Annotated in this window: 76 protein-coding genes (1 of these 76 only partly in view); 34 read left to right on the top strand and 42 right to left on the bottom strand. The window is 45.0% G+C overall.

The features are described from left to right. The 5 genes from ACWPOD_RS05870 to ACWPOD_RS05850 form a co-directional block, all read right to left on the bottom strand. Window positions 1–1,416: VWA domain-containing protein (locus tag ACWPOD_RS05870; RefSeq protein WP_456231657.1), on the bottom strand; the 1,416-nt coding region annotated here is incomplete at its 3' end. Then, window positions 1,409–2,413 (bottom strand): vWA domain-containing protein, encoded by a 1,005-nt coding sequence (locus tag ACWPOD_RS05865; RefSeq protein ID WP_456231656.1) that lies wholly within the window; start codon window positions 2,411–2,413, stop codon window positions 1,409–1,411. The genes ACWPOD_RS05865 and ACWPOD_RS05870, both read right to left, overlap by 8 nt. Continuing rightward, window positions 2,406–2,882: a DUF4381 domain-containing protein gene (locus tag ACWPOD_RS05860; RefSeq protein ID WP_047008481.1), complete on the bottom strand. Its 477-nt coding sequence runs from the start codon at window positions 2,880–2,882 to the stop codon at window positions 2,406–2,408. Before ACWPOD_RS05860 ends, ACWPOD_RS05865 begins: the two co-directional genes overlap by 8 nt. Window positions 2,883–2,920: 38 nt before the next feature. Then, window positions 2,921–3,847, bottom strand: coding sequence for a DUF58 domain-containing protein (locus ACWPOD_RS05855; protein ID WP_301576458.1), 927 nt, complete (start codon window positions 3,845–3,847; stop codon window positions 2,921–2,923). A 14-nt stretch (window positions 3,848–3,861) separates the two neighbouring features. Next, the gene (locus ACWPOD_RS05850; RefSeq protein ID WP_005392397.1) at window positions 3,862–4,818 is read right to left on the bottom strand and encodes an AAA family ATPase; all 957 of its coding nucleotides are present in this window, start codon (window positions 4,816–4,818) and stop codon (window positions 3,862–3,864) included. 310 nt (window positions 4,819–5,128) lie between these two features. On the opposite strand from ACWPOD_RS05850, the gene ACWPOD_RS05845 reads away from it, so the two are divergent. From ACWPOD_RS05845 to ACWPOD_RS05810, 8 genes are all read left to right on the top strand, one after another. Continuing rightward, window positions 5,129–7,045: a methyl-accepting chemotaxis protein gene (locus tag ACWPOD_RS05845; RefSeq protein ID WP_456231655.1), complete on the top strand. Its 1,917-nt coding sequence runs from the start codon at window positions 5,129–5,131 to the stop codon at window positions 7,043–7,045. Between the two features lie 56 nt (window positions 7,046–7,101). Then, window positions 7,102–7,302, top strand: coding sequence for a restriction endonuclease subunit S domain-containing protein (locus ACWPOD_RS05840; RefSeq protein ID WP_047008479.1), 201 nt, complete (start codon window positions 7,102–7,104; stop codon window positions 7,300–7,302). A gap of 248 nt (window positions 7,303–7,550) precedes the next feature. Further along, entirely contained in the window at window positions 7,551–8,219 is a 669-nt protein-coding gene (locus tag ACWPOD_RS05835; protein ID WP_456231654.1) for a LuxR C-terminal-related transcriptional regulator, read from the top strand. 228 nt (window positions 8,220–8,447) lie between these two features. Beyond that, window positions 8,448–9,104: a LuxR C-terminal-related transcriptional regulator gene (locus ACWPOD_RS05830; protein ID WP_080619247.1), complete on the top strand. Its 657-nt coding sequence runs from the start codon at window positions 8,448–8,450 to the stop codon at window positions 9,102–9,104. 207 nt (window positions 9,105–9,311) lie between these two features. Beyond that, on the top strand, window positions 9,312–9,902 hold the full coding sequence (locus tag ACWPOD_RS05825; protein ID WP_048625357.1) for a calcium-binding protein: 591 nt from the start codon (window positions 9,312–9,314) through the stop codon (window positions 9,900–9,902). Window positions 9,903–10,055: 153 nt separating this feature from the next. Beyond that, the gene (locus ACWPOD_RS05820; protein ID WP_456231653.1) at window positions 10,056–11,774 is read left to right on the top strand and encodes a type I secretion system permease/ATPase; all 1,719 of its coding nucleotides are present in this window, start codon (window positions 10,056–10,058) and stop codon (window positions 11,772–11,774) included. Continuing rightward, on the top strand, window positions 11,749–13,089 hold the full coding sequence (locus ACWPOD_RS05815) for an HlyD family type I secretion periplasmic adaptor subunit (RefSeq protein WP_005392416.1): 1,341 nt from the start codon (window positions 11,749–11,751) through the stop codon (window positions 13,087–13,089). The genes ACWPOD_RS05820 and ACWPOD_RS05815 overlap by 26 nt, the downstream gene beginning before the upstream one ends. Window positions 13,090–13,185: 96 nt before the next feature. Then, the gene (locus ACWPOD_RS05810) at window positions 13,186–14,034 is read left to right on the top strand and encodes a mechanosensitive ion channel family protein (protein WP_005392418.1); all 849 of its coding nucleotides are present in this window, start codon (window positions 13,186–13,188) and stop codon (window positions 14,032–14,034) included. A 99-nt stretch (window positions 14,035–14,133) separates the two neighbouring features. Here ACWPOD_RS05810 and fhuB read toward each other — a convergent pair whose 3' ends face one another. Genes fhuB through ACWPOD_RS05790 form a run of 4 tightly spaced genes read right to left on the bottom strand, consistent with a single transcriptional unit; the run spans window position 14,134 to window position 19,960 of the window. Continuing rightward, window positions 14,134–16,101 carry a Fe(3+)-hydroxamate ABC transporter permease FhuB gene (gene fhuB, locus ACWPOD_RS05805; RefSeq protein WP_256965680.1) on the bottom strand — a complete coding sequence of 656 codons (1,968 nt, stop codon included), beginning with the start codon at window positions 16,099–16,101 and terminating at the stop codon, window positions 14,134–14,136. Further along, window positions 16,098–17,027 carry an iron-siderophore ABC transporter substrate-binding protein gene (locus ACWPOD_RS05800; RefSeq protein WP_114322809.1) on the bottom strand — a complete coding sequence of 310 codons (930 nt, stop codon included), beginning with the start codon at window positions 17,025–17,027 and terminating at the stop codon, window positions 16,098–16,100. Before ACWPOD_RS05800 ends, fhuB begins: the two co-directional genes overlap by 4 nt. Continuing rightward, the gene (locus tag ACWPOD_RS05795; protein ID WP_139059206.1) at window positions 17,018–17,803 is read right to left on the bottom strand and encodes an ABC transporter ATP-binding protein; all 786 of its coding nucleotides are present in this window, start codon (window positions 17,801–17,803) and stop codon (window positions 17,018–17,020) included. The genes ACWPOD_RS05800 and ACWPOD_RS05795 overlap by 10 nt, the downstream gene beginning before the upstream one ends. Window positions 17,804–17,854: 51 nt before the next feature. After that, on the bottom strand, window positions 17,855–19,960 hold the full coding sequence (locus ACWPOD_RS05790; protein WP_456231652.1) for a TonB-dependent siderophore receptor: 2,106 nt from the start codon (window positions 19,958–19,960) through the stop codon (window positions 17,855–17,857). 145 nt (window positions 19,961–20,105) lie between these two features. Here ACWPOD_RS05790 and ACWPOD_RS05785 point away from each other — a divergent pair, with 145 nt between their 5' ends. The 6 genes from ACWPOD_RS05785 (at window position 20,106) to ACWPOD_RS05760 (ending at window position 27,270) form a co-directional block, all read left to right on the top strand. After that, entirely contained in the window at window positions 20,106–21,959 is a 1,854-nt protein-coding gene (locus ACWPOD_RS05785; RefSeq protein ID WP_456231651.1) for an ABC transporter ATP-binding protein, read from the top strand. A 236-nt stretch (window positions 21,960–22,195) separates the two neighbouring features. Then, window positions 22,196–23,230: a sensor histidine kinase gene (locus ACWPOD_RS05780; protein ID WP_174856118.1), complete on the top strand. Its 1,035-nt coding sequence runs from the start codon at window positions 22,196–22,198 to the stop codon at window positions 23,228–23,230. Then, entirely contained in the window at window positions 23,227–23,925 is a 699-nt protein-coding gene (locus ACWPOD_RS05775) for a response regulator transcription factor (protein WP_025627053.1), read from the top strand. Before ACWPOD_RS05780 ends, ACWPOD_RS05775 begins: the two co-directional genes overlap by 4 nt. Before the next feature lie 151 nt (window positions 23,926–24,076). Then, window positions 24,077–24,730 carry a potassium channel family protein gene (locus ACWPOD_RS05770; protein ID WP_456231650.1) on the top strand — a complete coding sequence of 218 codons (654 nt, stop codon included), beginning with the start codon at window positions 24,077–24,079 and terminating at the stop codon, window positions 24,728–24,730. Between the two features lies 1 nt (window position 24,731). After that, a complete protein-coding gene (locus tag ACWPOD_RS05765) occupies window positions 24,732–26,096 on the top strand; it encodes a TrkH family potassium uptake protein (RefSeq protein ID WP_167427703.1) in 1,365 nt (454 codons plus the stop codon). Between the two features lie 247 nt (window positions 26,097–26,343). After that, entirely contained in the window at window positions 26,344–27,270 is a 927-nt protein-coding gene (locus ACWPOD_RS05760) for a LysR substrate-binding domain-containing protein (protein WP_005392445.1), read from the top strand. Between the two features lie 95 nt (window positions 27,271–27,365). On the opposite strand, the gene ACWPOD_RS05755 is transcribed toward ACWPOD_RS05760, so the two are convergent. Continuing rightward, on the bottom strand, window positions 27,366–29,102 hold the full coding sequence (locus ACWPOD_RS05755; protein WP_048625350.1) for a BCCT family transporter: 1,737 nt from the start codon (window positions 29,100–29,102) through the stop codon (window positions 27,366–27,368). Window positions 29,103–29,421: 319 nt separating this feature from the next. On the opposite strand from ACWPOD_RS05755, the gene ACWPOD_RS05750 reads away from it, so the two are divergent. The 6 genes from ACWPOD_RS05750 (at window position 29,422) to ACWPOD_RS05725 (ending at window position 37,747) form a co-directional block, all read left to right on the top strand. After that, the gene (locus ACWPOD_RS05750) at window positions 29,422–30,609 is read left to right on the top strand and encodes an aromatic ring-hydroxylating oxygenase subunit alpha (RefSeq protein ID WP_167427702.1); all 1,188 of its coding nucleotides are present in this window, start codon (window positions 29,422–29,424) and stop codon (window positions 30,607–30,609) included. Window position 30,610: 1 nt separating this feature from the next. After that, entirely contained in the window at window positions 30,611–32,047 is a 1,437-nt protein-coding gene (locus ACWPOD_RS05745) for an aldehyde dehydrogenase family protein (RefSeq protein ID WP_167427701.1), read from the top strand. Between the two features lie 142 nt (window positions 32,048–32,189). Continuing rightward, the gene (locus ACWPOD_RS05740) at window positions 32,190–33,623 is read left to right on the top strand and encodes an FAD-dependent oxidoreductase (protein ID WP_167427700.1); all 1,434 of its coding nucleotides are present in this window, start codon (window positions 32,190–32,192) and stop codon (window positions 33,621–33,623) included. A 12-nt stretch (window positions 33,624–33,635) separates the two neighbouring features. After that, window positions 33,636–34,952, top strand: coding sequence for an NAD(P)/FAD-dependent oxidoreductase (locus tag ACWPOD_RS05735; protein WP_167427699.1), 1,317 nt, complete (start codon window positions 33,636–33,638; stop codon window positions 34,950–34,952). Continuing rightward, window positions 34,949–35,299 carry an ethanolamine utilization protein EutQ gene (locus ACWPOD_RS05730; RefSeq protein ID WP_167427698.1) on the top strand — a complete coding sequence of 117 codons (351 nt, stop codon included), beginning with the start codon at window positions 34,949–34,951 and terminating at the stop codon, window positions 35,297–35,299. The genes ACWPOD_RS05735 and ACWPOD_RS05730 overlap by 4 nt, the downstream gene beginning before the upstream one ends. 402 nt (window positions 35,300–35,701) lie before the next feature. Next, complete coding sequence (locus ACWPOD_RS05725; RefSeq protein ID WP_456231649.1) at window positions 35,702–37,747, top strand: EAL domain-containing protein; 2,046 nt, start codon at window positions 35,702–35,704, stop codon at window positions 37,745–37,747. Window positions 37,748–37,814: 67 nt separating this feature from the next. Here the strand turns inward: ACWPOD_RS05725 and azu are convergent, their stop codons facing one another. From azu to norR, 3 genes are all read right to left on the bottom strand, one after another. Next, the gene (azu, locus tag ACWPOD_RS05720) at window positions 37,815–38,267 is read right to left on the bottom strand and encodes an azurin (RefSeq protein WP_005392455.1); all 453 of its coding nucleotides are present in this window, start codon (window positions 38,265–38,267) and stop codon (window positions 37,815–37,817) included. A gap of 362 nt (window positions 38,268–38,629) precedes the next feature. Next, window positions 38,630–39,280: an HAD family hydrolase gene (locus ACWPOD_RS05715; protein ID WP_005392456.1), complete on the bottom strand. Its 651-nt coding sequence runs from the start codon at window positions 39,278–39,280 to the stop codon at window positions 38,630–38,632. Between the two features lie 89 nt (window positions 39,281–39,369). Next, on the bottom strand, window positions 39,370–40,902 hold the full coding sequence (norR, locus tag ACWPOD_RS05710; protein WP_203342745.1) for a nitric oxide reductase transcriptional regulator NorR: 1,533 nt from the start codon (window positions 40,900–40,902) through the stop codon (window positions 39,370–39,372). Between the two features lie 190 nt (window positions 40,903–41,092). On the opposite strand from norR, the gene norV reads away from it, so the two are divergent. From norV to ACWPOD_RS05695, 3 genes are read left to right on the top strand one after another with little or no spacing between them, the layout of a single operon-like run. Next, window positions 41,093–42,595: an anaerobic nitric oxide reductase flavorubredoxin gene (norV, locus tag ACWPOD_RS05705; RefSeq protein ID WP_167427695.1), complete on the top strand. Its 1,503-nt coding sequence runs from the start codon at window positions 41,093–41,095 to the stop codon at window positions 42,593–42,595. A gap of 9 nt (window positions 42,596–42,604) precedes the next feature. Further along, window positions 42,605–43,753, top strand: a complete 1,149-nt coding sequence (norW, locus tag ACWPOD_RS05700) for an NADH:flavorubredoxin reductase NorW (protein ID WP_456231648.1) — start codon at window positions 42,605–42,607, stop codon at window positions 43,751–43,753. 44 nt (window positions 43,754–43,797) lie between these two features. Continuing rightward, window positions 43,798–44,136 (top strand): DUF1971 domain-containing protein, encoded by a 339-nt coding sequence (locus ACWPOD_RS05695; RefSeq protein WP_456231647.1) that lies wholly within the window; start codon window positions 43,798–43,800, stop codon window positions 44,134–44,136. A 129-nt stretch (window positions 44,137–44,265) separates the two neighbouring features. On the opposite strand, the gene manA is transcribed toward ACWPOD_RS05695, so the two are convergent. Together manA and ACWPOD_RS05685 are read right to left on the bottom strand one after the other, a co-directional pair. Continuing rightward, window positions 44,266–45,498, bottom strand: a complete 1,233-nt coding sequence (gene manA, locus ACWPOD_RS05690; RefSeq protein WP_456231646.1) for a mannose-6-phosphate isomerase, class I — start codon at window positions 45,496–45,498, stop codon at window positions 44,266–44,268. 76 nt (window positions 45,499–45,574) lie between these two features. Then, entirely contained in the window at window positions 45,575–47,482 is a 1,908-nt protein-coding gene (locus tag ACWPOD_RS05685; protein WP_031381037.1) for a PTS fructose transporter subunit IIABC, read from the bottom strand. Between the two features lie 385 nt (window positions 47,483–47,867). Here ACWPOD_RS05685 and ACWPOD_RS05680 point away from each other — a divergent pair, with 385 nt between their 5' ends. Beyond that, entirely contained in the window at window positions 47,868–48,710 is an 843-nt protein-coding gene (locus ACWPOD_RS05680; protein ID WP_005499698.1) for a helix-turn-helix transcriptional regulator, read from the top strand. A 34-nt stretch (window positions 48,711–48,744) separates the two neighbouring features. On the opposite strand, the gene ACWPOD_RS05675 is transcribed toward ACWPOD_RS05680, so the two are convergent. Beyond that, window positions 48,745–49,521: a PTS sugar transporter subunit IIA gene (locus ACWPOD_RS05675; protein ID WP_021484097.1), complete on the bottom strand. Its 777-nt coding sequence runs from the start codon at window positions 49,519–49,521 to the stop codon at window positions 48,745–48,747. An 8-nt stretch (window positions 49,522–49,529) separates the two neighbouring features. Beyond that, window positions 49,530–49,832, bottom strand: coding sequence for a PTS fructose transporter subunit IIB (locus tag ACWPOD_RS05670; RefSeq protein WP_005463048.1), 303 nt, complete (start codon window positions 49,830–49,832; stop codon window positions 49,530–49,532). Window positions 49,833–50,099: 267 nt separating this feature from the next. Here ACWPOD_RS05670 and ACWPOD_RS05665 point away from each other — a divergent pair, with 267 nt between their 5' ends. Both ACWPOD_RS05665 and ACWPOD_RS05660 read left to right on the top strand, forming a co-directional pair. Then, window positions 50,100–51,971: a fructose-specific PTS transporter subunit EIIC gene (locus ACWPOD_RS05665; RefSeq protein WP_395204098.1), complete on the top strand. Its 1,872-nt coding sequence runs from the start codon at window positions 50,100–50,102 to the stop codon at window positions 51,969–51,971. Window positions 51,972–52,151: 180 nt separating this feature from the next. Further along, window positions 52,152–53,030, top strand: a complete 879-nt coding sequence (locus ACWPOD_RS05660; protein ID WP_182018232.1) for an NAD(P)-dependent oxidoreductase — start codon at window positions 52,152–52,154, stop codon at window positions 53,028–53,030. 166 nt (window positions 53,031–53,196) lie between these two features. On the opposite strand, the gene ACWPOD_RS05655 is transcribed toward ACWPOD_RS05660, so the two are convergent. The 17 genes from ACWPOD_RS05655 to malK form a co-directional block, all read right to left on the bottom strand. After that, window positions 53,197–54,636, bottom strand: a complete 1,440-nt coding sequence (locus tag ACWPOD_RS05655) for a catalase (protein WP_395196090.1) — start codon at window positions 54,634–54,636, stop codon at window positions 53,197–53,199. 289 nt (window positions 54,637–54,925) lie between these two features. Further along, window positions 54,926–55,543, bottom strand: a complete 618-nt coding sequence (locus ACWPOD_RS05650; RefSeq protein ID WP_006742223.1) for a glutathione S-transferase family protein — start codon at window positions 55,541–55,543, stop codon at window positions 54,926–54,928. A gap of 15 nt (window positions 55,544–55,558) precedes the next feature. Beyond that, window positions 55,559–56,593, bottom strand: a complete 1,035-nt coding sequence (locus ACWPOD_RS05645) for an NADP-dependent oxidoreductase (RefSeq protein ID WP_456231645.1) — start codon at window positions 56,591–56,593, stop codon at window positions 55,559–55,561. A gap of 149 nt (window positions 56,594–56,742) precedes the next feature. Further along, on the bottom strand, window positions 56,743–57,342 hold the full coding sequence (locus ACWPOD_RS05640; protein WP_046873784.1) for a TetR/AcrR family transcriptional regulator: 600 nt from the start codon (window positions 57,340–57,342) through the stop codon (window positions 56,743–56,745). A gap of 50 nt (window positions 57,343–57,392) precedes the next feature. Further along, window positions 57,393–57,713 (bottom strand): N(4)-acetylcytidine aminohydrolase, encoded by a 321-nt coding sequence (yqfB, locus tag ACWPOD_RS05635; RefSeq protein WP_005392475.1) that lies wholly within the window; start codon window positions 57,711–57,713, stop codon window positions 57,393–57,395. A 64-nt stretch (window positions 57,714–57,777) separates the two neighbouring features. Further along, window positions 57,778–58,176, bottom strand: coding sequence for a VanZ family protein (locus ACWPOD_RS05630; protein WP_005392476.1), 399 nt, complete (start codon window positions 58,174–58,176; stop codon window positions 57,778–57,780). Between the two features lie 2 nt (window positions 58,177–58,178). Further along, on the bottom strand, window positions 58,179–59,486 hold the full coding sequence (locus ACWPOD_RS05625; protein ID WP_161443103.1) for an oligosaccharide flippase family protein: 1,308 nt from the start codon (window positions 59,484–59,486) through the stop codon (window positions 58,179–58,181). An 8-nt stretch (window positions 59,487–59,494) separates the two neighbouring features. Beyond that, window positions 59,495–60,526 (bottom strand): glycosyltransferase family 4 protein, encoded by a 1,032-nt coding sequence (locus ACWPOD_RS05620; RefSeq protein ID WP_046873782.1) that lies wholly within the window; start codon window positions 60,524–60,526, stop codon window positions 59,495–59,497. After that, entirely contained in the window at window positions 60,523–61,356 is an 834-nt protein-coding gene (locus ACWPOD_RS05615; RefSeq protein ID WP_046873781.1) for a putative capsular polysaccharide synthesis family protein, read from the bottom strand. Before ACWPOD_RS05615 ends, ACWPOD_RS05620 begins: the two co-directional genes overlap by 4 nt. A gap of 19 nt (window positions 61,357–61,375) precedes the next feature. Then, the gene (locus tag ACWPOD_RS05610; protein WP_456231644.1) at window positions 61,376–62,632 is read right to left on the bottom strand and encodes an O-antigen ligase family protein; all 1,257 of its coding nucleotides are present in this window, start codon (window positions 62,630–62,632) and stop codon (window positions 61,376–61,378) included. Further along, entirely contained in the window at window positions 62,598–63,650 is a 1,053-nt protein-coding gene (locus ACWPOD_RS05605; protein ID WP_456231643.1) for a glycosyltransferase, read from the bottom strand. Before ACWPOD_RS05605 ends, ACWPOD_RS05610 begins: the two co-directional genes overlap by 35 nt. 2 nt (window positions 63,651–63,652) lie before the next feature. Then, complete coding sequence (locus tag ACWPOD_RS05600) at window positions 63,653–64,462, bottom strand: putative capsular polysaccharide synthesis family protein (RefSeq protein WP_258647026.1); 810 nt, start codon at window positions 64,460–64,462, stop codon at window positions 63,653–63,655. After that, on the bottom strand, window positions 64,440–66,620 hold the full coding sequence (locus tag ACWPOD_RS05595; RefSeq protein ID WP_456231642.1) for a GumC family protein: 2,181 nt from the start codon (window positions 66,618–66,620) through the stop codon (window positions 64,440–64,442). The genes ACWPOD_RS05600 and ACWPOD_RS05595 overlap by 23 nt, the downstream gene beginning before the upstream one ends. Window positions 66,621–66,635: 15 nt before the next feature. Continuing rightward, window positions 66,636–67,169 carry a polysaccharide biosynthesis/export family protein gene (locus ACWPOD_RS05590; RefSeq protein ID WP_048625325.1) on the bottom strand — a complete coding sequence of 178 codons (534 nt, stop codon included), beginning with the start codon at window positions 67,167–67,169 and terminating at the stop codon, window positions 66,636–66,638. A 12-nt stretch (window positions 67,170–67,181) separates the two neighbouring features. After that, the gene (locus tag ACWPOD_RS05585) at window positions 67,182–68,387 is read right to left on the bottom strand and encodes an outer membrane beta-barrel protein (protein WP_456231641.1); all 1,206 of its coding nucleotides are present in this window, start codon (window positions 68,385–68,387) and stop codon (window positions 67,182–67,184) included. A gap of 10 nt (window positions 68,388–68,397) precedes the next feature. Next, the gene (locus ACWPOD_RS05580; protein ID WP_005392488.1) at window positions 68,398–69,798 is read right to left on the bottom strand and encodes an undecaprenyl-phosphate glucose phosphotransferase; all 1,401 of its coding nucleotides are present in this window, start codon (window positions 69,796–69,798) and stop codon (window positions 68,398–68,400) included. Window positions 69,799–70,221: 423 nt separating this feature from the next. Further along, window positions 70,222–71,340: a maltose/maltodextrin ABC transporter ATP-binding protein MalK gene (gene malK / locus ACWPOD_RS05575; RefSeq protein ID WP_005375271.1), complete on the bottom strand. Its 1,119-nt coding sequence runs from the start codon at window positions 71,338–71,340 to the stop codon at window positions 70,222–70,224. 672 nt (window positions 71,341–72,012) lie between these two features. On the opposite strand from malK, the gene malE reads away from it, so the two are divergent. The 3 genes from malE (at window position 72,013) to malG (ending at window position 75,748) form a co-directional block, all read left to right on the top strand. Beyond that, entirely contained in the window at window positions 72,013–73,191 is a 1,179-nt protein-coding gene (gene malE, locus ACWPOD_RS05570; protein WP_005375272.1) for a maltose/maltodextrin ABC transporter substrate-binding protein MalE, read from the top strand. A 79-nt stretch (window positions 73,192–73,270) separates the two neighbouring features. Beyond that, a complete protein-coding gene (gene malF, locus ACWPOD_RS05565; RefSeq protein ID WP_031780258.1) occupies window positions 73,271–74,845 on the top strand; it encodes a maltose ABC transporter permease MalF in 1,575 nt (524 codons plus the stop codon). A 12-nt stretch (window positions 74,846–74,857) separates the two neighbouring features. After that, the gene (malG, locus tag ACWPOD_RS05560; protein WP_005375275.1) at window positions 74,858–75,748 is read left to right on the top strand and encodes a maltose ABC transporter permease MalG; all 891 of its coding nucleotides are present in this window, start codon (window positions 74,858–74,860) and stop codon (window positions 75,746–75,748) included. A 362-nt stretch (window positions 75,749–76,110) separates the two neighbouring features. Here the strand turns inward: malG and ACWPOD_RS05555 are convergent, their stop codons facing one another. The 3 genes from ACWPOD_RS05555 to ACWPOD_RS05545 all read right to left on the bottom strand — a co-directional run bounded on the left by ACWPOD_RS05555 (window position 76,111) and on the right by ACWPOD_RS05545 (window position 78,064). Further along, window positions 76,111–76,356, bottom strand: a complete 246-nt coding sequence (locus ACWPOD_RS05555; protein ID WP_005375277.1) for a hypothetical protein — start codon at window positions 76,354–76,356, stop codon at window positions 76,111–76,113. Between the two features lie 171 nt (window positions 76,357–76,527). After that, the gene (locus tag ACWPOD_RS05550) at window positions 76,528–77,013 is read right to left on the bottom strand and encodes an acyl-CoA thioesterase (RefSeq protein WP_005392490.1); all 486 of its coding nucleotides are present in this window, start codon (window positions 77,011–77,013) and stop codon (window positions 76,528–76,530) included. Window positions 77,014–77,158: 145 nt separating this feature from the next. Then, window positions 77,159–78,064 carry a DMT family transporter gene (locus ACWPOD_RS05545; RefSeq protein WP_176319692.1) on the bottom strand — a complete coding sequence of 302 codons (906 nt, stop codon included), beginning with the start codon at window positions 78,062–78,064 and terminating at the stop codon, window positions 77,159–77,161. A gap of 98 nt (window positions 78,065–78,162) precedes the next feature. Here ACWPOD_RS05545 and ACWPOD_RS05540 point away from each other — a divergent pair, with 98 nt between their 5' ends. Further along, complete coding sequence (locus tag ACWPOD_RS05540) at window positions 78,163–78,951, top strand: AraC family transcriptional regulator (protein ID WP_048625321.1); 789 nt, start codon at window positions 78,163–78,165, stop codon at window positions 78,949–78,951. Here the strand turns inward: ACWPOD_RS05540 and ACWPOD_RS05535 are convergent. Beyond that, complete coding sequence (locus tag ACWPOD_RS05535) at window positions 78,946–79,863, bottom strand: M14 family metallopeptidase (protein WP_456231640.1); 918 nt, start codon at window positions 79,861–79,863, stop codon at window positions 78,946–78,948. The two genes, ACWPOD_RS05540 and ACWPOD_RS05535, sit on opposite strands and share 6 nt — an antisense overlap. Window positions 79,864–80,036: 173 nt before the next feature. Between ACWPOD_RS05535 and ACWPOD_RS05530 the strand changes: the two genes are divergently transcribed. After that, entirely contained in the window at window positions 80,037–80,942 is a 906-nt protein-coding gene (locus ACWPOD_RS05530; RefSeq protein WP_005392495.1) for a DUF808 domain-containing protein, read from the top strand. Window positions 80,943–81,040: 98 nt separating this feature from the next. Here ACWPOD_RS05530 and pyrC read toward each other — a convergent pair whose 3' ends face one another. Together pyrC and ACWPOD_RS05520 are read right to left on the bottom strand one after the other, a co-directional pair. Further along, window positions 81,041–82,069 carry a dihydroorotase gene (gene pyrC, locus ACWPOD_RS05525; protein WP_456231639.1) on the bottom strand — a complete coding sequence of 343 codons (1,029 nt, stop codon included), beginning with the start codon at window positions 82,067–82,069 and terminating at the stop codon, window positions 81,041–81,043. 155 nt (window positions 82,070–82,224) lie between these two features. Then, the gene (locus ACWPOD_RS05520) at window positions 82,225–82,389 is read right to left on the bottom strand and encodes a YqaE/Pmp3 family membrane protein (RefSeq protein ID WP_005375297.1); all 165 of its coding nucleotides are present in this window, start codon (window positions 82,387–82,389) and stop codon (window positions 82,225–82,227) included. Window positions 82,390–82,657: 268 nt separating this feature from the next. On the opposite strand from ACWPOD_RS05520, the gene ACWPOD_RS05515 reads away from it, so the two are divergent. Continuing rightward, window positions 82,658–84,475 carry a hybrid-cluster NAD(P)-dependent oxidoreductase gene (locus ACWPOD_RS05515; RefSeq protein ID WP_167427678.1) on the top strand — a complete coding sequence of 606 codons (1,818 nt, stop codon included), beginning with the start codon at window positions 82,658–82,660 and terminating at the stop codon, window positions 84,473–84,475. 82 nt (window positions 84,476–84,557) lie between these two features. Here ACWPOD_RS05515 and nadE read toward each other — a convergent pair whose 3' ends face one another. Beyond that, a complete protein-coding gene (gene nadE / locus ACWPOD_RS05510; RefSeq protein WP_167427677.1) occupies window positions 84,558–85,388 on the bottom strand; it encodes an ammonia-dependent NAD(+) synthetase in 831 nt (276 codons plus the stop codon). 178 nt (window positions 85,389–85,566) lie between these two features. Between nadE and ACWPOD_RS05505 the strand changes: the two genes are divergently transcribed. Continuing rightward, window positions 85,567–86,100, top strand: a complete 534-nt coding sequence (locus ACWPOD_RS05505) for a nicotinate-nicotinamide nucleotide adenylyltransferase (protein ID WP_048625315.1) — start codon at window positions 85,567–85,569, stop codon at window positions 86,098–86,100. 14 nt (window positions 86,101–86,114) lie between these two features. After that, window positions 86,115–86,597, top strand: coding sequence for a hypothetical protein (locus tag ACWPOD_RS05500; protein ID WP_456231638.1), 483 nt, complete (start codon window positions 86,115–86,117; stop codon window positions 86,595–86,597). A 127-nt stretch (window positions 86,598–86,724) separates the two neighbouring features. Here the strand turns inward: ACWPOD_RS05500 and ACWPOD_RS05495 are convergent, their stop codons facing one another. After that, window positions 86,725–86,770, bottom strand: the 3' end of a protein-coding gene (locus ACWPOD_RS05495; protein WP_047008435.1) for a cupin domain-containing protein. The gene runs 563 nt beyond the window's last position; only the last 46 of its 609 coding nucleotides appear in the window; its start codon lies beyond the right edge, outside the window; it ends in the stop codon at window positions 86,725–86,727.

Raw genomic sequence — 86,770 nt, 5'->3', positions numbered from 1 at the left:
CTGTTGCTGTTGCTGTTGCTGTTGCTGTTGCTGTTGCTGTTGCTGTTGCTGTTGCTGTTGCTGTTGCTGTTGCTGTTGCTGTTTCAGCTTCTGTTCCACAACCGACAAGTTTTTCTTTGCAGCTTCAAAGTTGGGCTTTTCTTCAAGCAGTTTTTTATAAAGCTCTGCCGCTTCTTCTAATTGACCATTTTGCGCCAGAGAGTTGGCAAGGTTATAGCGGCCGTTAGGAGAGGCGTCATGAGAAAATGCTTCAATAGCGGCTTCGTAGTCACCTTTTTGGTAACTGGCGGCTCCTTTCCAGCTTGGGTTTGTAAATAGGTTTTGAGCTTGTTCATACTCACCTTGCTTGTAGAGTTCCGCTCCTCGTTGATCGGCATTTAAGAACGGATTTGCTTCGGCGTGTTGTGTCCAAGTCATCGGTATTGCTGTTGCCACAAGCATCCAAATCAGGCCGCGTCGAAACAGTAAAGCTGCAGGCAGAAGTAACAGCGGCAGCAACCAAAAGCCACCGTTTAAGCGAGAGTCAGTGCTCACTTCTTCACTCTTCTTGGCCGAAAGTTGACTGCCAACGTTGCTCGTAAAGGCCGAAATGTTCTCAACATCGCGATTGGTGTGCTGAATAGGAACAAAAATTCCACCTGTTTTCTTTGCTAGTATTTGCAAATTCTTCAGATTTGTTTTCGCTACGACTGTTGTGCCTTGTGCAGTTTTTAAAAGAGAACCATCGGGTAGGGCAATGGGAGCACCATTAGCGGTTCCTACTGCAAGAACAGAGATCCGAATGTTTTTACCTTCGACTAAATTCAACGCGCGAGACAGTTCTGACTCATCAAGGTCATCAGCTAACACGATGATGTCGCCTTGTTGCACACCTGCTTGAGAGAACTGGTTGAGCGCTAATTCAATTGCGGAAGGCAGGTTTGCCCCTTGAAAAGGCATTAGCTCTGGTGACAAATTCTCGATAATGCCGGCAAGCGTACTGGAATCAGTCGTCAGTGGACTTAAGTTATAGGCATCGCCAGCGTAAGCAATAAGACCTGTAGCCCCCTCTTTCCATTTAGGAAGTAAGTCCAGCGCCTTATAACGTGTTTGCGCGAGTCGATTAGGCTTGATGTCCGTAGCGAACATCGAGCGAGACATATCAAGCACTAAAATGCGGTTTTGGTTTAACTCAAAGCTTGGGCGAGCGTTGGATTGCCAGCTTGGTCCCGCTAGCGCAATGCAGGCAAGCGCCCAAGCTACGCCCCAGAGAATAAAATAGTGTTTGGACTGCGTGTTTTGTCCGAGCACTTTAGCTAGGTGAGGGGCAATCAGTGTCGATTTTTTTGCTCTAAATTTGTGATTGAGCAAGAGCGCAATAGGGATTGCGATAAGCCCCAAAAGCCAAGAAGGGTTAAGGAAAATAAACTCAGCCATGTTTTCTCCTCAGTAGGAATAACAATACCGACAGTACGAATGCAGCGCTTAATGGGTATGGGAACCATTCTGACTGCGGACGCCAAGTTTGCGTGTCGCTTGACACGGGCTCGAGCTGGTTGATCGTGTCGTAGATCTTTTCGAGCTGATCAGTATCTCGCGCCCGAAAATATTGTCCACCAGTCATCTTTGCCACTTTAGTTAGTGTTTGCTCATCCAAGTCGGCTGCGGTGTTAACCTTACGAGTCATGAAAAACTCTTTCACCATCATTTCACCAGCACCTACGCCTACGGTGTAAATGGTCGCTTTGTATTTTTTTGCGATTTCCGCTGCTTCGAGCGGTTCGAGCACACCGGCAGTATTGCTGCCGTCACTAAGCAAAATCATGACTCGTTGTGGAGCATCACTGTCTACAAAAGTTTTCGTGCCTAGACCAATACCATCACCAATGGCGGTTCGTTGACCAACCAAGCCGATGACGGTTTGATTAATCTGCTGCATGACGGTTTTACGGTCTGCAGTGAGTGGCGTTTGCAAATACGCGTGATCGCCAAACAAAACAACCCCGAGACGGTCGCCTTTTCGCTTTGCCACGAAATCAGACAGAACTTTTTTGACAGCGGTGAGGCGGTCGATGTATTCGCCGTTGAGCTCCATGTCTTCTTGCTGCATCGAGCCAGATAGGTCGACGACTAACATCAAGTCCCGATATTTGGGTTGGAACTCAACTGGATCACCAAACCAAACTGGACGCGCACAAGCAATGATAAGAAGAACCCAGATCGCCATTGATAGTGATTTTTGCAGGGCTTGCCTAGGCTTGCTGCCATTCTCATTAGTTGGTAAGTACGCCAATTTGATCTCGGCTTGTTGAGATTCTTGTGGCAGGAGCTTGTATACCAGCCAGGGGACAGGCAGCAAAAATAGTGCCCACCACCAGACAAATTCAATGTTTAGCCATTGGGCAAGATCGGTTATGAGTGTTTGCTCAGTCACGGTTATTTGCCTTTTTCTTTGGTGGCAAAGCGTGAGTTATCCAAAAGACACAATCATCGACCAAGCTTTGATGATTTTCTTGAGAGGATTTCTGATACAGCGCTTCTTGCCACTGATGTTGTTTGTCTACGAATCGAGTTTCTTTGGTATGGCTATCGAGAAATTCATACCAAGCGATTCCAGTTAATGGCGCGATTTCTTCACGCGGAAAGTAACTCAATGCCGCCTGACGCAATATTTCTAGAGCAGAGGAAGGGGTATGAGGTGTGACAGATTGAGTTAAAAGTTTTAAGGCTGCCTTTTGCGCGCGTAGGCGTTTTTTACGCCACTTCGTATAAAGATAAATGCTGAAAACGAAAAGTACGGTGGCCGCAAGCACTGCCCACCATCCCCAAGCGAGCGGAAACCAATCCGGAGCGTTTGGTAAAATCAGAGGTTCAAGGTCTAGGCTTTGGTTGTTTGTTGTCATTATTATTACTGCTTAATAAATGCTGCTTGTACAGTTTGTTAGCTTAATTGTGAAATCAAGGGCCAACCACTTGATAGCGTGTTAAATGGAATCGCCATCGAATGGCATTGCTGTTTAATGGTTTCTTGGTGTTGAGTAAAGTGTGTTTCGAGTTCCTTTCTTTGGCCCTTGGAGCCAAAGTTGAACCATTGACTACGTTGTCCATCCGAGGCTTTTACTTGACCTCTAAAGTTTGTTTCACCTCTTTCTAAAGGATCATAAAACTGAATAGCCCTCACACTGTTGTGCTGTTTTAGTCGACGTAACTGCGTCAACTCTGCTGCGCTTATGTGGGCAAAGTCGCTGAGCATAATCAGTTCGCTGCCCTTAGGTGTCAGTGTATGAAGTGTTTCTAACACCTGAGTATACTGCAGTGTACGAGCCTCGTTGTTGGCAGTACGAGCCACCTGCGCGTTATGTGTATCGACGATAGCATTAAGAATCCGCAGCCCCTGTTTTTGTAGAGAGGAAGGGCGAAACTCAAAACATTGATGTCCATCGTCAATCACCGCACCGATGCGATCCTTTTTAGCCAAAGTGAGCCAAATCAACACGCTGGCAAAGTGAGCCAATTGAACCGACTTCAGCATATACTTAGACCCAAAATGTAGGCTAGAACTCAGGTCAAGGTAAAGAATCACAGCTTGCTCTTTGTCTTCTGCAAATAACTTTGTGTGCGCTTTACCTGTACGAGCAGTTACCCGCCAATCAATACTGCGGATATCATCGCCAGGTTGGTATTGGCGTACTTCCATAAAATCCATGCCTCGCCCTTTTTGGCGGCTGGTATGGTTACCGCTCATTTGCGACCAGATACTTTGTGCTGGTGGCAACCAACGTACAGATTGAGTGCGGTATTGCAGCAGCTCTTCAAGGGTTAATGTCACCCCATTCGTATGAGGTGGCAATGGATGCGTTGTGGACATATCACTCCCTCGTCTTATGCACTGCCAACGAGGTTTAGCAGCTTATCAATGACTTGGTTTGCCGTAATGCCTTCCGCTTGAGCGTGGTAACTCAGTAATAAACGGTGGCGCAAAACCGGATAAGCCATGGTTTGAACATCTTCTGGGGACACAAAATCACGACCTGCAAGCCAAGCGTGCGCACGGGCACAACGATCCAGAGCGATGGTGGCACGTGGACTAACGCCCATTGACAACCACTTATCCAGCTCAGTGTCATATTCGCTGGCTCGACGTGTTGCCATAACTAAACGGACGATGTACTGCTCTATCGTTTCGGCCATATGAATATCCAACACTTCTTTACGCGCAGTGAATATATCTTGTTGGCTTAACATTGGGCGCTCGACGGTAGTTTCGCCTTTTGCTTCACCGCGGTTAATACGCAAGATAGATAGCTCATGTTCCGCATCTGGGTATTCCACTTCTAAATGTAATAAAAAGCGATCTAGCTGCGCTTCAGGTAGTGGATAAGTCCCTTCTTGTTCAATCGGGTTTTGAGTCGCCATGACCAAAAACAACTCTGGCAACGGGTAGGTATGACGACCTGCTGTTACTTGTTTCTCTGCCATTGCTTCAAGCATCGCCGCTTGTACTTTGGCCGGTGCACGGTTTATCTCATCCGCAAGAATAAGAGAATTGAAGATAGGACCAGATTGGAAAGTGAACTCTCCGGTTTCAGGGCGGAAGATATCAGTGCCGGTTAAATCGGCTGGCAGCAAGTCAGGGGTAAACTGAATTCGGTGGAAGTCGCCTTCAACACAATCTGAGAGCGATTTTACTGCACGGGTTTTTGCCAGCCCAGGAGGGCCCTCAACCAAAATATGTCCATCTGCTAAAAGGGCAACAAGCAGTTGTTTAACTAGATCTTGCTGACCAATGATCTGCGACTCTAGGTATTGCTGAAGAGTTTCGAAGTTAGATTTATGCATGCTTTGGACTCTCGATATCCATTTGATTTTTGTGTTGAGTATTGGTCATTTTCCAGATGGAAAAAGTTCCAATGCGCTTTCGCAATTTATCTTTTCAATATTGGGACTCTGCAGAGAATTGCAAGTACTTGCTATCACTGAAAGTTCTTATCTGACAGAGCGTTACATTTATTTTTCATAATATAGTGAGAAATGCCTCTAGTTTTGTATATGTGAGCCGATAAAGTTTCTGTGATGTGCGTGTCATGAGATATGCACCAGATTCCCCTTATGGGGCCAATAACAAGTGATTCTTTTAAAAGGTCCGAATATGTTGAAACTTCATTCCTTGAGCATCAAACAGAAGGTTGTACTTGGTATTACGTTTGCTGTTTTAGCATCAACAATTATCGTTGGTGTTATGGCTCAGCGTCATGCAAGAGATGTGTTGAGCCACCGTCTTATTGATATCGAACTACCTGCGATGCTGCAGCAAATCAATACAGAAATTGACCGCGAAGTTGTAGAGATGCAACAAGCCGCAAAACAGCTCGCAACAAACGAGTTTATTGTCGAAGCTGTATCTAATACAGACCGCGACCCGTCGGTAGAAGTTCAGTTAGTTCAGCAGCTCAATAACGTTAAATCCCAGTACGGACTTAATGATGCGTCGGTAGCCAATCGTCAAACGGCATATTACTGGAATCAAAACGGGTTCTTGCGTCAGCTTAATCGAACTCAAGATGCTTGGTTCTTTGGCTTTACGTCTTCTGGTCAAGAAACGTCAGTGAGCGTTTTCCAAGAGGCAAACGGCGAAGTAAAAATGTTTGCCAACTACCAAGACTTAAATGGTACATCAATGTCAGGTCTTTCAAAGTCGATGGACGACATGGTTGCGCTGCTCAATGGGTTTAAAATTGAAGATACGGGTTATGTGTTCCTCACTAACGAACTGGGTGAGATTCAAATACATCGTCAACAAGGTAAAAACCAAACTTCTATCACCAAGCTATTTGGTAGTGATGCGAGTGCACTGCTGAATAAAAACAGCTTCAATTTGATTAATGTGGACTTTGAAGGGCAGGACACGTTTGTTTCCAGTTTGTATGTTCCTTCAATGAATTGGTTTGTCATTGGTGTAGTTCCTGTCGATGAAGTCTTCGCGGACCTAAATGCTACTGCGCAAAAAATGCTGTTTACGACCATCATTGTCGCCGTTGTATTCATTCTGATGGGCGTATGGTTGGCAAATAGTATTACTAAACCAATTCGACTGATTGCCGATCGTTTTACCGACCTTGGGCAAGGTGAAGGCGACTTGGCGCAGCGCATTGAAATTCAGGGTAATGATGAAATTGCTCAGCTTTCAAAAGGCTTCAACGGATTTATTGAGAAGATCCACGCCACAATGAAAGAAGTTGCTTTAACCAGTGGCTCATTAAGTCAAGCCGCAGAAAGTGTTTCGACGAAAGCAACATCCACACATGACAACAGCCAAGAGCAACGTGATCAAACCATTCAAGTTGTTGCGGCGATTAACCAGATGGGTGCGACCATCAGCGAAATTGCATCGAACGCGGCTACTGCTGCCGATACGGCAAATCAGGCTTCTGATAATACTCAAACGGGTCGTGAAGTGGTTATGAAAGCCAAAGAGGTGATTAGCCGCCTAGCTGATGACGTAGAAACGACCAATATTGTCGTCACGCAGCTGGCATCGACAACTAAAGATATTGGCTCGATTCTGGGCGTAATTCGTGACATATCAGAACAAACCAACTTGCTCGCGTTGAATGCCGCGATTGAGGCTGCACGCGCTGGAGAGCAAGGTCGTGGTTTTGCGGTGGTTGCTGACGAGGTAAGAAACCTAGCGTCACGCACGGCTGATTCAACAGAAGAGATCCAACGGATGATCAACCAACTTCAAAGTGACGCACAAGATGCGGTAAGTGCGATGGAAGCGGGTAAAGCGGTCACTATTGAAGGGGTCGCTTCAACCGATGAAGCAGTGGAAGTGTTAGTCAATATTTCTGAGCGAATTACAGACATCTCTGATCGTAATACGCAAGTTGCGACGGCGACGGAAGAGCAATCCACTGTGGTGCATACCATTAACCAAAACATTGAAGAAATCAACGCGATCAATGAAATGACAACGGCAACGGCAGAAGAACTGGCGGATGCAAGTCGTGATCTTCAAGCGCTCTCTTCACGTCTGGACAAGATGGTTGGTAGCTTCAAGCTATAGAGTTGGATAGAATAGCCGAAGTTTAAAAGTTCACTAACTAAATTTAGGTAAGTACTATGAATGACTTCGAAAAAGAACTAGAGCAGATTTCTCAGGAAGCCGCTCAGGAGCCAGAAGTAAAACTGCCGTCGCTAGAAGAGCAAAAAGCGATCGTCGCTGAGCTAAAAAAGCTGGAAGCAGAAGGTAAGTTGACGGCAGAAGTGTTAGAGCAACACTTTGGTAAATTTAACCAAAAAAACTCTGTTCCAGTTCACTAAGCTAGGGTGAGGTTTCGGCTCTAACGGGTGCGACAAAATCACCAACTCAAATACAAAAAAGGGAGTGTATGCTCCCTTTTTTAATGCCTGAAAAATGCTAATACCTCTTACATACTTGCCACTTAAAAATTATTGACACTTCAACGAGTTATTAATTAGTACTAGTTATTTTCATACTTGACAATACTACTGCTCTATCTAAATCTATTGCGTATTTCAATAAAAGCGACCAAGGGAATGCGATCAGGATGGAGCAACAAAAAACAAGAAATGTCATTTTAATCACGGAGGGCAGTCTGCAGTCATCTCTGCTGAAAGATGTATTGGAGACCCAACTCGGTATTAGTGTTGCTCTAATCACACCAGACTCTCTTATTCACGGAGCGTTAGATTCGCCTTTAGCGTCGGCCATTATTGTTGATTGCAGCGTGATCACTGATGAAATATTTCGGTGTTATTCGGAGTTGAAAGAGTCGCAACAGAAAGATACGCTCGAAATCTTAATTAATTGTGATCAATCCATTTCGACTGAAGATCTTTTTGCTTGGCGTACTCTAGCAGGTATTTTCTATACCTCTGATGATATAAAAACGCTGCAAGTTGGGATTGGTAAGGTACTTCAGGGGGATATGTGGTTCAGCCGTAAGTTTTCTCAGCAATACATTACTCACCTTCGTCGCCACTGCAAACCTATAAATAAGAATGTTCCCGCTATTTTGACCAAACGAGAGCAACAAATAATTACCTTTCTCTCTATGGGGGCTTCCAATCAACAAATTGCTGAACAACTATTTGTGAGCGAGAATACGGTAAAGACTCATTTACACAATATTTTCAAGAAGATTGAAGTAAAAAATAGAGTCCAAGCACTTATTTGGGCGAAAGAAAATATTTCGGATAACTCGTTAACAGTGTAATGTCCTTGAAATATTGCGTTATTTAATTTAGTGAATTCTTAATCATTACTGTGACCTAAATGTGTTAAAAGTGTTTCTTTTATGAGAAACACTTTTTTTGATTCTCTTTTTAATAACTTTGGAATTTAAAAAAGTAGCAAATAACTTTACTCTGTGGACTAGCACTTACATATCACACTAAGTGCGGACGATTAACGACTAATTTAAGAATGTTAAGTCACTGAAAGTATGAGAAACATTATGGAACAGTATATGGAAAAGCCTGAAGTCCTAATGCTCACTCAACAAAGTTTACAGAGTGAAAACTTTAAGGAAATGCTTTCTAAAAATATAGAAACTAAAATAACGATCATAGATACTAAAAACCCTAGTTATCACGAACTCATTCCGGAACGCTACTTTTTGCTTGTTGATTTTTCAGTTGAGATTCCATCCGAAACTTTAGTTTATTTAAAAGATAGTAATAAAGTACTAGGAACCATAATGCTTAATTTAGGTTATGACTTAGACACAGAAGAACTCGCCTCATGGCCGCATGTAAAGGGTATATTCGGTCCGGGAGACTCCATGGACAAGGTGTGTCAGGGGTTAAAAGCAATAATAAAAGGAGATAATTGGCTGTCTCGAAGATTACTGGATCAGCTGGTTAATTATTATCGAGGAAAAGAAGCGAATAGCATTATTGAGCCTGCTATCGAGGTAGAGCTTACTCGGCGTGAAATTCAAGTTTTAAAAATGTTGAAAGAAGGAGGCTCAAATATGGAAATTGCTGATTCTTTATTTATCAGTGAGCATACTATTAAATCACATCTATACAATATTTTTAGAAAGTTAGAAGTAAAGAACCGTACGCAAGCAACAAGTTGGGCTAGGCGAAATCTGTAGTACTAGTATTAACTTACTGTAATAAAAAGAAAATACTCTATAAAGTACTAAGTTTTATATTTATTATTAAAATGTCAGTCTGAAATATCATCCCATATTCAAACTTATTCCTATTCGGTTGACTATTAGACTTCTCATGTCTGTTACAAATCTACTCAGACATAGAATAAAAGGTCTATTCAATTATTAAGACAAGAGGGAATAAAAATGAGCACAAGTGACAATGACACGTATCTAGGCGATGCAGGTGTAAATAACCAATTTGCTGATTTCGATGGCGGCGATGACTTGTTTATTGGTTTTGGTGGTAATGATTCGTTTGTTGGCGGTGGCGGTAACGATTATGTGATCGGTGGCGACGGTGATGATCGCCTAACTGGTGGTGCTGGTGATGACATCTTAAGGGCTGGTACAGGAAACGATTACCTCGGCGGTGGTACAGGTAATGATTTGCTTTTGGGTTTGTTGGGTGACAACAAACTAAATGGCGGCGTCGGTGAAGATATTCTTGTAGCTGGTTCTGGTGATAATGTTCTAGTTGGCGGCAGCAATGGCGATAAGTTTGTGTTCACGGATAAGTTTGGTGGCCATGGCGAAGCAAAAGTTGTGGATTTCACCATTGGTGAAGATTCTTTGCACATTATTAGCGACTCGGTCACAGACTTCGGTGATTTAAGCTTTAGCTATGATGCTGTAGGTAATGCCGTGTTTACCGATGGTGCTGATCTGACCGTGAAACTCATTGGCGTTACCGAAGCTGACATCAATACTTACGGTGCGGATTTATTTGCAATCTAAATGACTTAAATCACTCAGAATGGGATTTAGTTTGTGTGGCTCTGTCACGCTGAGGTGAACTAACTCGGTCATTCTAGAGTGTATTTGAGGCTGTCTTAAGTTAGGTGCTAGCTTTTGCTGGCGCCTACATTTTCAATTTAAACGGAAATAGTCGTGCAAAAAACGGTTTTCAAAGAAGTGAGACAAAAACTATGCACGCTTGCGGGCTTGCTAATCGCTTTTAGCCTTTTTATCAACTTACTAGTCCTCTCGATACCCTTGTACATGCTTCAAGTGTACAACCGAGTGATATCCTCCTATTCAACCGATACTCTACTCTTGCTCACTATTATCGTGATTGTCGCGTTACTAACTATGTCGATTATTGATATCGCTCGCGCGCAAATGAGTAAATCATTTGGTTATTGGATGGACACCAAACTGTCCACTTTTATGCTTAAGCGCAGCATTCAATACCAATCGCACACAGGGAAGAGTTACACCTCGCAAACGCTGCGAGACATTCAGAACATCAAAAGCTTTTTGAGCAGCCAAGCACCCTATCCACTATTGGATGCGCCTTGGACACCGCTGTTTATTTTGTTCGTATATTTATTGCACCCAGTATTGGGTCACATCGCGTTACTCGGGTCTATCGTATTGTTTAGTCTCGGGCTACTCAATGAGCTAATGACGCGTAAAACCATGCAAGAAAGTGAAGTTAGGGCGATCTCTCATATCAACAACGCCGAGCTAGCCACGCAAAATGCCAATTCAATTCTTGCGATGGGGATGATGAACGCGTTTTTAGAGAAATGGCAGTCGCGCGTGAATGAAGTCAATGTGCTCGAAGAGCGAGTGGCAGGTAAGTCCATTTACATGGCTAACTTTTCTAAGTTTGTACGTGGTTCACTACAGATCTTTTTGCTGGGGGGCGGAGCATGGTTAGTGATCCAACATGAGATTACTGCGGGAGCGATGATCGCGAGTTCCATTTTAATGAGTCGGGCACTCTCGCCGATGGAGCAGGCGATTGGTACATGGCGAAGTGCTATGTCTGCTAAAGGCGCGTATAAACGGCTAAAAGAAATCGACGCAATCGTGCGTCAAGATGAATCGAATATGCCACTGCCAAAGCCAAAAGGACACTATGAACTTACTGGACTTGCTTATCGCCATCCTGGCACAACAGAGCCTGTACTCTCATCGATCAGCTTATCTATTCCTCCCGGAGTCGCTGTCGGAGTTATTGGCCCTTCTGGTACTGGTAAATCGACGTTTGCTCGGTTGTTATTAGGTACGATCAAGCCATTAGCAGGTAAGGTTACGCTTGATGGTATGGAAGTGTCTACTTGGGCATCGGAAGATCGCGGCGCCCATTTTGGTTATCTCGCTCAAGAAGTAGAGTTGTTTCCTGGCACAATTCGGGAGAACATCGCGCGCTTCAAAGAAGAAGACCCCGCTAAAGTCATCAAGGCGGCGCAACTAGCAGGATGTCATGAATTAATACTCAAGAAAAACAAAGGCTATGATTTCGTTATTGGCGAAAATGGCCGTGGTTTATCTGGAGGAGAAAGGCAGAGAATCGCACTTGCAAGAGCCGTTTATGGCGATCCATCTATTGTGATTTTCGATGAAGCTAATGTCAACCTTGATGGTGAAGGAGAGGCTGCATATCAACGTTTGATTGCCCATTTAAAGGCGCAAGGCTCAACGATTATCGTCATTGCCCATAATCCGAGTACATTACGACAAATGGATAGATTGCTGTATTTGGCTGAAGGTCGAGTCAAATTATACGGTGCTAAAGATGAAGTATTAAAACGCTTGATGGGCGAAGAAAGAACAGATATTCCAAGGGTAAGAAATGAGCAATCAACTGCCAGCCGTTAATCAGCATCCGTCTGAAACCGTTTATCGTTTTAGTCCGCAAGCGAAACTAAGCTTTCGAAAACCAATTTTACTTGGTGTGGTGACGCTAAGTATTTTTCTTGGTGGCCTAGGCTACTGGGCTGCGACAGCGAAATTAGAGAGTGCTGCAATTGCTTATGGCGATTTGTCTGTTCTCACTAAGCGACAAGAAATTCAACATCTAGAAGGCGGCATTATTGAAAAGCTGTACGTGCAGGAGGGGGACTTAGTTGAAAAAGGTCAATTATTAATTCAACTCTCTAAGCGACAAGCTATGGCGAAGTTGGATTCATTAAGTGGTCAGTTTATTCATACTCTAGCGAAGGAAAACCGTCTAAGTGCTGAGCTAGATGAATTGCCAACGATCGTATGGTCTGATGATCTTGAAAGTATTCCTCGCGTCGATATCGTCCAAGAAGCTCAACTGGTTCAAAACAAGATCTTTGAAGCGAGAAAGCGATTCTTTGATAGTAAGCTGAGCATCATTGAGCAGAGTATTTCTGGGGCAAATTTGGAGCTGGAAAACCTCCAGCAAACCAAAGTAATTGAGAGAGAAAGACTCAATTTTATCGCCGAAGAAATTGACAGTAACCAAGCTCTAGTTCAAAAAGGCTTTTCGGGTAAATCCACCTTACTTCAACTCAAACGTCTTGCGGCGGAAGTGCGGAGTACCTTAAGTCAGTTAGACAGACAATCACTTACAGTAAGCAAAAGGTTGGATGAAAACCAAGCGCAAATTGAAGAGTTGAAGCTTGAAAGACTAAATGAGATTGTCGAGGAGCTACGAAACACCAAAAAGGAAATCGTCGCCATTCGTGAAGAGTATCGCTCAGCACAAGATATTGTAGCGAGAACAACCATCAATGCACCTATTGCAGGCCGTGTGGTCAACATGCAGGTGTTTACTGAAAAAGGTGTGATTGGTTCGGGTGAAACGCTATTGGAGTTGGTTCCTCAAGACGATAAGTTGTTAGTCGAGGCTCGCGTGAATCCCCAGGATATCGATTTAGTTAACCCAGGTCAGCAGGCGCATGTTCGTCTGACCGCTCTGAATGCTAGAACGTTGGCACCATTAGACGGTACGGTGTTAACGATTTCTGCGGATAAGCTTTCACAAGAAAACCAAGAGGATTTTTACCTCGCTAGAATTGCAATTTCGCAAGAAGATGTAGCCAAACACCGCTTAACTTCAGGAATGAACGCGGAAGTGCTTATTTTATCTGAACCGCGAACGCCTTTAAGTTATTTAATAAAGCCAATCACTGAAAGCATGAATCGCGCCTTTAGAGAGGAGTAATCTCAAAAGTACTTGAGTGAACACGGACAACTGACAAAATAATTTGTTATGGTTACCCGTTACTAGGCCGTATTTTAATTCTAAGGGAGCCGTGGAATGGAGAAAGTGCAGTTAGTCGTCGATTTTCTTCTCACTCATAAACTGATTTTTACCGCACTGATCTTTGTGATTATGTGGTTAATTCGTCGTACCATTTTATCGATGATTCGTGGTGACCATGCCTTTCTTTCTGAAGATCAGCGCAGCTGGATGTCCAGAACTAAGAACGGCACTTTTGCCGTTACATTACTGATTTTATTTATTTTATGGCAATCAGAAATAAACGAGTTTGCTCTAAGTGTCACGGCGATAGCGGTTGCCATTGTTGTGGCATCCAAAGAGATAATTTTGTGTTTTACAGGCTCGATTCAAAGAGCAAGCTCACGTTCTTTTCGTGTCGGTGACTGGATTGAGGTCGGTAAACTGTGCGGCGAAGTGATCGAGCACAATATGATGGCGACGGTGATTCAAGAGATCGACCTGCACCATGGGCAATATCACTACACCGGAAAAACCGCGACCTTACCCAATAGTATGTTTTTTACTTACCCAGTAAAGAACCTCAATTTTATGAAGCGCTACGTCTACCACAATTTTTCTATCGTGGTGAAAGACTTCGTTAATTTGTATCCTCTGTTACCAATCTTGACCGACAAGATTGAAGAGCATTGTAGCTACTTCAGTGATGTTGCGCATCGCTACAATGCGATGATTGAAAAACACGCGGGGGTCGATCTTCCCGGTGCAGAGCCACATATGCATATTTCTAGTAATATCAATGGTGAGCAGATTTTGCATGTTATGATTTTCTGCCCGACCGATAAAGCTAACCACTTGGAGCATTTGATTCGTAAAGACTTTATGGAACTTTATGAGCAGCGCTTTCCTGTGGTGAGTGAAAAATAGAGAAGTGTCGTACGCCAGTTAAAACAAACCCCGCTATCAAACATAGCGGGGTTTGTTTTTCTAACGGTATTTCCAGCTCTAACTATATTCCCTGAATACTTAGCTGAATTTACTTTTCAGCATTAAAAACAGAAAGTAAGTACTGCCTAAAATAGCGACCAATGTGCCAGCTGCGACCTGACTTGGATAAATAGCGATTTGTCCCAGCCAATCTGCCCACAACATTAGGGTTGCACCAATTAAGGCTCCGACACTTAGTTGCTCTTTCACTTTTCTTGCTCCTAACATCATCGCCATATGGGGAGCGACCAAGCCAACAAAAGATATCGGACCAACTGTAGCGGTAGAAAAGGCGCATAATAAAGCAACGATGGTGAGCATTAGCGTATTGGCTACGGTGGGGTTAAGTCCTCGTGCATTTGAGAATTGTCGTCCGATGGAAATTAATGTTAGCCAGCGAGAAATCGCGAATACAGCGGTAAGCAGAACCATTATTGCCAAACATAGCATCAGTGCGGTGTCGGCTGTGACTCGATAAATTGAACCAGTTAGCCACAATAAAATTTTGTAACTGTCACCAGAACCTTGAGCTAGCGAAAATTGAACAAGGGCTTCTAATAGTGCCGTTAGTGCTATGCCGGACAACACGAAGTTAGATGGATTAAAATGGCTTCGTTTACCGATAATCAGCAATAACATCAATACGGACATACTTCCGAAAAAAGCGATACCCCAGTTAAATGCGGAGAGAAGTGACCCAGCGATGACTCCTGTCGTAATAATGGCAAACGTGGCTCCGGAAGACACACCGAGAATATCTGGGCTGGCCAGAGGGTTGTAAACAATGCGTTGCAAAATGATTCCGGCAACGGATAGCGCAATACCGACAGAAAGTGCGGTTAGCATTCGCGGCCAGCGTAATTGCCATTGGAACTCCCCTGGCACGGACCATTGGATCCCGTTTATACCATGGGTAACGAATGAGTAAGCTAGAATCCCAACCAGACTGAATAGCGCAATGCTGCATACCGCGCGTTTAGAAAGCGCCGTTTTTCCTTGGCTCATTGAAAGGTTAAGTTGATCGGTTGCCGTCAGCTTTTTACGAGTAAACCAAATTAAAGCGGGAGCGCCAATAGCTGCAGCCGCTACGCCGCTAGGAATGGTTTCCTCTAACCATAAGCTTAGCGAGATGGCGGCAGAGTCGGTGATGATTAATAGCATTGCGCCCATTAGCATGCTGCTGATCAATTCGTCGCGCGGTGTTCTTGCCCCCATCGCTCTGGCAATATTGGGGGTCAGTAATCCGATGAAACTGATGATCCCAATGGCGGTGATTGAGGCTGATACCAGCCAAATACCCATCACCATTAACGCACCAAACGCGGGTAATACCGCTAAGCCTCGGGCTGCTGCGCCTTCTTGTCCCAGTTTCATTAAGGTCAGAATACGTGGTGCGACGATCAAAATTACGATTGCAATAGCAGAGCGAGGCAATAACCACTCAAACCAATCCCAGCTGTATTGAGAAAGGTCTCCTGCTCCCCACATAAAAATATTCTGTGCGAACTGGGCGTTTAAAATAATAATGGCTGTGGCGATAGAACCGAGCAAGATATTGATCACCATCCCTGAAACGACTAGTGGTAAACCCGTCATATTACGCACACCGGCAATAGATACGATCAGGCCAAACGCCACTAAGGCGCCTACCATTGCGGCTAATGCAGAGTAGTCGGCTACCCAATCAACAAACCAAATGTTTACCACGACTAATGCAAGCCAAGCCCCAGAAGAGGTGCCAAGAGTCAAAGGAGAGGTGAGGTTATTCTGCGTTAATTGCTGCATTAAGCTGCCAGTGAGACCAAGCATGGCACCAACAAGCAGAGTAATACTTAACCTAGGAAGCTGAGCTTGCGTAAAAAATACGTCACGAAATTCGCTCGCTACCTCTGGTTTTGTTAATAATTGCCACTGTTCGAAGAGTGATAAATTAGTGTCAATTTGTAGACTAAAGACGCTAAGTAACGTAATCAGCGCCAGATAACCAATATAATGTTTCGTTCTCATTGCTTTGGTGCCAACTCTATTAGACTGTCGGTAATCGCTTCAGCGGTGTATTGCAAAGACATAGCACCGCCATACGCCCACACTGCTCTGACTGAATTTACCCGCTGCTTCTTTACAAACGGCATCGCTTGCCAAAGTGGCGAATCTTTCAGTTTGCGTTCTTCTGGGAAAGGTTGTACGTAGAGAACATAGCTGTTGTGAAGGTTTTGAAGTCGATTAATCCGATCTTGCTTTACCCCCCACGCACGTGGGGCCTCTTTAATTGGAGCCTGTAATCCCAGTTTTCTGACCACGTAGTCAGTGGTGGAGTTTTCGGTTGCAAGTAATACAGTATTCGGGGTTGAAAATCGCATCACAAGAACACTGAGTGGTTCAGAGTAATAGTGGCGAATTCGCTGGCGCATCTGCGCAAATGAAGCATCTAATTCTGCCAGTTTCTGTTCAGCAAGAGCCTCTTTATTGAATAGCTTGCCGAGCGTACGAAAGTGACGAATAGCAGTCTCGGCCGCAGCCTCATTTTCAGAAAAATTAGGTAAATATATAACCGGAGCAATTTGTTTGAGTAACGGAATCAAGTCTTGCTGTGGAGACGCAGCAAGGATGACATCTGGCTTCAAGCTGGCGATTTTTTCTAAGTTGGGCTCTGCTCGGGTTCCAATATCTTCAATTGACTCTGGTGCAGTTGGATTGACGACCCATTGGCGGTAGCCTGGTAAATTTGGGGCTGCGATTGGTTCTACGTTTAGCGCCAAAACTTGTTCTAAGATGTCCCAGTTTAAGGCAACAACGCGTTGTGGCGCTTGCTCAAAACTATGCTCACCATATTCATCGGTAACGGTGATGACTGCATTTGCATTAGTCATAAAAAATGCCAACAGAAAAGCAGATTGTGTAACCACAGTAAGTAAACGAGCTATTATGCGCATACAACAGCCACCTTTTGGCTCGCCAATGTGTTGGCTGGAGTTGGATGATCAATGAGCTTAATCGGTGACTCATACAACTCAGAAAGGCGCTCCTCATCTAGCAACATGTCGGCGTTGCCTTCGAACGCAATTTGACCTTTCTTGAGCGCAACAATGTGGGTTGCATAGCGCAGTGCTAAGTTCAAATCGTGCAGGATCACGATAATGCCTACGTTCTCGGTTCTATTTAGCTCTGCAAGTAGCGCCATCAGTTGAAATTGATGGTGAACATCGAGCGCGGAGGTCGGTTCATCTAGGATCAAAATTGGTGATTGTTGAGCCAACAGCATAGACACCCAAGCGCGTTGGCGCTCGCCGCCCGATAAGTCATCCGCCAAAGCTTGAGCAAAAGGTGTAACTCCTGTTCGTTCCATAGCCTGCGTGATGATCTGTTTGTCTTCGGTTTTCCAACGACCAAGTGCCCCACGCCACGGAAAGCGACCTAAGCGCACTAGCTCTTCTACCGTTAAACCAGCCGAAGAGGGCAGCTTTTGTGGCAAATAGGCGATCTGTTTTGCCAACTCTTTGGTTTTGAGTGATGAAAGGGAAGTATCGTTTAGTGTTACCGTGCCTTTATCTGGTGGCATTTGACCAGAAAGCAGGTTCACCAGTGTCGACTTACCTGAACCGTTATGGCCTAAAACGACCGTTAGCTCATTTGTTGGGATGTTAAGTTGTTCGATGCCGAGGATCTGACGTCCACCTCGTACGATCTCAATATTAGACAGTTGAAACATGGATGGCTCTTAGGAGAAAACTCCCCTCAATAGAGGGGAGTAGAAGTACAATTACCAGCGGTAGTTTGCGTTTAGCATAACAGAGCGAGACTGGCCGTAGTAACACCAGTAATCGCAACCTGAAACAAACTCTTTATCTAGGATGTTGTTCACGTTTAGCTGTGCTTGCCACTGTGAAGTGATGTCGTAAGTGACTGACGCATCCCAAAGAGTGACAGAAGGAACCGTTAGGTTCGAGCTCTTAGGGTTATCTTTTGACTCACCTACGTAGCGCACACCAGTACCGATATTGAGGCCTGGAATCAGGCTGTAGGCGCTGTAGTCTACCCATGCAGAAGCTTGGTGCTCAGGAATAAGTGCGGCTTGTTTTTTACCTTGGCCAAAGCTCTCATCTGTTTTCGCTTTAGTGTAGGTGTAGCTTGCCATCAGTTTTAGATCGTCTGTTAGCTGCGCCGTGCTTTCTAGCTCAATACCTTGAGATGTCACTTCACCTGTTTGTGTCGCAATCCATGTTGATGGGTTAGTGACCAATGCATTCTTTTGCGTGATGTCGAACCATGCAAGGTTGATAAAGCCATCCATAAAGCTTGGCTCATACTTTACACCCACTTCTACTTGCTCGCCTTCCAGCGGTTTGTAAAGTTCATTGGTTGCCGCATCAATAGTGCTGATCACTTCAAACGACTGAGAGTAGTTTGCGTAAGGTGACAGGCCATTGTTTGCAAGGTACATCACACCCGCACTTAGAGAGAGCTGACCATCATCACGAGATTCACTTTGATCAACGGTAGCGCCTTTGCCAGAGTTTTCTGTTTTCACCCAGTCGTAACGAGCACCGATGTTACCAATCCACTGTTCATGCAGTTTCAATTGGTATTGTGAATAGAGACTTGCTTGAGATTTCTCAATCTCACGTTTCACGTTGTTGGCAGGATCAAGCGGGGTGAAGTTGCCGTAAACTGGGTTCCACGGATTGATGGTGCCAAATGCGTAGTTGTCTTGCTCGTCGCCATCGGTTTTGTGGAATTGCAGATCCATACCGATAAGCACTGTGTGCTCTGCGTTGTCTGTCATCCAGTTGCCGACAGCATTGTTATCGAACGTGATGCTCTGGTTTTTTCCGTCACGGAATACGATGCCTTGCGTTAACTCTTCTTTTGCTGGATCGTTGTTTGAGAACGCGTAAGAGCTGCGCAAGTACAACTCATTGGAGCCGTAGTTGAGGTTTTGCGAGAATGACCACGTGTCATTGATGTCGTGCTCTAGTAAGTAACCTAGAGAAAACTGCGTGCGTTCGTATTTATCGTAGTTTGGCTGACCAAGGTTAGTCGAAGGATCGATTTTGCCAAAGTTAGAACCAATCAGAGTACCTGCTGCCGGGAAGAATGGGTTAGTTGGTACACCGTCATCATGAAGGTAAGTAGCCAAAACGGTCAGCATTGTACGGTCAGAAATGTCGAACTCGACACTTGGCGCTAGGTAGAAACGCTCGTTATTTGTGCCGTCCAGTTCACCGTCTTGGCTTGTCATCAAGCCAACCAAACGATAGCGCACGGTGCCTGCGTCGTTTGCTTCGTCAGCAATGTCAAAACCTACGGATTGGTGTTGGTTGTTGCCAACTTCGACTTTTACTTCGCCTTGAGGCGTAAACGTTGGTTTTTTCTGCACCGCATTCACGATACCGCCTGGTGCCGATTCACCAAACAGAATAGCTGATGGGCCTTTAACGATTTCTACACTTTCTAGGCCGTAAGGTTCGACTAACCATGTGTAGTAACCATCGCGGAATAGGCGGTTGCCGTTTAGGTAAGTCGCAGCATCAAAACCGCGAACTTTGAACCAATCGGTGTCGTTGTCGGCGCCATAAGGCTGAGCGGTTACGCCAGATGTGTAGCGTAATGCTTCGTCCAATTTTTGCGGTGCACGAACACGAAGTTCATCTTCAGAAATGATAGATACGCTGCGCGGCGTTTCTGCCGCAGGGGTTTCTACTTTAAGTGCTTGCGCGGTGACCGTAATGGTCTCCATTGCAATAATGTCATCTTGTACAACGTCTTCTTGAGCTTGTGCTGTGAATGCAACCACTGCTGCTGTTGGTGCCAAAGCACAGACCAACGCGTTACGGATCGCGATGGCCAGTAAGTTATTCTTTGTCATAAATATATTCCCGACAATTATGATTAACGCTAAGCTTAATTGTAATTATTATCATTTGAACTTTTGTTTCGGTATTTTACTGACTTTTGTATCAAAAGATAGTAAAACGTTCGCAAATTCATTCGCGGTACTTAAAGTCGTTGTTATGTTCAATTGGTTTGAAAAACTGACCCAACCCTTTCCCCAGATGGAAACCGAAAAGCCACCGAAGACACTTTTTGGCTTCTGTCGCTTTTACACTCGTGGCTTTGAAGCCCCTTTACTTGTCATGGCTGTGTTCAGTGCGCTTATTGCCATTACTGAGGTGACGCTGTTGCGTTATATGGGTGAGCTCGTCGATATTCTCTCTAATCAAGATCGCGCAACATTCTGGCAAGACCAGGGTGATCGCATGCTAATGATGCTGTTCTTAGTGGCGGTTGTGATGCCAGCTCTCGGTTTTGTCCACTCAATGGTGATGCACCAAACGTTATTGGGTAACTACCCGATGTCTATCCGTTGGTTGATTCACCGTTACTTGCTAAAACAAGCGGTTGGATTTTTCCAACGTGACTTTGCAGGCCGAGTTGCGACCAAAGTGATGCAAAGTGCGTTAGCGGTACGAGAAACGGTCATGAAGTTGGTGGATGTACTGGTTTATATCAGCGTTTATTTTCTTTCGATGCTTTGGATGATGGGCGAGGCCGATGGTTTGCTGATGTTGCCTATTGTGATTTGGATAGGGATGTACGCGGTTATCCAGTTCTACTTTATCCCTAAAATGAAACAAGTAGCGACAGAGCAAGCGGATGCTCGTTCTGTAATGACTGGGCGCATTGTCGATTCTTACACCAACATTTCTACCATAAAACTATTCGCGCACTCGCAACGAGAGTTGGAATACGCAGAAAGCAGCATGAAGCAATTTTTGGTGACGGTTTACCGCCAAATGCGCATGGTGACTTGTTTGCTGTTTAGTGTTGATGCCATCAACTATTTACTGCTGATGTCTATCAGTGCCATTTCGGTTTATTTATGGCTAGATCACGCTGTAACAATTGGTGCTATTGCGATTGCCATTAGTATTGCGTTGCGCATACAAGGAATGTCGAAGTGGATCATGTGGGAAGTTAGCGCATTGTTTGAAAACATCGGTACGGTAGTGGACGGTATTAATACGATTTCAAACGACGTTGAAGTGAAAGACATACCAAATGCCAAGCCTCTGCAAATCTCTCAAGGTGAGATCTGCTTTGATCACGTAGGTTTTAACTACAGTGATGAAAAGGCGGTATTTGAGAACTTGAATCTGACTATCAAACCGGGCGAAAAAGTCGGCATTGTCGGTCGCTCTGGGGCAGGCAAATCCACGTTGGTTAACCTGTTGCTGCGTTTTTACGACGTAAATACGGGGAAAATTTGTATTGATGGACAGGACATTTCTCAAGTCGAACAAGAGTCGCTGCGCCAACACATCGGTATGATCACGCAAGACACCTCTTTGCTGCATCGTTCAATTAAAGAGAACATTCTTTACGGTGATCCAGATGCTTCAATGGATGCCGTTATCGCAGCTGCTGAAAAAGCACATGCTCATGATTTCATTCAATCTCTACGAGACGAGCAAGGTAACGTTGGTTATGACGTTGAAGTGGGAGAACGCGGCGTGAAGTTGTCTGGCGGTCAGCGTCAACGTGTGGCGATTGCTCGCGTGCTGCTGAAAAACGCACCAATTTTGATCATGGACGAAGCAACGTCTGCACTTGATTCAGAAGTGGAGTCGGCAATTCAAGAAAACCTTGAAGTTCTGATGGAAGAAAAAACAGTGATTGCGATTGCTCACCGTTTATCAACGATTGCCGCGATGGATCGTTTGATTGTGATGGATGACGGCAAAATCATTGAGCAAGGCTCACACCACGAGCTGCTGCAATTGGGTGGTGTTTACGCTCAGTTGTGGAAGCATCAAACCGGCGGCTTTTTGTCTGAGCAAAGTGATGCTCAACTGCAAGTCATCTAATATGACGCTATACGAAAGAGGAGCAAATGCTCCTCTTTTTTATGTCTGCCGTTTATACCGAGTGAGTAGGCGTCAATGGGTGACGTTTACTTGTGATTATTCATTGAGTTAGGCCAACTTAATGATGGTTATGTTTATAACTGACTGTCGTTCTTGCATTTTTTACGCTTTTTTTACGCGAACTCCGAATTGGCTTTTGCTAAAGTTTCTGCATCGAATTTTGGTTGATGTACTTTATGTTTGCTCATTGGCGAGATAACACATTTCTCTTTTCTGCCATCGTGATTGTTGGCGCGGTTGTGGCCTCATGGCTGTTAGACCAATTGTTTGGCTCTACCGCTGCGGTCCTGCTGATTTTGCAGTTAGCAGTCGTGGTGGTGGCATTTCAATGCAACTCGCGATTCGCTTATGCGGCGGCGGTGATCGAAGCGCTGAGCTTCAACTTCTTTTTCACGACGCCTCGTTACTCTTTACAGATGTTTCGTCCGGAAGACATTTTTAATCTAGTCGTGTTTATGGTGGTGGCATTTATCACCAGCACTTTTGCAGATCTTTATCGTCGCCAGCAGGGCGAGTTAAAACAAACCAAGCTGCAAAACAGCATCCTGCTATCGGTATCACATGATCTACGCACACCTCTGGCAACCATTATTGGAACATTGACCACACTCAACGAGTACATGACCAAACTCAATGACTTAGAGCGTAAAGAATTGCTCGACAGTGCGACTTCAGAAAGCCACCGCTTGCATCAATATATAGAGAACTTGTTACAGGCGACTAAGCTCCAGCACGGCACATTAAAAATAACCCAAAAAGATGAACCTATTGCGGATATTGTGCGGGATGCGGTTTCTCGTTTGCCAAACGACACCGAGAAAGTATCCATGAATATGGATGATTCCGTTGGTTATTTATCAGTAAGTCGTTCGCTTATCGAACAAGCGATCTTCAATGTGCTGGATAATGCCATGCGATTTTCGCCAGAGAATGAATCTGTTGAGGTTTCTCTTTCTAAGCAGGGTTCGTCGTGCGTGATTGATGTTCGGGACATGGGGATTGGCATCAAAGCTGAAGATGCGGAAAAAATATTCAGCCTTTTCTATTCCGGTGCGAACAACAAATCGGCCGATTCAGGCACCGGAATGGGACTCGCGGTTGCCAAAGGCATCATCACCGCGCACCAAGGAGAGATTCAATCTATGCCAGTATCAGAAGGGACGCTGATCCGCATTCGACTTCCACTCAATCAAGGAGCAGAGCAGGCGTGAGTTACAAAGTTTTAGTCGTGGACGATGAGCCTCGCATTCATACCTTTATTCGAATTTCGCTGTCTGCTGAAGGGTTTGATTACATTGGCGCGAGTACCATTGCAGAAGCCAAAGCGTGTTTCGAAGCGCATTCGCCACACGTCATTCTGCTAGATTTAGGCTTGCCCGACGGCGATGGGACGGAGTTTCTCACTACACTTCGTCAGACGCATAAAACGCCAGTGCTAGTGCTGACAGCTCGCGATCAAGAAGAGGAAAAAATCCGCCTTTTAGAAGCGGGCGCGAATGATTACTTGAGCAAGCCTTTTGGCGTAAAAGAGCTCATCGCGCGCATCAAAGTGCTGGTTCGAGATTTGGTGGATGAGCAAACCGTCGCTGATGAGCTGGTGGCTGGCCGAGTCAAAATCATCAAAAGTACTCACCAATTTTGGTTGGATCAGAGGGAAATTCCACTCACCAAGAAAGAGTTTTCTTTCATTGAACAGTTGATTCTCAAGCCGGGAAAACTCATTGAGCAAACTCATTTGCTAGTGGTGATTTGGGGAAAAAGTCATGTCGAAGATACTCACTACTTACGCGTGCTAGTGAGTCAACTACGCAAAAAACTGAACGATAGTGCTGACGAACAGCGACTTTTAAAAACCGAGCCGGGGCTGGGTTATCGTTTAGTGCTTGAGACGTCCAAGCACCACTAAAGTCCAAATTTAATCAACGTTAATGCCAAGGTTTAGTGCTGGTTATCGGCACTCGAACAGGATTCGTGTTGCCTATTTTCCGTGACGGAAAATCAGTCTAGTCCTTAACGCATTAGCATTTTCTATACATAAAACACAGTTAGGGATTGATATGGCTCACTTTACAGTAATTGGTTTAGGGCGATTTGGCGTTGCCGCCAGCTTAGAACTTATTCATCTTGGACACACGGTAACGGGAGTGGATAGCGGCCCGAAAATCGTCGAAAAATACGTCGAAGAGTTAACGCAAGCGGTCATATGTGACGCAACAGACGAAGGCGCACTCAGAGAGTTAGCGTTAGCGAACAGTGATGTGGTGTTGGTGGCGATTGGCGAAGACATGCAAGCCAGTTTGTTGTGTACGCTGGCGCTGAAAAATTTAGGCGTGAAATCTATTTGGGTCAAAGCGAGCACCAAAGCACACCACACCATCGTATCTAAGCTGGGTGTACAACGCATTATTCATCCGGAAGAGGAGATGGGCGTAAGAGTCGCGCAGGCACTCAACTATCCGATGGTGAACAACTATTTGGAAATGGGGCATGGTTTGTATGTGGTGGAAATCCACGTTAAATCCAATCTGCACGATACGCCGCTTTCTAAGTTGATCAGCCGAGGCAGTTACAACATTCAGCCTATCTTGGTGAAGCGCGAAGAAGCCGTCTACACCAATATCAATGATGAGTTTGTGCTTAATGAGTTCGACACGCTGTTGCTTTGTGGTAGTCGCGCTGAGCTGAAATACGTCGCTCCGAGGTTGGTGTAACATGGTTTTGTGGCATCCCTCTATTATCCCGATCGAGCGAAAACCCAAAGCGGGCAAAAAATTGTTGGGCGCACCGCCGCTGATACTTAGCCTCAGCTTTGCGTGCTTGATCATGCTCGGCACAGTTTTACTCAAACTGCCGATTGCCACCACAGAGCCCATCACTTGGATTCAAAGCTTGTTTACTGCGACATCGGCCATTACGGTGACGGGATTAGTTGTGGTAGACACGGGCACGGCGTTTACGCCTTTTGGGCAAGGGGTTATCGCTTTCCTGATTCAATGTGGTGGCCTAGGTTTAATGACGTTTGCCATCGTGACCTTGCTGGCTCTGGGCGGAAAAATTGGCTTTTTGGAGAGAGCCGTCGCGAGAGAGGCGTTCAACCAAACTGACTCATCGACACTCATTGCCACCGCTAAATCTGTATTGATGTTCGCTCTGCTCGTTGAACTTATTGGTTTCACTATTTTGAGCGTTTATTGGAGTGAAGAGCTGGGCTGGAAAACCAGTTTGTTCCATGGTTTCTTCTACACCATCAGTGCGTTTAACAATGCAGGTTTTGCGTTGAGTGCCGATAGCTTAATGCCTTACGTGGACGACCCGGTCGTTAACTTCACCATTACCAGTTTGTTCATTATTGGTGGTTTAGGCTTCTCGGTTTGGATTGACTTAAAACGCAATCGCCGTTGGCACCGACTCACCGTTTACAGTCGAATGATGATCTTAGGCACGGTGATCATTAACGTGGTGGCACTTATCGCGATTTACCTGATCGAATATGACAACCCCAACACGCTTGCCCCGTTGAGCGAAGCAGGGAAATGGTGGGCATCGTGGTTTCAAGCGGTGACGCCAAGAACGGCAGGGTTCAACACTTTAGCTATCGATCAGTTGGAAGATGCCACAACGGCGATCATTCTGGTGTTGATGTTTATCGGCGGAGGATCATTGAGCACGGCAAGTGGTATTAAAGTTGTGACATTTATGGTGTTAGTCTTGGCAACTTACAGCTATTTACGTCGTGATGAAGCAACCTATGCCTTTCAACGTGAGATTCCCAAAGAGACCATCAGCAAAGCATTGGCGCTGACTCTGATCTCGGTGGGTGTGACTTGGTTTGCCATCTTCACGCTGTTACTGACAGAGAAAGCGTCTATGTTAGACATTATGTTCGAAGCGGTCTCGGCACTGGGTACGGTTGGTTTGTCGCGAGGCTTAACGGGCAGTTTGTCCGAACCGGGTGAGTTAGTGATCATCTTCATGATGTTTATGGGACGATTAGGCCCCCTTACTTTGGCGTACTTCTTAGCCAGTCCAAGAAAGAAAAAAGCGCGTTACGCGAGCACTAAATTGGCAATAGGGTAAATGGGCTAACTCGAAGAAAGTGAGCAAAAGGCTAGGCAAAAGAGGAGTAACTGCTCCTCTTTTTGTGCTCGTTGTAGCCACGAAACTGTATACGGTTGCCTCTCTCACAACAATTTATGATTCATCTCTATTTTTTATCATTTATAAATTGTCGTTTTTGAGGTGTTGTCCAGAATGGCATTATCCACGTGCAACATAAGATTGCCGGGAATAAAAATAATTACAATACTGCCTTACTGGAAGATACATGAAAATCAAACCCCTCCCACCTTTAAATAGCCTCGTTGCGTTTGAAGCGTCGGCGCGGCACTTGAGTTTTACGTTAGCCGCTGACGAGCTAAACGTGACCCAAGGTGCTATCAGTCGCCAAATTAGACAATTAGAAGAATACTTAGGCAAGGCTATGTTCACGAGAGCCAATCGAAGCATTAACTTAACGCCTACAGGTCTTCAATATTATCAAGCCGTCAGCCAATCTTTGCTCGATATTGCTCAAATCACGGGTGAAGTGAAGAAGTGGCAGGGCGAACAAAAGATCACGGTTGCGACGACAAACGCAATGGCCGCTTTGTGGTTGTTGCCTAAGGTCGCTCAATTTCAAAATGAACATGATGACATCGATATAAGGATTTTGGCCTCAGATAATGTGTTGGACTTACGCCGATTAGATTGCGATATCGCCTTGTTTTATTGTCGCACGCCACCTGCGGAAATGGATGTGACAACGCTATTTTCAGAAGAGGTATTCCCTGTGTGTAGCCCGCTTTATTTAGAGAAAATCGGCCAGCCTAGTGAGCCAGAAGAAATCTTCAATAAAACGTTACTCTATCTGGAAGAGTCTCAAAGAGACTGGGTGAATTGGGAGCAGTGGTTTGCGAGTGTAGGGTTGCCAAATATTTCGCCTCGTAATCGCATGAACATCAACAACTATCCAATGCTGTTACAAGCGGCAATTAATGGTCAGGGCATCGCGTTAGCTTGGGGCTCATTAGTGGACGACTATTTACAAAGCGGTGCTTTGGTTAGGCCAGTCGAACACGTTCTTTCAACTCCCTCTAATTTTTCTATGCTTGAACCTAAAAATAGAGGTTTAATCCCAGCAAGCGTCAAACGTTTTAGAGAATGGCTTTTGCATCAGTTGCCAGATGAAGTGGGTGACCGAGGCCTAGCCTAAATCAATAAGCAGAGAAAAGAACAGAGTTTGGTCATGTTAAAAAAGCGGGAATATCAGTTCCCGCTTTGTTTGAATTGATTGGATGAAATGACGCACTAAGTGAGTGCTGGTCCTTGATTGAGTGTCGAATCATCTTTCAGCGAGGATGTTGAAGTAATAGGTTCAGAAGCTACCGTTTTGCTTTCAACAAGCGGTTCAACAGGACCATCAAGTTTCTCTTGCTCTGGATGAACATGCTCAGGAAGCATTGCCCATGGCTTAGGTTCGCGTCGAATACTATGGAACAGCGTTAAGCTCATCACCGCGATAAAAATCGCGATAGGGAAACCGGCAATAATGGAGGCCGTTTGCATTGCTTTTAACCCTCCTGCATATAGAAGCACTCCCGCAATGGCGGCGATCATGATCCCCCATAGTACCCGTATAGACGTGGGAGGTTCACTGTGTCCAGCGGCATCGAGGGTACATAGAACTAGGGTACCCGAGTCCGCGGAGGTAATGAAATAAGTACCGAGTAATAAACACGCAAGTACGCTAAGTAGTTTACCAAACATACCTGTATCTAGGTTGTCGAATAGCGTAAACAAAGCGCGTGTCGTATCAGCTTTGGTCGCTTCAAGAATCGGGCCGCCAGAAAAATCTGCAGGTGGTGTTTGTTTGGCTTCTTGTGCCGCAGTGACTTGCTCTTGATGAGCAATACGAGCGTCTTGCTCTACCTTTAACGCTGCGCCACCAAATACTGAAATCCATAAAAACGTGATCAGCGTAGGAACTATGAGAGCACCGCCGATAAGCTCACGTATTGTGCGCCCTTTAGAGATACGAGCCACAAACATGCCAACGAAAGGTGCCCAAGTCATCCACCAAGGCCAGTAATAAGCCGTCCACCAGTTTTGCCAGCCAGAGTCATTCTGTGCATCGCTCCATAAGCTCATACCGACAATGTTTTGTGCATAAAGCCCCGTGCTTTCAAGTAGCGTATTTAAGATATAGCGAGTTGGGCCAATGTAAAGTACAACTAGCACGAGTGCGAGTGAAAGCAGCATATTCCATTCTGATAAACGGCGAATACCTTTTCCTACACCAGATAGCACCGACGCAACCGCACAAGTACAAAGGGAAACGATAATAAAGAGTTGAATCCCCAAACTAATGTCTAGACCAAAGGCTTGATTCAAACCAGAGTTTATTTGGATAACTCCCATCCCCAAGGTTTGAGAGATACCGAAAGCAGTCACCGCGACTGTTAGGATATCAACCGTGTGCCCGATAGGCCCATAAATACGATCGCCAATCAAAGGGTACAAGATAGAGCGTAGGGTAAAAGGCAGATCTTTACGGTAGGAAAAGTAGGCTAATGCGAGTGCAACAATGATAAAGACAGACCAAGGATGTAGACCCCAGTGAAAGAATGTCAGTTTCATTGATGTTGTTGCGGCTTCATTGGTCAGGCCTTGAGTAAATGGGTTGTCAGCGTAATGCCACATCGGTTCGGCGACCGACCAGAAAATTAAGCCTATCCCCATGCCTCCGGAAAAAAGCATGGATACCCAAGACAAATAACTAAACTCTGGTTTTTCGTCATCTTTACTCAAACGAATATGTCCATATCGACTAACCATAAGATAAAGAAGAAAACCGACAACGAGTGAAACAAGTCCGATGTAAAACCACTTCATATTCTGCAGCAAAATGCCGGAAATCGTTTCGAAGTATTGGCCCGCTTGGTTGGCGAGAATGGCGCAGAAAAGTACAAAACCGATAACGACGATCTTTGATGCGATAGTCACAGTCGGATTGAGTCCTTTCAATATCCCAGATGTTGCTCTCATAGGCATCCCTCACAGTGCTTTTGTTTTAGCGTTATTGTTTGTTGCGTTATTGTTAATTTTTGAAAGAGAGTAGAGAGAGGGCTTTTGTGTTTCAACTGATTAATACTCATCGGTTAATGAGTATTAATCATGACAAGAAGAACCTTGTTAATTAAAAGGTTATTTTGTTGTTCGAGATCAATGCATGAATGACAAAAACTCATCCAAACCCGGCGAAAAAGTCGTTTGTTTGTTGCTGGGTTGTTAATCAAAATCATCTCCACTAACACAACACGATGTTGTACGCACTGGATGCAACTCGACTCTCGGAGATAAGAATATGAGCAATGTCAACCAAACCATTATTCCTGTTGAACTTGTTGATAATGTACTGAACCCAATCAGTGAAGCAACAGGAATGCCGAATCAGGCCTACACCAGCGAAGAGTATTTTACTTTTGAGCGTGATCAGGTGTTTGGTAACACTTGGGTATGCATTGGTTTTGCATCAGACCTGCTTAAAAATGGCTATGTGATGCCACTTGATTTCATGAATCTTCCACTACTCATGATGAGAAATCGTCAAGGTGAAGTCCAAGTCTTCCACAACGTATGTAGTCATCGTGGTATGAAGCTGGTGCATGAGGCAGGCGAAGTTCAAGGCATGATTCGCTGTCCTTACCATTCATGGACGTACGATCTTGACGGCAATCTAAAAGGCACACCACACATCGGTGGTATCGCAAAACACAAAGATGATCGATTTAAGTGTGAAAAACACGGCCTTAAGCCACTTCGTTCAGCCGTTTGGATGGACATGGTATTCGTTAACTTATCGGGCAATGCAGAAAGCTTTGAAGATCATATCGCGCCACTAGAGCAACGTTGGCAGCAATTCTTAGGTGAAGATGGGTTAGGGCTTCTTCGCCGCGTGAACATGGGTGGCAACTTAGAGATCGAAGTGAAAAGTAACTGGAAGCTTGCCGTAGAAAACTACTGCGAGGCTTACCACTTACCTTGGGTGCATCCGAGTTTGAACAGTTATTCTCGCCTAGAGGATCACTACAACATCATGTTTGCAGAGCGCTTTGCTGGTCAAGGTAGTCTCGCGTACAACCTTTCTGATACAGCAGGAACACACTTACCTAAATTTCCAAGCTGGCCAGAAGATAAACTGCGTCATGCAGAATACGTTGCACTCTTTCCAAACGTGTTGCTTGGTATTCAAGCCGATCATGCCTTTGCAATGATGATTGAACCAATCACTGCGAATAAGAGTGTTGAGCACCTACGTGTTTTCTATGTGGGTGATGAAGCAACGAAAGATGAGTTTGCTGCGTGTCGTACTGCTACCGTTGAGTCGTGGCGAGTCGTGTTCGGCGAAGATATTGGAGCGGTCGAAGGTATGCAGGAAGGTCGTTACTCACCTGGCTTTAGTGGTGGCGTGTTCTCACCAGAAATGGATGTTCCGACGCATTTCTTCCAAACCTGGTTGGCAAAGCAAGTGAAAGCGGCACAGGAGCAGTAAGATGATGCATTACCTTAATTATATTGATGGTGAGTGGTGCGATTCAGAGCAAGCGCTGACCGTCATGAATCCTGGCACAGCCGAAGCGTATGCGACGATTGCAGAAGCCACTATCACCGATGCCGATCGCGCAATGGCAGCGGCACGCCGAGTGGTCAAGCAAGGCCTTCTTTCGGACGTTCGTCCAGCCGTCAGAACCGAGTGGATGTTAAAAGCCGCCGCAGCTATTCGTGAAATGGTTGATGAAGGTGGGTTAGTTGCCTGTCGTGAAAATGGGAAATCTTTGCAAGATGCCAAAGATGAGTTTTTAGAGTCGGCACGTTACTTCGAATACTACGCTGGCATGGCCGACAAGCTGGAAGGCACGTCAATTCCGTTGGGTAAAGACTATGTCGACTTCACTCAATATGTGCCGTTTGGCGTGTCAGTACAGATTGTGCCGTGGAATTTCCCTGTCTCTATTTGTGCACGCTCATTGGCACCTGCATTAGCTGCTGGTAACGCAGTGGTGATCAAATCGCCAGAGATTTCTCCACTTGCCATTACGTTGTTGGTTAAAGCGATTGAAAAAGCGGGCTTCCCAAAAGGCACGATTAACTTGCTATGTGGCAAAGGCTCCGTCGTTGGCAGTCATTTGGTGCAGCATCAAGAGGTCGATCAAATTGTCTTTACGGGTTCTGTACCGACCGGCCAACGCATTCTGCAAGATTCAGCGCAACGCGCTACTCCATCGGTGATGGAGCTGGGTGGTAAATCGGCTGCTATCGCGCTGAAAGATGCGAACCTCGAAACACTTTTGAAAAGCGTTCAGGTCGGTATTTTCTTTAACGCTGGTCAAGTGTGTTCGGCAATGTCTCGTTTGCTGATTCAAAAAGAGCGTTATGAAGAAGTAAAAGCGGTGGTAGTGGAAATGGCAAAAAGCCTAACTATTGGTCAAGGCGAAAGCCAGCCGGACATCACACCGTTGGTATCGGCTGATCAACAAGCACGCGTGCTTAAAATGATAGAGCAAGCAAAAGCCGACGGCGCGAATATCCTGACGGGTGGCTACGCACCTGATTTATCGGGTTACTTTGTCGCACCGACGGTGATTGAAGCCTCACCAGATATGCGTATTGCTCAAGAAGAAGTGTTTGGCCCTGTACTGGTAATTACACCGTTTGAAACCGAGCAAGAGGCCGTTGAAATCGCGAATGGCACCGATTTTGGCCTAGTTGCTGGTGTCTTTGGTGAAAGCCTAAACCAAACATTGCGTGTGGCGCAGCAACTGCGTGGTGGGCAAGTGTTCATCAATGAATGGTTTGCTGGTGGTATCGAAACACCATTTGGTGGCGTGGGCTTGTCCGGTTTTGGGCGAGAAAAAGGACAAGAAGCGATATATAGCTACGTCCAGACACGCAATATTGCCATTCGTTTGCAGCAAGACAGCAACGTATAGCTACCGTGTAACTTGATTTTCATCACCTCGTACCGACTTGGATTTCAGACCACAAGCTAGGGCGAGGTTGATGGAATCACAACAAATCTGACAGCGGTTTGTAAACACGGAAATTCTGAACAAGGTAGTTGGAGTAAAAGTGATGAGAAAGTGGCTCTGTATTATTTGCGGCTTAATCTATGATGAAGCACAAGGTTGGCCATCCGATGGCATTGCACCAGGAACAGCATGGGAAGATGTACCGGATGACTGGTTATGTCCTGACTGTTTAGTGGGTAAGGCCGATTTTGAAATGATCGAAATCACCGACGATGAGCCAGTAGAAGAGGTCGCGGCAGTGTCTTCGGTGTCGGTAGGATCGTCTGTTCAGCCAAATGCGGCTCAGCCACTTCCATCTGAAGTCACTCAGCCTATATTTTCAGCTGACCCTATTGTTATCATCGGTAGTGGCCACAGTGGTTACCAGTTGGCTGCGGCACTTAGAGCGCAATCTGAAACGGTTCCGATCACTGTCTTTACCGCTGATGATGGCGCACTGTACAGCAAGCCTGCATTGTCTAATGCACTGGTCATGAACAAAGACGGCGACGCGCTACAAAGTGAAAGCGCGTTGGAGTGGGAAAGCCGTCTCAATATCCGCGTTTACCCGCATACCCGTGTTGAACATATCGATCGTGCCAATTCAACGCTACACACCTCTATCGGCAAATACGCTTACAGCCGCTTGGTACTGGCAACAGGTGCATCACCGATTGAAATCCCAATTGAGGGTGATCGCTCTTGTGTTATGAGTGTGAACGACTTAGTTGATTACCGGCGTTTCAGAGCGGAGCTGCAAGACAAAAAGCGCATCGCAATCCTAGGTGATGGCTTAATTGGCTGTGAGTTCGCGAATGACCTGATCGAAAGCGGTTATGAAGTAACAGTTATCGGGTTAGGTCAATGGCCAATGGAGCGTTTGATCCCGCAACAGTTGGGTGAATCATTACAAAGTGCACTTGCCGATCGAGGCGTGCAATGGGCTCTACAAGACAGTATCGCCAGAATCGAGCCAAGGTCCGAATCAAGCGCGGTTTTGCATCTAAACAGTGGCAAGAAAATTGAAGCAGACCTAGTGCTAAGCGCGGTTGGACTCAAGCCAAATGTATCGCTGGCTGAGCAAGCAGGGCTCGAAGTGGGCCGCGGCATTAAAGTGAATCAATTCGGCCAGACGAGTGATGAGAGTATTTACTCGCTAGGCGACTGTGTTGAAACCGAGCAAGGTTGGCAGCCGTATATTGCGCCGATTAATCAAATGATTCCTTCCGTAGCGAAAAGCTTGCTAGGCGATGTCGCGTCAATCTCGTTAACGCCAACTCCTGTGATTGTAAAAACGCCGATTCTTCCACTCACTATTTTCCCGGTTGCCCCGAATGAACTGGGACAATGGTATATCGAGAGTCAGGCAGATGAATTGACCGCTGCGTTTTATTCTCCTGAGGGAACGATGTTTGGCTTTGCGTTGCTAGGAAGAAAAGTACAGTCATTACGTGGCCCTTGGCTAGATCAATTGTCATTGAAACTGTCAGCAGCGTAACGGAGAAAGAAGATGATTCATTTACCCAATGATGATGCAACATGTGGTTGGTACCATGCGTTGCCAAGTATTGCAGAAAAACCAGCGTTAAAAGGTAAACAAACTGCTGACTATGCCGTGCTAGGTGCCGGTTTCGCTGGACTAGCTATGGCAAGACGTTTAGCTGAGCTTCAGCCTAACGCACGAATTATACTGATTGACGCACAACGTATCGGCCAAGGGGCGTCAGGGAGAAATTCGGGCTTTGTGATCGATTTGCCTCATAAGTTTTCACTTGAGCATCCCGACCCTGAGCACAAACAAAAGTTGTTATCGCTCAACCGTTCTGCGATTGCTCAGCTAGACACTTTAGTGTCGAAGCACAGTATTTCTTGTCAGTGGTCAGCAAAGGGCAAATATCAAGGAGCCGTAGGGGCGCGCGGTGAAGCGTATCTCGATCACTTTGAGCACCTAATGAAAGACCTTGGCGAACCATACTTCCATGTTAATGGTAGTGAGCTGGCGAAAGTCTTAGGGACAAATTACTACAGCCGCGCAATTTACACGCCAGGTGGTTATTTAATGCAACCTGCTGCTCTGGTGCGTGGGCTAGGGGAAAGCCTTCCAGAGAACGTCGAGGTGTTAGAAAACTCGCCAATCCGCAAACTCAGTAAAGAAAACGGTTACTGGGTATTACATGGAGATAGTGGTTCTGTTGAAACCACTGAACTGTTACTTGGCACCAGCATTTTTACTCGTGAGTTTGGTTACCTTAAAAACAGATTACTGCCAGTGATGACGTTTGCAAGCTGGACGCGTCCATTGACCGACGCAGAAATGCAACGATACGGAGGTGAGCTGAATTGGGGTTTAACTCCAGCAGATCATGCGGGAACGACGTTACGTATGACCGCAGATCGACGTATTTTGATCCGAAATACTTACAAACACGTGCCGAAATATGGCTCAAGCATGAACGATAAAGTCAGAGAGCAAATCCGAGACGATCATCGTCAAGTCTTTTTGGTGCGTTACCCCGAGCTGGCCGACATACCATTTACTCACACATGGGGTGGGGTATATGCCATCTCTCGTAACTTTACTAACTTTTTTGGTCAATTAGATGAAGGTGTTTATGCCAGCGCTTGTGACAATGGTGTTGGTGCTGCGTGGGGAACCATTTCTGGAACGCTGTTAGCTGACTATGTCGTAGGTGCGACATCTAAATCATTGGATGACATACAGCAAGTGACAGGGATGCCTTGTTTGAATCCGCCAGAGCCTTTTTTAGGCATGGGAGTAAAAACGCGTATCCAATTAGCAAAATGGCAAAGCAGGAGTGAGTTATGAAGCAAGTCAAACTCGTTGATAGTAAAAATTTAGATTTCAATGTTCGTGGTAATACGCCGGGAATGGCGTACGTAGCCCGAGCGTTAAGCCCAGAAATCTCACCAAACATTGGCGTAGGCTTTGCTAAATGGGAAGGCGCTCAAGTGGCTTGGACGGTGCTTTATGATGAGGTTATTTTTGTGATTGAAGGCTGTTTCGAGCTGACCGCAAATGGTGAGACACATTTTGTGCACCCAGGTCAAATGCTGTGGATCCCGGAAGGAACCGAATTGGTTTATGGTGGGCATGCTCTATTCGGTTACGTGGTTCATCCAGGAAACTGGAAAGAGCTACACGGGATTAAATGATTTGTTTTACAGACGAGACAACGACTTGAAGTTCTACTCGTGCTAAATCAAAAATCGTTCACAGTGTATGTGAGCCAAATCAACTCGCTCGTTAAGGGCGTGTCACCGAAGCCTCCTTCTTGAAGTCATTTGGGTATATACATCAGTTTTAACGGTAGCCATATCGAGATGCTTGGTATGGCTTTTATCGTTAAGGATAATAATCTCATTGGATCAAGGGGTATATAATCGTTAAATTGCACTTGCGACATCTTTGCGCTGTGACTGGCAATTCAAACTATTGTTTTAGCCAATAGAAACACTAAAAATTATCCACCAAATAATACGTTACTGAGTCTGGCCGTTGCATTTACGGCTGCCTATTTCGCAGCCGATGATTATTACTTAATATAAGAACTCACCATGCACACTCGTCGTGAACGCGTATTTGACCCCTTTCATCGTCTAACGGTATTTACAGATAAATGGCGACTTGGATCTAAATCTTATCTTACTGATCTCGCATCTATTGCCTTATTGCTGTTACCGCTGACGCTATCTAACGCACTTGCCATCTTTTTTGGTCACGCTTCTAGAATCCTAGGGATGTCAGAGGTTTCTCAGTTATTGTTCCATCTTTCTGATATTTTAATCAACTTATATCCCACAGCGTTTTGCATTGTGGCTGGTTACTATTTATCGCATAAAGTGAATGTGTCGAGCGCGATTATCATCATTTATTCGTTGGTCATGTTCTATTTAATTTCAATAGAGAATGACAGCCTTTCTAGTAATTACATGTTGCCGAATAACCCGTTATTAGCACTCTTTAGTGCAACAGTGTCATACGTTTATTGTAAAAGTTTCCGAATTGAGCTGCTTGATCCTCAAGCAATGGACTTCTCTTCTCGTCTTTTTAAAGATGTCTTACATTTTTTCGTATTCGTTTTATTTGCGGTTTGCTTATCTCATGTCACCGCAGCGGTGATGGATGCTTTTACTACAACAGTGGCTGGACTTAACTTTGATCCGCTGACGTTCACAGGAGGATTATTTTATCAATCCATCTTGAGCTTATTAGGAGCGGCGGGCATTAATGGTCACAACATGTTGTTTGCCATCAAGCAGCAAATATACGCTGCGACCGAAGCCAACATGGCTGCTTGGCAAACAGGCGAAGCGTCGCTTAACGTTATTAGCCAAGGTTTTTACGACGCATTTTTATCCATGGGCGGGTCAGGGAATAGCATCAGTTTACTCCTGTGTCTGCTATTGTTCGCTAAAGAGCGCAATCATATTTTACTGGCGTTAGCGGCAGCCCCATTGGTGATGTTCAACATCAATGAAGTGCTGCTATTTGGCTTGCCTATCATCTTTAACCCTATTCTAGTCGTCCCATTTGTATTAGTACCGCTGGTAAGTTTTATCATCACCTACTGTGCGATTGCTTCCGGCTTAATTGCGCCTGTTGAAAATATTGTGAACTGGATGACACCGCCTCTGTTGAGTGGTTATGTTGCAATGGGGCATCAGGTACAGGGGGCGATACTTCAACTGGTGGTGATTGCGATTGGTGTACTAATTTATCGACCTTTTTATCTAGCCTATGCAGGCAAATATGTGGGGCAGCTTGGTGTAAGTAATACTTACAATGGTTTAGAACAATCTCTATTTAAATCACTACTCAGTAGTGTGAAAGATGCGAACACATCGAGTATCAGCAAGTCATCCGCGCAGAAGCGTTTAACTTCCATTCTTCGTGAAGGCGAGTTGGTGATGTTTTATCAAAAGCAGCACTCAACAAAGGATGCGGAACAGTATTCTTACGAAGCGCTTATTCGATATAAAGATGAAGATGGAAACTTACTTTCACCAACGTTTATTGAAGATTTTCACCGATTAGATGCCATGCCACTGCTCGATAAATTAGTACTCGAAAAGGTGTTGTCGGATATGAAGGAAATGGGATTATCTGAGCAGCGAAGAGTGGCCATTAATGTTTCTGTTGCTACCATTCAACAAGTGGATTTTGTTCAGCATTTACAAGGCAGGTTGGTCTATTTTGGAATCCCGGCTGAATGGCTTGAAATTGAAATTACTGAAGAAGCCGTATTAGACAATGAAGTTTCTTTAACTAACACCATGAAAGCTCTACAGAGTATGGGAGTTCGTATCACAATGGATGATTTTGGTACGGGCTACGCATCGTTTCCTCATTTGTTCAAGTATCCATTTAACAAGATTAAGCTAGACAGATCGCTGCTATTGGACGCTAACGATCATCGTGGACGGCAACTGTATCGATTGGTTGCTAAGTTAGGACATATTGCAAATTGTGAGGTCGTAGCGGAAGGGGTGGAAACGCAGTCTGACTATGACTTTGTGCGGTCAAGTGGGGTTGATAAAGTTCAAGGGTTTTACTTAGCAAGGCCTGTACCTTTGGATGAGATTATCCATCGACGTGCTTAACTAAGGTGCAATAAAAAGGGAAGCGATGGCTTCCCTATAGTGAGTCTTGTTTTGACTTAGTTAGCTCTTATTTGAACTCAAATTTACCCTGCATGATCGCCCAGTGACCAGGGAACGAGCAGAAGAATGAGTAGTCGCCGCCAGCTTTCATTTTTTCAGTGCTGAAAGTAATGCTGGTGCTTTCACCGCCGCCAATCACTTTTGTGTGAGCGTATACACGGTCGTCATTTGGCTTCACGTAATTGTTTTCTGCACCTGCTGCCATGCCGTCCGTACCTACTGCTTGTAGATTAGCGGTATCTGCTATAACGACGTTGTGACCCATTGATTGTGCAGGCATTTTACCTGTGTGGTTTAGCGTCAGTTTTACTTCTTTACAAGTGGCTGGAACGCTCAGTGTTTTAGTAGAAAACTGCATCATATCGTTAGCATCTAGGGACACTTCACACTCGGCACTGGCTTGGGCACCAAAGCTCATTCCTACTAATGCGAAGGTTGCTGCTAATAAACGTAAAGACATATAACACTCTCCATTTTATATTTTGGGCTGACTTGGATTAATCTCATCCAATAGTTCTCATTATCAGCCAATTTTCACTCGAAAAACGTGCTTCAAGCGGTATATTGACGTTTTGTTGCAAACTTGTACTGGTTAGTTCCACTATTTGATCACTCATAGGCCCTATTTCATGCGATGGCGTGAGGTAAATCAAAAAAGAAAGGAATACGCCCCGTACAGAGATAAGGTCTATCTTATTAAGCCTTTGGAGCAGTATCTTGGCGTTTATTAGAAGTAGATTAGAGAAGGTGAGAGGAGAGGCTCAAGCATAAAAAAGCTCAGCCAAATTGCTGAGCTTTAACAGTTAGAGCGGCAGTTTACGTTTAGCGATTTTGCTTCAACGCATCTAACGCTTCATGTAATGACGGCACGATGGAATGACCAAATTGTTTTACCTCTTCGCAAGGTTCAACTAAATCCGGAATCTGATAAGTAACCATATTCGCTGCCACGGCTGCGCGAACACCGTTATTGGAATCTTCAAAGGCCAAACATTGGCTTGGTTCTACATCCAGACGATTCGCTGCCAGCAAATAGATTTCTGGATCGGGTTTACCGTGGTTTACCTCGCAGCCTGTGGTGAGGTTGTCGAAGTACTTACTCAAACCCGCTAATTCCAGTTTGATTTTCGCCACCTCTTTTGCCGTAGAAGTCGCTACTGCGATTGGTAAGCCTTGTGCTTTCAGCCATTCTAGCAGCTCAACAACACCATTTTTCACTGGGATGGCTTGGTGTTTGACGACAGCATTGTAACGAGTACGCCATTCATGATGCAGGCGGTCTAGGTTCTCACCGTAGGCTTTGCGGAAAATTGCTTCAATACCTGCCGCATTGCGACCAATGATCGACAGGTAAACATCTTCATAAAACGGAAGGTTTTGGACTTCACATGCTTCTTGGAAAATACGCATACAGACGCGCTCAGTATCAAGGAGCAAACCATCCATATCAAAAATAGCAGCTTGGTAGTTCATTACATTACAGACTTTTCGATTGTGATGGTGCATTTTGACATAAGCGAGATAGATTTTCTTGCGGAATTCAAACCGTCCGTATCCTTTTTTTACTTTATACCTAACCGTTTGGCTAAGCGGTGTAAATTACCATTATCGAGTTCTAACTGACGTGCTGTTGCAGCCCAGTTTCCTTGATTCTGCTCTAGTGCTTTTAGAATCATGGCTTTTTGGAAGGTGTCAGTAGCTTGCTTTAAACCAGCGTCTGACAGTTCAAATGAAGAGCTAGGTATACCTGGCTCTTCAGTGATGGGCTGATTGTTCGACGCTTTGATATCGAAATCTTGTTCCACCAATTCGATATCCAGCGATTGAGTTCTAGCTTTGGCAAGCACGCCCGCTCGTTTGATGACGTGTTCCAGTTCACGCACGTTGCCCGGCCAAGAGTAATCTTTAAGTTCTTGAACTAGAGTGGGAGAGAGTCGAACACTGTTCAGCCCCAACTTGCTGCGTAGTTGCTCTGCAAAGAAACCAGCCAGTAGCACGACATCGTCTTCACGTTCACGAAGTGGAGGGACATGAAGAGGGAATACACTCAAACGGTGGTACAAATCTGCTCTGAAACGGCCAGCTTTTACTTCTTCATGCAGAACACGGTTCGTTGCCGCCACAATGCGTGTGTTGACTCGAATATGGCGGTCATCCCCAACACGCTGGATATCGCCATATTGCAATGCGCGAAGTAGCTTGGCTTGCAACTCCAGAGAAAGTTCGCCGACTTCATCCAAAAACAGTGTGCCGCCGTCGGCTTGCTCGAACTTACCCTTGCGATTACTGATAGCACCAGTAAAAGCGCCTTTGATATGACCAAAAAGCTCACTCTCTGCGACAGACTCCGGTAACGCGGCACAGTTTAAGTACACCAAGGTATTATTGGCTCGGTGAGAGCGATGATGAATTGCGTTTGCGACGAGCTCTTTACCAACACCTGTTTCACCCATTATCAACACAGATAGCTCGGTATCTGCCACCGCATCGATTTGCTCTTGAAGTGCTTTCATTCCAGCAGATTTGCCAATGATTTCGTTGCTTAGCGTGCGTTTCTCAGTGTAAGACTCACGTGGCAAGCTTGCTTGTGTTTCTAACTGCTCCAGTAGTAGAGCAGTGTGCAAGCCACCCGCGGCTAACGCACTTACAAAGCGTAGTTCTTGATTGAGTAAACCATCGAACTGATTCGGGTCGAAGGCATCAATAGTGATCGCGCCAATCAATTGATCGTCGATCAACAAAGGGAGGCCAATACATGAATGGACGTGCAGCTTGTCGTCGTGGTTCGGAATTAACCCGTCATAGGGATCGGGTAAGTCGCTATTCGATGGAAACCGTACGATATCGCCAGCGCGTGCAATGGCTTCCAATCTCGGGTGTTGGTTTATAGAAAAACGGCGTCCCAATACTTCCTTTGCTAAGCCATTGATAGCCAGCGGCTTAAAGTGCTGATCTTCATACAAAAGAAGAGCAGAAGCATCACATTTTAATATCTCGCGAATCGTTGTTAATAAGGTATCAAATCGAGCTTGCCGAGTGAGCGCTGAATTTAGGTCTTGCGTGATGTGTAGCCATTGCGCGATTAAAGAAGTCATAGCCAATACCAATTGTGTCAATATGACTATTGTAGTGTCTTAATGACAATTTTCAACTGTGTCTAAATGACAGTTGTTAAAGTTGTATTTTAATTAAATTATTGAAATATATAGCAATTAAAAGTTGGCATGCCCAGTGCTATACAAGAAGAAATTATTTTTGTTTATCCCGTCATTCAAGGTAGTAATTATGACAATTCACGTAAAAAACAACATCCACTGGGTAGGTCAACGCGATTGGGAAGTTCAAGATTTCCATGGTACAGAATACAAAATGACAAAAGGCACCAGTTACAACAGCTATCTTATTCGTGAAGGAAAAACGGTGCTGATCGATACGGTTGATCATCGATTCAGCCAACAATTTATCCAGAACCTAGAAATGGAAATCGATCTTAAGACGATCGATTTTATCGTCGTGAACCATGCAGAAGAAGATCATTCAGGCGCATTGTCTGCATTGATGGAGAAGATTCCGAACACGCCGATTTACTGTACAGAAGCGGCGATTGATTCGATTGTGGGTCATCACCACCATCCTGAGTGGAACTTCAAAACCGTAAAAACGGGCGACAGCATTGATATTGGTAACGGTAAACAATTGGTATTTGTGGAAGCGCCGATGTTGCACTGGCCTGACAGTATGATGACTTACTTAACCGGCGATGCGGTGCTGTTTAGTAATGACGCCTTTGGACAGCATTATTGTGATGAGCGTTTGTTTAATGATGAAGTGGATCAAAATGAGTTGATGGAACAGTGTTTGCGTTACTACTCAAACATCCTAACGCCATTTAGCAGCTTGGTAACAGCCAAAATTAAAGAAGTGCTGAGCTTTAATTTGCCCGTCGACATGATCGCAACATCACACGGTATTGTATGGCGCGATAATCCGGTTCAAATCATCGAGCAATATTTGGAATGGGCGGATAACTACCAAGAAGATCGCATTACGATTTTCTACGATTCCATGTCAAATAACACTCGAATGATGGCAGATGCCATTGCGCAGGGCATTCACGATGTTGACCCTAGCGTGGCGGTCAAAGTCTTCAATGTCTCTAAACATGACAAAAATGAAATCCTCGCCAATGTGTTCCGCTCAAAAGGCATATTGGTTGGTTCATCTACCATGAATAACGTCATGATGCCGAAGATCGCAGGCATGCTAGAAGAAATTACCGGTCTGCGCTTTAAAGCGAAAAAAGCCGCTGCCTTTGGTAGCTACGGTTGGAATGGTGGTGCGGTAGACCGTATCCACGCACGGTTGACCGATGCGGGTTTTGAAACGGCAGTCAGCCTGAAAACCAAATGGCGACCAGATGGTAAAGCGATGCGTGAGTGTCGTGAACATGGCAAGAGCATCGCGAAACTGTGGGCGAAACATCCACTAACAAGTCCTGTTACGGCTCCGATGATGGCTGCGTCTGCACCGCAAGTTCGATCACAGCCCGTTGTACAAGTAGAAACGCCAGCAGTGGTCGAAAGGGAGCTTATTAATCCAAGCTCAGAAGCACATCCATCAGATTGCCAGTGCATGATTTGCACCGTTTGTAACTGGGTGTATGACCCTGCTCAGGGTGAGCCTAACCAAGGAATTGAACCGGGTACCACGTGGTCAGACGTTCCGGATTACTTCCTTTGCCCTGAGTGTCACTTGGGTAAAGATGTATTTGTTGAGTTCAAGGGTTAAGGAGCTGTGATGCAAGCACCAATTGTAATCATAGGCAGTGGCTTTGCTGCCTATCAACTGGTTAAAACTGTGCGTCGAATGGATGCACTGGTGTCAATTCAAGTATTCACCGCTGATGACGGTGCGGAGTATAACAAGCCCGATTTGAGCCATGTGTTCAGTAGAAAACAGACCGCGAGGGATCTGGTGGTAAAAACGGGAGAAGCGTTTGCCCAAGAGCATCATATCGAGTTATTAACCCACACTAAAATTGATAGTGTGGATACGCAAGCCCAACAAGTGGTAGCAGATGGACAAGTTTATGCGTACTCCAAACTGGTTTTTGCAACGGGTGCGAAAGCTTTTGTTCCTCCAATGCGAGGTGATGCTTCTGGCGATATCCTAACGCTCAATTCGTTACAAGAGTATCAGCTCGCAGAAGAGAGAATCAGTCAAGCAAAGCGCGTAATGGTTATCGGTGGTGGTTTGATTGGCGTTGAGATTGCAATGGATATTGCGAGCAGCGGTAAAGCCGTTACGGTGGTTGAATCAAACCAACGCTTGCTTGCCAATCTTATTCCTGAGTTTGTTGCGTTGCCTCTGGAAAGCCAACTTAAGCAACAAGGCATTCAACTGGCGTTGGGAAATGGGGTTGTTGAGGTGAATCGTACCGCCGATTCGTTGGTAGCGATTTTGAACAGCGGTGAAGTGAGCGAGATTGATGTAGTGATTTCTGCCGCGGGCTTACGTTCAAACACTCAATTAGCGAATGCTTGTGGATTAGAGGTTGGGAAAGGCATTGCTGTCGACGCTAAGCTGCAGACTTCTGCGAACAATGTATTCGCTCTGGGCGATTGCGCCGAGATACAAGGGCGTATGCTTCCATACCTTCAGCCAATCGTGTTGAGCGCTAATGTTTTAGGTAAGCTGTTGCTTGGGCAGGAAGCGCAATTGAAGTTGCCGCCAATGATGGTAAAAGTCAAAACGCCGAGTTACCCAATTCAGCTTGCCGGGGACTTCGGTGCTGTCGCGAATTGGAATGTGCAGATTTCTCAATCTGGCATCGTGGCAAAAGCTGAAAATGAACAAAGCATATTGACAGGGTTTGTTGTGACGGGTGAGCAAGTGGCTCAGGCTTTTCCGTTACTGCGTGAACTGTCTCAAGTCGCGCAATCGTAACTCGCTTCAAGCAGCACAATTTTATATTCAAAGAGGGTATAACCATGTCACATCTTCGTATTCCGAAAGACTGGACGGTTCAACGTTCGACGCCATTTTTTACCAAAGGCAGTGTGCCTCCAGCTCTTCTAACTCATCACAACACAGCCGAAGGCGTGTTTGGGCAGTTATGCGTAATGGAGGGGCAAGTCACCTATTATGGTTTTGCAGATGAATTCGCGACAGAGCCTGAAATGGTCGTCGTGATCAACGCAGGTCAGTTCGCGACAAGCCCGCCACAGTATTGGCATCGTATTGAAATGAGCGATGATGCACAGTTCAATATTAACTTTTGGTTGAATAAAGATAAAAGTGGACAAGCGATGTTCCACGCTAAGCAGTAAACCTTTCTAGACAATTTGATTATTGCGTGAATTTATCGGGAAAAGCGCATATTAAGTAAAAGAGCAGAGACGTTTCTCTGCTCTTTTTTGCTTATTGGCAGTAATGACATGTGAACTTAATCAGCGATATTAACTGTAAGCCCGTGCTACGCGACCTTCGCAATTCAAGGTGTATTGTTTGGCGTAAGCTGGGATGAAAACAGATTGGCCTTTATCTACTACACACGTTTCACCATTTGCGTCTGTAATCACGAGCGGGGAATCTAGCGGCAACAGGATTTCTGCGGTTCTTACATCAAGCGTTCGTTGGTTGGCCTGCTTTACAATCGCGAATTTGAAATCGTCTACGGGAATTGGGTATTCCAACATGTCGTCGATTTCATTTGGTGCGAGCAGTAGGGTGTCGAATGGTTTTTCTTCGAAGCGTGTGCATGCAACGAGTTCTTTTATATCCATATACTTCGGCGTTAAACCGGCACGTAGCACGTTGTCTGAGTTCGCCATGATCTCAAGACCTGTACCTTTTAAGTAAGCGTGTGGCGTTTCTGCATCCAAGAACATGGCATCACCCGGCTGTAGGGTAATCACATTGAGCATCAGTGGCGCAAACAAACCAATATCGCCAGGGTATTGCTTCTCTAGTTCAAGAATGAGGTTGAACAGAGGTAAGTCGGTGATGCGAGCTTGAGCCAATAACACCGTCAACGCCATCTCTTTCTGTTCGCCCTCTAGTGACAGTAGACCCGAGAAGAAGGTCGCTAAGCCCGTTGGCGTTTGGTTTGCGATAAGTTCATCCACCAAGCCTTGCAGCTCAGGAATCGCCAGCTCAGAGAAGAAGCTGATGATTTCACTGGTTGGGCGGAAGCCATTCATCGCTTGGTATTCGGTTAGCGCGTAAACCAATTCTGGTTTGTGGTTTGGATCTTTGTAGTTACGGTTTGCAGCGGTTAGGGGAATGCCTTGTTTTTCTTCCAGTGCAAAACCCAGTTCTGCTTGTTGCTTGTTTGGGTGCACCTGAATCGACAGCGCTTTCTCAGCGGCAAGCACTTTAAACAGGTATGGAAGTTCACCAAAACGGTTTACGACTTCTTCACTCAGAAAAGCATTCATGTCTTGAGCAATCAGTGAAGAGAGTTTGGTCTCCTCGCCGTTTACCATCACCAATGAGCAACCGTTTGGATGCGCGCCCATCCATACTTCTGCTTGTGGTTCGCCCGTTGGGTTTTCAATGCCAAACAGTTGGTTAACAGAAGTAGTGCTGCCCCAAGCGTAGTTTTGAATCACGTTGTTCATCAGGAAAAACATCGGATGCTTAGCTTGAGTTTGAATCGTTTGTGTATCGGACATCGTTAAATCAGACATAGAGTGTCACCATGAGAGAAAATCATGGCTTGGGCGACATTGCCCAAGCCATAGGAGCCATTTGGGGGAGGGGGGATTAAGCGGCTGCTTGCATCATTTTTGCTTTACGCACTTTCTTCAACGTTACACACGTTACTGCGGTAACCGTTGCGCCAGCTGCCATACAAATCAGAGCAAGTACAGGGTGGTTCATCGCGCCAAGTAGAGCGACAACTGGACCGCCGTGAGCAACGCTGTTGGTAATGCCGAATGAGAACGCCATTACTGCCGCCACCATTGAGCCAAGTACGTTTGCAGGAATCACTGACATTGGATCTTGCGCTGCGAACGGAATCGCACCTTCAGAGATACCAACCAGACCCATTGCACCAGCTGCTTTGCCCGCTTCTGTTTCTGATTCTTCGAACAGGTCGAACTTGCGACCAAGCGCTGTTGCTAGTGCCATGCCTAGAGGTGCCACAGGGATTGCACACGCCATCGCACCCATAAATTGAGTTTGACCGCTCGCAATCATGCCCACAGAGAATAGGAACGCGACCTTGTTGAATGGACCACCCATATCGAAGCCAGCCATACCACCAAGTACGATGCCTAGTAGAACGACGTTACCTGTACTCATGCTCGTTAGTAGCGCAGTCAGGCCGTCCATTAGGCTTGCGATTGGCGCGCCGATAACGAAGATGAAAAGACCAGCGATGAATAGCGAACCTGTGATTGGCGCAATCATGATTGGCACCAAAGGTTGGATGAATTTGTGGTAGTTAATCGACGTAATCCACTTCACGAAGTAACCCACAAGCAGACCTGCGATGATGGCACCGATAAAGCCTGTACCAGCGTCTGCGCCGTAGAAAGAACCGTTGTTTGCAATCCAACCACCGATCAAGCCAGGAGCTAGAGCTGGGCGGTCAGCAATCGCGTAAGCAATGTAACCGGCAAGGATTGGGATCATCAGCGTAAAGGCAACCACACCGACGTTGAGGATTTGGTTCCACATGCTGCCTTCAGGAATCGCCATGCCCGCTTCACTCGGCTGACCGCCTACAGCAAGAGCAAGGGCAATCAACAGACCACCGGTTACGACGAATGGGATCATGTGTGATACGCCATTCATCAAGTAGCGATATAAGTCAGAACGAGCTTGAGAAGCTTTGTCGGCAACCGATGCTTGCGTATTGCCATTGGACTCAGCTTGGTACGTCGGTGCGTTTAACGCTTCATTAATCAGTCCTTGAGCATCGCGGATTGGGGCTTTTACGTTGGTTTTAACCACGCGTTTGCCCGCGAAGCGGTTCATGTCAACTTGCTTGTCACATGCCACGATGATGGCATCTGCACGCTCGATTTCTTCTGCGGTTGGGCTGTTTTTCACACCGATTGAACCGTTCGTTTCAACCTTGATTTCGTAACCCATTGCCGCTGCACCTTTCTCTAGTGCTTCTGCTGCTAAGTAGGTGTGCGCAACGCCCGCAGGACAACCAGTCACACCAATGATGAAGCCTTGGTTTGCTGGTGCATCTGTCACTGGTTGCGGTTCTTCTTTAGCAAGAAGGAGTGCCAGTGCGTCTTGGTTGTTTGTTGCGCCTAAGAACGCATCGATGAAACCATCTTCAATCAGTTTTGAAGACAGTTCTGCAAGTACTTCGATGTGGTGGTTATCGCCACCGTCTGGAGAAGCGATCATGAAGAACAGCTTTGAAGGTAAACCGTCTTCCGCGCCGTACTCGATACCTGATTTGCTAACGCCGATCACAACCGCCGGTTCAATCACAGCGGCGCTTTTCGCGTGTGGAATTGCCACGCCATCTTCAAATCCGGTATTTCCTAATTCTTCACGTGCTTTTATATCTTCAAGAAATTTTGTTTGGTCAGAAATACGACCTTGAGCATGAAGAACGGCAACCAGTTCTTTAAATACGTCTTCTTTTGAAGACGCTTTAAGATCAAGCTTAATTAAGTCTTCATTTATTAGTTTGGTGATCATTGTCGAACCCCTATAAATATAATTTTTATTTCAGGGGTATTTTTAAATTACTGATAAAAAGACTGTAGTGAAGAAAAAATGCATTTACTGGAGGATTGTAACCGACTCACTATAGTGTGATTTAGATCGTTCACTGGACAAATCTAGCTGCATATCTGTGACATGATGGATAAGAAGCTAAACGATAAGTGAAATGTGGCTTTGCTCCCATTTGAAAAGGGATTGAGTATTATTGATAGAGTTTTTGTTACTGGAAATTTGATGCGTTAACTGGATTTTTGTAACATTAAAATGGAATTGTGATTTTGCTCAATAGCACAAAAGTCCAGTCCGGTGTATATCTATAGTAAATAGCATCATTGATGCATATATAGAGTGTGAGACAATGATTTTTCATGATTTGATTTCAGCGGTATTAAATGAAAGAGAGCCATTTCATAATATTTTGTTTGCAGGAGATTTTCATACGCCGCCTGAATTTAGCTATCAAGTTAATTTCCCTCGCCTAGAGTTAGTTCTGGATGGGGAATATATTAATGAAATGGAAAGTCATGATCGAAAAGTAACGCACATCGTTGCTAAAAAAGGCGACGCGATATTTATTCCACCTAACTGTTGGAATAAACCAGACTGGGATACCGATTGTTCAGTGTTAAGTATTTTGTTTGGGCGTCGACAACTTGGGTTGAGTTTGGTGAGCAAACGCAAAGGTGAGGCAAACTTTTACGATATTCAAAAGCATAGCATTCAAACGCGCTCAGGATTTGCGATAGATAACATCTTAGAAGCGTTGAGCTCACTGGCTCGTGAGAATACTAAAAAACCAATGGATGAGCTTTTACTACAAGCATTATTGCAATACGCGAAGACGATGTTGGATGCACCAGTCGAGCAGCAGTCACATAGCCGTGTGCAAGATCTCTATCAAGGGATCTGCATCTACATTCAAGAGAACTTCCATCGCCCAATCACGCGTGACAGCATTGCGTCGAGATTCAGTATTTCCTCGAACCATTTGTCGCGCTTGTTCCGTCAGCAGGGGCACATGACCTTGGCAGACTACATTACTTGGGTACGCGTGGATCGTGCGAAGTTTATGCTCAAGAAATACAACTTCAAACTCAATGACGTGTCAGTGCGCTGCGGATTTAAAGACGTGAACTATTTCTGCCGAGTATTTAAGAACCGTACAGGCAGAACGCCGACGGAATATCGTGGTTCGATTTAAGCCTTCAGTCAGAGAGCGTAAATCATAGAGAAGTTTAGGCAAGCAGCCTCGACATGGCGTACATCAGCAGCGCTTGTAAGTCGACGCTGCTTTTTGTTAGTAGTAGGCGTTCCGCCATTTGATCGGTAAGCAGATTTCGTGTGAGGTTAGTAGCCGCAATGATCTGATCTCGGGTCGGCCTTTCTGGCATCACCAGTGCTATAGCCAGATGAACATCACCCATCTTTGAAGCCCAATCCATCGACTTTTCATTTGCAATAACGGCAATGGAAATGTGGTCAACACCTGAAAACATCACATGTGGGAGAGCGATCCCCGGAGTCACGCAAGTTGATGAACGTTCTTCGCGTTTAATAAAAGCAAGAATCAGTTCGTCGGGATGAATGGGGTGGATCAGCTGAGCTAATCCTTTAAGGCATTCAAACTTGGTGAGCTCGGTATGCGCTTTGGCGTAGTGCCATTTGATTTCACAAGGTGGGCAAATTTGTGGTAAACGCTCGGCCAGTTGGCTAGAAAACTCATAGTTGATATGAGATCCCACCACAGTAAAGTGCTCAGCAATCATGTCTTTGATGACGAAGCAGGCCAGCTCTGCGTCAATGCCAATCGCTGTGATTTGACACAAATCACCTTGTTGTAGACCTGCTTGCAAAATCGCCACGGACTTGGTGAGTTCCGCAACACGATTTTGCGTTACATTAATGATATGTAAGGTACTTTTGAACTTCTTTGCCACTCGATTGAGTGGCTGAGCAAGGTGCGCACTGGCATTTGCATTATCGACGAAAAAGGTGATTTGGTATTCGTTCATCTGCAAATTTAGTCGCGGCAGTGAACGAGGAATACTTTGTCGACGTTCAGCAAAACCTCTTCAATGGGGATTTGAATTTTACGCGTCCCTTCGAATCGGCCAGGTTGTTCTATCTCAATATCCGACACGATCAAAACCCGATCCGCTTGAGCGATATCGTGAGGAGTGAGCTGATTTTCTATCCCCATCGCACCTTGCGTTTCTACTTTAATTTGCACGTTATGTTTTGGCGCAGCTTTCATTAGTGCATCTGCTGCCATATAAGTATGAGCGATGCCTGTAGGGCATGCTGTCACCGCTACGATTTTCATGTTCTATCCATTTTATTTTTTGTGGATATTAGCACAGCCACCGCAGATTGAATTGATTTGAGCTGGATTAACGCAAGAGCTCTATCACAGTTTGAATCTCATGTTACATTAATCCAGTTAATGCACTTTTAGTCCTATATATCAAAGGGTAGGCACTGGTTAATCTATGCCCAAATAAAATGAGTAGGAACGCATACGAGCCAGGGGATCCTGTATCTCAAACTCACTTGGGTATATATTCGAGCGTGAATATTGGAAGGTAAAACAATGGACATCACAAACCTAATTGAGCTGGAAACGATATGTTTAGATCTAAAAGCTCAAACCAAAGATGAAGCGCTCAAAGAGCTGGTCGAGATGCTAGAGGCCGCCGGCAAGCTCAATAGTCAAAGCCAGTTCTTGGCAGATATCTGGAAACGAGAAGAGATCGGTAACACAGGATTTGATGATGGTATTGCGATCCCTCATGCCAAAAGTGATGCTGTAGCGAAACCGGCTGTCGCGGTCGGGATCAGCCGCAGTGGGATTGATTATGGCGCCGAAGATGGCGAGCTGTCCGATGTGTTTTTCATGCTGGCGTCTCCAGATGGTGATGATCATCATCACATTGAAGTATTGGCACAAATTTCCACCAAAATTATCGAAGACGGCTTTGTTGAAAAGCTCAAGTTGGCTCAATCGCGAGAAGAAGCGCTTGAGATGTTGACTGATATTCAAACCCAATCCAATGAATTTCTCCCAACTTCTTTAGAATTTACATCAGAACCCCTAAGCCCTTGGGCGCAAACACTTGGTCGCATTAAAGAGCACCTGCTGTTTGGCACATCTCACATGATCCCGTTTATCGTTGCGGGCGGTGTGTTGTTGTCGTTGTCGGTGATGATCTCTGGTCACGGTGGTGTACCACAAGAGGGCATTTTGGCCGATATTGCCCAAATGGGGATTGCTGGCCTGACATTGTTTACTGCCGTTCTTGGCGGATACATTGCTTATTCCATTGCCGACAAGCCGGGCCTTGCGCCGGGTATGATTGGATCTTGGATTGCTGTCAGTCATTACAATACGGGTTTTTTAGGTGCAATTGTGGTCGGCTTTTTTGCTGGCTTCGTTGTTTGGCTATTAAAGAAAATTCAGTTACCAGACAGCATGAGTTCGCTTGGCTCGATTTTTATTTATCCGCTAGTCGGTACGTTTGTTACTTGCGGCGCGGTGATGTGGGTGATAGGTGCTCCGATTGCCAGCGCAATGACCACCATGAACGAGGTGCTGACGGGCATGGCGGGCTCAGGCAAAGTGATGCTCGGAACTGTGCTTGGGGCAATGACCGCGTTTGATATGGGCGGCCCAATCAACAAAGTGGCGACGTTGTTTGCTCAAACCCAAGTGAACACGCAACCATGGTTGATGGGCGGGGTCGGTATTGCGATTTGTACGCCGCCATTGGGTATGGCACTAGCCACGTTTTTGGCGCCGAGTAAATTCAAGCGAGATGAACGCGAAGCGGGGAAAGCCGCAGGTATTATGGGGATGATCGGTATTAGCGAAGGTGCGATTCCTTTTGCCGCTGGTGACCCTGCGCGAGTGTTACCAGCTATTGTGGCGGGTGGCATCGTTGGTAACGTGATTGGCTTTATGTTCCACGTAATGAACCATGCACCGTGGGGCGGTTGGATTGTTCTCCCTGTTGTGGATGGAAAAATTGGTTACATCATCGGCACGATTGCGGGCTCTGTTACCACGGCGTTGATCGTGATTGCACTAAAGAAAACCGTCACCGAAGATGAGAGTTACACTGGTCATTCTCAAGTATATGGCTCCGTTCAAGGCGAAGGTGAGGCGGATGTTTTGGCGGTCACATCTTGTCCATCAGGTGTGGCACATACGTTCTTAGCGGCTAAGTCATTGGAAAAAGCGGCTTGTGCACTCGGCATTAAGATTAAAGTCGAAACCCAAGGCGCGAATGGCGTCATCAACCGAATTACCGAGAAAGACATCGAGAAAGCGAAGTTTGTGATTTTTGCTCACGATGTGGCGATTAAAGAACCGGAACGTTTTCGAAAAATCCAAGTCTTGGATGTCAGTACCAAGGATGCCATGTTGAACGCCACGGCTTTGTTGCAAGCTCGTAGAGTGTCTTAACATTTAACTTCTGAGAAATGTCTCCTCGATGACCCTGATGAATGCTTTTGGTATTTACTCCAACATCGCGGTTCGCTTTTATTTGTGCCGCGAGTGAAGGATAAATTACGAGTAATGTTTTCAATTCTTTAGTAGCATGTTACAAAACATTTCAGTCAGGTGAACTAAGGGAAGCGGGCAATGGAAAAACAACGAGTAGCATTTATTGGTTTGGGTGTTATGGGTTACCCAATGGCGGGCTATTTGAGCAAAGCGGGATATGAAACCAAAGTATACAACCGCACCAAAGCCAAAGCTGATAAATGGGCTGCAGAATACAACGGCATTGCGTGTGAGACACCGCGAGAAGCGGCAGAAGGTTGCGATATCGTATTTACTTGTGTCGGTAATGACGATGACGTGCGTAGCGTTGTATACGGTGAAGAAGGCATTCTAGTCGGTCTAAAAGCAGGCGCGGTACTGGTTGATCACACCACGACTTCCGCTGATTTAGCCGTTGAATTGGCCGATGCTTGTACCAAATATGGCAATCACTTCATTGATGCTCCGGTATCTGGTGGTCAAGCAGGCGCAGAAAATGGTGTACTAACCATCATGTGTGGTGGCGAGCAGAACATTTTTAATCGTGTGTCTCCAGCGATGGACGTATATGCAAAGCAAATGACGCTTCTGGGTGAAAATGGTCAGGGTCAACGTTGTAAGATGGTAAACCAAATCTGTATTGGTGGCGTGCTTCAAGGCTTGAGCGAAGCGTTGTTACTCGCGCAGAAATCAGGTTTGGATATTGAACAAGTAGTTGAAACACTCAAGCACGGTGCAGCAGGGTCATGGCAAATGGAAAACCGCGCCAAGACGATGGCGGAAGATAAGTTTGATTTTGGCTTCGCGATTGATTGGATGCGCAAAGACTTAGGCTTTTGTTTGCAAGAAGCAGAGCGGGTTGGGCTCAACCTACCACTAACTAAAAAAGTGGATGAGCAATACGCTGACCTTCAGCGTGATGGTTTAGGCCGCATGGATACGTCTGTTCTGATTAAAGCCGTCGCTAAGAATCAGTAGTAGATAAACAGTTCTTTGGTATCAAAGAGCTTGAAGAAATTTAAGTTGATCATGATCGTTCCCCTTGAACATTAGTGTGTGATTAACGAACTTGAATGAGGAGGTGCTTTGGGGCACCTCCTTTTTTATGTCTTCTTATCACAGCATTTGCTGGTGCAGTGTCCGTTTACTTGTTTAAGCCTAGCGCAATCTCAAGGCCTTTGCCGTAAGCTTCGTCCGCTTGGTAGGCGTGGTTAACGTGACGTTCTTTGATGAAGTCTGGCACACCATCCATTGCACGAGTGGTGTTGTCGAATAGAGTTTGACGCTGTTCTTCGCTCATAAGACGGAATAGGTCACCTGCTTGGCTGAAGTAGTCTTCGTCTACACGGTGATCGTAATGATCAGCATTGCCGTTGATGCGTAGAGGTGGCTCAGAGTAATCTGGTTGCTCTGCCCATTCTTGTTTGTAGTTTGGCTCGTAACCTAGTGTTGAACCAAAGTTGCCATCAACGCGCATTGCGCCATCGCGGTGGTAGCTGTGTACCGGACAACGAGGCGCGTTAACTGGAATTTGGTGATGGTTTACACCTAGGCGGTAACGCTGCGCGTCTCCGTATGCAAACAGACGGCCTTGCAGCATTTTGTCTGGCGAGAAGCCAATTCCGGGAACGATAGCTGCCGGGTTAAACGCGGATTGCTCAACTTCCGCATAGAAATTTTCTGGGTTACGGTTCAGTTCAAACTCGCCTACAGGGATCAATGGATAATCTTTTTGTGACCATACTTTTGTTAGATCGAACGGGTTAAAGTTCACTTCATCCGCTTCTAGCTCAGGCATGATCTGTACGTACATCTTCCATTTAGGGAAGTCTTGACGCTCAATCGCTTCGTAAAGGTCACGGTGATGGCTTTCGCGGTCTTTACCTACGATCGCTTCTGCTTCTTGGTCAGTCAGATTTTTGATGCCTTGCTGAGTTTTAAAGTGGAATTTCACCCAGTAACGTTCGTTTTCTGCGTTGATAAAGCTGAATGTGTGGCTACCGAAGCCGTGCATATGACGGTAAGACGCTGGAATACCACGATCACTCATAACGATCGTAACTTGGTGGAATGCTTCTGGTAGTGATGTCCAAAAATCCCAGTTGTTTGTCGAGCTGCGCATGTTGGTGCGTGGATCGCGTTTCACCGCGTGGTTTAGATCTGGAAATTTTAGTGGATCACGCAGGAAGAACACTGGCGTGTTGTTACCAACCAAGTCCCAGTTGCCTTCTTCGGTGTAAAACTTTAGCGCAAAACCACGGATGTCGCGCTCTGCATCGGCGGCACCGCGCTCACCCGCAACGGTGGTAAAGCGAGCAAATAGCTCGGTCTCTTTACCAATCTCCGAGAAGATCTTCGCGCGCGTGTATTTGGTGATGTCATGAGTCACAGTAAAAGTGCCGTAAGCGCCTGAGCCTTTGGCGTGCATACGACGCTCAGGAATCACTTCGCGGTCAAAGTGTGCCAGTTTTTCAAGGAACCAAACGTCTTGCAGTAGTTGGGGACCACGAGGACCTGCAGTCATCACATTTTGATTATGGGCGACAGGACAGCCTGCGGCGGTGGTTAATTTCTTATTTGTCATTTTTCTTCCCCTCCAGGGATCAATACCTTAGCAACTGAAGAGAAGATTATTACGGAAAAGCTGGAAGCAAAAACTGATACTGCTTATCAATTCAATAGGTGGGAACGATGATGAAAAGTAACTTAGAATCAGATTCTTAGCTGATTTTTATGATTGGTTTATTAACGTATTGGCGAAAAGGGTAAAAAGAGCACGCTGGCATTTGCATGAATTGCGCTTTGTTGACAAGGTTAATGTCGGAAATCGCCCCTTTGATATCGCTTTATTGATCATCAAAGGGGCGGAGTGATTAGGAGTACTTCACTTCAATTTGCTCAGCTTTTTCAAACGCTGGATGCGTTGCAAGTTGTTTTCCATAACGTTCAATATTCGGGAAGTGACCAGCCAAACCGAACTTATGCACGAGCTCGACAATAAATGACATCATGATGTCTGCGCCAGTTAAACGTTCTTCTACTAGGTAAGTTTTGCCTTCTAGCGATTGCTCGAAGTAACCCAGAACGTTCATCGCTTCTTTGTCAGCATAGCCTGATAGAAATTGAGTTTCGTTTGGCTCTTTGCTAATAAAGATTTTTAACAACATTGGTAAGATTGCTGAACTTTCAGCAAAATGCATCCATTGTAGGTACTCAGTGTGCGCCTTCGTCCCACGCTCAGGAGCCAACGCACCATCACTATACTTCTCAATCAAATATTCGGTCATCGCGCCAGATTCAATGATGAACTCGCCATCATCTTCAAGCAGGGGAGATTTACCGAGCGGATGAACGCTCTTTAGCTCAGGCGGTGCCATGAAAGTCACTTTGTCACGAACATAAGGCACGATTTCGTAATCCACATTTAGCTCTTCAAGTAACCAAATGATGCGCTTTGAGCGAGACTGATTGAGATGGTGAAGTTTAATCATTTATTTATCCCTTCCTTATAATGGGTCGTTAATCTGTACTACAAGCTTGCCGAAGTTCTTACCCTCCAACAGACCGATAAATGCTTCTGGTGCATTCTCCAGTCCTTGTACTAGATGTTCACGGTATTGGATCTTTCCTTCTGCCAACCATTGATTAATATCTTGCGCAAATTCACTGTAACGATGTCCGTAGTCATCAAAAATGATGAAGCCTTGCACCTTGATTCGTTTAGTCAGCAGCTTACCCATTAATAATGGAAGATGGTCGGTACCTTCAGGCAGTTCTGTTGCGTTGTATTGAGAAATCAAACCACAAAGTGGGATACGTGCGCTGGTATTCAGAAGTGGCATTACAGCTTCGAATACTTTGCCACCTACGTTTTCGAAGTAAACATCGATACCTTGGTCACAGGCGTTTTTTAACTGCTCTGCAAAGTCGTCAGCTTTGTGATCGATACATTCATCGAAGCCAAGGATTTCTTTGGCGTAACGGCACTTTTCTTCTCCGCCTGCAATACCAACAACTCGGCAACCTTTGATTTTGCCAATTTGACCAACAGTCGCTCCCACAGGGCCCGTCGCGGCTGCTACCACAATGGTTTCACCTGGTTTTGGCTGACCGATATCGAGCAAGCCCATATACGCGGTAAAGCCTGGCATGCCAGCAACACCTAGAGCGTATGAAGGGTTTTGTGGTTCTTTGCCTAGTTTAATCACCATCTCACCAGTTGAGATGGCGTAGTCTTGCCAGCCAACAGTGTATGCAAGAACCCATTCACCCGCTTCATAATCTGGGTGGTTCGATGCTTCTACCTGACAAACAGTGCCAGCTATCATTACGTCATCAACCGCAACAGGATCGGCGTATGACTCGGCATCGCTCATGCGACCGCGCATGTATGGGTCGAGAGATAAGTAAACGGTTCTCAGTAGCATCTCACCATCTTGAGGAGTCGGTTTCGCCACTTCTTCTAGACGAAAGTTTTCTTTTGTTGGTGCACCGTGGGGACGTGACGCGAGTACGATTCTGCGATTTGTTGCGTTAGTCATATTTATCTCACTTATTGATTAGACCGGTCGTCTAGTTTTGATTTCAAAATATCCCGCTCATAGAGCGGGAAGGTGTATTGTGCTATCACAGGAGTTATTACCAACTGTGAAACACATGTAGGGTGTTCATCTTACTTTTACGCTACCTACTATGGGCAAGTTCGCGTGTTTTGCAGTAGATGTTGAGTATAGGTCAGACTTTGCGTTAATGCTGCCTGATCTTGATACAGTTTGTTCAGCAAGCTTGCGCCGTTCCAAAGGTAGTATATCTGCCTTGCCAATAAAGCACTGTCACCATTTGGGATAGAGCCATCTTGAATGCCTACGTCAATGCAATCCGCCATTGCTTGAATGGTTTTGTCAGCACCTTGGCGTAACGCTAGGCGCATGGGCTCTGAGAGATCGGAGACTTCCGCACTTAACTTGACCAACAAACATTTGTTCGCATTACATACGTCGTCTTCTACTTTGACCATTTCTTCAAAGTAGCTCATTAGGCGTTGGTAGCCATTCAGATCGGTATTGGTAAAGCGTGCGTTTAAACGCTCAAAATACTTAGTAAAGTAGTCTTGAATCATCGCTTCACCAAATTGTTCTTTGGATTTGAAGTAATGATAAAACGAGCCTTTCGGCACCGCGGCCTTTTTTAAAAGCTCTGAAAGGCCAACACTCGTAAACCCTCGGTTTACGATTAACTCGTATCCGACGTCGAGAATATGTTGGCGTGTGTCGTTCGTCTTTGCGTTCATGAAGCGTACTATAGAATGAATTAGACCAGTCGTCTAGTTTTTGTTGTGGGTTATTTGATTAGCTCGTACTCAATCACAAATAGCGTGTCGGTATTTGGGTAGATTTCTCGAATTAACTGCTTGAGTTTTGGCAGTTCGATCGCTTCTTGTTCTGCATGAAACTCATTGATATCTTCAAAGTTGAGTGGTTCTACAGAGCGTATTTTGATGTTGCAGACTTTACGATCCGTCTCTAGGGTAAAAACTTCGACCTCTGTATTTGGAACGTAGTGACTTTCTGATTCATCTCGAATCGTAATCGTTTTTTTGCCTGATGTGATCAACGGGGTTAAGAATTCAAAAAAGGTAATCTTGGTTGGGTGGGATGACATGATGTACTCGTTAGTCTGATTGTTTGGCGTAATTATATACCCAAATAACCTTGAGGTGCTTATTTCAAGAGAACGAGCGAGTGCGCAGGACGCGAATCAACTTGGCACTAAAGTAACCCGAGATAATGCCTATCCAGTTGGTACTGAGATCATCAAAACTAAATGAGCGACTTGGAATAAAAAGTTGGCTTATTTCTTCCATTGAAACGATAGCCAACAGCAGTAGCAAAAGGCGGATGCCAAAGACGTCGGCTTTACTTGAACTTACTAAAGAGGGGAAGGTGAAGACCGATAAAAAGCCGATCAATAAACTGAAAGTAAAGTGAAGCGTACTCGATCCACCTAAGTAGGTTTCCATTTGCAGGTAAGTGGCATGGTGTAAGTCAGAGCTTTTCCACAAAGAGAGTGAAGCCGTAAGCGTCAGAACGAAAACAAAACTTATCCGTGTCAGTATTGAAACCATAATTAACCTATTGGAAAGAAGCCTAAGTAACGTTTTACAAAGTACAACGCTGCTAGATTCTGAATTGCCATGCCAATTGCCATCGCCCATGCTGCACCAATAACACCGAACGTTTGGCAAAGCGCAATGAGCAAGCAGATAGAGATTGTGCCGGAGGAAATTGTAATGTATTTCATGGTTCTTTCGTGACCGCTCATGAGTAATAAAAATCCTACAGAGCCAGTCGCAACATTGACTAACTGCCCTAAAGACAGGACGACTAACAGTGGCGCAGCAGCAAGAAACTCTTCACCAAAAAACCGCATCACAAACTCTGGGAATAGAGTGCAAATAATCACGGGCACAATGGCCAAACCAACGTTGGCTCGGCAAGCTAAACGGCTCAGGCTTTGCAGTTTGATCATTTGGCGTTCTTTGTAGAGAGAGGCAAACATAGGGGCGACCACAAAGTTAATGGTAATCAGCACAAAGCCAATCAGTAGTGATGTACGTTGAGCTGCAGCTAATAGACCGAGTTCCGCTGTTGAGATAAAAAAGCCCGCAATGACAAGGCTTCCCCATTGAAGAACGTTCGTGAAGATACTGCCAATCCAGACTTGCTTGGCAGAAGCGACCATTTTTTTGTTTGGTACGAAAGCTGATGTCTGATACTGACCTGAACCTAGCCAATTAACACTGGATATTACCGCGACGCTCATACTCGCCAGAAGCAGTGCGGTCATCAGATTGTTGATATTTTGCTGACCGATATAGTCCAAGCCAAAGACAAAAAAGACCATCAACATACTCACGCCAAGCTGTAAAGCGAACAGTGATGACACGACCTTTCTACACGCTTGAAGCACACGACTGTTGGTCTGTGCAAGCACCAAAAACGGTATGCAGAACAAGCCTAAAGTAATCGCATGCATTGGCGATTGGGTCTGGTTTAGTTGTTCAGGAAACAGATTAAATCCTGCTAACAAAACGGCAATGGCTAGCAAGCAAAACGCCATACTTCGATAAAGTGCCGTTTTATAGTTGTGGCTTTGTTGAAGTGTCTCTTTGTTGTTAAAGGCGATCGCATTGTAGCGAACTAATGAGACATCAAATCCTAGCTGAGAAACGATCGCGAGTAGTGAGACTAGGTTGAATAAAAAGAAAAATTGACCGGAGGTCGAAGCGTCACTGGCCTTCGATACAATCAGTGTCAGTAAAAAAGCAAATAGCGCACTCAACACACGCGTGATTGCGGTTTTCAATCCAGTAGATAGCAAGCTTTTTTTACCGCTGGGCATCAACAGTAATTTTTGTTGAATAGTATGAAACATAGAGGTATTTAACCGTAAATATTATTGAGTGCGAGGCGCTGTTTTTCTTCACTGAAGGCGTCGTTTAACGCTGTTGTATATTGGCAAAAATCAATTTCATCATAATGATTGACACAGTGCGCGATCTGCTTGGCCATTTCTTCAGGTGTTAGCGCTAAAAATGGGTAGTTTAGATCTTGGGTCGCGCCGATACTTCGAATCACCATAGGAAGATGTAATTTGGCTGCTTCTAGAATAGTTAACGGCATCCCTTCCCATGCTGCAGTATGTAAGTAAAGGTCTGAACCCTTGAGCTTTTTAACCACTTCATCACGAGGCAACATGCCAGTCACATCCACATTTTCTGTACGCAATTTTTGTTCGAGTGTGTGGTCACCGCCACCTATCCAAGTGATATCTAATGGGCGGTTAAGCGCATATCGATTAAGGTGTTGCAATGTGTCGATGAGAAATTGCGGATCCTTTTGGGGCGCGACACGACCAAGCACAACAAGTCGCAGCGCTTCTTGTCTGTTTCGCAATAAACGCTCTTCACTTTGATAGGACACGTAGTTGTTGAGCAGTTCAGCACGTTTCGCGCCAATACTAATCGCCAAGTCACATTCTCGTTGGCTACAGCCTGCCACCACATCAATTTTGCTTAGTTTTACTTTCTCTAGCGCTCTATAGAGCTGGCGCGCGAATTCGGAGATATCTTCACGTTCGAAAGCATAACAGTGCGGCGTATAAACCAAGCGTGCCTTGCCAAGTTTTAGAAATCGCCCGAGAAATCCCGCTTTACTCGAGTGCAAATGCACAACGTCAGGCGCAAGTGATGCAATCATGTGGTTTGCATCGCGAACAAATTGAAGTAAGCCGCCTTCCACCCATTTGGTCTGTGTGAAAATATGATGGTTGTTTTCATTGGTTAAGTCGTTTTCTCGAGCTCTGGCTAGCAAGAAATGTTGATAGGGTTCGTCTCGAGAGGAGTGAGCATAACTATAGAGGGCGGTTTGAACGCCACCTCCGAAGGCTTCTGTAATATGGAGCACTTTTTTCATGATGATTTTGTTCCTGATGTCTGCATCCATTTATGCTTGAAAGCATCACGTTCTTGTTCTGAATAAACGTGGCGATATAAGGGAAGATCGTACATATAGAACAGCTTTGAAAAGTCGTAGTGATGCTTAAAGTGCTGGTGGATATTGGAGTACCACTTGTTTTTCGCTTCATTGCTGTTTTTCAGCACGAAGTCTTGCAGCCCGAGAAACTCACCAATTTCTTTATCGAGAGAACTGAGCTTTTCGCATTTGATTAGCATGACGTTGGCTTGCTCGTTCTTGAATGTGAAGAAAGGTTGAGTGTTGTCCAGTTCTTGACGCATCACATCGATATTGAAGTTACGTTTTAACTCGTTGTCGAACCAGTCCGCAAAATAGTTGAGATTGATATAGTTATCGAAACAATGTTCGAGGTGCTGATACGTGACTGCCATATCTCGGTGAATTGCATCATTCTTTTTGCCTTCGATAAATTGCAAATGGAGGTCTTGAAAGAAACGAGAAAAGACAGTTGCGATTGGATCACGGACCAGTGTGACGATTTTGATCTGTTCGCGTTTTTGTAAGATACGTTTTCGTTGCTTGAGCACTAAGCGGTAGAGCGCACGGTTTTTGAAATCGAAAAATTTACTCACGTCTTTTTTATTGTGATACATGTGAAATTCTTCGTGATCATCAAAGGTGTGGATGTGATAGCTTGGGATATTTCTTTCTCCCAGCGTGTGCTCAATTGACGATGAGCCAACTTTGCCCATTTGGTAAACTAAAACAAAATTGTCAGCTTGGAGTTCTCGGTTCTTTTCAAATTGTCGAGAGATTGAATACTTCATCTATCCTATCCTTGATTATTCAAATTCGTGGTGATGGTTTACCGGAAAAGTATGAGCAATGGTGTTGACCGTTGACCGTTGACTCGCGGCTCATGCTTATCATGACGGGTAATAAGAGTATTAAAATGATGGTGGTATTTACCGCAACGAAGAACACCATGATGAGGGCGTATATCGCGAGTAAGAGGCTTTTTCTGTTGTCATTGAGACTACGGAAGCAAAAGCGAATAAACAGAAAATAACCACCAAACAATAGGGCGATACCGAGCAACCCGTATTCAATTGCGGTATCTAACACAAAGTTGTGGGTGTAGATCGCCAGCTCATCATAGTTAAAGTAACTGATCATAAAGTTGGGTAACATTTTCGCGCCGACACCTAACACCGGGTGTTGAAGTAAAATATCTAGCCCATTGGCAAGTAATAGCTTTCTATGAAGATTCGATACCCAGCGTGCTTCACTTTGGTTGGCAAATAAGACGTCTTCTTGGGTTATTTCCAATGTGTCCGCTAGCGTTTCAAATCCAACGTAGAGTGTGGTTGTGACTGCAGTAAACACAATGAAGCTTAAGGCTAATAAAATCGTCCACGTGTACGTTTCATTAAGCGATTTTCTCATCAGGTTTTTTACGAGCAGCTGGTCAAAGAAGAAAAGCAGACAAAAACCAAGTAGTGCTTTTCTTTCTTGCGACAACACCAGTAATACCAAAGCGACGAGCATCAAAAGGTGGAAAGCGCGAATTTTATCCCGATAAAGGTACAGTAGTGAGCAAAGTACACCGAACCCGTATTTACTTACCCCGAGTAACTTAAACCCGCTTTGATAGCCTTGAGCAAAGTGCCATAAGGCAACGAGCGTACAGATGAAAAACAGCAGATAAGTGAAATAAACCATTACCCATTCATCATCAAACACGCCATAGGCGTACATTAGGCTAAGCAAGCAGAGAATCGCCAGCCATTGCACGGTTTCTATAACTAGCGGCATTAAGGGGACGCGATTTAGCAGGCCATTTAAGAACACATACCCAGTGAACAGTACAAGGAACCCCATGCAGGGATGCATGAGTTTTTCAGCTTTTCCTTCCAATACCACTAATGCAGTAAAACCAATGGAAAAAAGACTTAGGATGTCTGAAGGTGCTAGTGCAACTCCTCCAGCACGAAACTTCATGGGAATAAAGAATAATGCCAGTAGGCATGCCGCAAACCATGAGGCTCGGTGGCTCGATGGCGCGGAACTATTTGTTGGCGCAAAGCTGCTGGTAGATTCCATAGTAACCTTCACGAAATTTATCGATGGTGTAGAGAGAGGCCCTATTGACTGAGTATTGACTTGCAGCGTCATACCGCTCAACACTTTCACACAGCTGGAGCACTTTCTGGCTCAGCTCATTTGAGTTACCAACCTGAAATAAATATTCGGCACGTCCGGTGACGTCATCCAAACCGGGTACGTCCGATGATAATACGGGTAAGCCTGCTGCCATGGCCTCAACCGCCGCCAAGCCAAAGCCTTCGAAATGCGATGATTGCACGTAAATGTCCATGCCGTTCAAAAACGCTGGAACATCAGAAACTACCCCATGAAAGTGAACACGTTGCGTGACGTTGAGCTTTGTTGCCAATGCTTGCAGTGGCGATTTTTTTTCGCCATCTCCAGCAAGATGGAGCTCGTATCGTCTCGGTAAATGGACAAGTGCTTGGATAAGCGTTTCATGATCTTTATGTTGGTGAAGTCGGCCTACCATTCCAATCTTGATGACTGGCTTGTCGATTAGGTGGCTGGCGCATCTTGGCGTCATAGGAAACCTTTTTAAATCGACGCCATTGTGCACCACGTGATATTTATGTTGGTAGCGAGGCATGAACTTCACCAGTTCATCTTGTACTTTTTCACTAATACAGACCGTCAAGTCGTGGCCCCAATACAAGACGTATTCCATGAACTTAAACAACGGATAGTCACGTCGACGGTTGTAAGAACAGTGCTCAGTCTGGATTCGTTTTTTACCTACCGCCAATAGCGCTAGATAAATGGAAGGGTAGAGGTGCCCGTGAACGACATGTGGCCAACGCAGTAAACAGTATTTCTCACTCAATGACAAAGTGCGCCAGTTAAAACACTCTATCCCTTGGGCGGATAGCGTTGGTAAGTAATCATTTTCATCACACAAGACCAAAATTTTGATTTCGTATTCAGGCTTATGTTCCAAAACAAGGTCGACTAAGAACTTCTGAGCACCGCCGTTCTGAGAAAGATCATTAATAATATGTAGAATCTTGGTTTTCATGATTAATTGGTCAGATATTGCTGTTTAAGGTCGGTGATTTCTGCATTTGAGAAAAAGTGCTTCGTCAATTTAGAATTCAGCATTTCTTCAACGTACTCGGGTGTAGGTTGAAATTGCGTTTTGAATTCTTTCATTAGTGGCGAGTACCATTTGTTGTCTGACTGATTTTCATAAACGACATCCACGGGGTAACCTAAAAAGCCTTCAACTGCGGAGTTAGCCTTCGCTAGCTTGTCACTTCGAATGACCAACAGTGAGAAGTTGTTGTTATGGTATGTCTGATAGCCCACTTCGTGATTAAAAGGTTCGTTAAACACATCAATCCCTGTTAGTTGTTTGATTTCGTTGTCAAACCACTGCAGCGCATATTGATGATTCATGTGCTTATCAAATGCCTCTTGGAGTAATTGCGGTCGTTCGGTACGTATTGCGCTGTCATCCTTTAGATATTTGTCCGCCATCCAAAAAGGAAGTGCTTGAAAGAACATTGAAACATTTCGTCCGATCGGTTCACGCACCAGCGAGATAATTCGAACTTTTTTCTTGCGCTTTAACATATGGCTCATCGTTATACGCTTTAGTCGTCGCTTTAACGCATTGATCTGAGGCTTATGCAATTGCGCTCTCACAGGGGATATCTGTTTTTGCGCATCGACAGTCATAAGATCGTGCAAGTGAATCGAGTTAGGAATGGAATGTTCTAATGCACTCGAACCTACTTTGCCCATTTGATAGATCAAAACTGGTTGTTCTTGGCTTTTCAACGTTTGGTACCAAGATGCGTTTGAGTTAGTAGGCGTATTTCTGGACATAAATCGTTTCTCCTTCCTTAGTCTTGGCTTGTGTGATTAAGACGCCAAGAGATGGAACTGAGTGTTGTATTTGTTTAGATAACGCAAGGTTAACCAGTGATGATTTTGTCGATTCTGAGCGAATGACGGTAATCAGACCATTGGCATACTGACCAAGAATAAGTGCATCACTCACTGACAGTAGGGGCGGTGTATCGATAATGATCCGGTCATACTTATTTTGAAAATGTTCGAGCAACTTTTTAAAGCGATCAGAAGCTAGCAGTTCCTGTGGGTTTGGCGGAATTAGACCGGCCGGTAATACATCTAAGTTGGCTTCTTCTATATGTGTAACACAATCTTTGATTGGCGTATCCATAGTCAGGATATGCGTTAAGCCTGGGCTTGATTCAGCAATACCAAACCGTTTTGCGATGGAAGGTCGGCGTAAATCGCAGTCGATGATCAATACCTTTTCCATTTTTGAAAACGACACCGCCATATTAATACTGGTCGATGTTTTTCCTTCTTCTGGAATGGCAGAAGTAAAGGGCAATATCTTTTGCTTAGTGTTGGTTAGTCTGAGCAGAAGCGAGGTTCTGACGGAGCGGCAAGCTTCACTAAATAGCTTTTCTTCATCATCTAAATACGCGGTATAACTGACGCCGTTTTTACGCAAATTGCGTTTTTTGACCATCGGAATCACGCCTAAACACGTAACACCAAGTTTTTCCTGCACATCGGCTGTGCTTCGGGTAACTTCTCGCATCGTTTCTAAGATGATGACCAGCGCACAAGCAATGGCAAAGCCAAAAAAGGTGGCAATCAGTACCAGTTTGATTCGTTGCGGTGCCACCGGGAATAGAGGAATGATGGCTTTGTCAGTAAAGCGTGCAGTGACATTTTTGTAGTCGCTGGTGGCGTTGGTCTCTTTCTCACGATTTAAGAACGCTTCATAGAGTGCCTTATTGGATTCAACCTCGCGTTTTAACTGTTCATAACGCGCTTTTTGTGACCCTAACGATTGGAAGTCCGACTTTTTGTGATCGAGTTCTGCTCGAAGCATGTCCTCTTGCGCCTTTGCAGCAAGAAGGTCTTGTTGCTTACTGAAGGAAATGTCACGAATGAGTTGCTGGGTTCTAGATTGAATTTCAGCAAGCTGCGCTTTCGCCTGAATCATTCGGTCATGCTTGGGGCCGTAGCGCTGTGCCAGTTCAGAGAGATTTTTGGCTGCCTGTGCTTCCGACAATTTTAGATCGCGGATTTGCGCTTGATTAGCGAATTCATCAATTGACAGCAAGCTGTCTAAACTTTGTGAGGATTTACGTCTTAACAGTTGGATTAACGTCTGTGCTTCAATACGCTTATTAACAGCGACATTTAGCTTTCGAGTGAGTTCTTCTAGCTCATTTGCGTAAATTTCATCAATACCGTTTATATCGATCAACCCTTCTTTTAACAAGAACTCTTGCAGCGCTTGCTCAGAGTTACGTAATCGCTCCTCCAATTTTTGTGAGTTATTTGTCAACCAAGTAGCCGCATTTTGTGTAACGACCAATTTGGCTTCAAAATTTGCGTCAATGTAGGCTTGGCCGACCGCGTTAGCGATTGTCGTAGCAAGCTTAGGATCGGTAGAACGAAAGCGAATTCTGACTAATTGGGTGTTACGTACTGGCTCAATATCGAGTTTACTTCTGAAAGCTTGAAGCGCTTGATAATAGGACTCTGAAAACTGGGCAGTTTCTTTTGGGCTTGGAGCCACATTCAGTAGGTCTTGAACAAAAGGGATCGACTTTATTTGGTCGATCTTTTGATTTAATCCACCTGAGCGTGTGAACTCCGGTAGTTGAGTTAGGTTCAGCTCTCTAATGACCTTATCTGCAATATGATTCGATTTTAAAATAGCGATTTGCGTTTGAAAGTACTCTTTTTTTGTCGTGTCGACGCCATATACTTCCTCTATTGAAAGGGCGCTTTTTTGTTCTTCTTGGATGAGTAGCGTTGCTGTAGCTTGGTATATCGATGCTTTGGAGTAGATATACCAAGTACAAGTTAATGAGAACAGAAGCGTGAATGCTGCGATGCTTAGCCAATTCTTTTTAATCGCTTTGAAGTGATGGCCAAAACGAATCAGTTCTACTTTGTTCATCTGGAGATTATTTGGATGAGTCCCGTTCATTTGATTCCCTGTCACTTAAAAGAAGCTCTGGTCGATAAATACAATGTCACCAGGCTCAACGTTGCGGTGCATACTGACACCCTCTATCGTTTGACCCGTTTTATGTTTGGTGAGGTTAATGCCTTTGCGTGAGGCTCGGTCGGTCAAGCCACCAGCTAAAGCGATGGCCTTTTCGATAGTTAATCCTGGTCGATATTCAAATCCACCTGGTTTCCTGACTTCGCCATTGACGTAAAACAGACGAAAGTTATTGATGGTGACCATCACTTTTGGGTTGATGAGATAATCGCCTTTTAAGCCCGTTTCTATTTCGTACTTGAGTTGTTTCGGTGTTTTTTTGATTGCTTTGATTCGGCCAAGGTAGGGGTAATCAAAATAGCCATCTGACGTTATTAGAATATTTTTAATCGTAAGATCTTCTTCACCATAGACCTGCACGGAAATGGTATCGCCCGTGTCGAGTAAGTAATCTTCTTCGTTTGAGTCAGCGTTTACCAAGGTGCTAAATAGCAATAACGCGACGCTCATGAATGTGATGAATGACTTCATTAATAATCCTTGTTACAGAGAAAACTGTGCGCTTAAAGTCCAAATGTTCTGTTCGAAGCTATAACCTGGTCGGTTAGAGGTTTTATCTTGGTATTGCCAGTCGGCTTGCAGCTGTACCCAGCGTTTAATTTGATAATCGATACCAAAAGATAGGGTGTAGCGATCGTCGTTTCTGGTGATCCCCGTATAATCATCTTGTTGATAAATAGCACCTAAGCGAGTTGCAAGGTAACTATTCCAATCGTGCTTGAGGTTCAGTCGGTAACGAGTTTGTAGGTTGTAATCGCCATCTTGATCAGGGTTAACCGCCGCTTGAGTGGTTTTCACGCTGACTAGAGTTTGTTCTTGAGGCAGCCATTCAAAGCCGATATCCCAACTGAAGCCTTTAAATGTCTCTCGTTGAGCGCTGTCAAAATCTTTGATTTGATAACCGAGTCGAGCGATGCCTTTGGTTTTTCCCGTTACTTCCCATTCGGCACCGGTGTAATAGAAACTGGTGCTATTATCTTTGGAAGGCTGCGCAGAATTTCGGTGCTGATAGTCGGTTACTATTTGTTTTGTCCCAACTAACCAATAGGTTCTTGGCGTCGCCCTTAAATAGAATTCCAAGTGTGCATTGGGAGCTCGAAAATCGTTGTATTTCGTTTTAGCGTTTGGGCGCCCAGGCAAGCCGTCACGGTAGTTTTGATAGGTTTTATCACTGTAGCCTAAACCGAATTCGAGTCTGCCTTTTGCACCGTTAGAGCCAAAGACATAATTGGTTTTGATATCGTTACGGTTGAACTCAATTGGTGAGTCTATTGCGCTACCATTACCTTCGGTAATGTCTTCCCCTCTAATTTCATGCTGGGCGCGAAAACGATAATCAACCACTAAACGATGACGATGATTGAACTCAAAGAAGTTGGAAAACTGAAAGGTATGATCGTCGAAGTCGTTGCGGTCATCGGATGAAAGACCTGCTTTCAACTTGTATAAAATATCTGCGCGATAGCGATTCCTTTCTATACGTGCTAATAAGCTTGGCTCTATACCCCAAATATTGACCGATTCTACATTGCCGGATTTTTCCGCTTTGTTGATGTTGTCATCGCCCTCGTAGAAAGTTCTTACAAGGGGAATAAACTCAATGCCAGACTCGGTTTGGTAAGCCATCGGTTCTGCGAGTAAGCCAGTTGAAAACAGACTCAATGCTATTGCCATTGTCAGTTTCTTCATAATCTCAACCTTAGTAAGCGTTAGCACCAGTGAACCCTTTGAAAACGGTCATGAAGATGATTTTGATGTCCATCCAAACCGACCAGTGGTGGATGTAATCCAAATCAAATTCGACTCTCTTTTCCATTTTTTCTAAGGTGTCGGTTTCGCCGCGATAGCCATTAATTTGCGCCCAGCCAGTAATGCCTGGTTTTACTTTGTGACGTAGCATGTATCGGTCAACAATCTGGCGATACTCTTCATTGTGCGCCACGGCATGAGGGCGTGGACCAACAATAGACATGGTCCCTTGCAGTACATTGATAAATTGAGGCAGTTCGTCCAAAGAGGTGCGACGCAGAAAACCACCAAAAGGCGTAATGCGTGGGTCGTTTTTTGTCGCCTGTTTCACGTGAGGGCCTTGATCCATAGTGGTCATTGAACGGAATTTCCAGACTTCAATCTTGCGTCCATCGAGGCCGTAACGATGCTGTTTAAAAATGACCGGACCTTTAGAGGTCAGCTTAATGCCAATCGCAATGGTGAGCAGGACTGGAGAGATCAAGGCTAAAATAATGCTCGAAAACAAGATGTCTTCAAACCGTTTTACCCAGGAAGAAATTCCAGCAAATGGTGTATCAAACACGCTGAGCGTTTGAACTTGGCCGATTTGCGCCCAACGAGAATGCAAAAGGTTATAGGTAAAGAAGTCGGGAATCAGATACGTATTTGCGGTGGTGTCTGAGAATTGGTTAAGAAGCGATGCAATACGTTCTTTTGCGTGCATTGGCATTGCGATATAGACGTAATCCACTTCCCCTTTTTTGGCTCGCTCAAGAGCGTGGTCAACTGCCCCTTTAATAGGGTAAGCAGAATTTGGCAATCTGTCGGAAGAACGCTCATCGTAAAAGCCATCAAAAAGCACACCGTGTTCAGTGTGGTTTTGAATTTCGTTAGCAAGGGTAATGCCGTGAGGAGTTTGGCCGATGATTATTGCAGTACGAGTGTTGAATCCTTTTTTTCTTAAATAGGCTAATCCGGTACGGAATGTCACTCGCCATGCCAAAAGTAGAGCGGGCGTAATCGCAAACCACAATGCCAGAATAGTGTTATCAAATAAGTCATAGACTTCCGAAAAATACAGAACAATAAAGATAAGCGCGGAAGTAACTGCCCAGGCCACACAGACAATAATCATCTGCTCTTTAAACGAACTGGTTCGCCAAGAGCGGTACAGATTGCCGCTTTCTGCCATAAATAGAAAGGAGATGCCTCCAACAAAAGCCAGTATGACGTAATCTTTCCCCATCGCAGTATTCATGTCTTTGAACACTAAAAGCAGCATAAAAGAGACGATGACAGCAAGATCTGAGATGCGATATAAAAAAGCGAACTCCATCTCGTGAGAGCGGATAAGTCCTTTTTGTTTCATGACTCAGTTTCCCTTCTTACACGCTACCGCCCTTGGGTGTCTCCCCCAATTGCCGTGTCGTGAGCGTTATTAGTAGTTGGTGAACAGAGCATTCTGTCGAATGCTTCTAAGTTTTTTGTCACGTGTAATTTCGTTGATAAGTGTAAAAATTTGCGTTGTTGAGGTAAGTGGAAATAAGAATGAAATTTAGACCTTTGGCTAAGTTTGGCGGGTTAGGAAAAAGCTGGTACTTACTCATGAGGGATGAGGAAAAGTATTAAAAATGAAGTATCAGTACAAAGACAATGGTTTATGTAAAGGTAGAAGAAACGGGTGATCTTATGGGTTAACGATTAATGATTTAGTATCGAATTACTTATATTTATTAGGATAAAAAAATCCCTCTCAAGTGAGAGGGATTTATTGTGAATCAGGACGAAAGAATTATTCGACTTCTACGCCGTTTTCTTTGTATAGGCGGCGGCATGCACGACCATCACTGTGGAACAGGTGACAACGGTGTGCTGGAATACCAATCTCGATTTTATCGCCGGTATCGACTGCGAGCGTGTCAGGCTGACGGAAAATAACGTCCGCGTCCGCACCTTCTAGGTTTAGGTATACTTGAGTTTCGTTACCTAGCTTCTCAACAATCATCACTTCACCGTGAATGCTTGCATCAGCTTCAGAAGCGGATAATAGGTGCTCAGGGCGAATGCCTAAAGACATGCGGTCGCCACGGTTAACCGTCGTGCCATCCACTGGAATCCAGAAAGATACGCCATTAGATAGTTGAACTTTGACGCGCTCTGCTTCTACTTCATCAATGAATACGCTCATGAAGTTCATTTTCGGAGAACCGATAAAGCCTGCTACAAAGCGGTTTTGTGGGTAATGGTAAAGCTCAAGCGGCTTACCAACTTGCGATACATAACCGCCGTCTAGTACAACGATTTTATCTGCCATTGTCATTGCTTCTACCTGATCGTGCGTTACGTAGATCATGGTACAACCAAGTTGACGTTGTAGCTTAGTGATTTGCGCACGCATGTTTACACGCAGTGCGGCATCCAAGTTTGATAGTGGTTCATCCAGAAGGAATACATTAGGTTGCGATACCAGTGTTCGACCGATAGCCACACGTTGACGCTGACCACCTGAAAGCGCTTTTGGTTGGCGTTCAAGTAAGTGACCCAGTTGTAGAATTTCTGCAGCCTGTTCAACACGTTTGTCGATTTCTGCTTTGTCTGCTTTTGCTAATTTTAAGCCAAATGACATGTTGTCATATAAGTTAAGGTGTGGGTAAAGAGCGTAAGACTGGAATACCATACCAACACCACGTTTGGATGGTTCGACGTCATTCATGCGCTGGTCACCAATATACAAATCACCTGAAGTAATGTCTTCAAGACCGGCAATACAACGTAAAAGGGTAGATTTACCACAACCTGATGGACCTACGAAAACAACAAATTCACCTTCGTTGATTGTTAGGTCTACGTTCTTAGAAATCAGTACGTCGCCATACGCTTTACAAACATTTTTTAACGTGACACTCGCCATGTAGCTCGTCCTCGATCAATTTTTTATTATTCACCGCTCATCATTATATGAATTATCTAGCGAGCAGTAACAGTAGGAATCGGTAAGTTATTGCGGTTGGTAAGAAAAGTAGGGTAGCACTTCAATAAAATGTCCTGAATAGAAGTGCTACCCATCATAGCCAAGTACGAGTTTCTCTCCCCCACATTATTCGTGTTGTCTCCCCCGTGAAATAATTACCACAAACAACACCAATAATGACATTCCACTCGTCTGGCAATGCAAAACCAGCAAATCTTTTTCCTAATACGTAGGCACTGCTGGGAAAGGGTTCTTACCATCCACTCTTGGATGACTGAAGTTTGTAAGATTGTGCGAGGTGCGACATCCTCCTAATAGAAATAATTGTAGGGGGAGTAGGTAGGGAGGAGTAAAAAAGGAGGAGGAATAAAGCAGTTGGTCGGAAATCACATTATTGCACCACCTAAAGTTGAAACCGATCACAGGAAGTATCCGTTTTGTGATTTGAGTCTCTTACCCTTGGCGATTTAGATCACGAAAATACGTCATAATTGTAAGGGCGTAGGGATTAGGAGGATGAGACATATTGGATTATTTCAGATGATATATGTCGAAATACGGCTGAACCTCAATGGACTAGCCCTACATCAAAAATATAAAAAGGATACGAACATGAAAAAGTTAAGCGCTGTAGCACTAGGTACTCTTGTTGCTTTGGGTTCTTTTGGTGCTAATGCTGCCATCGAAGAAGGACAACTTACTATCTGGATCAACGGCGACAAAGGTTACAACGGCCTTGCTGAAGTTGGTAAAAAATTCGAAGAAGACACTGGCATTAAAGTGACAGTGGCTCACCCAGATGGCCTTCAAGACAAATTCCCTCAAACTGCAGCGACTGGTGACGGTCCTGACATCGTATTCTGGGCTCACGACCGCTTCGGTGGTTACGCAGAAGCTGGCCTGCTAGCAGAAATTAAACCTTCTAAGAACATTCAAGAAGGTATTGTTGATTTCGCTTGGGATGCAGTACGTTACGACGGCAAATTGATCGGCTACCCAGTTGCGGTTGAGTCTCTATCTCTAATCTACAACAAAGACCTAGTTCCAAACCCACCGAAGTCTTGGGAAGAAGTTGCAGCGCTAGATGCAAAACTTAAAAAAGACGGCAAGTCTGCAATCATGTGGAACCTAAAAGAACCGTACTTCACTTGGCCACTAATGGCTGCTGATGGCGGCTACGCGTTCAAATACACTTCTGAAGGTTACGATGTTAAAGACGCTGGTATCGCGAAAGAAGGCGTTAAAGACGCAATGAGCTTCGTAAAAGGCTTGGTAGACAAAGGCGTAATTTCTGCAGATATGGACTACTCAGTATCTGAGTCTGCATTCAACCAAGGCAAGACAGCGATGACGATCAACGGTCCATGGTCTTGGGGCAACATCGAGAAGTCTGGCGTTAACTACGGCGTGACTACGCTACCTAAGTTCCAAGGTCAATCTTCTAAGCCATTCGTTGGTGTTCTAACGGCTGGTATCAGCACTGCGTCTCCAAACAAAGACCTAGCGGTTGAGTTCATTGAGAACTACCTACTAACAAACGACGGCCTACGTATGGTTAACAACGATAAGCCTCTAGGTGCGGTAGCGCTTAACTCGTTCCAACGTGAACTAGATTCAGATACTCGTATCGCTGCGACTATGGACAACGCGATGAACGGCGAAATTATGCCAAACATTCCTCAAATGAACGCATTCTGGGGCGCGGCTAAGAACGCAATCATCAACGTAGTTGATGGTCGTCAAACTGTCGATGCAGCATTGGCAGACGCAGAAAAACAAATGACTAAATAATTAAGTAAGACCTTTTTAAGGAGGAGGCAACTCCTCCTTACTTTTCTATATTTATTCTATATTCGCTAGCAGGTTCCCTATGCAGTCAGTTCAAGGTACAAATGCTATGACAGCACCAGAAGCCAGCCTTCCGAGCAGCAAAAAAGTGTTCATGAAATGGTCACTTTTAGGCACAGTCGGCATTATCAATGGCTACGCAACAATCCTTATGTATTCACGCGGTGAGATTGCGTTTGCACTACTTACGATCATTCTTACCGCTTTAGCGTTGTTCATCTTTGGTAGTAAAAAGACGTACGCACACCGTTACATCTACCCTGGTATCGCAGGGATGATCCTTTTCATTCTTTTCCCTCTGGCGTACACCATAGGTTTGGCGTTTACCAACTACAGCGCGAAAAACCAACTCTCTTTTGATCGTGCGCAGAGCGTACTTTTGGACAGAACTTATCAAAGTGGTGATAGCTACCCGTTCACTTTATATAAAACGGATCAAGGACATCAGCTTGTGGTTGAAAAAGATGGTGAGCTACTTGCTACGCCCACTTTTCAGCTAGATAGCCTTTCAGCATCGGATCTTGACCTATCGCCAATTGAAGAAGCTACGGGCGAGAAAGAATCAATCAAGACGATTGTTAAGAGCCGTAATACGTTGAGCAGTGTTGATTTGCATCTGCCGAGCGGTGAAGACATCCGCATGAGCGGGTTACGTAAGTTTGCGGCAGTTGTGCCTTTGTACACGCTGCAAGAAGACGGCGAAACGCTTTACAACAACCGTACTGAAGAGACGTTACGTCCAAATATGGAAGTAGGTTACTACCAACCTGTCGATGAAAACGGTCAGTTTGTTGGTAGCACAGTGTCTCCTGGCTTTGTGGTGAACATTGGCACACACAACTTTGAGCGTGTGTGGAAAGATGATGGTATCAAAGAGCCGTTTATCAGTATCTTTATCTGGACGATTGTGTTCTCAGCACTCACCGTACTATTTACGCTTGTAATTGGTCTTGTTCTAGCAAGTGTTGTTCAGTGGGAAGCATTAAAAGGCCGTTCGGTTTACCGACTCTTACTGATTCTGCCTTATGCGGTACCGGCGTTTATTTCTATCTTGATCTTTAAAGGTTTGTTTAACCAAAGCTTTGGTGAGATCAACATGCTTCTGGAAGGTTTGTTCGGTATTAGCCCAGCTTGGTTCTCAGACCCATTCATGGCGAAAACCATGATCCTGATTGTGAACACGTGGCTTGGTTTCCCTTACATGATGATTCTATGTATGGGTCTACTAAAAGCGATTCCTGATGATTTATATGAAGCGTCAGCAATTGATGGTGCGAACTTTATTACTAACTTTACTCGTATCACGCTACCAATGATGTTGAAGCCGTTAACACCACTGTTGATTGCGAGCTTTGCCTTCAACTTCAACAACTTCGTGCTTATCCAGTTGTTGACAGGCGGCGGTCCAAACATGATTGGTACGTCAGAACCTGCGGGTTACACAGACCTATTGGTAAGTTACACCTACCGAATCGCATTCGAAGGTGCAGGCGGTCAAGACTTCGGTCTAGCAAGTGCAGTAGCAACACTTATCTTCCTATTGGTTGGCGCATTGGCACTTATCAACCTACGCGTAACTAAAGTAGCTCAGGACTAAGGAGAGATTACTATGGCAATGGTACAAGGTAAGTCATTAAAGTATCGTGTTTGGGCTACTCATATTGCGATGTGGGCATTCTTGGCACTGATTATTTTCCCTTTACTGATGATCATCGCGATTTCATTCCGTGAAGGTAACTTTGCAACGGGTAGCCTGATCCCAGACAACCCAACGCTTGATCACTGGAAATTGGCATTAGGTTTCTCGGTGACTAACCCAGACGGTACAGTTACACCGCCACCATTCCCAGTCATGACATGGCTGTGGAACTCAGTAAAAGTGGGTGGTATTTCTGCAATCCTAATCGTGGCGCTATCAACCACATCAGCTTATGCGTTTGCTCGTATGAAGTTCAAAGGTAAGAACACTATCCTAAAAGCGATGATGATCTTCCAAATGTTCCCTGCGGTATTGGCATTGGTTGCTCTATACGCGTTGTTCGACAAATTGGGTCAGTACATCCCATTCCTTGGTCTGAACACGCACGGCGGTCTGATATTCGCTTATTTAGGTGGTATCGCACTGCACGTTTGGACGATTAAAGGCTACTTCGAAAGTATTGACTCTTCGTTAGAAGAAGCGGCGGCACTGGATGGTGCGACACCATGGCAAGCATTCCGTTTGGTATTGCTTCCATTGTCTGTGCCAATCCTAGCGGTAGTATTCATCTTGTCGTTCATCATGGTAATTGGTGAAGTTCCTGTAGCATCACTACTACTTTCTGATGTAGACTCGTACACACTTGCAGTGGGTATGCAGCAATACCTATATCCACAAAATTACTTGTGGGGTGACTTTGCAGCAGCTGCTGTACTTTCAGCAGTGCCAATCACTGCCGTATTCTTACTTGCTCAACGCTGGTTGGTTGGTGGTCTAACTGCTGGTGGTGTGAAAGGATAATCTCTTGTGGTCTGAGATTGATAAGAATAACTAGAAAAGGGCGACCACATGGTCGCCCTTATACGTAGCACGGATATTACAATTTTGGTTTGGCCGCCGATCAGTAATATCTTGGCTTTTATTGGCGTTACGCATAGCTGGCTGTTAGCTTAGTTCCTTACGATTCAATCACTAACAGTTTTTGTAACCATAACCTGAGTTTAGACTCAGGTTTTTTTATACCTGTTAAATACAGTTGTTCAATAAGCGGATAAAGATTAGCGGCTTTGCAATGGATTACACAGGGCTTGAATAATGCCCTGCGTAGCACTTCACATAAATAACCTGAGTTCAGGTATCAGTAAAATTGAGGTAGGTAAAGATTAAAACTCTCGACTGGAGGGGGCACATCCAACGTATTGAAGCAGCGTGTATAAGCTTTCTTGCTGTAGTGCGACGCGACGAAATAAATTTGCAAAGGTGACATCACCGCCAAAGCAGGTTTGAATGTAATGGTTAATTTCTGTTTCGTTATACCCCTCGACGTACATGGTTCTTACCCACTGGTACTCGACCGCTTTTAAATTGGTCAACGTCTCTTCACTTAAGGTCGTTTCTTTTAGTCTCAAGATCCAAACTCTATCCAACTTCAAAATAGTGGAAGGATTTAAGCAAAGCTAGGTGAAGGATTTATGACAGAGGAGGCCGAGTGTGAAGCAAATAGCAAAACCATGATGTTGCTCCACACTCTGGATATATGTAACGTTGAGGTAGTCAATAGCGTTCTTAACGGATGTAGGTCACTTGAGATACTTTACGTGCGCTTCCATCTCTTCCCCGATTTCTTTGCGCATGTTCATAAGGCGGATCGCGGATTGTTCCAAGGCTTTATCTTCATCAGATTCTGGAACCCATTTCGGCACGTCGGTTGGTTTTCCGTTCTCATCTACAGCAACCATAATAACGATACAGTGGGTGGTGAGTCTGTTTTTCATTTGTTTTGGGTCACTGGCTTGCACGTCAATCGCGATGTGCATTGAGCTTCGTCCGGTATAAATGACTTTCGCGCTAACTTCGACTAAGTTGCCGACATGAATCGGCGCAACAAAACGAATACCACCTGCGTATGCAGTAATGCAATATTTGCCACTCCACGCTGCAGAGCAGGCGTAGGCTGCTAAGTCAATCCATTTCATTACGGCGCCGCCGTGCACTTTTCCGCCGAAATTGACGTCACTGGGTTCTGCTAAAAAGCGAAGGGTAATGTCTCTTTGACCACTGCTCATCTGTCTTTCCTTGATGGGTTATTGTTTTCCCAATTTAGCAGCAAGATGAATTTTCGGGAATAGAGAATGAAACAAAATATTAACTTTTATTCGAACGATGAAAACAAAAAGCCACAGCGTAGTTCTGTGGCTTGGGGAACTGGGATTAATTGGCGGTGGAGGCAATCTCGGAATTGGGCAATTGCTTTCTGTGTCGTATTTTTATTTGCGACAGGATAACGCCAGAGATGACTAACAGCCCACCAATAATGTGGTAAGCGTAAATTTTCTCACCAATCAACGTTGAAGCAAGTACGACAGAAACCACGGGCATTAAGTTCATGAACATGGCACTTGAATCAGCGCCAATTGAATCAATCGCTTTCACCCACATTAACGGCGCAAAAATGGAAGCCGCAATGCCAGCATAGGCGATTAATGGTAGCGCGTCTTGGCTTGGTAACAGTTGCTCACTAGATAACCAAAGTGGTGTAAGCATCACAACCGAGAAGAAGCCTTGCATGTAAACCAGAGTCAAACTACTGAAAGGCATCTTCCAGCGTTTTAGCAGCACGCAATAAGCCGCGTATACCATGGCTGCAATCAGCATAAGGCTATCACCTTGGGTCATGTCTTGATGTAAAAAGTAGGTGATATCACCATGACCAAGCATAAACGCCAAGCCGCCGAGCGAAATCACACCACCGACGATACTTAACATTGATACAGACTTGCCTAACAGAGGAACACTTAAAAACACACTGATCAAAGGAACCAAAGAGGTAATCAGTGCCATGTTGGAAGCCGTTGTCGTTAAACCAGCGTAGTAGCCAAGTGATTGGTTGAGCACCATGCCAAGTAACGCAAGAAATGCCAGCTTAGTTAAGTAAGGTCGAATAATGTGTCGTTGTTTGATGATCGCAGGCAGACAAAATGGAGTTAGAAGTACCATTGCGACAAACCAACGATAGAAACTCATCGCACTTGGTTCAATGGCGCTTGCTGCCATCTTATTCACAATTGAGTTACCACCCCAAATCATAACGGTGAAAAACGGAAGTAAATAAATCATGAGAACCCTATAGCACAATTATTGATGGCGCTAGTCTGGCAGGTCTTTATAATAAAAAGTATCTCTTAAAAGACATCGTAAGCGATAGGAAGACAATTTTGAAAAAGAGCGCCAGAAATCTTCATCCCTCATTATCAATCGACCGCGCACCATCGGATGTATTTATGAATTTTGAAGCCTTTCTCTCTAATACAGAAACGCGAATTCATAGCCATCCTTGGGGGCAAGTGCAGCTGATCAGCGGTGGGATCCTAGAGATGGATGCAGAAGATACAAGATTTCTAGCGCCTCCGCATCTTGCAATTTGGGTTCCTGCTGGAATCCGTCATACTAGTTACAACCGTAAACCTATCGAATATTGTTCTTTGAACATTGCCCCTGAATTGACGGCGCACTTTCCTACCAAAACGAGTCTGATCAAAGTGACTCCAATCGTGTCGTCCATTATTGAGGACTTTCGCCAACGAGACATTAACGTGGCGCAAAGTGATGAAGACAAGCGCTTGGTCCAGGTGTTATTGGACCAGCTCGCAAAGCAAGAAGTGGAACACCACTTTTTACCAACGACCGATAACAAGTATCTTGAACCGATCTTAAAAGCAGTAGAAGAATCGCCGACGGATGAGATCAGTTTGGCAGAATGGGCAGAAAAAGTGCATACCACTGAACGCACGTTAGCGAGACACTGCCAGAGTGAGTTGGGCATGAGCTTTACTGAGTGGCGTTTACGTGTACGCTATTTGCATTCTATGGAGTTGCTGCGTAAAGGGCAGACCGTGAAAGAAGTCGCGCTAACGTTAGGTTATAACCAAGCCAGCCCTTTTATCGCGATGTTCAAGAAATACTCCGGCATGACACCGGAGCAATATAAGAACCGCTTATTATAACTGAACCAGAACGTAATTCAGACCACCGACCACGGCTGCAACTTGCGCATCGTTGCACTCTTCGTCGGTCACCGTTGGGCTGTCTGGGTACACTTCCGTTGTCGTGCCGTAAACGCAATTTGTTACGCCGCCACACAGACCCAGCTTCACCATTGGGTAGTTGATAACGCCAAACTGTACGACTGGTGAACCAATGATTTCGCCATTTTCATCTGCAGGTGCAATGTGAGTCACTTTCGCAACCGATTCAATCACCGCTTTTTGAAACTCGGGTTGAGGGTTTTCACTATCTCCAACTGTGTAAAAACCGTCTGGGATCATGCCCTCGATGTACTCAATGCCATCACGAGCGGCAAGCGCAGGACGGAACTCTGTTTCATCGGAGTCTGTCGTCTCGTGCAAATCAATGTGCATTAATACATCGCCTAATGTCGCAACGAGCTTCATGAGGTTGGCGGATTCTTCGGCGGGGCTATCCTTATAGAAAGAGCGGTTTGGATCAATCGCGTTTGGATTCCAGCGGTTGATCACCTCGTAACCCCAAGGGCTCACGCAAGGTGCAACGACAATATTGAAATGCTCTGCGTAGCGCTCTGCTTCTGTTTCTACAAACTTTAAAGCGCCATGTACACCGCTGGTTTCATAACCGTGTACGCCGCCTGTGACCAAAACAACAGGCTTCGTTGAATCCCAGTTGCGAGTTTTGATACAAAACAGAGGGAAACGTGCCTCGTTGTATGAGAGCGCACCGTATTGTTCAACATCAAAACGCTCGCGTAGGGCATCGATTTTACTGACGACTTCATCTTGGTAGCTACGTTTTACTTCTTGCGTTGCTAACCAAGCTTTACGTTCCTCTTCGCTCCAAGGTTGGCCAGGGGTACCGATTGGGTAAATGTATCCACTTTTCATCTATACTTTTTTCTTTTGACTGCTGAAAGGTATCACAAGACTAGACCTGTCTTATCTTAACGGCAATATAAAACACCATTTGGGATAGTATTCTTTGCAAAATCATCACTTTGATGAGTGATTTATTGGTGTTACATTTTGTTACTTACTCAATTTCATATAAGAGACAAAAAATGGCTGGAGCAAGTTTACTCACACTGTTGGATGATATTGCCACGGTACTCGACGATGTCGCCTTAATGTCGAAAATGGCGGCAAAGAAAACCGCAGGTGTGTTGGGTGATGACCTAGCGTTAAACGCTCAACAAGTGTCTGGTGTTGCATCTGAGCGAGAAATTCCAGTGGTTTGGGCGGTTGCGAAAGGCTCGTTCAAAAACAAATTGATTTTAGTTCCTTCAGCATTGCTAATTAGCGCGATTATTCCATGGCTTATCATGCCACTATTGCTAATTGGCGGCTTGTTTCTCTGCTTTGAAGGGGCAGAAAAGGTGCTTGAGAAAGTATTCCCTCACTCCCATCCGCACGAAGAAAAAGAAGAGTTAGTTAATACTGGCGAGTCGATAGAAGAGTATGAAAAACGCAAAGTTGCTGGTGCGATTCGAACGGACTTTATTCTTTCAGCGGAAATCATTGTGATTGCGTTGGGTACCGTGACTGGGGCGAGCCTTGTGACGCAAATCTTAGTGGTGAGCTTAATTGCAGTCATCATGACCATTGGTGTTTATGGCTTAGTAGCAGGCATCGTGAAATTGGATGACTTGGGCTTCTACCTTGAAATTCGCTCAAAAGGTAAGGGCTGGATGGCGAAAGTCGGCAGTGCTTTAGTTGCTTTTGCACCAAAGCTGATGAAGTTGTTAACGATTGTGGGAACTGCCGCGATGTTTTTAGTCGGTGGGGGGATTGTAGTGCACAACGTACCTGCCATTCATCACTTTGTAGAGCCGATTATTATGAACTTTAGTGGTCATTCGGTTGCTACAGCGATTCTGCCTATTTTGCTTAACGGCATTATCGGCTTTGTGGCGGGGTTGATTGTGGTTGCTGTGTGGGCTGCTGTAGAAAAAATTCGCGGCCACTAGTAATCACAGCCCAAAGCAAGGCAAGAACAACAAGGGTCATGACTTCTTTTCACAGAAAGGCATGACCCTCTTTTATGGATGGAACGTCAGTAAAGTGGTTACTTCACTTTCCACTCAATTTGTTCATTTGCTCGAATAGGCACAACGATATCATTGCCAAATGGCATCGTTTCCGGCACATCCCAAGCGGATTTTTCTAATGTTACCGTATCTGTGTTACGCGCAATGCCGTAAAAATCAGGACCATTGAAGCTTGCAAACGCTTCCAAGTTTTCCAGCTTGCCTTCATTCTCGAATACTTCTGCATAAAGCTCTAGTGCTGCGTGTGCGGTGTAAGAACCAGCACAACCGCAAGCTGACTCTTTTGCCCCTTTCGCATGTGGCGCAGAGTCGGTACCTAGGAAGAACTTCTTGCTACCACTGGTTGCAGCTTCGATCAGCGCTTGCTGGTGGGTGCTGCGCTTAAGAATTGGCAAACAGTAGAAATGAGGCTTAATACCACCCACAAGCATATGGTTACGATTGAAAAGAAGATGGTGAGCAGTGATGGTAGCCGCTACGTTATCTGAGGCGTTATTAACGAAGTTTGCTGCGTCGGCAGTGGTGATGTGTTCTAGAACGATTTTAAGATTAGGGAAGTCATTGACGATAGGAGCGAGGACAGTATCAAGGAATTCTTTCTCTCGGTCGAAGATATCAACATCGTGATGTGTTACTTCGCCATGAACCAAAAGTAACATTCCGACTTCTTCCATCGCTTCGAGAACGTGGTAAATGTTCGTCGCATTGGTCACACCGGAATCTGAGTTTGTGGTAGCTCCAGCAGGATAAAGCTTGGCAGCAACAATGTTTCCGGTGGCTTTAGCCTTACGTATTTCATCTGGTGTGGTGTTGTCTGTGAGGTAAAGCGCCATCAAAGGTTCAAACTGTTCGCCATGTTGCTCTTTTAGAATTCGGTCACGGTAGGCTAGGGCGAGCTCAGTTGTAGTAACTGGTGGGACGGTATTTGGCATGATCAGCGCACGGCCATTGTAGCGGCTGATGTCGCGAACGGTGTCTTTAAGAACTTCCCCATCGCGTAAGTGAACGTGCCAGTCGTCAGGACGAGTGATTGTCAGTGTTGTCATTAATTGCTCCCACCATTGAAAAGTTGTCTGATTGGAGCCCAAGCGCCGTATTTGCTTTTGAGCAAACGCTTGCGCTTAGGCGACAGGATGATAGAGGAATTGCCCTCACATTTCATCCCATTTTTCACTTTTCTACAGAGTGAGAGTGTAAGTGATTACTTCATTGTTAACCAAAGCGCGTGGATCGTACCCGGCAGAAAGAAGAAACACGTCAATATTAGGTTAATCAAAAAGTCTTTATTTAGACCTTTCTCCATAAACACCGCGACAGGCGGAAGAAAGATACATAACAAAATCAGAACCAGTTTTCTTGTATCCATAATTAAGCTCCAAATCAATAAATGGGGGCAGTGATAACTCAGATGAATTATGTGTGCCGTATCACACTTTATCAAACGGTATTTGGTCAGAACGATGTTAAAAAACGCGAATGTTGAGTGTAGTAAATACTTGTCGCTCAAACCAAATTTATAAGAATAGCATTCAGAAAAAATTGAGTTGGATGAAGCGGCAATAGACTCTGCACCTTAATGTGATTTGGGTATACAATACTGCAACAAATAAAAAACACCCTGTAGGAAGAAGGCTATGTCGCAACCCATTTTGTCCCAAATTAATGTTTTTCCGGTTAAGTCAGTTGGCGGATTATCGCTGTCGTCAGTATGGGTTGAGAAGCAAGGATTGAGCTTCGATCGTCGTTTTATGATTGCGAAAGCTGATGGCGCTATGATTACCGCGAGAAAGTATCCGCAAATGGTAACCATTAAGTCCGCCTTATTATCCGATGGGGTTGTGTTTAGCAGTTTGGGGATGGAGCCGCTTAAAATCCGTTATCAAGACTTTAAAATGCAGGAAACGCCAGCAACAGTTTGGAAAGACACCTTTACTGCATATACCACTACAGATGATGCAGATGATTGGTTTAGTCGTGTATTGGGTCAACGTGTTGAGTTGTTGTTTAGTGGTGAGCAATCGAATCGTGTTCGCGAAAAGCTAGGACAAAACGTTAGCTTTGCCGATGGTTATCCGGTGTTAGTGATTAGCCAGGCTTCCCTTGATGAACTGAACCGAAGAAGCTCTGAGCAACACTCTATGGATCAGTTCCGTACTAACTTAGTGGTCTCTGATACCAAGCCGTTTGAAGAAGATTCATGGAAGCGCATACGAATCGGTGAGGTAGAGTTTGAGTCTCTCAAACCTTGCGAGCGCTGTATCCTGACTACGGTGAATACTCAAACAGGCACGTTCCGAGAGAGCAAGGAGCCACTTAAAACCTTACAACAGTTCCGTGCAAATGATGTCGGTGGTGTGTTCTTTGGTCAGAATCTTGTCGCGCGAAATGAGGGCATTATTCGTCAAGGCGATAAAGTTGAAGTATTGGAGTATAAAGAACCGGAGTTTTACGCGGATAACTCGCCAGTGCGCATGACGTTAACATGTGTTGAGCGTGAGGAAATCGCCCAAGACTTCGTGACCTTATGGTTAGAGCCAAACAAAGGTTCTTTGCCTAATTACTTGCCAGGACAACACCTGCTAATAGAAGTGAATATTGATGGTAAGAAAGTGGGCCGACGCTATACGCTATCATCCAGTCCGTCTCGTCCGGGTCGCTATGCTATTTCTGTTAAGCGTATTGCAGGTGGAAGAGTCTCTAATTTGCTCTTAGACAATTTACAAGTCGGTGATGTTTTAGAGGCAGAACAACCTGATGGCCAGTTTCACCTAAAAACGCATGAAGCGCAGCCTCTGCTGTTACTCTCTGCGGGTAGCGGAGTAACACCAATGCTATCGATGGTACGTTACTTAGCGGATCATAATCAGTTGGAGAACGTGGTTTTCTACCATCAATGTCGGACCGAAAATGATATTCCTTGTCGCTCAGAGTTGGAGCAGTTAAAGCGTGAGCACCCGGGGTTAGAAGTGAAAATCTGCTTGACGCAGCCTGCCGTTGATTGGTTTGGGTTAAAAGGGCGTTTAAGTTTGTCACACATTAAGCAAATCAAAGATGTTGAACAGCGCCAAGTGTTTGTGTGTGGTCCTGATGGTTTTATGGAGAAAGCGAAAAATCTCCTACTAAGAAAAGGGCTGCCAGAAGAAAACTACCATCAAGAAGCGTTTGGCGTATCTTCAGTCACTTCAAGACTAGAGAAGAGCATAGCGATCGATTTTAATGGGACGAAAGTTGTAGGGAATAATCAGAAAACGTTGTTAGATCAGCTTGAAGACGCAGGGAAGGTTGTTAGCAATAGCTGCCGTGCTGGCTTATGCGGCGCGTGTAAGGTTCAGCTTACGTCGGGTCAAGTACATCATCCGGACGTGCCTGCGTTGACAGATGAGGAACGTGCGATGGGAACCGTATTGGCGTGTTGTGCTGTTCCAGAGACGGACGTGACGGTAACAAACTAAGCGAGAAGGCTCCCCGGTTCTCAATAAAAACGCTGCTAACTTTAGCAGCGTTTTGAGTTTAAAAGTGAACGGAAAATATCGCTTAGTCGTAAATCGTCGGGATTGGCTGACGTTTGTGCTGCGTAGCTTTGTAAATCGTTACCAGACGATCACTCACTTGCTGTGGAACGGGTTTGCCTTCTAAGAAGTCATCGATCTGTTCATAAGTTAAGTTCAGAGCATCTTCATCTGCTTTTTGCGGCTCTAGTTCTTCTAGATCTGCCGTTGGTACTTTCTTAACAAGCAGCTCTGGTGCGCCTAATGTTGCAGCCAACTCGCGGACTTGACGCTTGCTTAAACCAAATAGAGGGGCAAGGTCGCACGCGCCGTCACCAAACTTAGTGTAAAAACCGGTGATGTTCTCTGCTGAGTGGTCTGTTCCCAATACTAAGCCGCCAACGTAACCAGCGATTTCATATTGTGCAATCATACGAGCTCGCGCTTTTACGTTACCTTTTACGAAATCAATTTTGTCGGCTTCAGTCGGAAGCAGGCCCGTCCCTTGCAATGCGGTATCAGTCGCCGCATGCAAACCGTCAACACCATCTTTAATGTTCACAGACACAGAGTGTGTTGGCTTGATGAAAGAGAGTGCCAGTTGCGCTTCATCTTCATCTTTTTGCTCACCGTAAGGCAGACGTACTGCGATAAACTGATATTTGTCAGTACCAGATTCCGCATTCAATTGTTCTACTGCAAGCTGGGCAAGGCGACCTAACGTGGTTGAGTCAACACCGCCACTAATGCCAAGCACCAGTGACTTACAACCTGCTTCTTGTAGCTTACGCTTAATAAAAGCAATACGGCGTTCAATTTCAAAATGCGGATCAATTGAAGGGAGTACACGCATTTCATCACGGATGGATTGTTCCATTTAGGGTTCCTTTTCCTGCAAATATTTCAGACACCAAAGCCCGCTTGCTCAAATGGTGATAAACCATGCAATATGAGACCGATAAACACGACTTTAGGGTCAAAAGCTGTAAAGATTAGTAGTATCATACCGAAATCATCAGATTAGAAAACTCTCTTCAACCAGGTAATCGCCGGATATGAAAAAAATCGCCATTTTTGGTAGTGCATTTAACCCACCTAGTTTAGGGCACAAAAGTGTTATTGAGTCATTGAGCCACTTTGACCTTGTGCTACTTGAACCTAGCATTGCACACGCTTGGGGCAAGAATATGCTCGATTACCCAACTCGGTGCAAAATGGTTGATGCATTCATCAAAGATATGGGGCTTTCTAATGTTCGGCGTTCTGATGCAGAGCAAGCTTTGTACCAACCCGGACAAAGTGTGACAACCTATGCGTTGTTAGAAAAAATTCAAGAAATCTACCCAACAGCCGATATAACTTTTGTCATAGGTCCTGATAATTTCTTCAAATTTGCTAAATTTAGTAGAGCAGAAGAGATTATGGAACGTTGGACTGTTATGGCGTGCCCTGAAAAAGTAAAAGTCAGAAGCACGGATATACGTAACGCATTGGTTACGGGTGAAGACATAAACGCCTACACAACCCCGTCCGTCTGTGAATTGTTGCTTAACGAAGGCTTATACAAAGAAACATTATCTGGGAACTGAGAGGTCAGATTTTCATGGTCAGATTAGCCGTATTTAGTGCATGTGCGCTGCTTGTGGTCGCACAAGCTCATTCTGCGTGTAACTATTTTTCTGATCGTTCTGTTGTGTTTGAAGATAACACCCTTCCTATCTGTGAAGAAATTTTAGATTCCATTGGCGTATTAAGTACGGATGCGTTGATTTGGTATGCTGCGGAAGCGAAATTCGAAGGGCCAACAGAAAACTATTGGGAAGAGTGGGCGATTAAGCCGGAAGACACACCACTCCTAACCCAGAATCTAGAAAAGAATTATTTTGGGCTTGGTTTTTGGATGCCGGAAGAGCTCCGAGACGAAGAGAGCAAAATGGACACAGAAGAGTGGCTCCGTAGTCATGGCCTGATGTTCAGCGTGGGTTTTGGTGATAAATCCGACGGACAGCCGAGAATGCGATTTGATTATCGTTGGCACGAATATTACGACGCTGACTGGATGATGCAGATAGAAGTTCCCTTCTAGTCACCTTGAGCGAACATAAAAAGGGCGTACATCGTCCATGTACGCCCTTTTTATTATTATCTGAGTCTCTATTTTCTGCGCGCGTCACTCTGCGTAATACTGAAAAGATGGCTCTTTAGAATGCGAGTTATAGCGCTTCTCCAAAGACCAAAAAGCAAAGTTGCTCATATTCT

The sequence above is a fragment of the Vibrio sp. JZG120 genome, from assembly GCF_053890955.1.
Note: the sequence above shows the minus strand (reverse complement) of the source record. Positions and strands in the feature narration are given on the sequence as shown.

Coding starts and splice junctions, on each gene's coding strand:
- ACWPOD_RS05830 (WP_080619247.1), top strand. CDS start 8,448: ATGAGAAACATTATGGAACAGTATATGGAAAAGCCTGAAGTCCTAATG.
- ACWPOD_RS05520 (WP_005375297.1), bottom strand. CDS start 82,389: ATGGATACAAGAAAACTGGTTCTGATTTTGTTATGTATCTTTCTTCCG.
- ACWPOD_RS05735 (WP_167427699.1), top strand. CDS start 33,636: ATGATTCATTTACCCAATGATGATGCAACATGTGGTTGGTACCATGCG.
- ACWPOD_RS05810 (WP_005392418.1), top strand. CDS start 13,186: ATGGAGAAAGTGCAGTTAGTCGTCGATTTTCTTCTCACTCATAAACTG.
- ACWPOD_RS05715 (WP_005392456.1), bottom strand. CDS start 39,280: ATGAACTACCAAGCTGCTATTTTTGATATGGATGGTTTGCTCCTTGAT.
- ACWPOD_RS05755 (WP_048625350.1), bottom strand. CDS start 29,102: ATGAGAGCAACATCTGGGATATTGAAAGGACTCAATCCGACTGTGACT.
- ACWPOD_RS05595 (WP_456231642.1), bottom strand. CDS start 66,620: ATGAACGGGACTCATCCAAATAATCTCCAGATGAACAAAGTAGAACTG.
- ACWPOD_RS05640 (WP_046873784.1), bottom strand. CDS start 57,342: ATGAACGCAAAGACGAACGACACACGCCAACATATTCTCGACGTCGGA.
- ACWPOD_RS05625 (WP_161443103.1), bottom strand. CDS start 59,486: ATGTTTCATACTATTCAACAAAAATTACTGTTGATGCCCAGCGGTAAA.
- ACWPOD_RS05545 (WP_176319692.1), bottom strand. CDS start 78,064: ATGATTTATTTACTTCCGTTTTTCACCGTTATGATTTGGGGTGGTAAC.
- ACWPOD_RS05665 (WP_395204098.1), top strand. CDS start 50,100: ATGGACATCACAAACCTAATTGAGCTGGAAACGATATGTTTAGATCTA.
- pyrC (WP_456231639.1), bottom strand. CDS start 82,069: ATGACAACACTGACAATCACTCGTCCTGACGACTGGCACGTTCACTTA.
- malG (WP_005375275.1), top strand. CDS start 74,858: ATGGCAATGGTACAAGGTAAGTCATTAAAGTATCGTGTTTGGGCTACT.
- malE (WP_005375272.1), top strand. CDS start 72,013: ATGAAAAAGTTAAGCGCTGTAGCACTAGGTACTCTTGTTGCTTTGGGT.
- ACWPOD_RS05505 (WP_048625315.1), top strand. CDS start 85,567: ATGAAAAAAATCGCCATTTTTGGTAGTGCATTTAACCCACCTAGTTTA.
- norV (WP_167427695.1), top strand. CDS start 41,093: ATGACAATTCACGTAAAAAACAACATCCACTGGGTAGGTCAACGCGAT.
- ACWPOD_RS05585 (WP_456231641.1), bottom strand. CDS start 68,387: ATGAAGAAACTGACAATGGCAATAGCATTGAGTCTGTTTTCAACTGGC.
- ACWPOD_RS05675 (WP_021484097.1), bottom strand. CDS start 49,521: ATGAACGAATACCAAATCACCTTTTTCGTCGATAATGCAAATGCCAGT.
- ACWPOD_RS05500 (WP_456231638.1), top strand. CDS start 86,115: ATGGTCAGATTAGCCGTATTTAGTGCATGTGCGCTGCTTGTGGTCGCA.
- ACWPOD_RS05730 (WP_167427698.1), top strand. CDS start 34,949: ATGAAGCAAGTCAAACTCGTTGATAGTAAAAATTTAGATTTCAATGTT.
- ACWPOD_RS05780 (WP_174856118.1), top strand. CDS start 22,196: ATGTTTGCTCATTGGCGAGATAACACATTTCTCTTTTCTGCCATCGTG.
- ACWPOD_RS05790 (WP_456231652.1), bottom strand. CDS start 19,960: ATGACAAAGAATAACTTACTGGCCATCGCGATCCGTAACGCGTTGGTC.
- ACWPOD_RS05630 (WP_005392476.1), bottom strand. CDS start 58,176: ATGGTTTCAATACTGACACGGATAAGTTTTGTTTTCGTTCTGACGCTT.
- ACWPOD_RS05740 (WP_167427700.1), top strand. CDS start 32,190: ATGAGAAAGTGGCTCTGTATTATTTGCGGCTTAATCTATGATGAAGCA.
- ACWPOD_RS05580 (WP_005392488.1), bottom strand. CDS start 69,798: ATGAAACAAAAAGGACTTATCCGCTCTCACGAGATGGAGTTCGCTTTT.
- nadE (WP_167427677.1), bottom strand. CDS start 85,388: ATGGAACAATCCATCCGTGATGAAATGCGTGTACTCCCTTCAATTGAT.
- ACWPOD_RS05825 (WP_048625357.1), top strand. CDS start 9,312: ATGAGCACAAGTGACAATGACACGTATCTAGGCGATGCAGGTGTAAAT.
- ACWPOD_RS05815 (WP_005392416.1), top strand. CDS start 11,749: ATGAGCAATCAACTGCCAGCCGTTAATCAGCATCCGTCTGAAACCGTT.
- norW (WP_456231648.1), top strand. CDS start 42,605: ATGCAAGCACCAATTGTAATCATAGGCAGTGGCTTTGCTGCCTATCAA.
- ACWPOD_RS05660 (WP_182018232.1), top strand. CDS start 52,152: ATGGAAAAACAACGAGTAGCATTTATTGGTTTGGGTGTTATGGGTTAC.
- ACWPOD_RS05795 (WP_139059206.1), bottom strand. CDS start 17,803: ATGTTTCAACTGTCTAATATTGAGATCGTACGAGGTGGACGTCAGATC.
- ACWPOD_RS05855 (WP_301576458.1), bottom strand. CDS start 3,847: ATGTCCACAACGCATCCATTGCCACCTCATACGAATGGGGTGACATTA.
- ACWPOD_RS05605 (WP_456231643.1), bottom strand. CDS start 63,650: ATGAAAACCAAGATTCTACATATTATTAATGATCTTTCTCAGAACGGC.
- malF (WP_031780258.1), top strand. CDS start 73,271: ATGCAGTCAGTTCAAGGTACAAATGCTATGACAGCACCAGAAGCCAGC.
- norR (WP_203342745.1), bottom strand. CDS start 40,902: ATGACTTCTTTAATCGCGCAATGGCTACACATCACGCAAGACCTAAAT.
- malK (WP_005375271.1), bottom strand. CDS start 71,340: ATGGCGAGTGTCACGTTAAAAAATGTTTGTAAAGCGTATGGCGACGTA.
- azu (WP_005392455.1), bottom strand. CDS start 38,267: ATGTCTTTACGTTTATTAGCAGCAACCTTCGCATTAGTAGGAATGAGC.
- ACWPOD_RS05535 (WP_456231640.1), bottom strand. CDS start 79,863: ATGAAAAGTGGATACATTTACCCAATCGGTACCCCTGGCCAACCTTGG.
- ACWPOD_RS05695 (WP_456231647.1), top strand. CDS start 43,798: ATGTCACATCTTCGTATTCCGAAAGACTGGACGGTTCAACGTTCGACG.
- ACWPOD_RS05645 (WP_456231645.1), bottom strand. CDS start 56,593: ATGACTAACGCAACAAATCGCAGAATCGTACTCGCGTCACGTCCCCAC.
- ACWPOD_RS05760 (WP_005392445.1), top strand. CDS start 26,344: ATGAAAATCAAACCCCTCCCACCTTTAAATAGCCTCGTTGCGTTTGAA.
- ACWPOD_RS05745 (WP_167427701.1), top strand. CDS start 30,611: ATGATGCATTACCTTAATTATATTGATGGTGAGTGGTGCGATTCAGAG.
- ACWPOD_RS05685 (WP_031381037.1), bottom strand. CDS start 47,482: ATGATCACCAAACTAATAAATGAAGACTTAATTAAGCTTGATCTTAAA.
- ACWPOD_RS05750 (WP_167427702.1), top strand. CDS start 29,422: ATGAGCAATGTCAACCAAACCATTATTCCTGTTGAACTTGTTGATAAT.
- ACWPOD_RS05680 (WP_005499698.1), top strand. CDS start 47,868: ATGATTTTTCATGATTTGATTTCAGCGGTATTAAATGAAAGAGAGCCA.
- ACWPOD_RS05850 (WP_005392397.1), bottom strand. CDS start 4,818: ATGCATAAATCTAACTTCGAAACTCTTCAGCAATACCTAGAGTCGCAG.
- ACWPOD_RS05590 (WP_048625325.1), bottom strand. CDS start 67,169: ATGAAGTCATTCATCACATTCATGAGCGTCGCGTTATTGCTATTTAGC.
- ACWPOD_RS05845 (WP_456231655.1), top strand. CDS start 5,129: ATGTTGAAACTTCATTCCTTGAGCATCAAACAGAAGGTTGTACTTGGT.
- ACWPOD_RS05785 (WP_456231651.1), top strand. CDS start 20,106: ATGTTCAATTGGTTTGAAAAACTGACCCAACCCTTTCCCCAGATGGAA.
- ACWPOD_RS05620 (WP_046873782.1), bottom strand. CDS start 60,526: ATGAAAAAAGTGCTCCATATTACAGAAGCCTTCGGAGGTGGCGTTCAA.
- ACWPOD_RS05600 (WP_258647026.1), bottom strand. CDS start 64,462: ATGTCCAGAAATACGCCTACTAACTCAAACGCATCTTGGTACCAAACG.
- ACWPOD_RS05725 (WP_456231649.1), top strand. CDS start 35,702: ATGCACACTCGTCGTGAACGCGTATTTGACCCCTTTCATCGTCTAACG.
- yqfB (WP_005392475.1), bottom strand. CDS start 57,713: ATGTCATCCCACCCAACCAAGATTACCTTTTTTGAATTCTTAACCCCG.
- ACWPOD_RS05670 (WP_005463048.1), bottom strand. CDS start 49,832: ATGAAAATCGTAGCGGTGACAGCATGCCCTACAGGCATCGCTCATACT.
- fhuB (WP_256965680.1), bottom strand. CDS start 16,101: ATGAGAACGAAACATTATATTGGTTATCTGGCGCTGATTACGTTACTT.
- ACWPOD_RS05800 (WP_114322809.1), bottom strand. CDS start 17,027: ATGCGCATAATAGCTCGTTTACTTACTGTGGTTACACAATCTGCTTTT.
- manA (WP_456231646.1), bottom strand. CDS start 45,498: ATGTCTGATTTAACGATGTCCGATACACAAACGATTCAAACTCAAGCT.
- ACWPOD_RS05515 (WP_167427678.1), top strand. CDS start 82,658: ATGTCGCAACCCATTTTGTCCCAAATTAATGTTTTTCCGGTTAAGTCA.
- ACWPOD_RS05770 (WP_456231650.1), top strand. CDS start 24,077: ATGGCTCACTTTACAGTAATTGGTTTAGGGCGATTTGGCGTTGCCGCC.
- ACWPOD_RS05615 (WP_046873781.1), bottom strand. CDS start 61,356: ATGAAGTATTCAATCTCTCGACAATTTGAAAAGAACCGAGAACTCCAA.
- ACWPOD_RS05655 (WP_395196090.1), bottom strand. CDS start 54,636: ATGACAAATAAGAAATTAACCACCGCCGCAGGCTGTCCTGTCGCCCAT.
- ACWPOD_RS05550 (WP_005392490.1), bottom strand. CDS start 77,013: ATGAGCAGTGGTCAAAGAGACATTACCCTTCGCTTTTTAGCAGAACCC.
- ACWPOD_RS05610 (WP_456231644.1), bottom strand. CDS start 62,632: ATGGAATCTACCAGCAGCTTTGCGCCAACAAATAGTTCCGCGCCATCG.
- ACWPOD_RS05765 (WP_167427703.1), top strand. CDS start 24,732: ATGGTTTTGTGGCATCCCTCTATTATCCCGATCGAGCGAAAACCCAAA.
- ACWPOD_RS05530 (WP_005392495.1), top strand. CDS start 80,037: ATGGCTGGAGCAAGTTTACTCACACTGTTGGATGATATTGCCACGGTA.
- ACWPOD_RS05860 (WP_047008481.1), bottom strand. CDS start 2,882: ATGACAACAAACAACCAAAGCCTAGACCTTGAACCTCTGATTTTACCA.
- ACWPOD_RS05840 (WP_047008479.1), top strand. CDS start 7,102: ATGAATGACTTCGAAAAAGAACTAGAGCAGATTTCTCAGGAAGCCGCT.
- ACWPOD_RS05835 (WP_456231654.1), top strand. CDS start 7,551: ATGGAGCAACAAAAAACAAGAAATGTCATTTTAATCACGGAGGGCAGT.
- ACWPOD_RS05650 (WP_006742223.1), bottom strand. CDS start 55,543: ATGATTAAACTTCACCATCTCAATCAGTCTCGCTCAAAGCGCATCATT.